General features: G+C 54.3%; 100 protein-coding genes, 1 tRNA gene, 2 pseudogenes and 1 CRISPR repeat array (2 of these 104 only partly in view). Of the genes and pseudogenes, 63 read left to right on the forward strand and 40 right to left on the reverse strand.

Translation table 11 applies throughout. From position 1 onward, the window contains the following. A protein-coding gene (locus F6R98_RS05270; protein WP_194270149.1) for a glucoamylase family protein crosses the window boundary here: on the reverse strand, positions 1–617 show its start. Its footprint begins 1420 nt before the window's first position; the window shows 617 of its 2037 coding nt (coding positions 1–617); it begins with the start codon at positions 615–617; the stop codon falls past the left edge of the window. A gap of 100 nt (positions 618–717) precedes the next feature. Here F6R98_RS05270 and F6R98_RS05275 point away from each other — a divergent pair, with 100 nt between their 5' ends. The 3 genes from F6R98_RS05275 to F6R98_RS05285 are packed head-to-tail and all read left to right on the forward strand — an operon-like array spanning position 718 to position 3721. After that, the gene (locus tag F6R98_RS05275; protein ID WP_153248091.1) at positions 718–1986 is read left to right on the forward strand and encodes a sugar ABC transporter substrate-binding protein; all 1269 of its coding nucleotides are present in this window, start codon (positions 718–720) and stop codon (positions 1984–1986) included. Further along, a complete protein-coding gene (locus tag F6R98_RS05280; RefSeq protein ID WP_228125105.1) occupies positions 1983–2897 on the forward strand; it encodes a carbohydrate ABC transporter permease in 915 nt (304 codons plus the stop codon). The genes F6R98_RS05275 and F6R98_RS05280 overlap by 4 nt, the downstream gene beginning before the upstream one ends. Next, positions 2894–3721 carry a carbohydrate ABC transporter permease gene (locus F6R98_RS05285; protein ID WP_153248092.1) on the forward strand — a complete coding sequence of 276 codons (828 nt, stop codon included), beginning with the start codon at positions 2894–2896 and terminating at the stop codon, positions 3719–3721. The genes F6R98_RS05280 and F6R98_RS05285 overlap by 4 nt, the downstream gene beginning before the upstream one ends. Positions 3722–3966: 245 nt before the next feature. Here F6R98_RS05285 and F6R98_RS05290 read toward each other — a convergent pair whose 3' ends face one another. The 5 genes from F6R98_RS05290 to F6R98_RS05305 form a co-directional block, all read right to left on the reverse strand. Beyond that, positions 3967–5001 carry an SGNH/GDSL hydrolase family protein gene (locus tag F6R98_RS05290; RefSeq protein WP_153248093.1) on the reverse strand — a complete coding sequence of 345 codons (1035 nt, stop codon included), beginning with the start codon at positions 4999–5001 and terminating at the stop codon, positions 3967–3969. Beyond that, complete coding sequence (locus F6R98_RS05295) at positions 4994–6829, reverse strand: carbamoyltransferase family protein (RefSeq protein WP_153248094.1); 1836 nt, start codon at positions 6827–6829, stop codon at positions 4994–4996. Before F6R98_RS05295 ends, F6R98_RS05290 begins: the two co-directional genes overlap by 8 nt. Positions 6830–6831: 2 nt before the next feature. After that, entirely contained in the window at positions 6832–6984 is a 153-nt protein-coding gene (locus F6R98_RS21525) for a DUF5989 family protein (RefSeq protein WP_194270150.1), read from the reverse strand. A gap of 7 nt (positions 6985–6991) precedes the next feature. Then, positions 6992–7408 (reverse strand): SxtJ family membrane protein, encoded by a 417-nt coding sequence (locus F6R98_RS05300; RefSeq protein WP_153248095.1) that lies wholly within the window; start codon positions 7406–7408, stop codon positions 6992–6994. Positions 7409–7510: 102 nt separating this feature from the next. Beyond that, positions 7511–8554, reverse strand: a complete 1044-nt coding sequence (locus F6R98_RS05305) for an IS30 family transposase (protein ID WP_153247527.1) — start codon at positions 8552–8554, stop codon at positions 7511–7513. A 258-nt stretch (positions 8555–8812) separates the two neighbouring features. Here F6R98_RS05305 and F6R98_RS05310 point away from each other — a divergent pair, with 258 nt between their 5' ends. From F6R98_RS05310 to F6R98_RS05320, 3 genes are all read left to right on the forward strand, one after another. Then, the gene (locus F6R98_RS05310) at positions 8813–10015 is read left to right on the forward strand and encodes an ammonium transporter (protein WP_153248096.1); all 1203 of its coding nucleotides are present in this window, start codon (positions 8813–8815) and stop codon (positions 10013–10015) included. A 137-nt stretch (positions 10016–10152) separates the two neighbouring features. After that, positions 10153–11913, forward strand: a complete 1761-nt coding sequence (gene argS, locus F6R98_RS05315; RefSeq protein ID WP_153248097.1) for an arginine--tRNA ligase — start codon at positions 10153–10155, stop codon at positions 11911–11913. After that, entirely contained in the window at positions 11913–12701 is a 789-nt protein-coding gene (locus F6R98_RS05320) for an SPOR domain-containing protein (RefSeq protein ID WP_153248098.1), read from the forward strand. Before argS ends, F6R98_RS05320 begins: the two co-directional genes overlap by 1 nt. 142 nt (positions 12702–12843) lie before the next feature. Here the strand turns inward: F6R98_RS05320 and F6R98_RS05325 are convergent, their stop codons facing one another. Both F6R98_RS05325 and F6R98_RS05330 read right to left on the reverse strand, forming a co-directional pair. After that, positions 12844–13146: a hypothetical protein gene (locus F6R98_RS05325; RefSeq protein WP_153248099.1), complete on the reverse strand. Its 303-nt coding sequence runs from the start codon at positions 13144–13146 to the stop codon at positions 12844–12846. Positions 13147–13171: 25 nt separating this feature from the next. Next, a complete protein-coding gene (locus F6R98_RS05330; RefSeq protein ID WP_153248100.1) occupies positions 13172–13678 on the reverse strand; it encodes a disulfide bond formation protein B in 507 nt (168 codons plus the stop codon). A gap of 45 nt (positions 13679–13723) precedes the next feature. Between F6R98_RS05330 and lgt the strand changes: the two genes are divergently transcribed. The 8 genes from lgt (at position 13724) to F6R98_RS05370 (ending at position 21573) form a co-directional block, all read left to right on the forward strand. Beyond that, on the forward strand, positions 13724–14524 hold the full coding sequence (gene lgt / locus F6R98_RS05335; RefSeq protein ID WP_153248101.1) for a prolipoprotein diacylglyceryl transferase: 801 nt from the start codon (positions 13724–13726) through the stop codon (positions 14522–14524). 3 nt (positions 14525–14527) lie between these two features. Then, positions 14528–15322 carry a thymidylate synthase gene (gene thyA / locus F6R98_RS05340; protein ID WP_153248102.1) on the forward strand — a complete coding sequence of 265 codons (795 nt, stop codon included), beginning with the start codon at positions 14528–14530 and terminating at the stop codon, positions 15320–15322. A 1-nt stretch (position 15323) separates the two neighbouring features. Further along, positions 15324–15812 (forward strand): type 3 dihydrofolate reductase, encoded by a 489-nt coding sequence (gene folA / locus F6R98_RS05345; RefSeq protein ID WP_153248103.1) that lies wholly within the window; start codon positions 15324–15326, stop codon positions 15810–15812. Positions 15813–16017: 205 nt separating this feature from the next. Next, positions 16018–16281 (forward strand): CheR family methyltransferase, encoded by a 264-nt coding sequence (locus F6R98_RS21890; RefSeq protein ID WP_228125106.1) that lies wholly within the window; start codon positions 16018–16020, stop codon positions 16279–16281. A gap of 233 nt (positions 16282–16514) precedes the next feature. Continuing rightward, complete coding sequence (locus F6R98_RS05355; RefSeq protein ID WP_153248104.1) at positions 16515–17591, forward strand: protein-glutamate methylesterase/protein-glutamine glutaminase; 1077 nt, start codon at positions 16515–16517, stop codon at positions 17589–17591. Positions 17592–17867: 276 nt separating this feature from the next. Then, a complete protein-coding gene (locus tag F6R98_RS05360) occupies positions 17868–18830 on the forward strand; it encodes a methyl-accepting chemotaxis protein (RefSeq protein WP_153248105.1) in 963 nt (320 codons plus the stop codon). 253 nt (positions 18831–19083) lie between these two features. Next, the gene (locus F6R98_RS05365; protein ID WP_153248106.1) at positions 19084–20169 is read left to right on the forward strand and encodes a methyl-accepting chemotaxis protein; all 1086 of its coding nucleotides are present in this window, start codon (positions 19084–19086) and stop codon (positions 20167–20169) included. Between the two features lie 222 nt (positions 20170–20391). Beyond that, on the forward strand, positions 20392–21573 hold the full coding sequence (locus F6R98_RS05370) for a DesA family fatty acid desaturase (protein WP_228125107.1): 1182 nt from the start codon (positions 20392–20394) through the stop codon (positions 21571–21573). A 364-nt stretch (positions 21574–21937) separates the two neighbouring features. Here F6R98_RS05370 and F6R98_RS05375 read toward each other — a convergent pair whose 3' ends face one another. From F6R98_RS05375 to F6R98_RS05400, 7 genes are all read right to left on the reverse strand, one after another. Continuing rightward, positions 21938–23521, reverse strand: a complete 1584-nt coding sequence (locus F6R98_RS05375) for a glucose-6-phosphate isomerase (protein WP_153248107.1) — start codon at positions 23519–23521, stop codon at positions 21938–21940. Positions 23522–23869: 348 nt separating this feature from the next. Next, a complete protein-coding gene (locus F6R98_RS05380; protein ID WP_153248108.1) occupies positions 23870–24397 on the reverse strand; it encodes a hypothetical protein in 528 nt (175 codons plus the stop codon). Between the two features lie 325 nt (positions 24398–24722). Beyond that, the gene (locus F6R98_RS05385; RefSeq protein WP_153248109.1) at positions 24723–24938 is read right to left on the reverse strand and encodes a hypothetical protein; all 216 of its coding nucleotides are present in this window, start codon (positions 24936–24938) and stop codon (positions 24723–24725) included. Positions 24939–24961: 23 nt separating this feature from the next. Next, positions 24962–25117, reverse strand: a complete 156-nt coding sequence (locus F6R98_RS21530; RefSeq protein ID WP_194270151.1) for a hypothetical protein — start codon at positions 25115–25117, stop codon at positions 24962–24964. Then, positions 25114–25260: a hypothetical protein gene (locus tag F6R98_RS05390; protein ID WP_194270152.1), complete on the reverse strand. Its 147-nt coding sequence runs from the start codon at positions 25258–25260 to the stop codon at positions 25114–25116. Before F6R98_RS05390 ends, F6R98_RS21530 begins: the two co-directional genes overlap by 4 nt. A 428-nt stretch (positions 25261–25688) precedes the next feature. Next, a complete protein-coding gene (locus tag F6R98_RS21535) occupies positions 25689–25898 on the reverse strand; it encodes a hypothetical protein (protein WP_194270153.1) in 210 nt (69 codons plus the stop codon). A 154-nt stretch (positions 25899–26052) separates the two neighbouring features. Beyond that, positions 26053–26916 (reverse strand): DEAD/DEAH box helicase family protein, encoded by an 864-nt coding sequence (locus F6R98_RS05400; protein WP_153248112.1) that lies wholly within the window; start codon positions 26914–26916, stop codon positions 26053–26055. Between the two features lie 240 nt (positions 26917–27156). Here F6R98_RS05400 and yjjJ point away from each other — a divergent pair, with 240 nt between their 5' ends. From yjjJ to F6R98_RS05425, 5 genes are read left to right on the forward strand one after another with little or no spacing between them, the layout of a single operon-like run. Next, positions 27157–28464, forward strand: coding sequence for a type II toxin-antitoxin system HipA family toxin YjjJ (gene yjjJ, locus F6R98_RS05405; protein WP_153248113.1), 1308 nt, complete (start codon positions 27157–27159; stop codon positions 28462–28464). A 60-nt stretch (positions 28465–28524) separates the two neighbouring features. Further along, positions 28525–29967: a Wadjet anti-phage system protein JetA family protein gene (locus tag F6R98_RS05410; RefSeq protein WP_153248114.1), complete on the forward strand. Its 1443-nt coding sequence runs from the start codon at positions 28525–28527 to the stop codon at positions 29965–29967. Further along, positions 29957–30583: a DUF4194 domain-containing protein gene (locus F6R98_RS05415; protein ID WP_194270154.1), complete on the forward strand. Its 627-nt coding sequence runs from the start codon at positions 29957–29959 to the stop codon at positions 30581–30583. Before F6R98_RS05410 ends, F6R98_RS05415 begins: the two co-directional genes overlap by 11 nt. Then, positions 30580–34017 (forward strand): SbcC/MukB-like Walker B domain-containing protein, encoded by a 3438-nt coding sequence (locus F6R98_RS05420; RefSeq protein ID WP_153248116.1) that lies wholly within the window; start codon positions 30580–30582, stop codon positions 34015–34017. Before F6R98_RS05415 ends, F6R98_RS05420 begins: the two co-directional genes overlap by 4 nt. A 56-nt stretch (positions 34018–34073) precedes the next feature. After that, positions 34074–34880: a bestrophin-like domain gene (locus F6R98_RS05425; protein WP_153248117.1), complete on the forward strand. Its 807-nt coding sequence runs from the start codon at positions 34074–34076 to the stop codon at positions 34878–34880. Positions 34881–34955: 75 nt separating this feature from the next. On the opposite strand, the gene F6R98_RS05430 is transcribed toward F6R98_RS05425, so the two are convergent. Next, a complete protein-coding gene (locus F6R98_RS05430; protein ID WP_228125108.1) occupies positions 34956–36530 on the reverse strand; it encodes an MFS transporter in 1575 nt (524 codons plus the stop codon). Between the two features lie 166 nt (positions 36531–36696). Here F6R98_RS05430 and F6R98_RS05435 point away from each other — a divergent pair, with 166 nt between their 5' ends. From F6R98_RS05435 to cas2, 11 genes are all read left to right on the forward strand, one after another. After that, positions 36697–37671 (forward strand): helix-turn-helix transcriptional regulator, encoded by a 975-nt coding sequence (locus F6R98_RS05435; RefSeq protein ID WP_153248119.1) that lies wholly within the window; start codon positions 36697–36699, stop codon positions 37669–37671. A gap of 84 nt (positions 37672–37755) precedes the next feature. Further along, a complete protein-coding gene (locus tag F6R98_RS05440; protein WP_153248120.1) occupies positions 37756–37950 on the forward strand; it encodes a hypothetical protein in 195 nt (64 codons plus the stop codon). A gap of 5 nt (positions 37951–37955) precedes the next feature. Further along, entirely contained in the window at positions 37956–40274 is a 2319-nt protein-coding gene (gene cas3, locus F6R98_RS05445; protein WP_153248121.1) for a CRISPR-associated helicase Cas3', read from the forward strand. Further along, complete coding sequence (cas5c, locus tag F6R98_RS05450) at positions 40271–41077, forward strand: type I-C CRISPR-associated protein Cas5c (protein ID WP_153248122.1); 807 nt, start codon at positions 40271–40273, stop codon at positions 41075–41077. Before cas3 ends, cas5c begins: the two co-directional genes overlap by 4 nt. Positions 41078–41079: 2 nt before the next feature. Further along, entirely contained in the window at positions 41080–43002 is a 1923-nt protein-coding gene (gene cas8c, locus F6R98_RS05455; protein ID WP_153248123.1) for a type I-C CRISPR-associated protein Cas8c/Csd1, read from the forward strand. Between the two features lie 24 nt (positions 43003–43026). Further along, positions 43027–43983, forward strand: coding sequence for a type I-C CRISPR-associated protein Cas7/Csd2 (cas7c, locus tag F6R98_RS05460; RefSeq protein WP_153248124.1), 957 nt, complete (start codon positions 43027–43029; stop codon positions 43981–43983). A 30-nt stretch (positions 43984–44013) separates the two neighbouring features. After that, positions 44014–44268: a DUF433 domain-containing protein gene (locus tag F6R98_RS05465; RefSeq protein WP_153248125.1), complete on the forward strand. Its 255-nt coding sequence runs from the start codon at positions 44014–44016 to the stop codon at positions 44266–44268. Continuing rightward, complete coding sequence (locus F6R98_RS05470; RefSeq protein WP_153248126.1) at positions 44265–44636, forward strand: DUF5615 family PIN-like protein; 372 nt, start codon at positions 44265–44267, stop codon at positions 44634–44636. The genes F6R98_RS05465 and F6R98_RS05470 overlap by 4 nt, the downstream gene beginning before the upstream one ends. Beyond that, a complete protein-coding gene (gene cas4, locus F6R98_RS05475; RefSeq protein ID WP_153248127.1) occupies positions 44633–45277 on the forward strand; it encodes a CRISPR-associated protein Cas4 in 645 nt (214 codons plus the stop codon). Before F6R98_RS05470 ends, cas4 begins: the two co-directional genes overlap by 4 nt. Positions 45278–45467: 190 nt before the next feature. After that, positions 45468–46502 carry a type I-C CRISPR-associated endonuclease Cas1c gene (cas1c, locus tag F6R98_RS05480; protein ID WP_153248128.1) on the forward strand — a complete coding sequence of 345 codons (1035 nt, stop codon included), beginning with the start codon at positions 45468–45470 and terminating at the stop codon, positions 46500–46502. A 154-nt stretch (positions 46503–46656) separates the two neighbouring features. Further along, positions 46657–46947, forward strand: coding sequence for a CRISPR-associated endonuclease Cas2 (gene cas2, locus F6R98_RS05485; protein WP_153248129.1), 291 nt, complete (start codon positions 46657–46659; stop codon positions 46945–46947). A 180-nt stretch (positions 46948–47127) separates the two neighbouring features. Further along, positions 47128–49377: direct repeats of the CRISPR family, unit length 37 nt; unit sequence GCATCTCCCGGCATTTATGCCGGGAGTGGATTGAAAC. 29 nt (positions 49378–49406) lie between these two features. Here the strand turns inward: cas2 and F6R98_RS05490 are convergent. Then, a complete protein-coding gene (locus F6R98_RS05490; RefSeq protein ID WP_153248130.1) occupies positions 49407–51749 on the reverse strand; it encodes a type VI secretion system Vgr family protein in 2343 nt (780 codons plus the stop codon). Between the two features lie 343 nt (positions 51750–52092). Here F6R98_RS05490 and F6R98_RS05495 point away from each other — a divergent pair, with 343 nt between their 5' ends. Genes F6R98_RS05495 through tsaE form a run of 5 tightly spaced genes read left to right on the forward strand, consistent with a single transcriptional unit; the run spans position 52093 to position 55996 of the window. Further along, positions 52093–52698, forward strand: coding sequence for a LemA family protein (locus tag F6R98_RS05495; RefSeq protein WP_153248131.1), 606 nt, complete (start codon positions 52093–52095; stop codon positions 52696–52698). 15 nt (positions 52699–52713) lie between these two features. After that, positions 52714–53565 (forward strand): TPM domain-containing protein, encoded by an 852-nt coding sequence (locus tag F6R98_RS05500; protein ID WP_228125109.1) that lies wholly within the window; start codon positions 52714–52716, stop codon positions 53563–53565. 5 nt (positions 53566–53570) lie between these two features. Then, positions 53571–54062, forward strand: coding sequence for a TPM domain-containing protein (locus F6R98_RS05505; protein WP_153248132.1), 492 nt, complete (start codon positions 53571–53573; stop codon positions 54060–54062). A gap of 6 nt (positions 54063–54068) precedes the next feature. After that, the gene (locus tag F6R98_RS05510) at positions 54069–55562 is read left to right on the forward strand and encodes an NAD(P)H-hydrate dehydratase (RefSeq protein ID WP_153248133.1); all 1494 of its coding nucleotides are present in this window, start codon (positions 54069–54071) and stop codon (positions 55560–55562) included. Further along, on the forward strand, positions 55559–55996 hold the full coding sequence (gene tsaE, locus F6R98_RS05515; protein ID WP_153248134.1) for a tRNA (adenosine(37)-N6)-threonylcarbamoyltransferase complex ATPase subunit type 1 TsaE: 438 nt from the start codon (positions 55559–55561) through the stop codon (positions 55994–55996). Before F6R98_RS05510 ends, tsaE begins: the two co-directional genes overlap by 4 nt. 114 nt (positions 55997–56110) lie before the next feature. Here the strand turns inward: tsaE and F6R98_RS05520 are convergent, their stop codons facing one another. Continuing rightward, positions 56111–56590 carry a DUF934 domain-containing protein gene (locus F6R98_RS05520; protein WP_153248135.1) on the reverse strand — a complete coding sequence of 160 codons (480 nt, stop codon included), beginning with the start codon at positions 56588–56590 and terminating at the stop codon, positions 56111–56113. Next, positions 56577–58232 carry a nitrite/sulfite reductase gene (locus F6R98_RS05525; protein WP_153248136.1) on the reverse strand — a complete coding sequence of 552 codons (1656 nt, stop codon included), beginning with the start codon at positions 58230–58232 and terminating at the stop codon, positions 56577–56579. The genes F6R98_RS05520 and F6R98_RS05525 overlap by 14 nt, the downstream gene beginning before the upstream one ends. Before the next feature lie 306 nt (positions 58233–58538). On the opposite strand from F6R98_RS05525, the gene nhaD reads away from it, so the two are divergent. Then, the gene (gene nhaD, locus F6R98_RS05530) at positions 58539–59867 is read left to right on the forward strand and encodes a sodium:proton antiporter NhaD (protein ID WP_228125223.1); all 1329 of its coding nucleotides are present in this window, start codon (positions 58539–58541) and stop codon (positions 59865–59867) included. 84 nt (positions 59868–59951) lie between these two features. Further along, positions 59952–60749, forward strand: coding sequence for a bestrophin-like domain (locus F6R98_RS05535; protein WP_153248138.1), 798 nt, complete (start codon positions 59952–59954; stop codon positions 60747–60749). A 341-nt stretch (positions 60750–61090) separates the two neighbouring features. Here the strand turns inward: F6R98_RS05535 and F6R98_RS05540 are convergent, their stop codons facing one another. Then, a complete protein-coding gene (locus F6R98_RS05540) occupies positions 61091–63517 on the reverse strand; it encodes an autotransporter outer membrane beta-barrel domain-containing protein (protein ID WP_194270155.1) in 2427 nt (808 codons plus the stop codon). Here F6R98_RS05540 and F6R98_RS21540 point away from each other — a divergent pair. After that, complete coding sequence (locus tag F6R98_RS21540; RefSeq protein ID WP_194270156.1) at positions 63516–63944, forward strand: hypothetical protein; 429 nt, start codon at positions 63516–63518, stop codon at positions 63942–63944. The genes F6R98_RS05540 and F6R98_RS21540 overlap by 2 nt on opposite strands. A 443-nt stretch (positions 63945–64387) precedes the next feature. Here F6R98_RS21540 and F6R98_RS05545 read toward each other — a convergent pair whose 3' ends face one another. From F6R98_RS05545 to F6R98_RS05565, 5 genes are all read right to left on the reverse strand, one after another. Then, a complete protein-coding gene (locus tag F6R98_RS05545; RefSeq protein WP_153248140.1) occupies positions 64388–65542 on the reverse strand; it encodes a hypothetical protein in 1155 nt (384 codons plus the stop codon). After that, a complete protein-coding gene (locus F6R98_RS05550) occupies positions 65524–66864 on the reverse strand; it encodes a type VI secretion system Vgr family protein (RefSeq protein ID WP_153248141.1) in 1341 nt (446 codons plus the stop codon). Before F6R98_RS05550 ends, F6R98_RS05545 begins: the two co-directional genes overlap by 19 nt. A 141-nt stretch (positions 66865–67005) precedes the next feature. Beyond that, complete coding sequence (locus F6R98_RS05555) at positions 67006–67902, reverse strand: hypothetical protein (protein ID WP_153248142.1); 897 nt, start codon at positions 67900–67902, stop codon at positions 67006–67008. Between the two features lie 3 nt (positions 67903–67905). Then, positions 67906–68097 (reverse strand): hypothetical protein, encoded by a 192-nt coding sequence (locus F6R98_RS05560; protein ID WP_153248143.1) that lies wholly within the window; start codon positions 68095–68097, stop codon positions 67906–67908. Positions 68098–68908: 811 nt separating this feature from the next. Beyond that, entirely contained in the window at positions 68909–70813 is a 1905-nt protein-coding gene (locus F6R98_RS05565) for a sensor histidine kinase (protein ID WP_153248144.1), read from the reverse strand. A gap of 18 nt (positions 70814–70831) precedes the next feature. Here F6R98_RS05565 and F6R98_RS05570 point away from each other — a divergent pair, with 18 nt between their 5' ends. Further along, the gene (locus tag F6R98_RS05570; protein ID WP_153248145.1) at positions 70832–71533 is read left to right on the forward strand and encodes a response regulator transcription factor; all 702 of its coding nucleotides are present in this window, start codon (positions 70832–70834) and stop codon (positions 71531–71533) included. Positions 71534–71536: 3 nt separating this feature from the next. On the opposite strand, the gene F6R98_RS05575 is transcribed toward F6R98_RS05570, so the two are convergent. Continuing rightward, positions 71537–72127, reverse strand: coding sequence for an HNH endonuclease (locus tag F6R98_RS05575; RefSeq protein WP_153248146.1), 591 nt, complete (start codon positions 72125–72127; stop codon positions 71537–71539). Positions 72128–72323: 196 nt separating this feature from the next. On the opposite strand from F6R98_RS05575, the gene F6R98_RS05580 reads away from it, so the two are divergent. Further along, positions 72324–74561: a primosomal protein N' gene (locus tag F6R98_RS05580; protein WP_153248147.1), complete on the forward strand. Its 2238-nt coding sequence runs from the start codon at positions 72324–72326 to the stop codon at positions 74559–74561. Positions 74562–74567: 6 nt separating this feature from the next. Here F6R98_RS05580 and bcsG read toward each other — a convergent pair whose 3' ends face one another. From bcsG to bcsB, 10 genes are all read right to left on the reverse strand, one after another. Further along, positions 74568–76157, reverse strand: a complete 1590-nt coding sequence (bcsG, locus tag F6R98_RS05585; protein ID WP_153248148.1) for a cellulose biosynthesis protein BcsG — start codon at positions 76155–76157, stop codon at positions 74568–74570. An 8-nt stretch (positions 76158–76165) separates the two neighbouring features. After that, positions 76166–78433 (reverse strand): UDP-forming cellulose synthase catalytic subunit, encoded by a 2268-nt coding sequence (bcsA, locus tag F6R98_RS05590; RefSeq protein ID WP_228125110.1) that lies wholly within the window; start codon positions 78431–78433, stop codon positions 76166–76168. Between the two features lie 525 nt (positions 78434–78958). Beyond that, positions 78959–79717 (reverse strand): cellulose biosynthesis protein BcsQ, encoded by a 759-nt coding sequence (bcsQ, locus tag F6R98_RS05595; protein ID WP_153248150.1) that lies wholly within the window; start codon positions 79715–79717, stop codon positions 78959–78961. Between the two features lies 1 nt (position 79718). Further along, positions 79719–79910 carry a hypothetical protein gene (locus tag F6R98_RS05600; RefSeq protein WP_153248151.1) on the reverse strand — a complete coding sequence of 64 codons (192 nt, stop codon included), beginning with the start codon at positions 79908–79910 and terminating at the stop codon, positions 79719–79721. A 26-nt stretch (positions 79911–79936) separates the two neighbouring features. Next, on the reverse strand, positions 79937–81502 hold the full coding sequence (gene bcsE, locus F6R98_RS05605) for a cellulose biosynthesis protein BcsE (protein WP_153248152.1): 1566 nt from the start codon (positions 81500–81502) through the stop codon (positions 79937–79939). Beyond that, complete coding sequence (locus F6R98_RS05610; RefSeq protein ID WP_153248153.1) at positions 81499–81714, reverse strand: hypothetical protein; 216 nt, start codon at positions 81712–81714, stop codon at positions 81499–81501. The genes bcsE and F6R98_RS05610 overlap by 4 nt, the downstream gene beginning before the upstream one ends. 18 nt (positions 81715–81732) lie before the next feature. Next, entirely contained in the window at positions 81733–86601 is a 4869-nt protein-coding gene (locus tag F6R98_RS05615) for a cellulose biosynthesis protein BcsC (protein ID WP_153248154.1), read from the reverse strand. Between the two features lie 148 nt (positions 86602–86749). Further along, a complete protein-coding gene (locus F6R98_RS05620) occupies positions 86750–89260 on the reverse strand; it encodes a coiled-coil domain-containing protein (RefSeq protein WP_153248155.1) in 2511 nt (836 codons plus the stop codon). A gap of 206 nt (positions 89261–89466) precedes the next feature. Next, entirely contained in the window at positions 89467–90633 is a 1167-nt protein-coding gene (bcsZ, locus tag F6R98_RS05625) for a cellulose synthase complex periplasmic endoglucanase BcsZ (RefSeq protein WP_228125111.1), read from the reverse strand. A gap of 3 nt (positions 90634–90636) precedes the next feature. Further along, entirely contained in the window at positions 90637–92967 is a 2331-nt protein-coding gene (gene bcsB, locus F6R98_RS05630; protein ID WP_153248156.1) for a cellulose biosynthesis cyclic di-GMP-binding regulatory protein BcsB, read from the reverse strand. A 289-nt stretch (positions 92968–93256) separates the two neighbouring features. Here bcsB and F6R98_RS05635 point away from each other — a divergent pair, with 289 nt between their 5' ends. The 3 genes from F6R98_RS05635 to F6R98_RS05645 all read left to right on the forward strand — a co-directional run bounded on the left by F6R98_RS05635 (position 93257) and on the right by F6R98_RS05645 (position 97081). Further along, the gene (locus tag F6R98_RS05635; protein ID WP_194270158.1) at positions 93257–94021 is read left to right on the forward strand and encodes a carbohydrate deacetylase; all 765 of its coding nucleotides are present in this window, start codon (positions 93257–93259) and stop codon (positions 94019–94021) included. A gap of 162 nt (positions 94022–94183) precedes the next feature. Further along, a complete protein-coding gene (locus F6R98_RS05640) occupies positions 94184–95407 on the forward strand; it encodes a glycosyltransferase WbuB (RefSeq protein ID WP_153248158.1) in 1224 nt (407 codons plus the stop codon). A 54-nt stretch (positions 95408–95461) separates the two neighbouring features. After that, the gene (locus F6R98_RS05645) at positions 95462–97081 is read left to right on the forward strand and encodes a hypothetical protein (RefSeq protein WP_194270159.1); all 1620 of its coding nucleotides are present in this window, start codon (positions 95462–95464) and stop codon (positions 97079–97081) included. A 157-nt stretch (positions 97082–97238) separates the two neighbouring features. Here F6R98_RS05645 and F6R98_RS05650 read toward each other — a convergent pair whose 3' ends face one another. Continuing rightward, complete coding sequence (locus tag F6R98_RS05650) at positions 97239–97544, reverse strand: hypothetical protein (protein ID WP_153248160.1); 306 nt, start codon at positions 97542–97544, stop codon at positions 97239–97241. 1 nt (position 97545) lies between these two features. Between F6R98_RS05650 and F6R98_RS05655 the strand changes: the two genes are divergently transcribed. The 16 genes and pseudogenes from F6R98_RS05655 (at position 97546) to istB (ending at position 113433) form a co-directional block, all read left to right on the forward strand. Beyond that, entirely contained in the window at positions 97546–98946 is a 1401-nt protein-coding gene (locus F6R98_RS05655) for an undecaprenyl-phosphate glucose phosphotransferase (protein ID WP_153248161.1), read from the forward strand. Positions 98947–98992: 46 nt separating this feature from the next. Further along, positions 98993–101917, forward strand: coding sequence for an outer membrane beta-barrel protein (locus F6R98_RS05660; RefSeq protein WP_153248162.1), 2925 nt, complete (start codon positions 98993–98995; stop codon positions 101915–101917). Between the two features lie 135 nt (positions 101918–102052). After that, positions 102053–102565, forward strand: coding sequence for a polysaccharide biosynthesis/export family protein (locus F6R98_RS05665; protein ID WP_228125112.1), 513 nt, complete (start codon positions 102053–102055; stop codon positions 102563–102565). Between the two features lie 2 nt (positions 102566–102567). Beyond that, a complete protein-coding gene (locus tag F6R98_RS05670) occupies positions 102568–104829 on the forward strand; it encodes a GumC family protein (protein ID WP_153248164.1) in 2262 nt (753 codons plus the stop codon). Then, the gene (locus F6R98_RS05675) at positions 104830–105780 is read left to right on the forward strand and encodes a Nudix family hydrolase (protein ID WP_153248165.1); all 951 of its coding nucleotides are present in this window, start codon (positions 104830–104832) and stop codon (positions 105778–105780) included. Between the two features lie 280 nt (positions 105781–106060). After that, entirely contained in the window at positions 106061–107470 is a 1410-nt protein-coding gene (gene glnA / locus F6R98_RS05680; RefSeq protein ID WP_153248166.1) for a glutamate--ammonia ligase, read from the forward strand. Between the two features lie 259 nt (positions 107471–107729). Then, a complete protein-coding gene (locus F6R98_RS05685; protein WP_153248167.1) occupies positions 107730–108836 on the forward strand; it encodes an ISAs1 family transposase in 1107 nt (368 codons plus the stop codon). 436 nt (positions 108837–109272) lie between these two features. Further along, entirely contained in the window at positions 109273–109413 is a 141-nt protein-coding gene (locus F6R98_RS22970; RefSeq protein WP_455423470.1) for a type II toxin-antitoxin system RelE/ParE family toxin, read from the forward strand. A gap of 9 nt (positions 109414–109422) precedes the next feature. Beyond that, the gene (locus F6R98_RS05695) at positions 109423–109713 is read left to right on the forward strand and encodes an addiction module antidote protein (RefSeq protein WP_153248168.1); all 291 of its coding nucleotides are present in this window, start codon (positions 109423–109425) and stop codon (positions 109711–109713) included. A 143-nt stretch (positions 109714–109856) separates the two neighbouring features. Next, complete coding sequence (gene istA / locus F6R98_RS05700; RefSeq protein WP_228125113.1) at positions 109857–110720, forward strand: IS21 family transposase; 864 nt, start codon at positions 109857–109859, stop codon at positions 110718–110720. Between the two features lie 51 nt (positions 110721–110771). Beyond that, positions 110772–111089 (forward strand): transposase, encoded by a 318-nt coding sequence (locus tag F6R98_RS05705; RefSeq protein WP_153248169.1) that lies wholly within the window; start codon positions 110772–110774, stop codon positions 111087–111089. A 59-nt stretch (positions 111090–111148) separates the two neighbouring features. Further along, a pseudogene (locus tag F6R98_RS22710) lies at positions 111149–111373 on the forward strand (IS3 family transposase); the annotation flags it as partial. A gap of 37 nt (positions 111374–111410) precedes the next feature. After that, a complete protein-coding gene (locus tag F6R98_RS05715) occupies positions 111411–111956 on the forward strand; it encodes an IS3 family transposase (protein ID WP_228125224.1) in 546 nt (181 codons plus the stop codon). 163 nt (positions 111957–112119) lie between these two features. After that, entirely contained in the window at positions 112120–112368 is a 249-nt protein-coding gene (locus F6R98_RS22715; protein ID WP_407079306.1) for a Mu transposase domain-containing protein, read from the forward strand. After that, entirely contained in the window at positions 112365–112694 is a 330-nt protein-coding gene (locus tag F6R98_RS21900; RefSeq protein WP_228125115.1) for a hypothetical protein, read from the forward strand. Before F6R98_RS22715 ends, F6R98_RS21900 begins: the two co-directional genes overlap by 4 nt. Next, positions 112684–113433: pseudogene (istB, locus tag F6R98_RS05725) on the forward strand (IS21-like element helper ATPase IstB). The gene F6R98_RS21900 and the pseudogene istB overlap by 11 nt, the downstream one beginning before the upstream one ends. 34 nt (positions 113434–113467) lie before the next feature. On the opposite strand, the gene F6R98_RS21545 reads toward istB, so the two are convergent. From F6R98_RS21545 to F6R98_RS05735, 3 genes are all read right to left on the reverse strand, one after another. Further along, positions 113468–113926 (reverse strand): tyrosine-type recombinase/integrase, encoded by a 459-nt coding sequence (locus F6R98_RS21545; protein ID WP_228125116.1) that lies wholly within the window; start codon positions 113924–113926, stop codon positions 113468–113470. Next, positions 113838–114131, reverse strand: a complete 294-nt coding sequence (locus tag F6R98_RS22720; RefSeq protein WP_153248172.1) for an Arm DNA-binding domain-containing protein — start codon at positions 114129–114131, stop codon at positions 113838–113840. Before F6R98_RS22720 ends, F6R98_RS21545 begins: the two co-directional genes overlap by 89 nt. A 161-nt stretch (positions 114132–114292) precedes the next feature. After that, positions 114293–114383: transfer RNA gene (locus F6R98_RS05735), tRNA-Ser, on the reverse strand. Between the two features lie 145 nt (positions 114384–114528). Here F6R98_RS05735 and F6R98_RS05740 point away from each other — a divergent pair. The 4 genes in view from F6R98_RS05740 to F6R98_RS22425 are tightly spaced (at most 8 nt apart) and all read left to right on the forward strand, a layout consistent with a single transcriptional unit that may run on beyond the window. Continuing rightward, positions 114529–114801 carry a helix-turn-helix domain-containing protein gene (locus F6R98_RS05740; RefSeq protein WP_194270162.1) on the forward strand — a complete coding sequence of 91 codons (273 nt, stop codon included), beginning with the start codon at positions 114529–114531 and terminating at the stop codon, positions 114799–114801. Next, entirely contained in the window at positions 114798–115019 is a 222-nt protein-coding gene (locus F6R98_RS05745; protein ID WP_153248174.1) for a hypothetical protein, read from the forward strand. The genes F6R98_RS05740 and F6R98_RS05745 overlap by 4 nt, the downstream gene beginning before the upstream one ends. Positions 115020–115027: 8 nt before the next feature. Further along, the gene (locus F6R98_RS22420) at positions 115028–115309 is read left to right on the forward strand and encodes a transposase (protein WP_153248175.1); all 282 of its coding nucleotides are present in this window, start codon (positions 115028–115030) and stop codon (positions 115307–115309) included. Then, positions 115306–115343, forward strand: the 5' end (the start) of a protein-coding gene (locus F6R98_RS22425; RefSeq protein ID WP_265588135.1) for a transposase. Its footprint extends 163 nt past the window's final position; 38 of the gene's 201 nt are visible here — the first part of the coding sequence; the start codon lies at positions 115306–115308; its stop codon lies off the right edge, out of view. Before F6R98_RS22420 ends, F6R98_RS22425 begins: the two co-directional genes overlap by 4 nt.

The raw sequence follows: 115343 nt of genomic DNA on the forward strand, positions 1-115343 counted from the left end.
GAGCCGGTTTTGATCAGGCTGATTTCGGCGATGCTGTAGCCGCCGCGGCGTATTCGCGTGTCGCGGTCGGGCAGGGAAATGCTGAGCTGTCCCAGCCGGTTTCTGCTCAGGTTCCCTGTCATCTGGTTCAGCGGCAGCGTGACGCGTTGCCATTCCGCTTTGATATCGCTGACCACGATTCTGGCTTTTATCTCGAAGCCGGAGTGGTCGGGCAGCCGGTTATGAAGACCGATGGTGATTTGCCGGTTGAAGCCGGCTTCGGCGTTTCCCTTGATCAGTAAGGTCAGATGATCGTATTCGGAGGCGTCGAGCTCGGCGGTATTCAGCACCGCTTCCCAGCTTTTTTCATCGTTGGCCGGGCTCATTGCATCCGGTAGCTGATAGCCGATATATACGGAATTGCGCCGGTTTTCTCCGTCCAAGCCTATCGCTTCCGGATGTATACGGAAGACGGCTGGGTCAGTGCTTCCCCAATTGCTTTCCGGCTGGGCGTTTTCCAACGCTTTGAAGGAGGGCAATGATAGGGCAGATTGATTTTCGGGCAGCACCGGCAAGTCGTCGGCTCGGCAGATGGAAACCGCCGTCAAAAGCAGCAAAATGATTGAAAATATTCTCATGAAACCTGAATCTTCGTTTCTAAGGTGTAGTAAGGTGAATTTTCGCATAATTCCGTGCGTATGCATCGCATTGATCGTCCGGATTGGCGATAATCCGCCCATGAAAAAAATCATACTGTTACTCGCCGTTCTGGGCACGCAATTGTTTTCCGGTTGCCGGGAGCACGCAGAGCCGGTTGTCGTCGTGGATTTCTGGGCTTTAGGCCGTGAGGGTGAGGTGGTTCGCCAGTTGGTGCCGGAGTTCGAACGGACGCACCCCGGCATTAAAGTCAAGGTTCAGCAAATTCCGTGGAGCGCGGCTCATGAAAAGCTGCTGACCGCATTTGCGGGGCGGGTGATGCCGGACGTATTCCAGCTCGGCAATACCTGGTTGCCGGAGTTTGTCGCATTAAAAGCCATTCATCCTTTGGGCGAACAGGTGTCGCGTTCCAATGATTTGCCGCTGGACGACTTTTTTTCCGGTATCGTCGATAGCAACCGAGTGGAGACCAGGCTGTACGGCATCCCCTGGTATGTGGATACGCGCGTGTTGTTTTATCGCAAGGATCTGCTGACGCAGGCCGGGTTTGACCGTCCCCCCGCCACTTGGGAAGAATGGATGGATATGATGGAACATGTAAAGCGTCTGGATAGCGCGCGTTATGCCTTGCTGATACCGATGAACGAATGGCAGTTGCCGGTGATTTTGGGGTTGCAGCTGGGGGCGCATTTGTTGAAGGACAATAATTGTCGCGGCGATTTCGAAAGCCCCGAGTTTCGGCAGGCGTTCCGCTTTTACCGTGAAATATATCGTCGGGAACTGGCTCCTGCGCTTGCCGAGTCCCAGATTGCCAACCTGTACCAGGAGTTTGCCAATAGCTATTTCTCCATGTTTATAACCGGCCCGTGGAATATCGGCGAGTTTCGCCATCGCTTGCCTGCGGAATTGCAGGAACAGTGGGCGACGGCGCCGATGCCCGCGCCCATGGCTGGGACAGCCGGGCTTTCGCTGGCTGGGGGCGCCAGTCTGGCCTTGTCCGCCGCATCGGCGAAAAAAGCGGAGGCCTGGCAATGGATAGAGTTTCTAAGCCGTTCCGAACAGCAAGCGGCGTTCTATCGATTGTCGGGCGATTTGCCGGTGCGGCGCTCCGCCTGGCAGGATGAAATACTGGCGGCGGACGATAAGGCGGCGGCGTTTCGTCAGCAACTCGAAGCCGTGGTTTCCTTGCCTCGGATACCGGAGTGGGAGCGCATCGCCAGCCGCCTGGCGATCGCGCTGGAGCGGGCGATAAGAGATGGCGCAAGCGACGACGAGGTGTTGTCGGAACTGGATCGTGATGTCGATCGTATTCTGGAAAAACGCCGTTGGTTGCTGGAGCATCGGTCATGATGCGGGTATCTGCGCAGTTCTCCTGGTGTAAAGGCCGCTTCGAAGCCGGTTTCTGGTTCGCGATGCCTGCTTTGTTGCTGATTGCTCTGTTTTTCTTTGTGCCGGTGCTGGCGGCATTGGCGCTGAGTTTTACCGATTTCGATATTTATGTATTAGGGGACTTTTCCACGCTCAGGTTCGTCGGCCTGAGCAATTATATCCGCATCATGCACGACCCGCTGTTCTGGCTGGCCTTGCGGAACACCTTATATTTCGTGCTGATCGGCGGGTCGCTTTCCGTGGTTTTTTCGCTGGTGGTGGCATTACTGGTGAATCATGGTCTGGTCAGATTGCGTGGCTTGTTCAGAACCCTGCTGTTTCTGCCGGTAGTGACGACGCTGGTCGCGATCGCGGTCGTCTGGCGCTATTTGTATCACCAGCGTTATGGAGCTTTTAACTGGCTGCTTGAGCAGTTCGGCATTAGTCCTGTCGATTGGCTGGGCGATATTCATTGGGCGATGCCCGCCATTATCTTGATGGCTGTCTGGAAAAACTTCGGTTTTAACATGATCATTTTTATTGCCGGGTTGCAGAGCATACCTGAGCGGCTGTACGAGGCTGCGCGGCTGGACGGCGCCGGCGCCCTGGCGCAATTCAGATACATCACGTTGCCGCTGTTGTTTCCGACTTTTCTTTTCGTCAGCGTGATCACCATGATTGGTTATTTTCAACTGTTCGCTGAACCCTATCTGATGACGCAGGGCGGTCCTTCCAATCATACGCTCAGTCTGGGGCTGTTGATGTTCAACGAAGGGTTTCGCTGGTGGAATATGGGGTATGCGTCCGCGCTGGCCTTTGTTTTATTCATCATTATCCTGATGGTTACGCTGATTCAGGCTCGGCTGGGCAAGATTGTGCGGACGCGCCAATGAATCTGAAAAAATTGTTTGCCGGTATTGCCGTTCACGCCGCGCTGGTCGTGGTAGCTTTTTTTGCCACCGGGCCGCTGCTGTGGATGCTGTCGGCATCGCTGATGCCGGATATGGCAGCCACGCGTTTGCCGCCGCTACTTTGGCCAGAAACCATCAATCCGGCGCATTACCGGACGCTGTTCAGCCAGTTGAATCTGCTGCGTTATATGGGCAACAGTTTTATATTGGCGGTTGCCGTCACGTTATTGTCGCTGCTGTTCAATTCGCTGGCCGGCTACGCCTTTGCCAAACTGCATTTTGCCGGGCGCTCCGCCATATTCCGCGGCTTGATGGCCGCGATGGTGATTCCGGGGCAGGTTGCAATGCTTCCACTTTTTCTAATGCTAAGGGAGATGGGTTTGGTCAACACCTATCTGGGCGTCATCGTTCCCGGCATGGCCAGTATTTTCGGCATTTTTCTGATTCGCCAATATGCGCGCTCGATACCGGATGCGTTGCTGGACGCCGCGCGCATAGACGGGGCCAGCGAGTGGCGTATTTATTGGTCTCTGGTATTGCCGCTCTGCCGTCCGATTCTGGTGACGATGGCGGTATTCAGTTTCATGGGTTCATGGAATGACTTCATGTGGCCGTTAATTATTCTGACGGACGACAGCCTGTATACCCTGCCGGTAGCGCTTGCCGGCCTGATGGGAGAGCACGCGCAGGATGTGGAGCTGATGATGGCGGGCGCGGTGATAACCTTGTTGCCGGTGATGCTGGTTTTCTTGTCGCTGCAGCGCTTCTATATTCAAGGGCTGATTCTTGGCAGTTTGAAGGGATAGCCCCATGTTTTATGCTTTGAGGGCAAAACCTGTCAATTTTGACAGCTTACGCAGATTTCCGATGAGGGTTAGAATCGGAATCGCCTGGGAGGGTGGGAATCGAGACTATGGGATAGGCTAGGGGGGCAAGCAGTCCGCAGGGAAGCGGGCGGATGGTCTCGGTAGCCTTTGCGGTGCGCGCTCTGCAGGCTTGGTATTGTGTCCTGCCGATACGCTGTCTGTCTGTTCTATAACGGCTTTCTGCATCAATTCTGCATCGTTGAGCCGCTATCGGCGGAAGGCGAGACGAGATGCATGAGCTTTTCAGCTATTCTTTTGTGTCCGGTTTTTGTCAGATGGTCGTCGAGAACGTAATAAAAATCCGTACCGGGGGCGGGGGCCAGATCGACGTACATTGCCGCATTGTTCCTCGGGCGTTGGATAACTTCATTAAAATTATCGAATTTTTTACCGTCCGCGTTCACGTAGAAAATAATCACCTTTTTACCTGTTACCCAGGGAAACTTGGCGAGAACCGCGTTTATGCCATCATAGTGGCTCGAAAAATCCAGTAAATTCCTGCGGCTGGGGCGTAACGCGGTTTTTATTTCCCTTTTCGGAATAGACAGCGCCTCGCTTAGCCATAGTTTCAAGCTTGCATAAGGGGCGGGAGGCGCGGAGCCGAACATTGAGTTGAACTTTTCAAGCGTGACGGTCAGTGTCGGGTTTGCGCTTGTTTTGTCTTTGTTTTCAAATAAGTCGTTGTCGCAATATTGAAGAATGATGGTGTCGATTTTATCGATCAGCCCGGATTTTTCCAGTCGAAGCAGTTCCCGATAGGTTCCGTAACTGGAAACGCCGAGATTGTATACAGGGCGTCCCGTCATTTCTTCCAGGACTGACGCATAAGTTTCGTTGTCGTTTACGCCCCAGCCCATGGCGAACGAATCGCCGACAACCGCTATGCCTGGGCGGTCGGTTTTATTTTTGCTGATTCGCCCGCGTTCGTCGAAGTTCAGCGTTGTTTTGAACTCTACGTTCTCAAACTTGCATTCTCCGATCTTGGGCTTGTAAAGCAGGTCTTGATCGAATATTACGCATTCCGGCTCATTCTGCCAAAGTTTTCTGCCGCCATTGAAATAAATGACTCGTTGATAGCTGTTCATCAGCTTGTTTGAAAATACAACGCCCTGTTTCAGCACGACCATGCTGAACAGGAAAACCGATAGCGCAATCGCCACGTATAAAAACGCGCCTATAGCGCCATAGCCGACAATGCGGATAGCTAATTTTTTAGTCAAGTTCGTATGCGTTCTTGTAATCTTTGATCAGCGATTGATCCTGGTCTTCCTTTTTCATCACCGCGTTGCCGACTACGAGCAGCTCTATCTCCGTACCCATCAGGCAATGGAAGGCATCTTCCGGCGTGCAGACTATCGGTTCGCCTCGCACATTGAACGAGGTGTTGACCAATACCGGGCAACCGGTTAGTTCCTTGAATCGGGTAAGCAATCGATGGTAGCGGGGGTTGGTTTCCTTATGGACGGTTTGAATTCTGGCGGAATAGTCTACATGCGTCACCGCAGGAATTTCTGATCGCGGGATGTTAAGCTTGTCTATTCCAAAGAGCTTCTTTTGCTCCTCATTCATCGGCAGCTGTTTTTCTTCGGTCAGGTCGGCGACCAGAAGCATGTAAGGGCTATCTGTGTCGATCTTGAACCACTCGGAAACATCCTCGCGCAGTACGCTCGGAGCAAAGGGCCGGAAGGACTCCCGGTATTTCACTTTGAGATTGAGCTGTTTTTGAACCGTCGGCGAACGAGGATCGGCAATGATTGAACGTCCGCCCAATGCTCTGGGGCCAAACTCCATCCGTCCCTGATGCCAGCCGATTGCCTTGCCTTCAGCCAGCGCGCGAGCCGTGATGTCGATTTGATCGTCCTCGGAAACGGTGGTGAAAATTGCGCCAATATTCGTCAGCCGCCTTTCAATGTCGTCCTGACTGAATTTAGGTCCAAGGTAGGCCCCCTTCATGGCGTCGTTCGCGTTGACCGTCCTCGGCTGGTTTTGCATCAGGTGGTAAGCGGCGAGTGCGGCGCCGATCGCCCCTCCCGCATCGCCCGCGGCCGGCTGAATCCAGATCTGATCAAATACTTTTTCTTGCAGCAGTTTACCGTTGGCGACGCAGTTAAGCGCCACGCCGCCCGCCAGACAAAGGTTCTTCTGCCCGGTCGATTTTTTGATGCCTTTCGCCAGCTTGATGACGACCTCTTCGGTAACGGCCTGAACTGAAGCGGCCAGATCCATTTCCCGCTGCGTCAACGCGCCTTCCGCCTTTCTCGGCGCGCCGCCAAAAAGCGCGTGGAAGCGTTTGTTGGTCATGGTCAGGCCGGTGCAGTAATTGAAGTAGCGCATATCGAGACGGAACGAACCGTCTTCCTTGATGGCGATAAGATGATTCTTGATCAGATCGGCATATCTGGGTTCGCCGTACGGCGCCAGCCCCATGATTTTATACTCGCCGGAGTTGACCTTGAAGCCGGTGTAATAAGTGAACGCTGAATAAAGCAGCCCCAGTGAGTGGGGAAAATGGATTTCCTTGTGCACGGACAGCTGATTGCCCTTCCCGATGGCAAGGGAAGTGGTTGTCCACTCGCCTACGCCGTCCATGGTAAGAACGGCAGCTTCTTCATAAGGCGATGGGAAGAAAGCGGATGCCGCATGGCTCAGGTGGTGCTCGGAAAACAGAAGACGTTTGGACCAATCAAGCTTTTTGCCGAAATGTTCTTTGAAAGCATCGGCTATAACGGTTTTCTGAAAGAGTTTGTCCTTTAGCCAGACCGGTAAAGAAGTGGCAAAGCTGCTGTATCCTTTCGGAGCGAATGCCAGATAGGTCTCGAACAGCCTTTCGAATTTTAAAAACGGCTTGTCGTAAAAAACCACGTAATCGATTTCCGTCGGGTCCAGGCCGGCTTCATTCAGGCAGTATCGGATGGCGTTCGCCGGAAACCCTGCATCGTGTTTCCGGCGGGTAAAACGTTCCTCCTGTGCTGCGGCGATAATCTCGCCATCTGTAACCAGGCATGCGGCGGAGTCATGGTAGTACGCGGACAGCCCGAGGATACGCATATTCAGAATAGTGTGTAGATGAATGGAGCGATGATGGAGCCTTGAGCGGCGATTAACAAAGCGCCGATCATAACCATGGTTATGATGATAGGAGCCAGCCACAGCTTGTTGCGGGCACATAAAAATGCCCAGAGTTCCTTGATGAATGAACCCATGTAACCCTCAGAACTGATTTTTGAAAGAATCGGAAGTAAATCCCGACTGCGTACGCTCTATCCAGTAGGACGTATCGGTTTCCCGTTGTTTGAGCCTGAGTTCGTCGCGCCCAAACAGGCGTGTGATAAAGGCAATAGGGACCAGCAGCACAAAAAAAATGACGCCCAATACGATCGGGCTGACAATCTTGCCAAGAAGCTCGCCGAGGCGGAACCATGCGCGATTGAACGGACCAAGAAGGCGAGGAGCCAAAACAGCGATAAGGCCGAGGGTGAGGCCGATGATGAGCCAGGGGATGCATGTTTGACTGTCCCAGCCTTTTTGCATGTCCCAGCCATTAGACCAGTATTCATGGATGCCCAGAGCGGCAAAAACAGTGGAAAAAAGGAAGCCGAAGCTTCGCTCCGATGGTAATTTTGCCATGTCGTCTTGTAAATTAAAGTAAATTAAATCTAATCCTGATTACCATATACTAACTTTTCTTTGATCGTAATCCAAGACCCTATTTGGAATAAGAGGGCGGTTTCAAATTCCAAGTGCAACGGTTGTTGATTCGCACATAGCCTCATCCTTTTGGCAATTATGCAGGAATTCGGCATAAACTTCCAAGGGGGTTCTAAACCCGAGAATTTTTCTCGGTCTCGTGTTCAGTCTGTATGCGATTTCATCCAGTTGCTCCTGCGAGTAGGTCGACAAATCGGTTCCTTTGGGTAAATACTGGCGCAGTAGTCCATTGGTGTTCTCGTTACTTCCGCGTTGCCAAGGGCTATGAGGGTCGGCAAAGTAGATGGTGATGCCCGCTCGCTCACTGAGCGTTTTATGGCAGCTCATTTCCTTACCTTGATCATAGGTCATGGTTTTGCGCATCGGCTCATGGACACGGTTCAATGCGTTACTGAAGCCTTCCAGTGCGGCTTCAGCCGTGCCGGACGTCATAGCCGCCAGCATCACAAGGCGGCTGCTACGCTCGACCAGCGTGCCTACCGAAGAACGATTGCCTGACCCCTTGATCAGATCACCTTCCCAATGCCCTGGAACCAGCCGGTCTTCAATCTCCGGTGGACGTACATGCAAGCTGTTCATATCAGGTATCTGACCACGCCGATCGGTTCCTCTGGCGCGAGGACGTCTGCCCGTGTGAGATTGCCGCAAACAGCTCAACAGTTCGCTGCGTAATTCACCGCGTGGGAAGGCATACAGTGCGGTGTATATCGTTTCATGTGACACCGTAAGGGCTCCCTGCTCTGCATACACGCGCTTGAGTGTGCCAGAAATCTGTTCAGGCGACCAACCTTCATGCAGAAAGTAATCGACTACGCCAAAAAGCAGGCTATCCGGTAATAATTTGCGCGGCTTTCGAGCCATATGGCGTAACTGCCTCGCTCGTATCCCCGCCGTACCTGCGCAATAGCTACCAGACTTGACTGGATTGCGTAACAATTCGCGACTGATCGTTGACGGAGATCGCTGTAATCTCAAAGCCATCGCCCTCAGGCTATGTCCATCTGACTTCATCAACATGATCGCGGCACGATCCTCTGCACTTAAGTGATTATATTTCTTTTCCATTGCAACACCTTATCATAGTGTTGCACTTGTATTTTGAGCCCGCCGAGATATTCTCTTTGGAATTAAGCGTGACGAGAACTTTATGGATTGGCTGCACCTTTTTGATGCAAATTTTCTTTTTTGCACTAATTGTGGTTGGTTTGCGGCTGCGTCTGTCGCGTGATGGCGCCTTGTTTTGATCTGTATGTTTTTTTGTGGTGCGTTTGGCGCGTTTTTTGCTCTTGTATGGTACGCGCTATGGGCGCTATGAGAGAGATTATGATAACGACTACACAAAGCAACGATGTTCTTTTTATTCTTCTTGGCGCTATTATGGTGCTGGCGATGCATGCCGGGTTCGCTTTTCTGGAACTGGGCACGGTTAGAAGCAAAAACCAGGTCAACGCGCTGGTCAAAATACTGAGCGACTTTGCGATTTCCACCCTGGCTTACTTTTTCATAGGCTACTTCGTCGCTTACGGCGTGCATTTTTTCTCGGGCGCGCAACAACTAAGCATGGCGAATGGTTATGATCTGGTAAAGTTTTTCTTTCTGTTGACTTTTGCCGCCGCCGTGCCGGCGATCGTTTCCGGCGGCATTGCCGAACGCGCCAGGTTTAATCCGCAGCTGGCGGCAACCTTCATGCTGGTCGGTCTGGTCTACCCGTTTTTCGAAGGTATCGTCTGGAATAAAAACTTCGGTTATCAGGATAAATTGCTGCAACTTTTTGGTGCAAGCTTTCATGATTTCGCTGGGTCTGTTGTGGTGCATACGGTAGGCGGCTGGATCGCGCTGACCGCCGTTGTTCTGCTGGGGCCGCGTCATGGGCGTTATCTGCGCGGCGGGTTGATAAGCGCGCATCCGCCTTCGAGTATTCCTTTTCTCGCCTTGGGCGCCTGGATACTGACTGTGGGGTGGTTCGGTTTTAATGTGATGTCCGCGCAAACGCTGAATGCCGTTAGCGGTCTGGTGGCGGTCAATTCGTTGATGGCCATGGTGGGGGGAACGCTGACCGCATTGATTATCGGACGTAACGACCCCGGATTTACCCATAACGGCCCGCTTGCCGGTTTGGTCGCGGTTTGCGCCGGCTCCGATGTGATGCATCCTGCCGGCGCATTGGTGACAGGCGCGCTGGCGGGCGCGTTATTCGTCTATATGTTCACCTTGACGCAAAACCGATGGAAAGTGGACGATGTGCTCGGCGTATGGCCTCTGCACGGCTTGTGCGGCGCGTGGGGCGGTATTGCCGCCGGTATTTTCGGGCAGCAGAGCCTGGGCGGTCTGGGCGGCGTGAGTCTGGCGGCTCAGCTGATCGGCACCGTGGCCGGCGTTGTTGTTGCCTTGTCGGGCGGGTTCGCGGTTTACGGCGTACTCAAGAAAACTGTGGGTTTGCGTCTGGAGCCGGAACAGGAGTTTCAAGGCGCGGATCTGACCATACACAATATTTCAGCTACGCCGGGCAAGGAGAGCGGCTGGTAAAGCCGCGTCTTCCCAAGACCGCTGACGGCATTCATGGTATTGTTAGCGCATACTGCCATCATTCGCTTCCAGACATTGCCATAAAGCGTCTGCTTTTAGGATAATGGCGCAACTTTTTACGATTAATCTAAGCGTTTATGAAATACCGTCTGGAATCATTACTTTCGGCTGCGGTCAGTCGGCTCGAATCGGAAGGGTTGGCCTTTGCCGGAGAGGCTGTGCCCGTTCGCGTCGAAAGGGTGCGCGAAGCGCAGCATGGCGATTTTTCCACCAATCTGGCCATGGCGCTGGCCAAGCAGGGCGGTGTTAACCCGCGTATGCTGGCCGAGCGTATTATTGCCGCGCTGCCGGCAAACGATTTGTACACACGAGTGGAAATCGCCGGGCCGGGGTTTATCAACTTTTTTGTCGGTTCCGGGAGGCAGCTGCAACTAATAGGTCAGGTGCTGGATGCGGGTAAACAATATGGGCTATCGCAAATCGGCGCGGGAAAGTCGGTATTGATCGAATACGTATCGGCCAATCCGACCGGGCCTCTGCACGTAGGACACGGCCGCGGCGCGGCTTACGGTTCGGTGGTCGCCAATCTGCTGAACGCAGCCGGTTTCCGGGTGCATCGGGAATACTATGTCAACGATGCCGGACGGCAAATGGATATATTGGCGGCCAGCGTATGGCTGCGTTATCTGCAAGACAGCGGCGCCGGCTTTGTGTTTCCCAGCAATGGCTATCGCGGCGAGTATGTGCGCGATATTGCCGCCGATCTGAAGGCGCGCTACGCCGATCGTTTTGTGTATCCGCTGGCGCAGGCTGTTGCCGGGTTGCCCAGGGACGAACCGCAAGGCGGCGATAAGGAAGCCCATATTGACGCCTGGGTAGCGCTCGCGAAAATAACGCTGGGCACGGAAGATTACCGTCTGCTTTTCGATGCCGGGCTAAACAGCATCCTGGCCGATATCCGCGACGATCTTGCCGAGTTCGGCGTTGAGTATCAAACCTGGTTTTCCGAGCGTTCGCTGGTTGATGAAGGCGCGGTTACCGAAGCGCTGAACCGGCTCGAAGCGTCTGGATATTTGTATGAGCAGGACGGCGCGCGCTGGTTTGCATCCAGCCGGCTGGGGGATGAGAAGGACAGGGTGGTTGTGCGCGAAAATGGGCAGATGACTTATTTCGCCGCCGATATCGCTTATCACATGAACAAGCTGGATCGCCAATTCGATCATATTATCAATATATGGGGAGCAGATCATCACGGCTATATCCCTCGGGTCAGGGCGGCGCTGGAGGCGATGGGCGGCGATCCAGCGAAGTTGGAAGTATTGCTGGTTCAATTCGCGGTATTGTACCGGGGCGAGGAGCGGGTGCAGATGTCTACCCGTTCCGGCGAGTTCGTGACATTGCGGCAATTGCGCAACGAAGTCGGAAAAGATGCCGCCCGGTTCTTTTATGTGATGCGCAAGGCAGATCAGCACATGGATTTCGATCTGAAGCTGGCGACATCCAGAACCAACGAGAATCCTGTGTACTACGTGCAATATGCGCACGCGCGTATTTGCAGCGTTTTCCGGCAGCTTGATGAAAAGGGCTGGGCGCGCGACATAGCGCTGGGAATGGCGAGTCTCGAACGTTTGACAGAGACGCATGAATCTGCGCTGATCACGCTTCTGGAATCTTATCCTGAGCGCCTGGAAGCCGCCGCGCTGCAAAAAGCGCCGCATCATTTGATCAATTATCTGCGCGAACTGGCGGCCGCCCTGCATACGTATTACAACGCTCACCAGTTTCTGGTCGAAGACGCGGCTTTGCGAGAGGCAAGGCTGCTGTTGATCGCTGCCGTGCGCCAGGTGATAGTCAATGGACTGGATTTGTTGGATATCGCTGCGCCAGAGTCGATGTAGTGGAAACCAGAGACTATAAAAGCCGGGTAGTTGTCGATCGTAGCAAGAAAGGGGGGCGTAGCGATGACCTCGACTGGAAACGTGCGCGCAATCGCAAGGGCGGCAAGCCGGCGCCGAACCGTTCGCGCTGGTGGCTTATTTTGGCCGCGGCGGCATTGAGTATTTTCGCGATCGTCTCTTTGATGAAATGGCTGAAAGGCGGATTAGAAAACAGCGTCGCTGTTTCCGTCGCGTCCGCTCCCAAAACGGCTAATAAAACCATACCGTTGCCGGTGCCGGCTTCCGAGCCGGCGTCAACGCCGAAAGCGCCTGAGAAAAAACCGCCGGCCCCTGCCGATGCGGCTGACAAAAGTCTGGAGCAGCAGCCGGTGACCGCGCCTCCTGTGCAGCCGGGGCCGGATACGTCCGCGTCATCTCAAAAGAAAGTGGAGCCGGTGAAGGTGAAGCCGCCTGAGCCGCGCTTTACCTTTTACAAGATATTGCCGGATCAGGAGGTAATCATTCCTGATCCGGATATCCGCATGCTGAAGCAAAGCACTCCTGTCGCGAATGTTCAATATACGCTGCAGGTAGCTTCCAGCTTGCAGTTGGATGAAGCTAAAGGAATTCAGGAGAAACTATCTCAAATCAAGGTCAAGTCCCATATCGAAAGCATAGAGATCGAAAATGCTTTATGGTATCGGGTCAAGGTTGGGCCTTTCAAGGATCTGGATCGGGCGGATCAAGTAAAGGTCTGGCTGCGCAACAATAAGATAGACAGTGTCGTGCAGAAAAAAATCGATCATTAGCACTCTGTTGTGGGGCTCTTATGCAAGAGAAAATTGGCTGAGCAGCCAAGTCGCAAGGATTAACGTTAAGGTTTTTCCGTTCGATCTTCAGAACAGGCTAGGGTCTGAGCTTGTCGACGGGGAGGATAAAAGGGTTGCTGATCTATTTAAGCGCCGGCAGGCTTTTAAGTAGTAGATTGCAGGTTATTGATTTTAATGTCCGGCGTGCCGGAGTGGGCTCGCCTTGAGCTATCTGGCGGGTAAATGAAAATCCCTCCATGCGGGTTTGTGCCGGTATCAAGCCGGAGAGCCTGTCCTGGGCGTAGCCGTGAGGAATGTTGCTCCGATGACATCCCTCGGCTAAATCCAGGGCAAGCCATGGCGTCCGGGTTCCGGCATTCTCCGCTGGAGCGACGGGAATGTGTATCATCGGCGCGGAAGCGACCCGCGCCGATGTGTTTTTCACCAGGAACAGTAAAACGATTGGAGCTTTAAGAGGAAGCCGGCCGTTGCAAACCGCGTAGCGGCAGCAGACTCCATAGCGCCAATCCGAGAAAGCAGACCAGGACCCAGCCGGGCATGCTGATGCCGAACAGAGTCCAATCCACCTTGGCGCATTCGCCGGTGCCGGTCAGCATCAAACGCAGGGTGTCGCTCAGCGGGAAATAATTGAACATATATTCAAGTCCGGGGCCGCAGGCCGGCACCTCTTCGGCGGGCAGATGCTGCAGCCAGACATGGCGAGCGGAAATTGACGCGCCTGTCAGCGCGATCAGGCAGGTTATAACGGCGTAGATCCGTGTACCGGAGGCAGCGGGGTTATGCAGCCAGGCTGTTAAAAAAGCAAGCGTCAGCGCGAACACCACGATACGTTGCGATATGCACAGCGGGCAGGGTTCCAGTCCCAGCCGGAGTTGGAAGTAAAGCGCGCTTAGCAGCATGGCGGCGCAGGCGAGAAAACCAAGCAAAAAACAGGTTCGTGTGTCGGGCAGTTTCATAAGATTTTTACATTTCAATTCTGAACAGGTTTCCAGGAGAAGCAGATGTTGACTTATCCGGCGATAGATCCCGTAGCGATTACTCTGGGTCCGATTAAAATCCACTGGTACGGCCTGATGTATGTCGCCGGTATCAGTGCCGTGTGGTGGCTGGCCCGGCGTCGCGCCAGTCGCGATATGGTTGCGTTGACGCCCGCCCAGGTCGAGGATCTGATTTTTTATTGCGCGCTCGGCGTCGTGCTGGGCGGGCGTTTGGGCTACACCTTTTTTTATAATTTTAGTGGTTTTCTCGATAATCCGCTGTCTATTTTTCGTATATGGGAGGGCGGCATGTCTTTTCATGGCGGCATGCTGGGGGTTTTTGCGGCGATGATCTGGTATGGGCGTAAGCTTGGCACCGGTTTTTTTGTGCTGGCGGACTTTATCGCGCCGTTGGTTCCCATCGGGCTGGGGGCGGGACGGATCGGTAATTTCATCAATGCGGAATTATGGGGGAAGCCGACCGATTTGCCCTGGGCCATGGTGTTTCCCGGCGCCGGCCCTTACCCGCGTCATCCTTCCATGCTGTACGAGGCCGTGCTCGAAGGGTTGGTGCTCTATGTGCTGCTGAACTGGCTCAGCGCCAGGCGGCCGCCGCGCAAGGCAATTTCCGGCTGGTTCATGCTGTTTTACGGCATTTTTCGCTTTACGGTGGAGTTCGTGCGCGTTCCCGATACGCAACTGGGCTATTTGGCGTTCGGCTGGCTTACGCAAGGCCAGGTGTTGAGTTTTCCGATGATCATCACCGGGGTTCTTCTGTTGTGGATGGCTTACCGTTCAGTAGCCTCGCCGCTTAAGGCCGGGTGACTCATGCGTCAATATCTGGAATTGCTCGACGATATTCTGCAGCACGGTGTGCAAAAGCGCGATCGCACCGGAGTCGGCACACTGGGTGTCTTCGGGCGGCAGATGCGTTTCGATCTGAACGCGGGGTTTCCGCTGCTGACCACCAAAAAACTGCATATCCCATCAATATTCCATGAGCTGCTGTGGTTTATTTCCGGAGACACCAATATCCGCTATCTGCGCGAGCGCAACGTCAGTATCTGGGACGAGTGGGCTGACGAAAACGGCGAATTGGGCGATGTTTACGGCAAACAGTGGCGCGCCTGGCAGAGCGCAGACGGCGGCACCGTAGATCAACTGGCCCAACTGCTGACGCAGATCAGAGAGACGCCGTACTCGCGGCGTTTGCTGATCAGCGCTTGGAATCCTGCAGAATTGCAGCGTATGGCGCTGCCGCCTTGCCATTATGCCTTTCAGTTCATGGTGGAGGATGGGAGGCTTTCCTGTTTATTCAATATGCGCTCGACCGATGTTTTTTTAGGGTTGCCGTTCAATATCGCCAGTTATGCGCTATTGACGCATATGGTGGCGCAGCAGTGCGATTTGGCGCCCGGCGAACTGATCTGGAGCGGGGCCGATGTGCATCTGTACTTGAACCATCTGGAGCAGGCGCGCGAGCAATTGACCCGCTCTCCGCTGGCGCTGCCCGAACTGATTATCCTGCGTAAAGCGGAAAATCTGTTCGATTACCGTTATGAAGATTTCGCGGTGAGAGACTACGAGCCGCATCCGGCGATCAAGGCGGCAGTGGCGGTGTGAGGTGAAAATATCCCTGATCGTCGCCATGTCCGCCAACCGCGTTATCGGTATCGATAACCGCATGCCCTGGCATTTGCCAGCCGATCTGCAGCGGTTTCGCGCCATTACCTGGGGCAAGCCGATTTTGATGGGGCGTAAAACCCACGAATCGATAGGGCGTCCGTTGCCGGGGCGCGAGAATATCGTGCTGACTTCCGATTCGTCATATCGAGCCGAGGGGTGCGTTGTGGTTAATTCTCTGCAGCAGGGGCTGGCCGTCGCCGCGCGCCATCCTGAAGCGATGATTATCGGCGGTTCGACGCTTTATCAGGCGAGCTTGCCTATCGCCGAGCGCTTATACCTGACGCACATAGACCGTAGTTTCGAGGGCGATACCTCTTTTCCCGAGGTCGACTGGACTGAATGGCGAGAGGTTGAGCATCAGTCTGTTACCGACGATGATTCTGTTTCATTCGGCTATGCCTTTATGGTGTGGGACAGGAAACTCTGATTTTAATAGCTTGCCTGGGCATTAATGGCCGACAACAACGAAGTTGGGCGACGGTTTGCAGGAGGGGGCTGGGTTCCGATAACCGCGCACTGGCTTTGGAAAAAGCGCAGCGGCGCTACAATTCTCTGGACAGAACCGAAGAACAGCCTTTACATTACTGTAGCGGTTTTGCCTGTAGGGACTCGGTGTTAAAGAAGGCGCGCTGTTGATAGATTGGAGCATACGCAGCCGGTTTAATTTCATGCAAGTTAATTTGATCGAACCGCTTCCCAAACCGGGTGAGTTTGATGTGATATTTCTGCGCAACGTGATGATTGGCTTTGATCCGGATACCAAGCGCCGCCTTGTGGCGCGTTTATTGCCCTTGCTGCGCGAGGGCGGGCGTTTTTTTGTCAGTCACTCCGAGACCCTGCACGGCAATCACGATACGCAAATCATCGTTGCCCCATCGGTTTATCTCAAGCCCTGATGGACAGCAAAAAAACTGCGAATAGGGTTGAGGTGTTTCTTCGTCCGGGCTGTTTCTGCCGTTGCATTACCTGCATCTGTAACCTACCAGGTCATGTATGGCCTTGGTTTTCCTGGCGTCCCCCATGCTGTTGCCGGGAGTTCTGGGCATTTTTCGCACTCGATATTCCGGAGCAGCCACGCCCGAGTACGGAATGGAAGACTGGAGCAGGGCCGGGCTCAAGAGATAGGTGAATGAAAACAATAAAAGTCATGATTGTTGATGGTTCAGCCGTGTTGCGGCAGGTGCTGTCTTCGGTCTTTGAAAAAGAAGATGGGATGGAGGTAATCGGGGTAGCAGCCGATCCGGTATTTGCCATCGAAAAAATGGGCAAGACATGGCCCGATGTTTTGATAGTCGATATTGAAATGCCGCGCATGGATGGCATAACCTTTTTGAAGAAAATCATGGCGGAACATCCGACGCCGGTGATTGTTTTTTCAACCCTGACGGAGAAGGGCTCTGTGGCGACAATGCAGGCGCTCGCCGCCGGCGCGGTAAGCGTCGTTACCAAGCCGAAGCTGGGATTGAAGCTTTACTTGCAGGAGTCCTCCGAGCATTTGGTTCGCACGGTCAGGACGGCCGCGCACGCCCATTTAAAGCGTTCTGGTTCATCGCCGTCTGTTACCGTGCCTCCCAAATTGACTGCGGACGCCGTTCTTCCCGCTGCGGAGCACGTCATGGAAGAGACCACTCAGACGGTTATAGCCATAGGCACTTCGACCGGCGGCACGCTGGCGCTGGAAACGGTTTTAACCGCGTTGCCCAGAACGAGTCCCGGTATACTTATAGTACAGCACATGCCGGAACAGTTTACCGAAGCCTTTGCCAGGCGTCTGGACGATATCTGCCGGATTTCTGTGACCGAGGCCCGGCATGGCGATCAGGTCATGCCGGGGCGTGCATTGATTGCGCAGGGGGGGCGCCACATGATGCTCAGGCGTAGCGGCGCGCAATATTATGTAGATGTTGTCGAAGGTCCACCGGTAAGCCGCCATCGTCCGTCGGTCGATGTGTTGTTCCGTTCCATGGCGAAGTTTGCAGGTAAAAATGCCTTGGGCATCATCATGACCGGGATGGGCGACGATGGCGCGAAGGGTTTGCTGGAAATGCATCAAATGGGCGCGCTTACTATCGCACAGGATGAAGAGAGTTGCGTGGTTTACGGTATGCCGAAAGAAGCGATCAAGTTGGGCGCAGTAGATAAAATCGTCGCTTTGCAACAGATAGCGGCTGAAATCAGCGCTTGCGTCAATCAGACGAAGCTTTAACGAGTTGTAGATCTATGGGTGTTCGTCTCGTTAAAACCGTTGGTGTTCGTGGAAAATTTGTCGAGTCAGGCGAATCGGTCTTCGGCAGGGCTTTTCTCATTGTATCCACAGTGACGCATGTCTCATAATCGTTCTCATGGAACAGACTAAAAATACCAAGTTCCTTATGTTTCGCATGTTTGTAATATATAGACGGGTTACAATGACACATTCGTTGGTTCCCACCGCCCACTTCTTTACGGAATACCGATAGGTTTAGGAGAAAAACAGATAGCAATGAGCAAAATACTCTTGGTTATTGAGGGGGCTGGTGAGCGGATTTCAGCGTTGAGGCAAGCGTTGGAGCGCTCCGGGTGTCATGTAGGCAGCGAAAGCGGACGGACTGCCTTCAGTTCTGCTGATAAAGTGCTGGTTGCTGTCGGCGCTTCGCGGCATAAAGGCGAGGAGCCGACGGCGCTGGAGGAGGTCTGCAAGGAAGCGTTGCAGATTTGGTCCCGGCAGGTGGAAACGGTGCGGAATCAGGCGCAGGAGGCAATTACTTCATTGACTTCGCGTTTCGAACAAATCATTCGAGAGTTGGAAACTGCTGTTTCAGCGTCGGACGGGTCGGCGGAAACCGGTCATGAAAGCGCTGTTGAGGTTATTGACGGCAGCAAGAGAGAATTGGGTGGTTTGATCGATAGTCTGCGCGAGGTGCGTAGCGGGCGAGAAAATATCGCTAATGAAATCAACCGTATGGCGAGTTATATAGGTGAGTTGAACGAGATGGCCGGAGAAATGGCCAACATTGCGCTGCAAACCAATTTGCTGGCCATGAATGCGGCGATAGAAACGGCGCACGCCAAGGAACATGGCCGCGGCTTCGCGGTAGTGATCGAAGAAGTGCGTAAACTGTCGGAGTATACCGCCGACACCAGCAAGCGGATGTCGTACAATGCCAGAGCCATCGGTTCCGCAATCAAAACCGCTGCGCATGTTTCCGTGGAGTTTGCCAGCAAGGATGTGAGCGTCGTTACGCATACCGAACGCGCTGTAGGCCGCGTGATTAACGGTTTTAACGAGATTACGCAGGATTTATCCGAGTCCGCGCATCGCTTACAGGCAACCGGTTCGGCAGCAGGCCGGGAAATTAACGACGTATTACAGGAATTACAATTCGGAGAAGCAATGGCCGGACAATTGAAGCAGATAGAGAACAGTTTTAATACTTTGCATGCGGTGCTGGAACAGCGTACCTAGTTGATTCAAGAACAGGGTGCTTCCGCGTGGTCTCGATAGCCTTGGCCGGAGATCCAGTGCCTGTTTGCCGAATGCTTGCTTTATCTGTAACTATTCAGCTACCGTTGTACATCACTGCAGGAGCTGGCTAAAGCCCGCTTGTTTCATTCAAAGATTACATTACAGTATCTCTTAATGATGCGTATTCCGTAGAAGGCTCTAATGAGTTGAATGGTTACCCTTCTTTATTAATGAAAACTATTAATGAAACCGTATGACTGAGACCGTATCGCGTATCCTGCTGCTTATTGAAGCGGACAAAAACCCCGAACAGATTGTAAAGCGCGTGCTCGATCAGAGCGGTTACGCTTGTGTATGGGAGAGTGAAGGTGACCCGGGGGAGTTGCTGAAGCATGAATCTGGCGGTCTGTCCCTGCTGGATGCGGTTTGCTACACCTCGCTGCCTCATTGGTCGCAACAGGTCGAAGCCGTGCGCCTGCAGACCAACCGCGTTATCGTCGATATGACGGCTCGTTTCGGCAAGATAGCGGAGGCATTGGGTAGCGCGATCAATACCTCCAGCGCTGCTTCGGGTCCGAGAGCGCGTCACGGCGACTTGTCTGTGATAGCGGACAGTCAGGGCGAGTTGTCGAAATTAACCGAAACCTTAAGATCATTGCAGGATGGGCAGAACTCTGTGGTTGAGGAGCTGAGCGGTCTTTCCGGCTATACGAGCGAACTGGGGGACATGGCTCATCAGATGACGTCCATTGCGCGGCACACCAAGATGCTGGCGCTAAACTCCGCCGTACAGGCGGCGCATGCCGGACCGCATGGCGCAGGCCTTGCCGTTATTGCGCACGAAGTTCATTTGTTGTCGGTATATACCGCAGAAACCAGCGAACGCATGGGGCATGTGGCGAATACGCTGAGCGAAGCTATTGATAAGTCAGCTCATTTATCCGAGGAGCTGGCGAAAAAGGATAAGGATGCCGTTGCGCAAATAGACGGAACGCTTGAGCGCGTGCTGGGCGACTTTAATCGTATTACCCGGCAGTTGAGCGACTTGACGCAGATATTACAGCAGAGCAATAGTCGCGTGCAGTCGGAAGTGATGGATGTTTTGGTGGCATTGCAGTTCGAGGACAGGATAAACCAGATACTTGCGAGCATCTCCAATACGCTGAATGAGTTGCATGACTTGATCGAGAAAAATGGCCAGGACCATCTTATCGATCTGGGTGGCGCCCAGGGGTGGCTGGATCGCATGGCTGCAACATACACTACCCAGGAGCAGCACTATAACCATCATGGCGCGTCTGTTACGGCATCGGAAGATACCGATATTACTTTTTTCTGAGATGGCTGAGAGGCTGAAAACGTAACATTTGTTCCAGCCGCGATCAAAAGATGAACCTTTCCTTTCAACGCTTGTCAGATAATCGACATGCCCTTGTCTTCCCCCTGTTCGGCGCGAAGCTTTCGGTACGCCCCACTAGCAACGCTTCTACCACCCCGCCCCGTCTTTCCCCGCAGATTAAACTTCCGGCAGAGCGAGCGGCTTCCGCACAGGTTGAATTATATGATATTACATGGTCTGATTCCTCTTTCTTTTTGGCCGATGCTGGCTGTAACCCTGATGTTGACGCACGTTACCATAGTCAGCGTAACCATTTTCCTGCACCGGCATCAGGCTCACCGGGCATTGTCCCTGCATGCGTCGGCAAGCCATTTTTTCCGTTTCTGGATATGGCTGACCACGGCCACGGTAACCAAGGCCTGGGTCGCGATCCACCGCAAGCATCACGCGCGTTGCGAGACGCCGGATGATCCTCATAGTCCGCAGGTGCTCGGCATAGGCAAGGTCCTGTTTCAGGGATGGATGCTGTATCGCCGCGAGGCGGGAAATAGCGAAACCCTGGATCGTTTCGGCGCGGGGACGCCGGATGACTGGCTGGAACGACATTTGTACAGCCGTTTTCCCAATCTGGGCATTGCGCTGATGCTGATTTTGAATCTGTTGCTGTTTGGGCTTGCAGGCGTAGCGATCTGGGCTGCGCAGATGCTGTGGATACCGTTTTGGGCGGCAGGCGTGGTCAACGGCCTTGGACACTCTCTGGGCTACCGTAATTTCGAAACCCCGGATGCTTCCACTAATCTATGGCCGATCGGCATTATCATCGGCGGCGAGGAGCTGCACAATAATCATCATGCCTATCCGGCTTCGGCGCGCTTGTCGTATCAGTGGTGGGAGCTGGACATCGGCTGGATGTATATCCGCCTGTTGGCGCTATTGAATCTGGCCGAGGTAAAGAACGTGTCGTGCAAGGCCTCGATACAGGCGGATGCGCTGAATATCGACTTGGACACCGTCAAGGCCGTGCTGCGCAACCGCGCCCATATTCTGAGCCTGTATGGACGCCGCGTGGTGACTCCCGCCATGCGGCAGGAAACCGCGAAATATGCCGGGCCGGAGCGCCGTCTGTTGCGCCGGATACGTCCGTTGCTGTTCCGGGAATATGTCAAGGCGGACGCTACTGTCAGGCAAAACTTCAGCCGGATACTGGACGCCAATCAGGTTTTGGCAACGGTCTATCAGTTCAAGCAGCAACTCAAGGCCGTTTGGAGCGATTCGCCGGACAGCCGGGACGAACGCCTGCAGCGCTTGCGAATCTGGTGTCAGCAGGCGCAGCAAAGCGGAATCCCCTGGTTACAGCATTTCGCCGATATTTTGAGAGGGTACCGTTTACAGCCTGTTCATTAAGGAAGTGTTGAACAACTCCCGTTCATGAGAGAATAATGACATACCCATCAGCCGCTTCGATCGGGTATGAACACCCGCGCAAAGCAGGTCGGAACTGGGCAATTGAGCCGAGGCACGCGGATAGGTAGAGGTAGGTATAACTACGCCATAACCCTTGCCCATGGCGATTCGTCTGCGGCGGTGAAGCCCGCTGACGGTCGCGCCAGAATCACTTCACTCCCTCTTCATCGGTGTATGCTGATATGTATTCGACCAGCTAGTGGTATGAACAGTGGCTGTAGGCTGGATCGATCTGCGCCTGTTGGCTTGTGGCAAACCTGACGTTATTTCCATAGCCCGTTTTTGTCGTTGAATATCCGAAGCACTAGCAAGAAGCTACCTCCAGCGTTGATGGTTTGGCAGGATCACCCCGCAATATTATGCCGCGATTGTTGGCTTCCAAGTGGCGCACAATCTTGTAAACCGCTTCTATTTGATCGGGCGAACCGCAAATTTCAGCCAGCTTTGAAATGCTGTGCGGTCCTGCGCTGGTTTGGATGGCGCGCATGACGCGTCTTTGCAAATCCAGCAGGCTTGCTGCGGCCTTCTTGCCTGCCTCGACTCCGGGTTGATGATAGGCGTTGACGTTTACCAGGCAGGCGTACAGCCCCACGGCGCGTTCATAGAGCGCAATCAATGCGCCGACGCTACGAGGATCAACCTGGCGGATGGTTATGGTGATCGAATCCCGGTTATTTTCATACAGCGCCTCACGGGTTCCCTGCAAAAATCCATTCAAAAAATCGCCTGAGGTCGCACCCGGCTCCACTTCTATGGATGGACCCTCCCGGTCCAGCAGCACCTCAATGAAGGTGGCAAAGAAATTCGGCACGCCCTCGCGTAACTGCTGTACATAAGCATGCTGGTCGGTCGAGCCTTTATTACCGTAAACGGCAATTCCCTGGTGGACGAGGTTGCCATCCAGATCTTTTTCCTTCCCCAATGATTCCATCACCAATTGCTGCAGATAGCGGCTGAATAACAGCAGACTGTCTTTGTAGGGCAATATCACCATGTCTTTTGCACCTTTTCCGTCGCCGGCGTAATACCAGGCAAGCGCCAACAGGGCTGCCGGGTTGCCTTTGATATCCGCGATTCGGGTGGCTTCATCCATTTCCCTGGCACCGGACAGCAGTGCCCGTACATCAACGCCTTGCAGGATTGCGGCAAGCAAGCCAACGGCTGACATCTCCGACGTACGCCCGCCTATCCAATCGAACATCGGAAACTCGGCCAGCCAACCCTCCATGCGTTCCAGCTCATCCATTTTGCTGCCAGGCACGGTGATTGCCACCGCGTGGGTAGGGAAGTCCAACCCTTGTAGTTCGAACGCATGCTTGACTTCCAGCATACCATTGCGGGTCTCTGGAGTTCCGCCGGATTTGCTGGTGATAATCACCAGTGTGCTTCTGAGCCGATCCTTTAACTGATTGAGCACTCGATCTATGCCGGCGGGGTCGGTATTATCCATAAAGTGTATAGCCATCGCTGGGTAGTCCGCAGACAATGCTTCCGCGACAAACTCAGGCCCCAAGGCGGAACCGCCTATGCCGATGGAAAGGATGTCTGTGAATTTCGGCGCTTCCGGCGGGCGGATCGATCCTTCGAGCACAGCTCGGGCGAATATCTCGATTTGATCCAGCGTCTCCATAATTTCCTTTTTAAATTCAAGTGGCGCCAAATCAGGGTCGCGTAGCCAATAATGACCAACCTGCCGGTTTTCATCTATGTTAGCGAATGCTCCACCCTCAAGCGCCAGCATGTCCTGGAAAGCCTTGTCAAACTTGGGTTTTAGTTGATCTACAAGCGGGTCTGCAAAACGCATCCGGCTGATATCCAGATAAAGGTCCAGCCCCGCATGATGGTAAAGCCAATCCTGATAGCGCTGCCATAGTGTCTTGTCATTCATTACTGGCCTCGTCGGTTGAGTGCTTTGTTGCGCAAAATGAGAAAGTTGTTCAAAGCATATAAAGTTGATGAGCATTTTTACGGGATAAAAACCCTTCCTGGAATAGCCCGGGCCTAGCGATAGCTGGAGAGCAGGAATAGCTGCATAATAAGCCCCGCAAACGTAGAACCTGGAAGCCAGCAGTTTTGCACACTGCATTCCCGGATATTAATGGATGTATTTAGCCAGACTAAGATTAAGCAATGATGACGGTGAGAGGAGGAGCATTTACACAAATTGCTCTGTCGCTTTATGCGGGGAGCCGCTCCTCATAGCGAAACCGGATGCGCCGGTGAGTTTTTTCTGCCGTCATAGACGAAAATCTGCCATTTTTCGCATTCTGCGGATTAGCAGCGTTGAAATTGTTCTCGTTGTAGGGAGCGCCGCCTTTAACCGTATTCGCAATCGCCCTTTCAGGTGAGTGGGAAAGTCGGTCGCCATGCGCCCGATTTTCTGCGCCGTGCCGGCAATCCTTTGCGGGATCGACAATTCCTTATCAGCGGCGGGGCCGATTACACCGCCGGCGGAAGCTTGATTTGCCGCTTTCCATCCAGCCTCACAGTCATTTGCATTAAGCGCTCTGGGCGTTTGCGCGTTGCCCGTCGCCGCTTGGGGCGGCCTGGCGTAACCGGATTCAAAATCAGCGGGCATAAGCCGAAGCGGTTGCGTATTGGACGATTGCGGTTTAGTGGCGGTTATCCCAGGAAGACTGCCCAGCGCGTCTGCATCCGCGTTTTGCCCCTGGCCGGACAAGGTGGCGGCTGAAGCGGGCGGAATGCCTGGCCGTGGCGGCAACCTCGTGGCGTTCGGAAGCAGATCGTCGTAGCTTACCGTCATGGTTTAACCTGCTGTTTGATATAAAATATAATGATATATCATTATATTGCGACGGCGAAACATAACGGAATGAGCTGTTATGAATAACCATTTGCCGCTGCGGACATAAAACGCCTGTTCGGAACGCAAGGCCACACCCTGTCAACCTTGACGGCTTGCGTTAATGGACGGCAGCTATTTAATGGTGATGAGTCATAAATTTGATGACGTAAAGTTTTGCGAAAATTAGGATGTTTGTTAAAATCAGGTCATGTTGATCTGATTTTTTTATGTAAAAGTACAATAAAAACAAGCTAATCCCTTGCTGGAGATTTGTATTAAATATTCAATGGACAAGGTAATGCGTAATGCTGCGAAACTGACTATCACTTTTGATGCGCACGAATTTATCCACACGCTGGAAGCAGCCGGTTTCGTGAAGAAACACGCCGACAGGAATGGTATGAGCGCAACAGGAAAGAGTTGATGCGGCGTACGGATGCAGCCGCAACACCATACACCGCGCATTGGGAACGCCGAGTTGACCAGCGTCATTCGTCATCAAACCAATGCGACTCTGTCCGCTTAAATTAATTTAATTTGAATAGGGCTGATCTCACTCCAACCGAGGGTTTTCCGAATCGCAGTCATAGTTTTTTTCTCTTGCCGGACTGCAGGTTTAAGCATCTTTATTTCAATATATTGATTATTAAAGTGGAACAATTTTTCTCTTTTTTTCATTCGATTAGCGTTCCGCTCCATGCATCGCAACTGCCGTTTTCCATGTCTATAGTCACGCCAATACGCTCGAATTTAATATGATTAGTTAACTCATCGCCGTGATCCGTCCTGTTGACGAAATACTCGATGCAGGACAGATTCATAACGTTAACATACTGTTCTTCGCTGCCAATGGCGGATGTGCTTATCAAGGTGTTTTGTTGCCAGAAAAATCACAAAAAGACTCGTTTTCATCGTAATTGTTATCCGGGTTAAAACTGCTAAAGGTTAGGGAATCAACAGGGTTCGGCTCGTTCTACTGCGTCCTCTGCAGATAGTTCCATTTTGGAAACAACTGAATTAACCTCAAGCTCGCCATCGTAGAAGATATTGGCAATATGCTTCTGCGTTGCTGTGATCTTGGATTCAATCCACACTCAACCGCATCAAGCGAGCGAATTTCTCAGAAGGATAGCGGGCGGTGGATTGTTCCACCTCGTGAACGAGGAAGTAAGCGGATAGGGTATCGATGCCGCCCATGGTCAAAAAAATAAAAAACCCATGGCGTGTTAGCCTTATGATTGATGTCTTGTCACTTAATCAAAACAAGACCAACATCGGGAAGGCTGATAAAATAAACGATGTAAGCAACCACAATCATAACGGTAATAATGGTTACAGCAATATCCGCCCCGCGATTTACAGCCAGCATCAGCCTGAACTGTTGAATAATATTTTTAATAATCATTTTGTCCTCATTTTCAACCAGGGAAACTTGAGGAAGGTTGCCTGTGCCCGCCAAGGGTCAGGCCGACTATACCGCGATGACGCGCCAGGCACAACCGGGCTGGCGTTGACAGTACCGGCATCTGATTATTGGTAACGATGGAGACTGATCCTGATGTATTCCCACAAATTATCGCTTCCGAGGCGATGTATTACTCCAGCCTGTCCGATCAGACCGGCGTTCGGCTGCTGCCGCGCCCCTGCAACAGCAGGCGGCCGCCCCTGGACAGTTCCATCCGTTCGCGTAGTTTGAATGCGTGATAGTTGGTGATGACGATTTTGGCGCGTTCGATGTCGCCGAGCATATCCGTGGGGGTCAGCTCGCGGTTGCGGTAGTAGCTGTCCGGGTCGTTGGGCTGCAGCTCGCGCAGCCGGTCGCGTATCGTCAGGCCGGGGGTGACGATCAGAAATCCGCGCGTAAACTGTTTGCTGCCGGGACGGCGCACCGCATTGACGGTTTGCCACGCGATCAGCATCGCCATGACCGTGGTTTTGCCCGCGCCGGTCGCCAGTTTCAGCGCCAGCCGCAGCAGTTCGGGGTTGGCGTTTTCGTTGGCGACGGCAAGATGATCGAGAAAAACCTTGCCGGTTTTACCGAGGCGCGGCGCTACTTCACTCAGCCAGATCGCGGTTTCCACCGCTTCGATCTGGCAAAAAAACGGTTTGACGCCGTTGAACGGATGATGCCGCCAGTGCTGCAGCAGACGCGCCGTTTCCGGCGTAACCAGCCAGTCGTTGGGGCTGGGCAGGCTGCGCCATTGGTCGATATGCCCGCGCAGCTGGTTGATAATCGGCGTCGGGTCGTATTGCTGTTCTGCAGAAGACAAACCCGACGCATCGCCGGTAAACAATGCTTGCTGCTCGGGCGCGTCCTTGCGTTTTTTCGGCTGGGGTATCGGCGTGACGAATTCAGCCTTCCTCCGCTGTTCGACGACGCGTTGGGTCGGCTGGCCTTTCTCGTCCAGCTCCCAGTGGCGCGCGGGGTAAGCGTAGGGCGAGTTCAGTATCGGTTTTTCGAAGAAGGGGTTTTCCATGCTGGGATTCTATCATTAATAGTGCGCCCCAGGCGCAAGCCAAGTCTTATGGTTTTCAATACCCTGGCGCATCCTGGAGTCTCTTCGCCTGCGTGATGTTTCACACCTTGACGGTCGGTGCTTTTGTCCGCAAACTGATCGGTAATTTATTTTTATTCTATTCGATGTTAAAACAGATATTTTTATAAAATACTGTTTTAAAAATACTAAAATTTTACAACTTATTCATTATCTATTCACATGCCAACGATTATTGACGCACTGAATCGTTTCGACATCGCCACCCGGCGGGAGCTCGCCGATTATCTTGGCGTAAGCCAGGCCGGCTTTTCCCGCTTGTTCCGTGCGCATGCGGAACGAATCGCTCAGATAGGCCGGGGCCGCGCGGTTCGCTATGCGTTGCGTTCGTCGTTTGCTCGTGTAGAGACCCCAGTGCCTGTGTACCGGGTTTCTCCCGAGGGAAAAGTCGGCCGTTTCGGTGAGCTCGAACCCTTGAGCAAAGGCCGTTTTTTGATACGCGACGCAGTGTTCGAGGATTTACCCTGGTTTTTGTGGGATATGCGGCCGCAAGGGTTTATCGGGCGTGCCTTTGCTCACAGCGAAACCGCGTTGCGTTTGCCGACGGACCTGCAGGCGTGGCAAAACGAAGATATTTTGCTGGCGCTGACCCGGCGCGGCGAAGATTGCAGCGGCGATCTTGTTGCCGGTCATGAAGCGCTGGAGCGTTATCTGGCGTTGCAGGATGCGCCGGTTGCGGTATCCCGCGCGGATTACGCGGCGCTGGCGCATGCGGCTGTTCTGGGCGATGTCGCCGGATCGTCTGCCGCCGGGGAGCAGCCCAAGTTTACCGCCATGCTGGCGCATCCCGATGCTTGCAGCGTGATTGTGAAGTTTTCTCCGCCGGTTCGGGAATCGCCCGCAGCCAGACGTTTTGCCGATTTGCTCATTTGCGAACATCTGGCGCTTACGGTTATGCGCGAGCAGAGTCAGGATGCCGCCGTTTCCGCCATAGTCGAAACAGGCGGTCGGGTCATGCTGGAAACGCGCCGGTTCGATCGCAGCGCAAACGGCAGGCGCGCGCTGCTTTCGGGAACCGCCATCGACGCTCAATTTGTCGGCGTGGTCGAGCCGGATTGGGCGGCTTTTATTCGGACATTGTGCCGGAAAAAGCGCATCGATTCCGGGGATAGAGACCACGTTCTGCTTTGGCATGCCTTCGGTTTGTTGATCGGCAACTCCGATATGCATCTGGGCAATCTGTCTTTTTTCACAGAGGATTACCGTTCTTTCACGCTGGCCCCGGCCTACGATATGTTGCCGATGCGCTGGAGTCCCGCGCGCGGGGGCGAAATCGTGGAAAGACAGCTCGATATTCCGCTACGCTTGCTTGATAACGCGTCTTTTGAAACGGCTGCTGTCATGGCGGAGGACTTTTGGTGTAGAGTACGCGGTTTTGACGCGTTGGAGCGCCGTTTTTCCGCGATTGCCGACGCCGCGTTGCTCGAAATCGCAAGGGTACGCCGCAAGGTGGCGAAATTCGCGCTGTGATGATGGCAGGGCTCGGCATGCCCGCACCGTCTCAAGCGCAAGCCTTAATTATTGATATCGATGGTTGATCTTTTTCAGCGTATTCCCGACACCCTGTTTTTGCCGCTGAGCGGCCCGAACCGGCATGTCTACGGACGCCTGCTGGTCGACCTGTACCCGCTGTTTTTCGAGCAGATGCATGCCGACGTATTTCCTTCGGCGCAGGTGGTGCGCGCCGAGCTGGACGAATTGCTGATGCGCATGGCCGTGGTCGACCTGGCGCTGGAAGACGAGTTCGACGCAAACGCGGAGGGCGCGCAGACCGAGGCCGGTCTGGCGCAGCGCGTTTACCGCCGCTTGCGCAACAGCGGCTGGCTGGAAGAAGAGATTGACGGTTATCGCGTACGCGTGTCGGTGCGTCCGGCGGTGGCGACGCTGTGGGCTTCGCTGATGGAAGTCGCGCGGCCGGAGAAGGTCTTTTACGGCGGCATGGTGCTGTCGATACTGAACAACGTACAGCGCGCGGTGGAAGATCCGCAGAGTCAGGCGCTGGCTTTTCGTCAGGCGGTGACCGAGGCGCGCCGCTTCAGTCAGCATTTGAACGCGATGATATACGGCCTCAAGGGCTTGCTCGGCGCGCTGGCGGAAATCAGCGATCACCGCCAAATCCTCGGCCATTTCTTCGACGATTTCGTCGAGCGTTTTCTGGTGGCCGACTACAAAAAGCTGAAGACGCGCAATAACCCGTTCCGTTTCCGCTACGACATTCTCGCGCGCGTGCGCGAGCTGGAACACGATCTGGAGCGCAAGCAGCAACTGGTTGCCGCCTACCAGGAGCAAACCGGTCTGAGCGACAGCGAAGAGGCCTGGCAGACGCTGGATCAGGACATCGCCGTGCTGCGCAGCGTGTTCGAGCAGGTCGATGACCATTTAGCGCTGGTCGATCTCTATCGCGGCCGCGTGGAGCAGAAAGTCGCGGATACGGTGCGCTATCTCGACCGCAGCCAGCCCGGCATGGCGCAGCGTCTGGCGGGCGCGCTGCAACAACTGGCTCCGCGAGTCGGGTGTCTCGAAGACAACGACGAAGGCCTGCAATGGCTGCCGCTGCTTGATGCCGCGCCGCTGAGTATATACGGGCTGCGCGCGCCTTCCGCGCCGCGCAAGCCGCCGGAGCCGCATTTGCTGTCCCGGCAGGCCATCGACCCCGCCGTGCTGGAAAAACAGCGCGCGATGCGCGCTTATATGGATCGACGCCGCATCGATCCGCGCCGTATCGAGATTTACCTCGATACGCATATGAAAGATGCAGAGCGGTTGTCGAGCGAGCAATTGCCCATTGCAGACGTGGAAGATTTCATCGCCTTCACCCACTTGCGTCATTTGAATTATTTGCCCGGCGCGGAGCGCCTGCGCCGGCGTTACCGTGTGGAACGCCTGGATGAAACGATGGAAAACGCCTACCTGCGTTGCCCGCGTTTTGTCGTTCACCGCACTGCCTTGGAACAGAATACCGATGCTACGTGATACCCGACACCTGCTGGAACGCCACGCCGATATCGACGAGGATGGCCTGCGCCAAACCGCCGCCCAGATACTGGGCCGCCAGTTTCTTTATCTGAACCGCGCGCGCGACCGCGAAGCCTATCGCGTGGCGATCAACCATTACGATTATTTTCGCAACCTGTTCGACGCGGTGGGCTGGAGCCTGCATCGCGACGACGATTTCGGTTTTGTCGGCGTGCTGCCGGCGGAAACCGAGAACTTCACGCGTCTGAAACTGGTGGATACCCTGTTGGTGTTCTGCCTGCGTCTGCTTTACGAAGAAGGCATGGATCGCATGGAAGTGCAGGCCGGTTGCGTGCACGCCGAGACTGAAGTTTTACTCGGTCGTTACGAAACCCTGCTCAAGCGCAAACGTCCCGGATTGACCGACATGCGCGCGATCCTGGCGCGGCTGGCGCGTTTCGGCCTGATCGAGATCGGCGAAACCGATGCAGGCGAACTGCTGCCGCGGTTGCGCATTTTGCCGGGCATCCGTCTGGTGACCGACAGCCATGTCATGGAGCGCCTGAGCGCTTATCAGGCGGAAGCGGCCACGGAAAGCGATGAAATGGATGGCGCGGAAGAGGCACAACCATGAAACGTCTGGTGAGATTGCTGCTGGTCAACTGGTATCGTCTGGATTGCGTTTCCGTCGAAATCGACGGGCATACCGCCTTCATCGGCCCCAACGCCTCCGGCAAATCGTCGCTGCTCGATGCGATACAAACCGTGCTGGTCGGCGGCGACAAGCGCCAGCTTTCGCTCAACGCCAGCGCCGGCGAAAAAAGCACGCGCAGCATCCGCGATTATTGCCTGGGCGTGGTGCGCGATCCGCAGACCCCCGATCTTTCCCTGGCGTTTCGTCCGCGCGAACAGGCGCTCACCTATCTGGTGCTGTGTTTCCGCGATGAAGACAGCCTGGCGGAAACTTCGGTCGGTCTGGCGATGCATGCCAGCCTCGACCAGCCGCAGGAGCACATCGACGGACGCTTCATCGCGCCTGGATTGTCGCTGCAGCTGGATGACCTGATCGAGCGCACTTCCGGCGGCAGCATGCCGAAGCCATGGAAGTCGCTGCGCGAAATGCTCTATCAGCGTTGCCCGGAGGTTAAGGTGGTGCCGCAATCCGGCGAATTTGTGCGCCTGCTGTGCGCGTCGCTGTCGGATGGACGCTATCACCTTGATTCTGATCGTTTCCTGCGCAGCTTCCGCAATGCGATTACCTTTGCGCCGATCCGCAACGTTTCCGATTTCGTTCGGCAATTCGTGCTCGAAGAGCGCCCGATACAGGTGCGCCAATTGCAGCAGGCGCTGAAGCATTATCGCGACATACGCGACAAGACCGAGGAAGCCAAAAAGCGCGAGAGCCTGCTCGACGAGGCCAATCAACGCTATACGCGCGCCGATCAGGCCGAGCGGCGGGTGTTGTCCTATCGCTGGGCCGAGCAGGAAGCGCGCTTTTCCTCGGTCGATGCGGAGATGGAACCTGTACGCGAACAGCTCGACGCGCTGCGAGATCTGGAAGATCGGACCGCGCGGGAACTGGAGGACGCCAAAGCCGCGCTGGAAACCCTGCGTAACGAACGCATGGAGGCCAGGGCGCGTCTGGAGAGCAGCAGCACCGCGCAATCGAAGGCGCGCATCGCCGCCGAACGCCGTCTGGCGCAACAGACCATGAACGGCGTGCTGCAGAAACTCATCGATTCCCGGCACGCCCTGGCTGTTGTGCGGCGCGTGCTGGATGACGGCGATTTACTGCCGGAATCGATAACGCCGGTTTTGCAGGAACTGGCGGCATTGAGCGCCGACGATCAGGAACTGCTGGCTGCGCTGTGGCCCGAGCAGCCTGAAATGATCATGGCCGCCGCCCGGCAGTTGCGCCCGTTGCTGGGCGAAGCCCAAACCCGGCTGCGCGACCAACTGTATGCGCTGGCCGGACGCGATCAGGCTTTGGAAAAAGAGCTGGTGACCTTGCGCGAGCGTATCAACCGCCTGGAAAGCGGCGGCAGCGATCTCAGCGGCGCGACGCGTGCCTTGACCGATTTGCTGGCGGCGCGCGGCATCGACGCGGTGCCGCTGTGCGATCGCATCGACGTAGGCGACGAACGCTGGCGCGATGCCGTCGAACGCTTTCTCGGCGGTCAGCGCGAAGCCTTGCTGGTGGCCCCGGAACAGGTGCGCGAGGCGATACGCATCTACCGTCAGGAAGGGCGGCACAGGAACATCCACGGCAGCCGTATTATCAACACCCTCAAGAGCGCCGAGGGACGCGACCGCATCGACGCGGAGTCGCTGGCCGAAGTGATCGTCAGCGACGATCTTCATGCGCAAGCCTACATCAGGCGCCTGCTCGGCAATGTGCGCCGCGTCGAAACCGAAGACGAACTGACGCGCCACGAACGAGCGATAACGCCCGACGGCATGCTGACCGCCAACGGCGCGATATCGCGCACGCAGCCGGTGGAGCCGATGCTGGGCCGCGATGCGCGCACGCGCACATTGATCGCGTTGCAGCAGCTTTTTCAGCGCCAGGCGGAGGAGTGGGGGCAAAGCCGGGCGGAAAAGGAACGGCTGGAAACGTTTTTGCAAAACACCTTCGATCCTTTCCTGCGCAACCTGGAGCAATTGCCCGATCTGTGCGCGTTAAGCGAGGAACGCCTGCAGCTGGAAGGCAAACTCGACACGTTGGGCGAAGAGGACGCGCGGCTCGATACCGAAGACTATCAACGCCTCAACGCCGAAGCGGAACGTCTTGCAGATCTCTGCAAACAGCACGAAGCCGGCCTCGACGCGATACAGAAACACGTCACCCTCCATGCGGTGGACAAAGCCACCCAGCAGCAGAAACTGCACGATCTGGAAGCGGAGGCCGGTCGGATAGCCCAAACCCGCCGCGAAGTCGAGCAGACGCCGGGGCTGGATCGCGAGGACGCGGCGCGGCGCCTGGAAGAACTGGAAAAACTGCCGGAAGACGACAGCGGCGACGCGCAACGCTGGCAGGCGCTGGCGCAGGAGGCGGCGGCTCGCGCCGCGCGCGCCGCGCACGAGATGCAGCGTCTGCGTCAGGAAAGCCGCGACGCGCTGCGGGAGTACTTCACCCATTGGCCTGCCGAAGAGGCTGCCGCATTTTTCCAGCAGCCGAACGGCAATCATTACAGCATGGCGGCGTGGACCTTGCGCACCCTGGGCGAAATCAGGGAAACCCGGCTCGCCGAATACGAACAGCAGGCCAAGACCGCCTTGCGCGAAGCGGAGCACGCGTTCCGCGCCGACTTCATGGGTCGTTTGAAAGACAACCTCGCGCGTCTCGACGATCAGCTGGCGGAACTGCGCCGCAACCTGCGTTCGCGTCCGTTTCACGGCCAGTTCTACAGTTTCATCAAGAAACCAGACCCCGATTTCGAACCGATCATCCGCTGGGTGGAAACCTGGACCCCGGAAATGGCCGGCGACGTCGGCGGCCTGTTCGACTTCGCCAACGACCCGAACCATCCGCACAGCGCGGCGATGCAGCGCATTCAGAACCTGCTGATGGAAGCGGGCGAGGGCGGCCTGCTCGATACCCGGCTGTCGGATTACCGCTATTACTTCGGTTTCGACGTGAAGATGACCGACGCCGACGGCGGCAACGCCGAATTCCTGTCGCGCCGCCTCGGCAAAGGTTCGGGCGGCGAACATCAGTCGCCGTTCTACGTCTCCATCGGCGCGGCGCTCGCCGCCGCCTATCGATTGCGGCGCGACGAAAACGGCAAACTGTACGGGGGCATGGCGCTGGCTGTGTTCGACGAAGCGTTCAGCAAACTCGACGTGCAGAACACCGTCAGCGCGCTGGGCTTCCTCGACGAACTCGGCCTGCAGGTGATTCTGGCCGCGCCGGATGAAAAATACGGATTGATGAGCGAACATGTCGACACCATCGTCAACGTCTACCGCGGCGGCGGCGCAGTTTATATCGACGCCGATTATCTGAAGCCGGAGGCGAAGGCGTTGCTGGCGGGGGATAATCCGCTTAAGAGTCCGGTTTCCGACTGAAGCGATGGGTACGGTTGTTTTCTCTCCTGTAATTCTATAGATCAATCGTTAAACAAATGAACTTTTTTTGGATTTACGAAATAGCAAGCTGGCAGCTTGGTTCGCTGATTATCGGCTTGACCGTCGCGCTGGCGCTATCAGGATTATTATTGACGCGCGGCTGGATACGCCGGACCTTCAAACTTTCCGATAAAACCAACGAAGGCGTTAACGGATTTTTTTCCGGTATCGGCGTTTTTTATGGGCTGCTGCTGGGGTTGGTGGCGGTGGCTACCTGGGAATCGTACGACGAAGCCTGCGATCTGACTTCGAGAGAGACGTCCGCGTTCGCGGCATTATTCCGTGATGCCGGCTCGTTCCCCGATCAGGAGAAAAACCTGATGCAACAATCTCTACGCGACTATCTGGTTTATGTCATTGAAACCGAATGGCCGGCTCACCAACATGGCGAACGTCCCACAGGCGGCAGCCGTATTTTAACCGGCGTGCAAAAGGTGCTTACCGGCTTCCACCCGGCGAGCGTAGAACAGCAGACATTGCAGGCGGAAACATTGCGCGCTTTCAATCAGCTTGTCGAAGCACGGCGATTGCGCACCGATGCCGTGAATAACGGATTGGCGCCGATTTTATGGTTCGTGGTGATTTTCGGCGCGGTGTTGAGCATAGTCGTCACCTACTTTCTGTACTTCGACGATATTAACACGCACACGGCACTGACGACCTTTATCGCAATTTTTATCGGCATGATGATTTTCTTTATTGCGGCTATCGATAATCCTTTTCGCGGGCCGACTGCGGTGACGTCGGATTCCTATCTGGAAATTCTCGATAATCTGGGCGATCTCGACCGGGAAAGCGTTTGAATGCAAGGCGGCTGAATAACTGGATTTTCATGGCGGCATTTTGGAAGCGCTCTTGCGGATTCAAAACTCCAGCCATTATTCGTCCAGTTTTACCTGCCGCGTTTCCGGCAAAAACAGCGCGCCGGCAACGCAGGCGACGATCAGCAATCCAACCGGATACCATAATCCCGACAATGTATCCCCGCTGCGCACGCCGATCAGCGTAATCATGAACGGCGAGAGGCCGCCTATCCAGCCCGCGCTGAGATTGTGCGGCAGCGCGGCAGCGGTATAACGTGTGCGCGCCGGAAACAGCTCGGCCAGCAGCGCGGTTTGCGGGCCGGTGACCAGCGCGACGGCAACGACAGGCACGCTCAGCAACAGAAACAGCATCGGAAAATCGACTTGTCCGGCGTCTGCGCGCTCGACCCAGCCGCGCACATGCAATGCGGCTGCCAGTTCCTGCGGGCGAAAACCTTCCAGTGCCTGCGTTCCGGCTATGCTCACGCTGACCGCCGATTGATCGCCCGATGGCGTCTGCGTGCTGTAAGCGACCCCGCGCGTGGTCAGAAACTCCTGATTGCGTTCGCAGTCGTTGGCCGCCTTCGCGAACGGGCTGTAAGCGCACGACGCGCCGAATAACACTACCGGCACCGTCCGGTTGAACTGCGCCAGCGCCGGGTTGCCGAAATGCTGCAGCCCCAGAAACACCGGCATGATCGCGATGCAGCCCAACAGCAGACCGCTCAGCACCACCGGCCTGCGCCCGATGCGGTCGGAGAGCCGTCCGCAGAATAGCGTCAGCGGAAACAACAGCAGGGTGCTGATAATCACCAGCAGACTGCTGAGCTGCGCATCCAGGCGCACCACGCTTTTAAGAAACACGCCGGCAAAAACCTGGGACGAAAAGAACAGCAGCGAACCACCCGAGGAAATGCAAAAAAACAGCAGCGCCATGCGACCAAAGGTATGGCGGTCGCTCAGGCACTCGCGTAGCGGCGCTTTGGCGACGACGCCCAGTTGCTGCATGCGCAGAAATACCGGCGATTCGTGCAAACTCATGCGGCTTTTGAGCGAAATCAGCAGCAGCACGGCGGAAAACAGAAACGGCACGCGCCAGCCCCAGGCGTGAAACGCGCCGTCGTCGAGCAGCGTCTGCAGCAGCGCCACCTGCAGCGTCGAAACCAGGATGCCGAGCGGCCCCATCAATTGCAGCGCGCTGGTGTAAGCGCCGCGTTTATCGGCGGGCGCATGTTCGGTCACGTAAACCGCCACGCCGCCGATTTCGCCGCCGACGGCAAAACCCTGCAACAGACGTAACAGCAGCAGCAAGGCCGGAGCCCATAGCCCCGCCTGCGCATAGGTGGGCAGCAGCCCGACCGCGAACGTCGCGACCCCCATCAATACGATGGTGGTAATGAATATCGGACGGCGGCCGTATTTATCCGCCAGCGAGCCGAACAGCGCCGAACCCAGCGGACGCACCACCATGCCGACGCCGAACGTCGCCAGACTGGCCAGCAACGCCGCGACCGGATCGTCGGGCGGGAAAAACAATGCGCCGAAATAAGTCGCCAGCGAGGCGAAGGTCAGAAAATCGTACCACTCAAGAAAAGTGCCGAAGCAGGCGGCTATGATGACTTTGCGCGCGGTGGCGGGAGATTCTGGCACTGAACGGTCCATGGCAATCAAAGATTGCGGATTATAGCGGGTAGGCGGCGAGGGGGGAGGATTTCCAACGAATACCTGTCAAACCTGACAGGTATCGAATTACCTCGCGTTCTGCTATGTTCCATTCGTAATCTACATTCGATACTGAGCAGAGTCAAAACACGGCATGGAGCGATTCGCCCGCATCTATCATTTGCATCGAATATTGCAAAGCAGCAAGCTACCCGTCGCGCGCAAAACCATTGAGGCACGGCTCGATTGCTCGAAAGCCACCGCAACGCGCATCATAGACGAATTGCGTAACTTTACCTGCGATCCCATTCCCTATGATCGCACGCGCAACGGATATCACTACCAGAATCCGGAGCGGCACCGGCAGGATCTGCCTTTTCTGTGGTTCAGCGCACCCGAACTGAACGCGCTGCTGGTCATCCATCATCATCTGGAAACCCTGCAAAACGGATTTCTCGGCGACAGCCTCGCGCCTTTACGCGGTCGGATTCAAGCCATGCTAGAACTGTACGGGGAATCCGCCGAAGAAATCGGACATCGCATCAAGATTCTGGCGGCGGCGAAGCGCGGCGACTCCAGCCTATGGTTTCCGCGTTGCGCCGAGGCCGTGCTGCAACGCAAGAAAGTTTTACTCGATTATCATGCGCGCGGCGCGGACAAACAGGAAACGCGTGAAGTATCTCCCCAGCGGTTGATTCATTACCGCGACAACTGGTATCTCGACGCCTGGTGCCACCAGCGCGCCGCGCTACGCATCTTTGCCGTCGAACGCATCAAGCGCACGGAATTGCTGCCGCAACCGGCCGTCGACATCGGCGATACCGAGCTGGATGCGCATTTCGCCGCCGGTTACGGCATCTTCGCAGGTCCCGCCCAGGCAATTGCTGTTTTAAACTTCAGCACCGAAAGCGCCCGCTGGGTCGCCGACGCGCAATGGCATCCGCAGCAACAGGGCCGCTATTTAACGGATGGACGCTACCAACTGCGCATTCCCTATGGCAATCCGACCGAACTGATCATGGATATTCTCAAGTACGGGCAGGATGTGGAAGTGCTGGAGCCGCCGGAACTACGGGTAGCGGTCGCTACGAAGCTGGCTGCTGCGCTTGCCGTCTATCGTGAAAAATAATTGCGGCGTACTCACGGTTTGAGCCAGTGGGCGTAGTAGGATGAAGCCCTCATCAGCACAATCCCAAACGCGAGGGTTTGATTCATGATCAAGTACTTGCTAAAAATTTACCTGATAATCTTATTCTGCGCGCAACTCTTCGCGCTGGGCGTAGGGCTGAAAGCGGGCTGGGACACGGGCAGTATCGCAGCCGGTTTGCTGGTGTTTCTATTTGCCGAATTCTGGGTAATCGGTGCGGCGGTCCCGCTTTACTTAGTTAAACCGGAAAGCGTCTGGTAGCTAAAGTGAAAACATTGGCTTTCTTTTTATCCTCCTTTACTGAGTTGAGTCATTGTATGGTACCGGTTTTTTACGCACATAGCGGCAATAAAACAGAACAGTGGCATTTTTTGAAAGATCACTTAATTGCCGTCGGTAGTTTGGCGAGCCATTACGCCGAAAGAAATTGTCCCGTCATGCAAGACGCGGCGAAGTGGGCGGGATTACTGCACGATCTGGGAAAATATCGTGATGAGTTCCAACAGTACCTGCGCTCTGAACGCGATGGTGGAGTTGAAACCCGTCACGCTGTTTATGGCGCGGCGCTTGCGTTTCAGCGCGATTGGCTCGGTCCGGCTTTCGCTATTGCAGGTCACCATGCAGGTTTGTATGATCTTAATCAATTGCAAACATTGGTAGAAGACCCGAAATATCGGGTGGAGGAGCGGTTACCGCTAATTATCGAACGATTTGAGAAGGAACACAGCTCAATTCCCCAGTATATTTCTGAGCCTGAATTCGTCAATGGCAACCCTCATCGCGCTGAATTTTATATACGTATACTTTTCTCGATGCTGGTCGATGCGGATTTTATTGACACCGAATCCCATTACACAGGAACACTGCGAGGCGCTATAACGCTTGCGCCTTCTGAACTGTTACAACGTTTAATTGATGAGAAAGCAGGTAAGTCTCAAGACGGCGTATTGAATACTATTCGTAATCAAATTTTCCAGCAATGTCTCGACAAGGCCGCTAAGCCGCAGGGTTTCTTCTCGTTGACAGTGCCGACTGGAGGCGGCAAAACCCTGTCGGGTATGGCCTTCGCGCTGGCGCATGCGGCGCGGCATACGTTACGTCGCGTGATTGTTGTCATACCTTACCTTTCGATCATCGAACAGAACGCTGCGCAATATCGCCGTATACTTGACCCAGAAAACATAGGCATTGTGATCGAGCATCACTCTGCCGTGAATGTACCGGAAGATAACGACGAAACGAGGCCTTTGGCACCTTTCGAAAAACACCCCAACGAATACGCAGCGGAAAATTGGGATGCGCCGATTATCGTCACGACTTCGGTGCAGTTCATTGAGTCGTTGTTCGCCTGCCGTACATCGCGTTGCCGCAAATTACATAATATTGCTCGTTCAGTAGTGATTTTTGACGAGGTACAGACTCTCCCGAATCATTTGCTCAATCCGTTGTTAAACGTCTTTCATGAACTGCATGACAATTATGGCGTGAGTTTTGTTTTTTCGACAGCCACACAACCGGCTTTCCGGCATCGGTCTTTGTCGTTGAGCGAAGGCTTTAAACCAAATGAAGTTCAGGAAATTACGCAAGACACGGACCAACTGTTTCAGCAGTTGCGCCGGGTAACGATCAGTGCGCCAAAGACAGATGAAGTCTTGAGTTGGGATGCTTTATCCAAACAAATGTCAGGACAAAGTCAAGCCTTGTCTATCGTCAATTTGCGCAGACATGCGTTTGAACTTTGGCAAAAGCTGCGTCGTGAGGTGCCTATTGATGAAAAGGGTGCTGTATTTCATTTGTCATCGGCTATGTGCGCGGAACATCGTTTGGACGTTCTGGGGGCAGACCGCGAACCATTGCCCGGTACGATTCGTTACCGTTTACGCAATGATCAACCCTGTCGTCTTGTCTCCACTCAGTTAATCGAGGCAGGAGTAGACGTGGATTTTCCGATTGTCTGGCGCGCGCTCGGTCCGCTTGATTCCATTGTACAGGCTGCGGGACGTTGTAATCGCGAAAACAAACTTCGCGACGATGATGGTAACCCTAAATTTGGCGAGGTCATCGTCTTTCGGCCTGAAGATAACAAGCTTCCTCCCGGAGTTTACCGCACAGCGACGGAGATTACCGTTAACTTGCTTGCCGATACCGAGGTTGATGCTTTGGCTACAGATCACATGCTGTTCGAGCGGTACTTCGATCAACTCTATCAATATGTGCCGAATGATAATGGTGTCCAGCAGGAGCGAGAAAAGCTACACTTTCGCAAAGTTGCTGAATTGGCAAAAGTTATCGAAAGCGATACCCAGGCTGTCATCGTTCCTTATGGAAAGGGTTGCGACCTGATTGAAGAAATACGCACACGGCCTGTTGTTAAAGGCAGTCCGCGTTTCAACCGAAACGATATGCGAAAATTGCAGCGTTTTATGGTCAACCTGCATCAGCGCGATTTTCAGCGATTGTTTACGCTAAAAGCAATCAAGCCGCTGCTGCCGAATCTCGATATTCAGGTATTGGCTGAAGGCTGGTATCACCCCGATCTTGGTATCGTTATCGAACAACGCCCTTTGGAGGATTTCCTGATATGAGCGAAAACCTTATAACCATTCGTGCATGGGGCGACTATGCCTGCTTTACGCGCCCGGAAATGAAAGTCGAGCGCGTCAGCTATCCGGTCATGACGCCTTCCGCCGCGCGCGGTTTGCTCGAAGCCATCTTCTGGGAGCCGCAGATTTATTACTTGATCGACGCCATTCACGTCATACGGCGCGGAGACTGGTTTTCCTTCAGAAGAAACGAGGTTGAAGACGCCATCAGTTTGAGTAATAGCAAAACATGGATGAAAGAACCGCATAAAACAACGCCGATTCGGGCGGGTGGAGGCATAGGCACTCAGCGCAGTATGCTGGCGCTTGCCTCGATCGAATATCTCATTACCGCTGAAGTTCATTTGACTGATCTTGGAAAAAAAGGCCGACATCCTCTCAAGACCTACCTTGATGAAATTAAGCGTAGATCGAAAAATGGCAAGTGCTATCATCGCCCGTACTTGGGCGTCCGAGAGTTCGCTGCCGATTTCGAATGGGAAGAAGATGCGCAAGCTGCACTGGAGCGACGCGCGGCGGAACTCGGTAAAAACTGGCAAAACATCTGGTTTGAAGAAGAATTAGGATTGATGTTATACGATGTGTTCGATCACGAACAGCGTGTGCGAGGTTTTCAATGGTTAACTGATGAACCTACGCCCATTAAAAAGAAAATGCTTCCACGTTGGGACGGACAGTTGGTTAAACCAGAGGCAGCTTTTTTTCATGCAAATATCAAGAACTCTAAGCTTGATTGTCATCCCCAACGGGTTCGATTGGTACGCAACCGATTGATTGAGAGGTAACGATGCTGCTGAAACTGCTTTATGACTTCGCTATCTCTGAAAAGCTGCTGGAGGATGCAGCCTTTATTAAAAAGCCGGTACGTTGGGTTATCCAGCTTGATGCAATTGGTCAGCTTATCGGTGAAGGACCTATTGAAACTCATGGAAATGATGAGAAAAAGGCGCTTGAACTATTCATTCCAAAAACTACAAGGGCAACTGGTGGGGGGCAGGTTGCTGACTTTCTTGTGGATGATATCGGTGCATTATTCAACTTGAATACCAATCCGCAAACAGATCTGAACCAACGAGCAGCGAATAATCTTCATGGAAAGCATCAGGACTATTGGCGCCAAATTAGCGAGGCATGGATAGCAACGGATCATTACGGGCTTTCTGCACTAATGGCTTTTCACGATCAACTGCAGGGTGCTGTGCCACCATTTTTGAAGCTGGATTCGGAAGGAACGCCAAAATGGGTGATTCGAAAAGCGACGGGAGAAACGGTAAAGCTCGGTTCCGATCTTCTGACCTTTGCGGTCGATGGTCATATTCTCATTAACGACGAGGATGCCATAAAGCCCTATTGGCGTGGGGTTCATGCTGCCGAAATGGAAACATCCGAAAAGGAGGCGCAAAGGGGGATTTGCTTGATCACAGGTCAAGTCGGCGTACCGATTGCACGCACTCATACACCGATGGTTACAGGGCTGCCCAAACCGGCTCGTGGTACGGGAGCCGGTTTGGTAGGATTCGATAAAAATGCCTTTTGTTCTTATGGGCTTAAGAAAAGCTTTAACGCTCCCGTATCAATTGATGCATCAATTGCTTATCTTGCAGCAATACAGCATCTCAGCAAACAAGAGGATCATTGGCTTGCTATCGGCCCTGCCTGGCTTTGTTTTTGGACGCTGGGCGCAAAAGCCGCTTCTGGTTTTTTTGCCAATTTATTAAAACGCCCGGATTCAAAAACTGTCAGGGAGTTTATGGTTTCGCCTTGGAAAGGGTTCGAGCAACCTCCAAACCAACTTGGTCGCTTCATAGCAGTTACGCTTTCCGCCGCAGGCCCGAGAATTATCGTTAAAGACTGGCTGCAAATTTCGATTGGGGACGCTGAAAAAAACCTCAAAAAATGGTTCCAGGATTTAGATGTCGCTCCTTATGGCAGTCGAGATGATATACAGGACGAGCGCTCGCCACTGTCAATTGATCAGCTTGCCAGCACCACGATCCAACGAAAAAGTGATGGAAAATTTGACAGGGATAAGCTTAGCCCTGATCTGACCAGTGCGCTGTACCGCGCTGCCATAAAAAAAGAGTCGCCCCCATTGACATTGTTAAAGCCGCTTTTGGACCGATTTAAATCCAATATAGCCAAGAATGGTTTGAGTGCTTTGCGGGATCAAGGCCGTTTCGCATTGCTAAAACTAACGGTCAATCGTCAACTTCGATCTGAAGGAAAATCAGAAATGCAATCGCATGTTTTTGAAACCAATGACCCTGCTTATAACTGCGGTCGATTACTGGCAATCTTCGATTCGCTGCAACATTCCGCTCATGGCGAAAGCTTTAAGGGCAGTACGATTGCGGAACGGTACTTTGGCTCCGCTTCTACTGCGCCCAATACCGCTTTTTCATTACTCTGGAAGCTGCATCAACACCATTTGAAAAAGCTCAGGCAACAAAGAGAAAAAGGGCAGCGGGCAGCGGCAAAGATCAAGGGTTCAATCACTGAGATTGCCAGTTTGTTTTCTCCAGAATTTCCAGGTGGGTCGCCTCAGTTTCCCCGTTATTTTACTCTCGTTGAGCAAGGCCGGTTTGCGCTTGGCTTCTATCAGCAAATGGCTGCGAGAAAGGCGGCTATAGACGAGCATAAGAGAAAAAAGGATGCGGGTGAGCTGAAACCGGAAGATGAAGAGCTTGAGCTTTCCGAACGCGAACAATAAACACAGTAATATTAGGAGCCAGAAATGAGCCAAAATGTACTCGCCAACCGTCACGATTTCTTACTTCTGTTCGAAGTTACTAACGGCAACCCGAATGGTGACCCAGATGCGGGCAATATGCCGCGTATTGACCCTAATTCCAATCATGGACTTGTCTCGGATGTGTGTCTAAAACGAAAAGTCAGAAATTTCGTCGAAACATTCCCTCCTAAACGACATGAAAACGATGACAGTAATGGTTTCAATATCTTGATTAAACAAGGTGCGGTAATAGAGACTGAACAAAAGGAAGCCATAAGATCAGCAAAGGATCAGCATAAGGACGACAAGGACAAACAAGCCGAAGCCGCGATGAAATGGCTGTGCCGCGAGTTTTTCGACGTGCGTACCTTTGGCGGCGTACTATCCACCGGTGATGATGTGATGAAAGGTTCTGCTTGGGGGCAGGTTCGCGGCCCAGTCCAGTTTACTTTCGGCCAGTCTTATCATCCGATCACGCCACTTGAAATTACCATTACCCGCTGTGCTGTAACCAAAGAAGCAGACAAAGCAAAGGAGCGCACGATGGGGAGTAAACATATCGTTCCCTATGCCTTGTATTCGGCTAAAGGCTACGTGTCGCCGGCATTTGCTGAACGCACCGGGTTTACGCAGGCTGACCTCGACTTGTTATTCGAAGCTTTACTGCAAATGTTCGAACATGATCGCTCGGCGGCGCGAGGGGAAATGGTAGTGCGTGGGCTGTATGATTTTGAACATATTGGCACGCAGCATGAAAACAATGCCGAGCAAAATAAACGGGAAGCCCGGCTAGGTTGCGCTCATGCGCATAAATTGTTCGAAGGTATTAAGGTTGATTTGTCGGACGATGCGAAAGCCAAAGGGTTTCCCGAATCGTTTGTCGATTACCAGGTGGTTTGTGAATGGACGAATGAAAATATGCCTAAAGGCATACGTTTGCATAAACGGCATGAAGTTTAGTTAACCTTTTATTACTGATAGGTAATCGTTATGAACTGGCATGACCGCATCGTTTCCGATCCTGACACCTTGTTCGGGAAGCCGCGTATCAAGGGTACGCGCATAGGGGTCGATTTTGTTCTCGATTTGCTGGCTTCCGGCTGGACCGAGGCGCAAATTTTTGAGAGCTACCCCCATTTGCAGCAGGAAGACTTGCAGGCTGTTTTTGCTTTTGTTCGAGAATGTTTAAAGGATGAAACATTCATTATGAAATCGACGTTACACCCGGGGGGACTGGCGGCGTGAGCAAACCGGCGCTTCTAGCCGACGAGAACTTTCCGTTACCGGTGATCGCCGGACTGCGCCAAGCCGGTTATGACGTGCTCTCCATCGCCAGTTCGGTTCCAGGTATCAATGATCGTGCCGTCCTCGAATTGGCTTGCCGTACAGGAAGGCGCTTGCTGACCTTCGATGCCGATTTCGGCGATCTGGTTTGTTTTCGTGGTGTACTACCGCCGAAAGCGGTACTGTATTTTCGTCTTCATCCAATCAAGGTGGCTGAGGTTTTGAGCGTGGCTTTACGTGCGTTGGAAGAAACGCCGGATGGACATCTTGCGGTCGTCACGCGAGAAAATACACGTTTACGCCCATTTTTATCGAGGCAGAAACAGTGAGCGACCTTGCTGAAGTCATTCCGCTTTCCGCGCTTAACCAGTATGCCTATTGTCCCCGGCGTTGCTATTTAATTCACGCCGAAGGCGAGTTTCAGGACAATATACATACTGTCCGCGGCACGTTGGAACATGAGCGTGTCGATCAGCAAAACGGCGAATCAAAAGCTGCTGGGGTGAGGCTTGAGTATGCCTTACCGGTGTGGTCGGATGTTCTCGGTATCAGTGGACGTTGCGATGCCGTTGAGTTTCGCCCGGACGGAGAGATTTTCCCGGTGGAGCATAAGCATGGCAAGCGCAAGCAATGGTCCAATGACGATTTGCAATTGGCTGCTCAGGCAATGTGCCTGGAAGAAATGACTGGCAAGGACATCCCGCGCGGCGCGATCTTTCATCAGCAATCGAGGCGGCGGCGTGAGGTTATTTTCGACGATGCTTTGCGTTTGGCAGTGAAAACTGCGGTCGAGGAAGTACGGGCCATGTTGTCCCGTGGCGTGTGTCCGTCTCCGCTTGGCGGCTCCGAAGCGCGTCGATGCGGCGAATGCTCTCTGCGCGGTATTTGCGAGCCGGAACTGGTTGGTTCCGGTGGAGAATTAGAGCAGATCGCCCTGACCTTGTTCGATCCGAAAGAAGAAGTGCTATGATCGTGATGCAAGAATATAAGCGTCAACCACGCTTGAGACATGCTGACCGGCGAAAATGCAGCCCTGGTCGGCGATGCCGAACTATGCCGGGGTGTTCGTTGCAGGATGCCAGCCAGCCAGACATGGTGAAATCGGTCGAGATGATCGACTCGTTGGCGAAAAGCTTATTCGAACCGGAGCAGGAGCTTCCATGACGGTATTGCAAAATACGCTCTACATCACCACCCCCGACGCTTATTTGCGTCTCGAAGGCGAAACCGTGTGCGTGATGATCGAAGACGAGAAGCGCCTGCAGGTGCCGCTGCATTATTTGTCCGCGTTTGTGTTGTTCGATCACGTCATGCTCAGTCCCGCCTTGCTCGGACGCTGCGCCGAGGACGGGCGTTCCGTGGTCTGGCTGAGCCGTTCCGGACGTTTTCAGGCGCGGATGGAAGGGCCGGTCAGTGGTAATATCCTGTTGCGGCAGGCGCAGTATCGCGCTGCGGACGATAACGCGCAAACGCTGAATATCGCTCGCGCCGTGGTCGCCGGAAAGCTGCGCAACAGTCGCCAGCTTTTGTTGCGCGGCGCGCGCGAAACTGAAAACGCCGAAGAAAAGGACGCATTGGTGCGCGTGGTCAAGGTATTGGCGAATCAGATAAGAAAGATTCCGTCGGCATCCGATCTAGATGCTTTGCGCGGGTTCGAAGGCGATGCGGCCCGCATGTATTTCGAAGTATTGCCGCTGGTCATGAAGGCTCAGGTTAGAATGGATTTTCCGTTCGACAGCCGAAATCGCCGTCCGCCGCGGGATCGTTTCAACGCGCTGATTTCTTTTTTGTATGCCCTGGTATTGAGCGATTGCCGTGCCGCCCTGGAATCGGTGGGGCTCGATCCGCAACTGGGTTTTCTGCATGCGGTGCGTCCAGGCCGTCCGGCGCTGGCGCTCGATCTGCTGGAAGAGTTTCGCGCGCCGCTGGCGGATCGGCTGGCGCTGACGCTGATTAACCGCGGCCAGCTTCAGGCGCGTGATTTCGACGAACGCGAGGGCGGTGCTGTGCTGCTCAACGACGCCGGACGTAAAACCGTTATTGCCGCCTACCAGACGCGAAAACAGGAAAGCATCGTGCATCCGCTGTTGCAGCAAAACAGCCTTATCGGCCTGTTGCCTCATTTGCAAGCGCGCTTGCTGGCGCGATACCTGAGGCAGGATGTGAAGCATTATGTTCCCTATCTGCATAGGTAAATGGTATTTTCTTTGTAGGAGCGGGCTTCAGCCCGCGATGATTTAATATATTCCAGTCTTGTCGTTCCGGTATTCAGTCGGCGGTGATAATGCCGGCCCCCTATCGCGGGCTGAAGCCCGCTCCTACAAGGCTGTTTTTTACGGAGGGCGATAGATGTTGATTCTGGTGTCTTACGACGTATCCACGGAAACATCCGCCGGGCGCAGACGCCTGCGCCGCGTCGCCAAAGTCTGCCTGAATTACGGGCAGCGCGTGCAAAAATCGGTGTTCGAGTGCCAAGTGAATCTGGCGCAAATGGAAATGCTGAAAAATGAATTGCTGGATGAAATCAACGAAGCTGAAGATTGTCTACGGCTTTATCGAATCATAGAGCCGCTGGAGAAAAATCTGATGGAGTTTGGTAAATTCAAGGCTGTGGACTTCGAAAGTACGCTTATCGTCTGATTTGCGCGAACCATAAGCGACGCCTATATTCCTGTGATGTTCGCGCATTGATTAATTGGTTGATTTTAAATAATATTTTTCTATATATCACTATGGGAATGTCTTCGCTTCCCCTCCCGAAAATGTATTCGCGCTTTTCTTCTTGTTTTTTAAGTATTATCATACACCTGCAGCAAGGCTGCATCTCCCGGCATTTATGCCGGGAGTGGATTGAAACTCCATCCAGGCGCTGTAACGCATCGCGCGCTACGCATCTCCCGGCATTTATGCCGGGAGTGGATTGAAACGATGCATTCAGCACCAGTGCGCCACTTCTTTTGAGCATCTCCCGGCATTTATGCCGGGAGTGGATTGAAACGTTTGCAAGTATGCATTTTGAGATGATTCCATCGCGCATCTCCCGGCATTTATGCCGGGAGTGGATTGAAACTCGCAGGTAATGCCGCAAATTGCAGTGGCATGTTGCATCTCCCGGCATTTATGCCGGGAGTGGATTGAAACATGCCATATCCGGGTATCTGATAAGTGGCACATGGGCATCTCCCGGCATTTATGCCGGGAGTGGATTGAAACGCCGTAGTCGGTGGTAACACATCAGTGATATGTCGCATCTCCCGGCATTTATGCCGGGAGTGGATTGAAACAAATCATTGATAACAGCGCTCACAACCATTTTATTGCATCTCCCGGCATTTATGCCGGGAGTGGATTGAAACCATTGTCTTGCAACTCATTATCCGACATAGCCACGCATCTCCCGGCATTTATGCCGGGAGTGGATTGAAACTCCAGGATGGAGATATTATGAACGTGCTTCATTAGCATCTCCCGGCATTTATGCCGGGAGTGGATTGAAACAACAGTATGAGTGGCGTTCCGGTGAGTCGGATGAGCATCTCCCGGCATTTATGCCGGGAGTGGATTGAAACGTGCTCGCAGCGGTGCAGCAAAACGGCTATGCGCTGCATCTCCCGGCATTTATGCCGGGAGTGGATTGAAACAGTCAGCGGACTACATGACCGTATGGACGATCAACGCATCTCCCGGCATTTATGCCGGGAGTGGATTGAAACGTCGGTCCATCGAAGGCAAAGCTGTCGCGAATTTGGCATCTCCCGGCATTTATGCCGGGAGTGGATTGAAACAATTCCAGAGTCAGCAATCGTTGCTTTAGCGGCCAGCATCTCCCGGCATTTATGCCGGGAGTGGATTGAAACTGCGCGAACTGGACGGGGACCACCTTGCTGCAACGGCATCTCCCGGCATTTATGCCGGGAGTGGATTGAAACATGTAACCCGCTTCCGCATGAGCACCCATCCGGTGCATCTCCCGGCATTTATGCCGGGAGTGGATTGAAACTTATGCCTTCAGCCGTTCCACCTGCTCGGTCGGCGCATCTCCCGGCATTTATGCCGGGAGTGGATTGAAACTCCAATATGCTTCTTCAATGCCTAACTCAGTTTGGCATCTCCCGGCATTTATGCCGGGAGTGGATTGAAACATGTCTATCGAAATGACGGACGCCTTCAGCAAAGAGCATCTCCCGGCATTTATGCCGGGAGTGGATTGAAACTTGCAAAAACTGTTGAATAGCAGTTATCAGTAAAGCATCTCCCGGCATTTATGCCGGGAGTGGATTGAAACTGTAATCAATATCTATGCGAATTCCTTCGAACAAAGCATCTCCCGGCATTTATGCCGGGAGTGGATTGAAACCTATTAACTTCGGGGCGATTACGCCCGGCGTTCCGCATCTCCCGGCATTTATGCCGGGAGTGGATTGAAACTCAAAATAAGGCAATTTTGGGACGGTTTTAAAAAGCATCTCCCGGCATTTATGCCGGGAGTGGATTGAAACATGTCAACGCCGATCATGGCGGCGTTTTGCGCGTTCGCATCTCCCGGCATTTATGCCGGGAGTGGATTGAAACTATGAAGTTTGCCCAATAGAAGTGACCGAAGGCCGCATCTCCCGGCATTTATGCCGGGAGTGGATTGAAACCCACAAACCACGTGTCATTATTCGCTTTCATTTCGCATCTCCCGGCATTTATGCCGGGAGTGGATTGAAACGAATCAAGCGTAGCCGATATTACTGCCCCGGCTGGGCATCTCCCGGCATTTATGCCGGGAGTGGATTGAAACTATGTCATAGTCATATCCTGATTATCCGTACAATGCATCTCCCGGCATTTATGCCGGGAGTGGATTGAAACCCCAAGCATCGAACATTCCAATTTGCGAATGATGCATCTCCCGGCATTTATGCCGGGAGTGGATTGAAACCCGCCTAAAAAGAGAAAACTTAAAAGCGGAAAGGGCATCTCCCGGCATTTATGCCGGGAGTGGATTGAAACAAGCGCTGGCTGGTGTCGCTGGGCTGGACGCCAACGCATCTCCCGGCATTTATGCCGGGAGTGGACTGAAATATGGCATAAATGTCAGCTTTTCCTTGGATTTAGGGCGTAACGATCAAATGGCTGTTAATCATGTACAAGCCTTCTCTGAGTGTGGTTTCCGACGAGGTAATTTCACTTTGTACCTTTTTCGCGGATGTTACCGCGCTGGATATTAAAACCTCATCCCTGTGTACGGATTGCTGAGTTCTATGAAGGCTGAAATTCATGTCGATAACGGCGCTATTGGTGGCGCTGATGGCGGAGCCTATCTTATCTACGGCAACCTGGGTGCTTTTAATGCCTGTCGTTATATTTTCTATGCTTACCGCGGCGGCGTCCAGCCTGCTTGCAATATCATTAATTCTGGCCTGGCCGTTTATCAGCTTGAGCGTAAAGTGCTGTAGCGACGGACCCGCCTGCAACATGTAGTTGCAACCCAGATTAATCAGGCCGTTGAACGGTCCTATGTTCATCACGAAATTGGGGCCAACATTTGTTACGTTGCTCGCGCCAATATTGTTCACGAAACTCATTCCGAAATTTGTTACATTGCTCATGCCCCAGTTCATCAGAACGCTGGAAAATCCGGCTTCATTGAAAGGATAGTTTTCAATTTTAATGCCATGGTCGTTCAAGACATATACTTCTCCATAATTACGTTCTTCTTTTTTTCCGTCGGTGGTAGCAAGCGCGTTGCCGATGGTTTTGTTAAATGAATCGCCTGTCGTGACGAAGGTGCTGTTGCCTTCGGAATGCAGCGCCAGGCCTTGCCTCCCCGAGTTGCTCTGCTCAGGGCCGTTGACCGCGAGGTCCGATTTACTGGAGCCCAGGCGCACCCAGCTTCCTTGCGATGTCAGCTTCATATGCTCCGCTCCGGCCATATCCCCCATCACCAGCTCATTTCCGCTCGAAGTGCGTATGCGTGACAACTCCTGATCGTTGTTTTCCACCACGCTGGGGTTGTTCGGGTTGGGAACCGCTCCCATTATCACCGGTTGATCGGGGTTGCCGTTGACGAAAGACAGCAAAACTTCCGCGCGTTTGTGCAAGGGGAAATGCATGCCGTGATCGCTGCCGGCAAAAGGCGTCATCATTCGTACCCTGGTGGAACCGCGGCTCGCTTCCTTCTCGGTGATATCGAAAGGCACCTGTATTTTGTATTCGCCTTTCTCATTCAGTTCGGCGTATTTGCCTTCCCCTTCGCCGTCGATGAAGGCGTTCAGCGTTCCTTCGATTTTCGGCCATGGATGCCTGATTTCCGGGCGGTACTGAACATCCGAAGCGATGGCCGTAAACTCGGCCAGATAAAAATCATTGCAGGCTGGTCCGGCATGGCGAGCGCCGATGGCCTGAGGGTCGAGTCCCGCCAGCAATAAGCCCGCTTGCGAGCCCTGGTGTTTGATGCGGATCACCAGCAGCCGCCGGTTGAAATCGGCGCGGAAGTGTCCGTCGATTTCAATGAAATGACCGCAGCGCAAACCGGTAGCGTTACTGTGGCCTTGAAACTGTTCGCTCCGGCAGCGTATGCCTTCGGCGCGTAATGACGCGATCAACCGCGCTTCCTCGTTGTTTCTCAGGTGTTCTCCATACAGGACAATCTCTCCCATGCCGTCAGCATCGACTTCGGCGGTTCCCTGAAGCTCGCCATTGCCTTCCTTGTGAAAGTAATCCATGACCACGACCTGTCTGGGCAATATTTGATAGTGCTGCTCCAGTTTTTGAATACGGCGGATTTCGACAGGGTTCGCATCCAGTTCTCCAGCCGGCTGGTAACGCAGTGAGATGGCCTTATCCTTGTGTCCTGCGTGCGTGTTGCAGAATACGGCTTTTTCCCGGCCATCGATTTCCTCGAACCACCAGTAGATGCCCAGGCGTTCGCACCATCGCGAGATGAACGCAAGGTAACTCTCCTGATATTGGCAAATATAATCCCATACCGGAATATCTTCCCCGCTGTTTTTAATTCTGAATTCGTATTCGCTGCTTAATAGCCCTGCAAGATTCATTACGTGGCGAACAATTTCGTGGCGTTCCTTATCAAGATAGACTTCAGACCTGCGATAGGATTCGAGTTTCCATAACCTGGGGACTAATACCGCACGATAAAACGTCAGGCCGCTGACCTGATGCTGCAGGGTAAATTGCTCTACCAGTCCTCTGTAGATAGCGGAGCTTCCGGATTCGAATCCGTCGTTCAAGGTGAAATGGGCTTCCTTGCCGACAACGCTTTTTGCCTTGATATCGCAGTCTGCGGAAGCCAGCAGTAATTCGAAGCGGTACAGTGTGGATATTTCCTCTTCCCCCTCGAAACTGACTACTTTAAATTCCGTAGCGGGACTGCCGGGAATTGAAAACAAAAAGCGGCGCTCATTGTCATGTGGCTGGTTAATTATGTTATTCATTATTTTTCTCCAGGGAGGATCAGGCAAAACGGCTATTGGAATATGATGGATGATACGCCGAACAGGCCGGCTTCAGACAGGCTATGGCATGCTTGTTATTAACAGGCTCAATAAGTTGCCCCTGGCTCCTTGCTGCCGCGCTTGTCACGGATCGTTACTCACTATGCCACATGCCGGCTTATGGCTGCGCGGATGAAGGTGTACGGCTTTTGAGCAAACACCGCGTGCGGCTTCCCGGACGGATCGGTACGTCAGTATAGATAGCTTTGGCTTGACGTGCCTGGGCAGCGGGTTCATTATCCGGGCAATCGGATTTCAGATTCATTCATTCAGGGGATTCAGTATGAAACGTATGGTGTACATTGCTCTTTGTTTGTCCATGCTGTCATTGAGCGGATGCGGCTACAATACCCTGCAAACGCAGGATGAACAGGTCAAGGCCGCGTGGGCCGAAGTGTTGAACCAGTATCAGCGCCGCGCCGATCTGGTGCCTAATTTGGTCAATACGGTGAAGGGCTACGCCGCACAGGAACAGCAGGTGCTGCTCGGCGTGACCCAGGCGCGTGCCAGGGTGGGTTCGATTCAGGCCACGCCCGAGTTGATCAACGATCCGGAAGCGTTCAAGAAATTTGTCGGCGCGCAGGCCGAATTGCAGTCGGCGTTGTCACGCTTGCTGGTGGTTTCCGAAAACTATCCGCAGCTCAAATCCGACGCCAATTTTCGTGATCTGCAGGCCCAGTTGGAAGGCACCGAAAACCGGATAACGGTGGCGCGTAACCGTTATATCAAAGAGATACAGACGTTCAACATTACGGTTCGCTCCTTCCCGTCCAATTTGACGGCGATGATGTTTCATTTCTCGCCCAAAGCGCAGTTTACCGTCGAGAACGAGGCGCAAATTTCCAAGCCGCCGACGGTGGATTTTGGCGCGCCGCCGGTTACCAGATAAGCGGTCCCGCGTTTTATGATGATGCGCTGGAGTCTAAGCGGCCTTTGCGGCGTACTGGCCATGATGCTGGCGATGCCGGTTTTTGCGGATATCGACGTGCCGCATCTGTCGCGGCAGGTTACCGATCTGACCGGCACGCTGACCTCCGAACAGGCTAATGCATTCGAGCAGTCGCTGGCGGCGCTCGAACAGCGCAAGGGCAGCCAGGTGGCGGTGTTGATCGTTCCCACCACTCAGCCGGAAACTATCGAACAGTATTCCATCCGCGTGGTCGAGCAATGGAAGCTCGGGCGGAAGGGGGTGGACGACGGCGTTCTGCTGCTGGTGGCGAAGGACGATCATAAGGTGCGAATCGAGGTTGGCTACGGTCTGGAAGGCGTGATTAACGATGCGACGGCCAAGCGCATCGTGGCGGAAGATATCGTGCCTGCTTTTCGCAAAAGCGATTTCCAAGCCGGGATTGCCGTCGGAATCGAACGCATCACCGCCTTGATCGACGGGGAAGCGCTGCCGGCGCCGCAAAAGAAGGAAAAAATGTCGGACGATCTCGAGTCGGTGCTGATGCTCGGGTTTTTTCTGGTGGTTTTCCTGGGCGGGCTGTTTCGCTCGCTGTTCGGCCGTATGCTGGGCTCCTCGCTGGTGGGCGTGATCACCGGGCTGCTTGCCTGGGCGCTGTCAGGATTGCTGGTCGCCATGGTGGCCGGCTTTCTGGCATTTTTCTTCGCCTTGTTCTGGGGCAGTGTCGGCAGCGGCGGATATTTCGGTAGTGGCGGATCTTCCGGCGGCGGCAGCCTCGGTGGCGGTGGAGGCGGTTTCAGCGGCGGTGGCGGCGGATTCGGCGGGGGAGGCGCTTCCGGGCAATGGTGAAAAAGATGCTGCGTTTGTTAAAACATTTGATTACGCCGGGCTGGCTGGCGCGCCGGGTTTTTAACGCGGCTGCACTGGATCGGCTGGAACAGGCGATATACGAATCCGAGCCGCAGCACGGCGCAGAACTGCGTCTGGCGATAGAGGGCGAACTGGATTTGCACGATTTGCTGCGCGGCCTTACGCCGCGTCAGCGCGCTATCGACCTGTTTTCGCGTCTGCGCGTCTGGGATACGGAGGAAAACAACGGCGTGCTGATTTATGTGCAATGCGTGGATAGAACGCTGGAAATCGTGACGGATCGCGGCGTAGCCGCAAAAGTCGGCCAACAGCACTGGGATGATATCTGCGCGCGGATGAGCGCCGCTTTTCGGGCTGGAAAATACGAAGCGGGCGTGTTGCAGGGCATAGCCGATATTTCCGCTTTGCTGAGCCTTTACTATCCACGTCGGGACGGTCATGGCAACGAGTTGCCCGACAGGCCGGTTGTTTTATAGTCAGCCATGACTTTATTCGATCCCTCCTGCATACCGTCTAATTTGTATCGCGCGGCCCAGGTAGCAGCGATGGACCGCCACGCCATCGCCACCTTGCCGGTTGCCGGCTTCGAGTTGATGACGCGCGCGGCGCGGGCGGCGTATTCCGTATTGCGAGAGCGCTGGCCCGCGCTACGCACGCTATCGGTGGTGTGCGGACCCGGCAATAACGGCGGCGACGGTTATCTGCTCGCGCTGAAGGCCTTCGAGCAAGGGCTGGACGTGCGGGTTTATCCTGCCGGTTACGCCGCTCAGCTCGGCGGCGACGCATTGCGGGCCTACCGGAGTTATGTGGACGCCGGCGGCGCGGTGCTGGATTTTATTCCCGAAGGCTTCGAAGGCGCGGAAGTGCTGGTCGACGCCTTGTTCGGCAGCGGTTTGAACCGCGATATAGAGGGACATGGCGCGGATATCGTACAGGCGGTCAACCGCTTTCGCGGCAAGGTGTTTGCGCTGGATATTCCTTCCGGGCTTAATGCCGATACCGGCGCTATTCGCGGCATTGCGGTCAAGGCCGGCGTCACGCTGACCTTTGTTGCGGCAAAGCAGGGCTTGTTTACCGCAGAGGGGCCGGAGCTGTGCGGCGATATCTATTTGGACAATCTCGATTTACCGCTTTCCATCCCGGCGTCGCAGCCGGTTTCAGCCGAACTGCTGCCGCGCCGCCTCAAACCGTTTTCCGGCCCGCGCGCGCGCAATGCGCACAAAGGCCATTTCGGCCATGTGCTGGTGGTTGGCGGCGCGCCCGGATTTTCCGGCGCGGCCCGCATGGCGGCGGAAGCGGCCGCCCGTGTCGGCGCCGGATTGGTCAGCGTCGCGACGCATCCCGATCACGCAGCGGTATTGGGTATCGGGCGTCCCGAGTTGATGTGTCACGCGGTTGCCTGCGCAGCCGGATTGCACGATTTGTTGCAGGCGGCGACGGTGATCGTCGCCGGCCCCGGTCTGGGGCGAAGCGGCTGGGCTGAAGAACTGTTTCAGGCTGCCATCGGCAGCGGGCAGCCGCTGATAATCGATGCCGATGCGCTTAATTTGCTGGCGCGGACGCCGTCGCGCTCGGATCGCTGGGTGCTGACGCCCCACCCCGGAGAGGCGGCGCGCCTGTTGGCGACCGATACGCGCACGATACAGCAGGACCGCTTTGCCGCCGTCGATCTGTTGCAGCGGCGTTATGGCGGCGTGGTGGTGCTGAAAGGTGCGGGCAGTCTGGTGCAGGGCGAAGGCGGCCGTCCCGCCGTCAATGCAAACGGCAATCCGGGCATGTCCGGCGGAGGCATGGGCGATGTGCTCAGCGGCGTGATCGCCGGTTTGCTGGCGCAGCGGCTCGATCCGCTGGAAGCCGCGCGCGCCGGTGTCTGTCTGCACGGCCATGCCGGAGACTGTGCCGCCGCCGAGTCCGGCGAGCGCGGTTTGCTGGCGTCCGATCTGTTCGCCTATCTGCGCGCAGGCGTGAACGGGTGAACGTTTTTTTAGCCGATGAAGCGGAAACGCTGGCGTTCGCCGGACGTTTTTTTGCCGAGCGCGTGCGTCCCGGTTGGGTGGTTTATCTGCATGGTCAGCTCGGGGCGGGGAAAACCACGTTTGTACGCGGCTGTTTGCGCGCGACCGGGTATCAGGGCATAGTCAAAAGTCCTACCTATACCCTGGTGGAGGAATATCGCCTGGATAACGGTTTAACCCTCTACCATTTCGACCTGTACCGTTTGAACGATTCGAGCGAGCTGGAATGGATGGGCATACGCGATTATTTCAGGCCCGATAGCATTGCCTTTATCGAATGGCCCGAGCGTGGAGCCGGGCTGTTGCCCGCTCCCGATGCGGAGGTCGCCCTGAAACCGCAAGGGCAGGGGCGGGTGATAGGGTTAACCGAAGCTTCAAGCACGACGGCGGACTGATACCGCCGGCCGTATGCTGCGGAGCGGAATACGGGGCAGTTACCTGTGCGCGGGAATCCCGGATCAGGTTAATGCTCAATCCGGGCTATGTTCCCATATTCCGTAAGTTTTGTGTCAAGCGCCGTGACGCCCGGCGAACAGCACACCGGGGCGGTCGGACGAGGTTTGGTAGCTGACGCTGAAATCAGACAGCGCCGTCAGAAAGCTTGCGAGGGGCTGCTCTCCCGAGGGTTCGAACGAATTGACGCCTACCCTGGATAGAAAATACACTTGATCGCGTATAAAGCTGCCGCGCGCGCGAATCTCGCCCTGGAAATGGATGCTATCCCTGAGCTGGCGCGCCTGCGAAAAGCAGCGTCCGTCAGTCATCGCCGGAATGTCGAGTACGACAAGCGCGACGCGCGCCAGGTCGTTTTCCAGCGCGCCGGCATCGTCGCCGCCGTTCAGGCGTACGCCGATATCGGATACCGTGAGGTTTTCCTTCTCCGCCAGCCAGCGCGCGAGCGTCAACGTCGATTTTTCGGCAACAGCCGCGTCGTCGCTCAAATGCCGCCAATCGTCCTCGATAATACGGCCGTCCTTAATGATTTGCATAAACTTTCTCCTGAAACGGTGCGATTCCGGTTCTTTGGACGGTATCGAGGAAGCTCTCGTTTTCCGTGCGCAACTCGGTATAGGTTTTGAGCAGAATTTCTATCACGTCGGCCACTTCTTCTTTTGCAACGGAAGGACCAAGCCGTTCGCCCAGAGCGGCTTGCGCCGCGGATGAGCCGCCCAGGGTGATCTGGTACCACTCTTCGCCTTTTTTATCGACGCCCAGTATGCCGATATGCCCGACGGTATGATGGCCGCAGCCGTTCATGCAGCCCGAAATATTAAGGCGCAGTTCGCCGAGGTCGTAGAGATAATCCATATCGTCCAGACGCGAGTAGATCGCGTCGGCGATGGGGATGGAACTGGCGTTGGCGAGAGAGCAGAACTCCAGGCCCGGACAGCAGATCATGTCCGTCGCCTTGCCGATATTGGCGCGCGCAAGGCCCTGTTCGGTCAGCGCTTCCCAAAGAGGGAACAGGTCCGATTTTTTAACGTCGGCCAGCACCAGGTTTTGTGTATGGCTGACGCGCAGCTCGCCGTAGCTGTAACGGTCGGCGAGATCGGCTACCGCTTCCATCTGGCGATCGGTGATGTCGCCGGGCGCGATTCCCGGCGCTTTCAGCGATACGAAAACTGCGCGGTATCCCTTTATCTTGTGCGCAACGGTATTGTGGGTAACCCAGGCGTCGAATGCCGGATTATCGTGACGTTGCTGCGCCAGTGCGGCTGCGCCGTCGTCGGCTGTGTCATCGTAGCCGGGCAACGTGAAGCGCGCTCTGACGCGCGCGATTTCCTCGTCGCTCAGTATCAAACGTTCGCGTATGCGCGCCCATTCCTTTTCGATTTGACGGGTGAGTTCGTCTTTGCCGGTTTCCTTCAGCAGTATCTTGATGCGCGCCTTGTATTTATTATCGCGGCGGCCATGCAGGTTATATACCCTGAGTATGGCTTCCAGATAGGACAGTAAATGCCGCTTCTCCAGGAACGGACGGATGGTTTGCCCTATCATCGGGGTACGCCCGAGACCGCCGCCCGCCAGTACTTCGAATCCGGTCTCGCCTGCCTCGTTTTTTACCACATAGAGTCCGACATCGTGCAGCTGGGTTGCTGCGCGGTCTTCTTTTGCGGCGCTGACGGCAATTTTGAATTTCCTTGGAAGAAATGCGAACTCCGGATGAAAGGTCGACCATTGGCGGATAATCTCGCCGTAAATACGCGGATCGTCGTTTTCACCTTCGCAGATGCCGGCCAGATGATCGCTGGTGGTGTTGCGTATGCAGTTGCCGCTGGATTGTATGGCGTGCATCTGCACCGTAGCCAGATCGGCCAGAATGTCGGGCACGTCTTCCAGGTTGATCCAGTTGAGCTGGATATTCTGTCTGGTGGTGAAATGGGCGTAACTTTTATCGTATTTACGCGAGACATGCGCCAGCATGCGCAGTTGCGCGGACGACAGCAGTCCGTAGGGAATGGCGATGCGCAGCATCGGCGCCTGACGCTGTATATACAGGCCGTTCATCAGGCGTAGCGGCCTGAATGCTTCCTCGCTGAGGCTGCCGTCGAAGAAGCGCCGGGTTTGATCCCTGAACTGCGCGACGCGTTCGTCGATGATTTTTTGATCTATTTCGTCGTATTGGTACATGTGTGGAACGGCTACTCCATCCGTAGTGGGTTCTGTTGGGGCGCTTATGTCGCTCAGCCCTGATATAGTGTGCCCTGGAACTGAAGGGGCGGTGTAAAGCGGGGTCCATGTCTGATTTTACGCTAAAACGGCAGATCTAAACCAGAGGCCGCATGGGCGGGCGCACATCCCTCAAACACGGCAGTGTTTCTCATATATAATGACGCAGCGAAGGGGGCTTTGAGGCGGCGATACGCTCAAGGTATGAAAAATTCAACAAAGAGGGGTTCAGTTTTGATACGCGCACTAGCTTTTTTACTGCTGGCTATGGGAGTGCCGGGGTTGGCGTTAGCCGAAGAGTCGGAGGTTCTCGGCCTGACAGGGTCGCATCGTGGTCTTTACAGCGTACTGATTTTCATTATTTCCTACGCGTTTGTGATGACCGAAGAGTTTTCTCATCTGCGTAAATCCAAGCCGGTAATTCTTGCAGCGGGCATTATCTGGGCCCAGGTCGCCGTGCTGGCAAGTTCCAGCGGCGTGCCGTCCGAGGAGGTTCATAAGGCATTCGAGTACAACCTGGGCGAATTCGCCGAGTTGATGCTGTTTTTGCTGGTGGCGATGACCTACATCAACGCGATGGCGGAACGCAATGTATTCGAAGCGTTGCGGGCCTGGCTGGTAAATCGCCGCTACGGTTATCGCAAGTTGTTCTGGATAACCGGCATCATCACCTTTTTCCTGTCTTCGGTTGCGGATAACCTGACTTCGGCGTTGCTGGTCGGCGCGGTGGTGATGGCGGTCGGCGCCAACAGCCCCAAGTTTGTCGCGCTGGGTTTTATCAACCTGGTGAGCGCGGCCAATGCCGGCGGCGCTTTCAGTCCGTTCGGCGACATTACCACGCTGATGGTCTGGCAGGACGGCAAGGCCGAATTCTTCGATTTCTTCGAATTGTTCATACCTTCCGTGGTCAACTTTGCCGTACCCGCTGCGATCATGCAGTTCGCCATTCCGAATGGAGCGCCGCTGGTGCAGGATGAAGACGAAAAGGTCGAACTGAAGCCGGGCGCGCTGGTTGTAGCCGGTCTGTTCGCGCTGACCATTACCACCGCCGTCGGCTTCAAGCAGTTTCTGCATTTGCCGCCGTTCATGGGCATGATGGTCGGTTTAACCTATTTGATGTTTTACGGCTACCGCCTCAAGATGTTCTTCAGCAAGGACGGGGACAAGTTCGACGTTTTCGAACATGTCAAAAATTCGGAATGGGACACTTTGCTGTTCTTCTTCGGCGTGGTGTTTGCGGTCGGCGGCCTGGGCTACATCGGCTATCTGCAGCTGGCTTCCGCAGCCATGTACGAGGGCCTGGGACCGACAACGGCGAACATACTGATCGGTTTGCTGTCCGCGATCGTAGACAATATTCCGGTCATGTTTGCAGTGCTGCAGATGAACCCCGACATGCCTTTGTATCAGTGGATGCTGGTGACGCTGACGGCCGGCGTCGGCGGTACCCTGCTGTCGGTCGGCTCTGCAGCCGGCGTGGCGCTGATGGGAACTTCTCGCGGCATGTACACCTTCTTCAGCCACCTCAAGTGGACGCCGGCTATAGCCGCCGGTTATGCGGCCAGTATTCTGACGCATTATCTGATTAACGGATAAATCCGCTCAGGTTTTCATGTGGCTTGAAAAAGCGCCTCGCCGCATGGCCAGGCGCTTTTTTTAATTTCCAGAACGAGAGAAAACATGTCGCAACTCATTTATTCGCAGTCCATGCTCGGTTTAATCGTGGTGATAGTCTTCATCAGCATGCTGTCCTCGCTGCTGATATTGCTATTCACCGTTTGGCTGAAACGGCAGTTTCATACGCTCAGAACGTTGGAGCGCGATGAGACCTTTTTCAATGCGGCGGGACTGGTTTTTTCGCTGCTGCTGGCTTTTGTTACCGTCAGCGTATGGGAAAACTACCAGGACACGGTGAACGCGGTAGATAGCGAAGCGCGCTCGCTGAACAATCTGAGACTGGATCTGGATGTCCTGAGACAGAGTCAGCAGCAGCCGCTGGTGGAATCGTTAAACGCCTATACTCATTGCGTGATCGATCACGAATGGCATGAAATGGCCGGCGGGCATGTCGATAACGAGTGCCCGCAATTATTGGGCCAGATCTCCCATCTGATACTGACGGCGGAAGCGCAGACTGAAGGCGAAAAACGGGTAGTAGGGTCTATGGTTGATCTATTGAACGTTTACCGCAACCATCGCATGGAACGCCTGACCGCGATGATCCCGGCGCTGGATAAGCTCATGTGGTCGGTACTGATACTCAGCACTGCGATATATTTCTTTTACGGCAGTTTGATCGACGTCGGCCGATTGCGTCCGCACTCGGTGCTGACGCTGATACTGGCGATGATGATAGGCCTGGTTTTCGTGCTGATAGCCGCTTACGACTTGCCGTTCACCCGCCCATTGTCGCTGCAGCCGGAGGCATTGCAGAGTCTGTTGCAGAAATGGGAGATGCAGGGGTTGCCGGTAAATTGATTTTTATATTGCTCATTATGAGGCCTTGCTTGGCGATGAGGTGCTATGACCATCAGTATAGGGGTAAATTTAACGGCTTAAACTCGGCCGTCTCTATTGCGGACGCGCTGAATTATGTATTTCCCGCCACAAGGTGTGTTAGGTTTGATTCGTATCGCGGCGAATAGGGTAAAAGGCCGCGATGAGCAACAAACACGATATCGGCTCCAGGCATTTGTTTTCCAGTCTGGACATGATGTGCGCGAACTGATAGTCGGCTTTAAATTAGCTGCTGCGCCGAAAATACACGCAAAAACCGATTAAATCAGCGCTTCCTTGAGCTCGGAGAATTGGGCCTGCATCTATGGCGTCCAGGCAAATCCGGCATAAGCCTGGTAAGCCGGACTATATGTGTTGGTTCCGACACCTGCATTGGCGTACAAGGCAAGATTGTCATTTAACGTCCAAATCAGACCGGCGCCTACTACGTTGGGTACCGCGTTGATGGCGCCCGCTGCCGTTGTTGTGGTAATTGTTTTGTAGGTCGAAACCGGAGTGGTTTGACAATAGTTTAAAACGTTTTGGTTGGCATTAACTCCGCAGACTTGCTGGAGCGTACTGACGGGTTCTTTGGATGTACTGTAATTAAGGGGACGAACCAACAGTTCGCCATTGTAGGAACCGTTAATAAAGAACGCCAGATTGTCGGTAATGTCGCGTTGCACTGACCATTGAAACATGAATTGCCATGTCCGTAGCGAGGGATTTAAGGGATTTTGGATATATCCGGCGCCGAGATTGTATTCGAAAGCAATATCCCAGGGCAGGCTCTGATCGAAGTTGAAGGAAAACGTCGGCTGGGTCGGGCTGCTCAGGGCGGGCGACGCCAGCCAGGGCGTGAGTATTTGTGCCTCGAAGCCAAGCGCCGGAATTAAATAATCTTTCCATTCGTCCCATAAATGTATTTTGGTATCGAACACCAGCGGGCCGGAACCCATCGCAGGGCTGTTGCCGCTGCTGCCGGCTTGAGATTCGAATCCGTAATAAAAAAGCCGCAGCTCAATGTTATCGATCAGGCCGTAACGCAGAAGGACTTGCGTTTCATACAGCGATGGATTCAAGCTGCTGTTTCCGATGTAGTAGTATGGCGCCATTTCGAGGTAGAACCCGCCGCGCGGCAAGGTATAGGCGCTGTTCGGAAAATTGGCCAAATCCGAACCGGGCGTCCGTATATCCAGCTTTTCCTTATCCTCTCCGTTATCATTTTCAGCCGGTTTTTTAGCCGTCGGCGCTTTTTCTTCGCCGGACGGGCTGTTCGCGTCTGCCGATGAGCTCGTGGTATCCTGATCGAATTTCCAGACCAGATTGCCCTGGAACGCGCTGATGGCCGTATTCCCGCTATAGGTGCCGCGGTAGCCGACTTCGACGTTCAAGGCGTCGTTCAAATGTGTCGTCAGGCCGACATTGACCAACCCTGCCCCGATCGAACTATTATTCACCACGCCCTGAACCGTGAAGTTTTGCCCGGCAATGCCGCTATAGTTCAAGCTCGCATTGGCGTCGGGCTGATTGAGCATTTCGCGCAGGCCGATTGCGGCGCTGGCGGTCCAATCCGCGCCCCATGCCCGCCAGTTGTAATCGTAGCGCGTTTGAAAACGCGCTGCGACCATCGTCGTATTCTGGGTCGGCACATTCAGACTGAGCGCTCCCAATCCCGATTCGCTTAAACCGGTTATCTGCTCGTATACGGTTTGCAGCGACAGGATCGGCGTCAGGCTATGCCCGCCGCCGAAATCGATCTGCCAGGCAGCGCGCGTCTCGGCGCTGATCAGGCGCGCATAAGTCTGTCCGCCGGCATTCCCGAGTACGGAAGGATTGTTGAAATTGAGCGGCCCCTGCGTATAGCCGAGCAGCAGACCGATATGTCCGGCATCGCCGACGTTCATATCGGCGTAACCGCCCAACTGCCACATCTGGGCGGATAACGTACTGCCGGCGTTGTAGCGGCCGGCCCCGGCGTAGACATAGCCGGCGGTCAGGCCGGTATTCAGTCCTTCGAGAAGACGACTGTCGGCGCCGACCAGAAATCCGCCGGTATGCTGACTGTAGCCGTCGGCGTTGCCGTTGCCTTGGACGCCGCCAAAGTTGCCGACGCCGCTCATCCACACGTGCGGCGCGTTGGCGGGCAGTGCGCCGCCTTGTGTCGCGCTCAGACCCATGCGCGCATAGACCGGGGCCCATGTGTCCGAGACAGCGTTGTAAAGAATATTGGGCGCATCGGCGTAGATTTCGCCGTCGAGTTGATTCATCGCGGCGGCGAGCTGATTGGAGGGAAGCTGGTATAAACTATTCAGTTGATTATAAAGGCTGCCGGTAGCGTTCGGCACTGCGCTGTCAAGCACAGCGCCGACTTCCGTTTCATTGGCAGTCTGCGCCATGCCGTTGAACCACGCTTGCGGATAAACGCTGAGTAGAACCTCTCCATTGGTGACGTAGATCAGATCGTAGACCTGGCCGAAGGCCAGATTATGGACATCTACATTATAAAAATTCGTATCTGGATTGCTGCTTTGCAGCAATGTGTAAATCGTGCGTAGCTTGTTCCCCGGGCCGAGAGACATGCCGCTTGCCTGGACGAACAGATCGCCGCCCGACAGTTGGGTCGTGCCGTTAACGATGAGCTGGGTATTATCGCTGGGGTGAATATTAAAACTCAGCGTACCGAATCTCGCTGTCTGGCCAGGAACGCCAAAGACGGATTGCAACGTTAAATTTCCGTTTACCGTCATGCTGCTGCTCACGGAAGCATTACTGGTTGCGGTAAGCGCCGCGGCTGCTAATGGCGACATGAATTTGATCGGCTGCGCCAGAGGAGCAATTATGACCCTATTAGAATTGGCACCGCTGAAGATAATGCTGGTTGAGCCGGCTGAAACATTACCCGTGTTAATTAGATCGCCATTCAGCGTACCCGTGCCGTATAAAGAGCCGCTATTGGTGAACTTACCAGTGACATTTAAGCTGCTGTTCGCGCCCAATTCCATATTGCCTGCATTGCCGACATTTGCGGCCGATATTGTTTGCGGATTGGCGCCGACAAACCTGAGCGTTGAGGCTTGGCCAACATTTATCGATTCAACGCCACTGATGATATTGCCGGTCATGCTGACGTTATTGCCGGTATGGATGAGGGTGTCTGCGGAGACTGTAGAATAAATAAATAATTGATTAACAGTATCTATGTTGCCGTTGAGAATCGTTGTGCCTGAACCGGCAAGGGTCAAGTTGCCGGGGCCGACAATATTGCCTGAGAAAGTATCGGTGTATCCACCGTTATTAATTGTTGCTATATTGCTGTTATTAAGAATGATTTGAGGGCTTGCCGTCAGCGAGGCAGTGCTGTTAAAAGTGCCATTTGCGCCAAAGCTAAGCGGGTTACATAAGGTGGTGGCAGGGTTAACATACGTCATGCCTTGGATATTGGTGCAGCTATTAGTTGTGTTGCTATTGGGGCTGGACGGAAAGGCCATTGCCGGAACCAAAAACAGCGCTAATACGTAAGGAGAGATCTCTCTATTAAAGCCATGTATGATCATTGTTTTTACAGGCAACCCGCTTGCCGAAGGACGAACGGAAAAAGCGATTGAATCGGCGCTTCTCTATACTGTTATAAGAATATTTCTAAGCACTTTGATATTTCCATCGTCTACACTTACATTTTCTTTTCTAACAGTAGCAATTGCAGATCTTACATCTGCTTGACTAGTAAAAAGATTAAGATTAGCACTTCTTAGTGTAGCTGCGCCGTTATTCACATGAACGCCCAACTCTTCCAGCTTGAAGTCTTTCATGTCAATTTTTTCTGCTGTGTTATCAACTCTAACCCCTGCCTTATCTATTCGTACAATCGCAGTGTCGTATCTAAAGCCATATTTGTTTACATAGAAACCATAGTTATTGAATGCAGCGAGATAGGTGTTTGACGATATTGAATATATATTGGTAGACAAGAAATAGGCGTTGGCAGACGCGACATAACTATTCGCCGAAAGTCCAATATAGTTGCTATTTGCTGCGCCTAAGTAAGTACTGGTTGAAAATCCGTTTACAAGCTTTCCAGTGGGCCCCTCGGATTGAAACCAGGATGAACCTTTAACATTTTGAATAAAAGTACCTTGCGCATTAAATACTATATTTCCATTCCCCGCTGTCTGGTCATTTGCATTAAGCGTTATATCACCGTCGTTAGCTGTTAAAGTAATTCCGGTGGAATTGGGCTCGGGCGCAGCAGCGTTGGACGAAACATCGGACGTGATATTGATCGCGCCATCGGTGGTCATGGTTACACCGTCGGCAGACGGTCCGGTGAAATTATAGGTTCCATCCTGTTCCGGCGTAGTTTGCTGTTGCTGCTGCCTGGCAAGATTCGTCGGCATTTCTCCGCTCTGCCACATCTGCTGTACTCCCTGCCATTGCGCCTTGGGCGGCGGCGCCTGCCATTGCTGCGGCATGCCGGATCTTGCTTTCGATGTGTACGAATAATTCGCCGTACTCGGATCGAATCCGACCGAGCCCAAGCACAGCGAGGTATTGCCGCTCGGCGTTTTGAACAGCATATGCTGCTTACCGGCTTCGTCATGCAGCGTGATTTCGTTGCCGCCCGCGGTGCGGATACGCGACTGTTTTTGATTGACGTTGGTCACCACATTCGGGTTGACCGAGTTCGGCACCGCACCCATGATCACCGGCTGATCCGGATCGCCGTTGACGAACGACAGCAGCACTTCGGTGCCTTTCAGCAGCGGGAAATGCATCCGTGGTCGCTACCCGCGTACGGTGTCGCCATGCGGATCCACGCCGACCCGCGGTAGTCCGACTTCTTGGACATCGCAAACGGCACCTGCACCTTGTATTCGCCGTATTGGTTCAATTCGGCGTATTGACCGCTGCCTTCCGCGTCGATAAACGCATTGATCGTGCCGATGATGCGCGGCCACGGATGCCGCTCTTCCGGGCGGAACTGCACATCGTCGGGTATCGCGGTAAAATCGGCCAGGTAGAAATCGCTGATCTTCTGCTTCGTATCGATACCCAGTCCATCCAGCAGCAGCCCCGCCTGCGAGCCGCGATGCGTCGCTTCTGTCAGTAGATAGCGGCGGTTAAAGCTGTTGCGCGGATGGCCGGCTAATCGCACGAAATGTCCGCAGCGCAGGCCGGTGGCGGTGCTGCTGCCGAAATAGCGGACGGCGCGGCAGCGCAGCGACTCGGCGGCAATCTTGGCGCGCTGTTCGATATCCATGACGCTTTTCAGCTTCCGGCCGAAAAAGTGCATCTCGCCGATTCCCGTTTCAGGGTCAACCGGTGCTGTGCCTTTTAATTCCTGACTGGCGCGGTGGGCGCTGAAGTCGCGAATCACCACATGTTTGGGCTGATTTTGCGCGACCTGCCGCAAGCGCTGGCAGCGGCGCTTTTGCGTGCTTTGCGCATCCAGCTCGCCGGCCGGCTGGTAGTGCAGTGTCGTCGCTTCGTCCTTATGCGCGGTGCGAAGGTCGGTGAACACTGCTTTTTCCTGACCGCCGGTGTTCTCGTACCACCAGTAGACGCCGAGCCGCTCGGCCCAGCGCGATATGAAAGTCAGGTAGCTTTCGCGGTACTGGCAGATATACTCCAGTTTCGGCGCGTTGGCGCTGTCCGAGGACAAGCGCATCTCAAAATCGTTGCGACGCATCCCGGCGTTTTCGAGTACCGTGTTGAATATCTCGGGACGGCTCTTGTCCAGATACACTTCCGAGAGCACGAAAGTTTCCAGTTTCCACAGCACAGGCACTAAAATTGCTTGGTAAAAAGTCCAGCCGCCGCTCTCGTACTCGTAAGAAAATTCCTGAATCAAGCCCTGATAAGTGGCAGGCTGCCCATCTACAACGCCGTCGCTCAGTGAAAAATGAGCGGCCGTGCCGATCAATGCGCCGGCGTCGATGTCACTATCCTTGGAAGCCAGCAGCAATTCGAAGCGATACAGCGCGGACAGGGCTTCTTCGCCCTCGAACTGCACCACGAAAAAGGCATCCTTTGGACATTTAACCGCTTCGAAACTGAAAAGCCGATTCTGCCCGGCCAACTGCGTTGCAACGAACATAATAATGTCACTCCTTAATTGAGGTTCTTGTATAGGAATACGAGGGATGCATATATTGGCCCGCAGGCGGTTTATGACAGTAAATGGCGGGAGAAAAAAGGTAATCGCACAGTAGCCGTCATGGCTGTGCTAAGACTCAGCCTATTCGTCCGATGCATGGGATTCGTCCGAACGGTCTGAAGCAACCAAAGGGTTTGCTGATTGCCACATTGTTTGTTGCAGCCGCGTGCGAGGTTCATTTTGGGTATCGTCAAGATACCTTATAAATGTTGCGCGGAAAGCATCGAATGTTACGCCAAATTCCTCCTGAAATGCGGTTTCAAATCCTGATCCTTTTGCCATTATTTCAATCATGCGCGAGAGTCTTTTGTTAATATCCGATATACCGGAGCCATTCCATTTCGTGCGCATGTACTCAACTAGAAAAGCGCCGATGGCCTGGTTCTTCCATCCTCGTCCATGGTAATCACTCAGAAGGTCATCAGCCTCGCTGGAGGTGAAACGCATTGCCGTGCCGGCCATCTGGCGATCGAATTTATTTTCTGAATGACCGAGCGACATTCTATAGGCGTGGCCGTTAATTGACGCACGCCCTTCCATAAGAAAACTTGGTAGCTTGCGTCTTTTCAGTTGCCGGTTATCCTGAATATGGGTAAATTCGTGAGCCAGGGTACCTTCGGATACTGGTGTATTATTCAAATAGTTATCTTTGGCTGCCATCAGGCTTGTGCCTTGCGCATATCCGAGCAGGGTATGTTTATCAAATTCCCTCACCAGGCGAAAGTCCAGCGGTTTTTCTACCAGAGGGATCGTGTTGCTCCAGGAATCTTGCTTGCTGACAAACGCATACGCTTTGAGGGCGGTATTGGCGATCGATTTACACCGGGTTTGATCAATCGTATGATCGGAATAAATTCGAATAAACTGGTCGTTGGAAATGCACTGTAATTCAAATTCATCGTCTTGCGCATGAGCCGCGCGGAAAAATAATAATAAGCCAAGACATACAAGGAATAACCGTGTTTTCATTTGGTACATTATTTATTTCCTGTCGTAAGGAGTGCCGTTGGTCAGGCTCACGTTAACTGCAAACGTAGTGCTTGGGGTGATATTGATTTGACCGGTCAAATTATTGCCGGTGATAATCGGTATGGGAGCGTTTGCCGCATGGATTTGTTCTTGGGCAAGCATTGCGAAAATTAAAGAAAAAAGATGGTATTTTATCTTTTTCATTTTGGGATGGGGTCCTGTATTTTGGGTTGGGTTTCGGTTAAAAATTGATATTCAGTCTATAATCCCTGTGGCTGACAAATTAATGTTGCTTTCCGGATTTATCAGTGGCATGATTCATTTTCTACTGATGACCATCAGTTGCTAACCGGGTGATGAACAGCTCCGCAAACCCCATGGTTCGCGCGCCGGTATCCAATGCGTGCGCAACGGGAGCCTTATCATTTCTATGTGCGTAAGTTTATCTGCTTCACCGTTGCGGAGTTTTCTCTTATTCCGTCTGCAACCTCTTCAGGGCTGAAGAGACGAACAGAAGCAATCTTTCACGACAGTTAGCCTTCGATACTGATGTTTCTGACGGCAATGATAGTGAAAATAGTCGTCAGCGCGCACATAATTCCTGACAATCCCTGATAGCCAATAAAAAATAAGCGTCGAACAAAATCCGGCGCGGCAGGAGTCACCGTTCAGCCACCCTTTGGACATTTTTCAAAATGCCTACGCTAATCCGTTCGTGGGCGTAGCACAGCGCATGCGGCTGGAGAGCCCTTCGACTATACTCAGGCGAGCCTTATCGAACCGGCAATAAAATCACAGGCCTTCAGGCCGGGGTTTCAAACCGACAAGGAGTTTGGATCAATCATCAATGAGATAGAGCTTTCCATTCATTCTTCGACAGGCTCAGGACGAACTGAAAACGCTTAAAATCGAGGGGAACCTGAGCGACTCCCAGCAGGATGCTGAAACATCCCGGAATGCAAAGCTGGCGCGAAGCGTAGAAGGTGGCTGGGTACGAATGGAATAACCTTTTGCGTTAATCACGACTGCTTGCTATCCAAGCCGGCAACAGCAGCGTAAACTTACTCCCTCCGCCCGAACTGCTCTGCACATTGACCGAACCGCCGTGCAACTCGACGATCTGCCTGACGAGATAGAGGCCGAGACCGGCGCCTGTGCCTTGTGCCGTACCGCGATAGTGGGCTTCGAACAGTAGCGGGATGTCGTGCGCAGGGATGCCCCGTCCTTGATCGGTGACGGTGAGCAGCACGCCTTCCTCTACTGACACGGCTTCCAGCCGGATGTCGCTGCCCACCGGGGAATACTTGATGGCGTTGTCGACTAGATTGTCTATGGCGATTCTCAGTAGCTCGGGGTCGGCGGTGATGAACTGCAACCGTTCTTCAGCATAAACGCGCAGCCTGTGCCGTTGCGATTGCCCCTGTGCGCAATCTACAATATCCGTAAGCATGTGGCGCAGGTCCACCCCGCAGGCGGATAGAGTCAGACGTCCCTCCTTGATACGCTCGCTGGTCAGAAAGTTGTCGATCAGGTGGGAAATGCGTTTCCGGGCGCGGTCTATTTTATGGTAACGCGGGAAAACCTCCTGCGGCGCTTCTCCATGCAACTGGTAAAGGGTATCCAGGCAAATGTCTATGGTAGCCAACGGATTGCGGAGTTCATGGGCTATCATCGCGGCAAAGCGCTGTTGCGTCTGGGCGAGTTCGATTTCATTTGCGGCTTGCAGCGCAATTTCCTGTGCCTGTTGGCGGGTGTCTACAGCCTCCTTGAAGCGGACTGCGATGCCGATGTTGATGAGCACCAGATGCACTAAAGTCGTTGCCGTTACCATGTAATCGGCCAGAATACCGGTTGGCAGAAAACCGAGATTGCGCAAGGTTATAGCGCCTACTCCGATGAGATGAGCGGAAAAAGCATAGAATATCCAGCGCGCCGGGCGGTTACCTTGTACCGCGAGGCTAAAGGCCATAACCAGGCTGGTTACGCCTATGACCAGCGAGAACAAGTACAGTGTTCCGGCAATCAGGGAATACTGCCCCGACAGCACGACCGGAATGCCGGCCAGACTCAACACCGCCAGAGCTTTGATGAATTTCGTCATTCGTGGATAATGCCGAGGCAGATCGAGCAAGGCGATGAACATCCAGGAAACTGCAAAGATGGCGCAACATATCATTGACCCCATCAAATAATCCGCTAATAGCGGATTATTTGGCAGTAGATATTGGCCGGCGAACCCCATGCCCGAAAGCATACCCAAACCATCGAAAAACAGATAGGCGCAATAGTAGGCATAACCTTGAGTGCGCAGCCAGCCGAAGAACAATAAATTGACCAGCACCATGATGCCCCATGCGCCGAAAAAAGCGCCGAATAGCCAATATTCGCGATTCGAGTGTGAAAAAAAACGTTCAGGTTGCCAAAGCGCTGCGCGCAAGGACATTGTACTGGTAGTCTGTACCCGGATGTAATACGTATGCGGGGCGTTGTCGGCTAGATCGAGGCGGAAAACGATGTTTTTGTGCTCGACATCGCGCGCGCCGAGAGGTATTCGATCGCCGCCGCGCCGGATTATGTAGCCGTCACCGGCGGGCTCGTACAGATCTACATGGTCGAGAAAGGCGGGCACGATTTCCAGCCACCATTCTGTCGGCGCGTCGGCTGCGCGGCGTAAGGAGAAACGCAGCCAGTAGACGTCACGGGTGTATCCAGCGGAAATATTGTTCTTCAGCGCTTCGAAATGCGCATCCGTGGGAGGGTGGTCTAGGGGCAGCTTTCCGTCCATATCGCGGAGGGCCTCGAATTGGATGGTAAGTGAATGGACATCGGTTGTTGCGGTTAGCGTTGTTTCTACGGCTGGCGCACACAACGGGGTACACAGAAATATCCCAACAATTAGAGTAAGGAGTCGTTTGATCATGTTCGAGAGAAAAGGCCTATGATACGCGTTGCTGTGGTGGAGGACGATAGCGACTTATGCGAAGAAATCGTTTTTAGCCTGACCGATGACGGCAATGATGCCGTCGGGTTTCGTGACAGCGCCGGTCTTTACCGCCACCTGATGAAATCGACGGTGGATATTGTGGTGCTGGATGTCGGCCTGCCCGGAGAAGACGGTTTTGCTATTGCCAGACATTTGCGTGATTCTCCCAGCTGCCGCGCCGTTGGCATTATCATGTTGACCGCGCTGAGCGGGTTGGACCATCGTGTGGAAGGTCTGGAAAGCGGCGCCGACATTTATCTGGTCAAGTCCGCGTCGATCAGGGAGCTGCGCGCCGCGATCGCAAGCCTGGCCCGTCGGCTCAAACTCTCGCCGGAACCTTCCGCAGGCCAGGTTTGGCGCTATTCGCCCAGCGCATGGACGTTGACGTCACCTTCCGGCGCCGGCGTCAAGCTGAGCGGCTCGGAAAAGGCCGTGGTCGAGTTCTTTTTGCGCCATCCCTGTTCGGTAGCGAAACGCCGCGATCTTATCGAAAAAGCCCTGGGCGGGGATTACCTGAGCTACGACCCTCGGCGTCTGGAAGCCATAGTCAGTAGACTGCGGCGTAAACTGGAGCAGATATCTCCGCTGGCGCAACCGCTGCGCGCCGTACACGGCGTAGGTTACGAGTTTACATCGGCGCTGGAGCGGCTGGATTAGACTTCACGCACTGCGCGCGATCAACGGGCTGGAGCGCGGAAAGTGCGCGCGCAGAAACTCCATCTGATCGGCCAGGATCATATGTCCCTGCAGGTAGATGTATTCCGCATGCGTGGGCACGAAGGGTATGGCCAGCAGTTGCATGTGGGCTTGTTCCGGAGTGCGTCCGGCCTTGTGATTGTTGCAGCGCTTGCACGCGGTCACCACGTTCGACCAGATATCCTGCCCGCCCTGGCTGACCGGGGTGATATGGTCGCGCGATAACTCGCGGCGGGAAAAACGCTGTCCGCAATAGAGGCAGAGATGGTTGTCTCTGCGAAACAGTGCGGGATTATTCAGCGGAGGCGTATAGTTGCGGAAACTTTTGAATCTGCCGGTGTTGGGGCAGTGCGTGGCGAGTATGGAATTGACTTCGAGTAGGCTGCGCCGGCCGGACGTGGCGTTAACGCCGCCGCGCAGCGAGCAGATGGGAAGGCCGCAGGTGTAAGCGACCTGATCGAGATAGTACAATTTAACCGCTTCCTGGTAGCCTATCCACTCCAGCGGCATACCCGATGCGTCGGTGCGTAATATCTGTAACCGCGATACTTCCATTAAGCTTCCCCCAATTGACTGGAATACAACGTTCTGGAAATAAACCCTTTTCAATACCCTTCGGGATTTGTCAGGATTATAAGGTGGATAGACCGGTAATCGCCCGGTTGATGGGTCCCATCGCTCCGCCACTCTTCTATAGGGTATCGAAGTTTTATGTCAAATTAAATCTTCTTAATTGAAAAATGAAAGAAAAGTGCGAAAAAGGGAAGATTTTTTTCAGTTTCACGCCGTTCAGGTAGCGCTTCCGCTTCCGCTTCGGCAAGTTTTCGATTATACGGCTCCGCCTGAAGCGGTGGAGAGCGGTTTGCAGGTCGGCGCGCGCGTGCTGGTTCCTTTCGGTTCCGGGCAGGGCGAGCGCATTATGACCGGCGTCGTCACCGGTTTTCCAGCGGTTTCGCAGGAAGATAGGCGCGGCTTGAAACCGGTGTTGCAGGTGCTTGACGAGCAATCGCTGCTGTCGTCCGATGATTGCGAAATCCTGTTGTGGGCCAGCCGCTATTATCATCATCCCATCGGTGAAGTGTTCGCCTCCGCTTTTCCTGTGCTATTGCGTAAAGGGCGTCCGGCGGTCGATGAGCGTACGACCCGGATTCTGCGGCTGACCGCGCTCGGCGTTGCGGCGCAACCGCCTGCGCAGGCCGTGCGCAGGCGGTTGTTGCTGGATAGTCTGCGCGCGCGCGAAGACGGTATCCCATTGCCGGAGTTAAGCGCTCTGGATTGGGACTGGCGCAGCGTAGTCCGGGGAATGAGGCGGCAAGGATGGGTCGAAATCGCCGACGCGCCCCAGGTTCCGCTTTCATCCGCTCCGTTGCCGTCCGTGCCGATGCCGGAGTTGAACGAAACTCAGCGGCGGGCGGTGGATGCCGTTTTGTCGTCCATGGAAGGGTATCGCGCGTTCTTGCTGGAGGGCGTGACCGGCAGCGGCAAAACCGAGGTTTATCTGCGTCTGGTCGAGCAGGCGCTGCAACGTGGATTGCAGTCCTTGGTGCTGGTGCCTGAGATCAGTTTGACGCCGCAGTTGGAGTCGCGTTTCCAAAGCCGTTTCGGACTTTCGGTGCGGGTGTTTCATTCAGCGCTCAATGAGTCCGAGCGCGCTCGCAACTGGCAGGCGTTTCAGCGCGGCGCGGCGCGCATCATGCTGGGAACGCGTTCCGCGGTTTTTGCGCCGATGTCGGCTCCCGGGCTGATCATACTCGACGAAGAGCACGATCTTTCCTTCAAACAGCAGGATGGGTTCCGTTTTTCCGCGCGCGATATTGCAGTCATGCGCGCGCGTACGCTCAATATCCCGGTGTTGATGGGTTCCGCCACGCCGTCGCTGGAAAGTCTGGTCAATGTCGCGCGCAAGCGTTATCTGCATCTTTCCATGCCGAAGCGCGCCGGAGCGGCGCTGGAGCCTGTTTTTCAGCTTGTCGACATCCGCAACGCCGCATTGCAGGGCGGCATGTCGCCGGCTTTGCTGAACCGCATTGCGGAAACCCTGAAGCGCGGCGAACAATCGCTATTGTTTCTGAATCGAAGGGGATATGCGCCGACGCTGATTTGCCATGCCTGCGGCTGGGTGGGCATTTGCCCGCGCTGCGATGTGAACCTGGTGGTGCACGAATCCAGCGGACGTTTATGCTGTCACCGCTGCGGTTACGAACAGGCGCGCATGCGCCGCTGTCCCGCCTGCGGCGCGGAGGACATGCGCGCATTGGGGTTAGGCACAGAGCGCGTCGAACTGGCTTTGCGCGAATGCTTTCCGCAGGCGCGTACGCTCAGAATCGATCGCGACAGCGCGCGCGGCAAGGGTCGACTGGCCGAAATGCTGGATACGGTGCATGACGGCGCGGTCGATATACTGCTTGGCACGCAGATGCTGGCGAAGGGGCATCATTTCCCGGATGTGACGCTGGTCGGCATTCTGAACGTGGATGCCGGCTTGACCAGTCCGGATTTCCGCGCGCTGGAACATGCCGCGCAACTGATCGTGCAGGTGGCGGGCCGCGCGGGCCGCGCGGAAAAGCCGGGCCATGTGATGTTGCAGACGCGCTACCCCGATCATCCGCTGCTGCTGAAGCTGCTGCGCGAAGGCTATGCCGCTTTCAGCGCTCGTTTGCTCGAAGAAAGAAAAAGCGCCGCTCTGCCGCCCTACAGCTACCAGGCGCTATGGCGCGCCGAAGCCAACGATGCCGAAAAGCCCATGGTTTTACTGTCGTTGATACGCGATTTTCTGGAAAAAGATACCGGCGGCGTGCAGGTCCTGGGGCCGGTACGGGCGCCTTTGGCCAGACAGGCCGGCCGGCATCGCTGTCAATTGCTGTTCCAGTCGCAGCAGAGGCCGTTGCTGCATAAAAAGATAGACGAGGTCATTGCGCAGCTGGCGGCTTATCCGCAATCCCGACGCGCGCGCTGGTCTGTTGAAATCGAGCCGGTGGATTTTTTGTGAGCATCGCTACCGTATTCCGCTTTTCATCTCGTTCCATGGCGTATTCGGCGCGCGCATAAAATAGCGCGCCCCTATGCCCATGACTACCGTTTGTTCGTTTTCCGAAACAAAGTCGGTCAGAGGCAGTTGCGTTACTTCATGCTGTAAATCCGGCTGGACGCCGGCGAACGGGTTGTTATGCATAAAATCCGCCAGCAGCGTCGCCAACGCCAGATAACTGTTGCCGTTATCGTCGCTTACCTGCGCTTTGCTTTCCTTCGCCGGTAGGCCGATCAGCTTGACGGCGGCAGGCACCATGCTGATTTTCGGGCTGGGAATTTCGCGCATGCCGGCTATCTGCATGCTGTCGCCATGGATGGCTGCACCGTGTTCGGCGACCAGCACCACTACGCTGGGGCGGCCCGATTGCTCCAGCGCGCCGATGAATTTGTCTATGTCCTGCATCAGCTTATGCATGCGCGGTTTGTAAGTATCCAGACTGTCGCCGGGTTTGCCGCCTGCCAGAACATTGCCGTCGTGCAGACTGATGGTGTTGTAGTAAAGCGCGACCGGCGCCTCCGGCTGTGTTTTTCTTTTTTCCAGCCAGCGATTCAGCAGATCGAAATCCTGGTAGATCGGGGTTTCGTCAAAACTGTGCATTTGCACGCTCGCGCCCAATGAACCCAGCGGAGGCGCTTTCAAGCCGCCGCGTTCCTGTACGTCTTGTAAAAACCCGCCGAAGTGACCATCGTGATTGAGCAGCAATTGCGGGGTATAACCCGCTTCCGCCAACGAGTCGAACAGATAGCATTGCCTGGGTGCGTTCTGGTACAGCGCGGCGTGCGGCTGTTGACCGCATGCACCGCGCAGCAGGCGGATGGCGGCAGGACCGCTGTAACTGGCTGCGGAACCGAAGCGGGTGAACAGTACATCGAAATTTTTGAATAGTTCGATTTTTTCCGATGAGTCGATATCGTCCCAGGCCAAAGAGCAGATATGCAGAAAAATGATATCGAAAGCTTTGCTGGATGCGTCGATTTTTCCGAAGCCGACGTGCAGTTTGGCCTGATCGGTATAAAACCTGTTCAGACGTTCATCCAGTTCTTTTTCAGAATAATGCTTGTCGGGGGGCTCCTCCGAAAGCGCTGATTGCCCGGAGCCGCTGTCGCAGGCGGCGGTTTGGATAGTCTCAGGGCTGGGTCTTGTTGCGACCAGTGCGGTTATCTGGGGAGCGCAAGCCAGCGCCAGCAATACGAAACTGCTGATGCGCAAGCGGCGTCCGAGCAATGCCGTCAGCGCGAACAGCAGCAGCATTCCGATAATAATACGCGGATTGATAAACCGGTTCAGCAGTTCCACAACGTAGGCGAAACTGAAGCTTTGCAGGTTGGGGGTCAGTGCAATCACGCGTTCGAAGGAGGGGAACCAGGAGTCGCGATAAAGCAGCATGACTGCTGCCGGTATCGCTATCAGGTGGCGCGCGATGCGCTGCCGCCTTGCAGGCAGCGGTACGATTAATATGGCGGCGAAAATCAGGTTTTCGGCTACGTGCAAACCGATGTACCCGCTCCAGTACAGCGCGAGTTTGCCGATAAAATAGTAATTCCACAGTCCCATGGCGGTTTTCAATGCTTTTTAATGGTGTAATCGATCAGTTTGCCGTATAAACGCCGGTAGCCGCGTATGGCTTGTTTCAGCACTTCGAGCAGGCTGTTCAGCGGGCTGTCCTGCAGCAATGTGGTGTGCCAATCGGCCCAGACATCGGCTCTGGAAAAAGTGCAATGGATGAAGCGAGCCTGTTGCTCTATCGATTGATGCATCAAATGCACGTTGATATGCTCCTCATTGACGAACTCAACGCGCGCCGGAAACGCAAACTCCTGATCGCCTCGGTATAAACCTACCGACACCAGTTCGCCCTTACTGACTTCGGCGCCGGACGGGTGGGACAGAGCCAGGCCGGTTGTAGAAAAGTCGTGCGTTTTGCAATGCCAGGTGCGGCCGTCGGGCAGATACAGAACGGCGGGCATTTCAGCCGGGACGCGATGCGATTTACGTACCTGGCGCGCTTCGGTCGCAACGCTGAAAGCGGTGCCCAGCACGGTCAGATTATAAAGCGTCCAGCCCAGATTCATTAAAACCACATCCATTTCAAAACGGTTCCACCATAGCAGGCGCCCGATGCCGACCAGAAAGCCGCTAAGATTAATCCCGAGCAGTGCAAGGTAAGGCGCGGCAATGCGCCAATCGACAAAGCTTTGTTCGATCAAGCCGCCTTTGGGGGTAACGTTGAATTTACCCAGTTTCGGATTAAACAAGGCGAGCGTGGTGGGCAGGGTAATATACCAGGCCAATACCGTTTCATAGACCTCCGCCCAGAACGAATGCCTGAACCGGCCTTGTATGCGGGCATTGGTCAGGTTGGAGTGAAAGATATAGGGCAGTACATAGAACAATAAAATAGCCGCTTCGGTATGAATAAAATGCAATTCGAAAAACAGATAGGCTTGCGGGGCGAACAAGAAAATAAGGCGGGGGATACCGTAAAAGAAGTGCAGCGTCGCATTACCGTAACACAGGCGCTGAGACAGGCTCAGGCCCTTGCCCAGCAACGGATTGTCCGAGCGGAATATTTGCACCATGCCGCGCGCCCAGCGGATGCGTTGCCCGACATGGGCCGAAAGGCTTTCCGTGGCCAGTCCCGCCGCCAGCGGGATGTTCAGGTAAATGCTCTCGTAGCCGCGCCGGTGCAGTTTCAGCGCGGTATGCGCGTCTTCGGTCACGGTTTCGACGGCGATGCCGCCGATTTCCTCCAGCGGCGCGCGTTTCAGGATCGCGCAGGAGCCGCAGAAGAACGCAGCGTTCCACAGGTCGTTGCCGTCCTGGATCAGACGGTTGAACAGATAGCCTTCGTTAGGCACCTGACGGAAGGTGTTCAGGTTGCGCTCGAACGGGTCGGCGGAAAAAAAATGGTGGGGCGTTTGCAGCAAGGCGCGGCGCGGATGCCCGATCAGCCAGCCCATGCTTACTTGTAAAAACGAGCGTGTCGGAATATGATCGCAATCGAATATGGCGATATATTCGCCCTGAGTCAACGTCAGCGCATGATTAAGATTCCCCGCTTTCGCATGGGCGTTATTGGAGCGGGTGATATAACCGACGCCGGTTTGTTCGGAAAAATGGCGAAACTCGTCCCGTTTTCCATCATCCAGCACATAAACCCTGATTTTTCCGGCGGGCCAGTCGATACCCTGCGCCGCATAAACGGTCGTTCTGACCACATCGAGCGGTTCGTTGTAAGTCGGGATAAAAATGTCGACGCTGGGCCAGCTATCGATATTTACCGGCATCGGGAGGGGCGGGCGGCGTAACGGCCTGACCGATTGCAGGAAGCTGAGCAGCGTGATCAGCCAGGTGTAGGCTTCAGCGAACAGCAGCAGTACGCCAAAAACACGGTCGCCCCAGGTATTGAGCTCCATGGTTTGCGACACGCGCCATATTGCGTAGCGCAGCGTGGCGAGTTCGGCCAGCATTACCAGGATCACGGTCGGCAACACGCCCGGCGCATCCTTTATCAGCAGCGCAAAGCCCCATGTAGCCAAAAAAAACAGCAATTGCTGTGTCCGGTCGAGCGGCGTGGTGATGACCACAGTGGTGAAAACAACAGCGCTCGTCAATAGAGCCGCTTTCAGTAACGGCGGACTCGAAAACGCTGTATTGTCGAGCTTTTCCAGCGTATCGGCGATTTGCCGGTCGGTCGGCAGCGGCAGGCGGCTTATCAGCGTTTGGAGCCACTGCCGTATTTTTGCCATGACATTGCTGCCCGCTTCTTCAGGGCCGGGCAGAACAAACAAGCGGAGTAGCCACTCTTCAGGGGCGGCAAGATTGCTCACCCCCAGTTCCTGCCCGAGCCGGCACAGCATGCGGGGCAGACGCCGTGTTAGAGAAGGGGCGGGTTTTTGCTGAGGAGGGAGGATAAAAATCCGTAACAGCCATAGGTCCGGCCGGCCGGGCTTATCGACCCCAAGTTGCAGGGCAAGCGAGTATAACAGCCGGTGCGGATTCATGCTTCGAGCCGGAAATTGCATGGGTACGTCGGATACCGTCGCCGCACTGCGCATGTGAGTTTTTGTTCAAACATCAGGTTTTATTGACGTAATCAATGGCTTGTTTTCGGGTCAAAAGAAAAAGCCGTCGTTGAGGCATAAGTTATAAGCGCAGTCCCTGACGGCATGACGCCAACTTGTCGACTTATCGTTCACGTTACCGTGCCAATCGCCGAGCGAATACCTAAGCCCTTCCCGTGAGGCGCAGGCGTTGGCATGATAGGGAAGACGCTGGCCGCGCATGACCGGTTACGCCGCGAAAACCCGGACGTTGACAAGCGAGTCGCTGATTTTCCCGGAACCGCAAAACGCTCAATGCGCAGGCTGCGCCAACAGCCAATCGGCGAGTCCCTGCAAATCGTGGCTGGCCTGGCTGTGGGGAGCGTAATCCGCTACACACTGATTGCTTGCCATGGCTTCGGGAATCGCTTCATCCTGGTGTATGGCGTAGCGCAGCATTTTACTCTTCAGGCGAACGCGCAGTATGCCGATGATATCGTCAGAGAGCAGTTTGGCGCTGTTAACCTTGTTTAAAACATGGAACAACCCGGGCGCATGCTCCGGCTCGGCGCTAAAACGCCGCTCGTAGTGCGCATGCATGACCGCTATATCTTCGAAACAGCCTGGTTGAGCCGTGATCACATGGAGTATCAGGTCTGCCGCCGCCAGCGCGCAGTCGAAGCAAAGAGACGGCGCGCGCTGCGTGTCGATTAACACGATGCAGCCGGAGGGCGGGGACAGGTCCAGCAGGAAATCGCGAACGCCGCGGCTTTCGATGACCGATAATTTTTCATGCGTCCGGTGCGTATTAACGCCATGACCAAAATGCAGCAGGTTGACATGGTCTGCATTGCGTTGCGCAGCATGATGCCATGTCTGATCGGCGGATAGATCAACAATGCCTGTCGGGTTACGAACGGTTAATCCCAGGTAGAGGCCGAGCCGGTTCGATGGGTCGAGTTCAACGGCCAGAACCGGCTGCTCCCGCCGGGTTAACAGTGAGGCTAAATTGGCGGTCAGGCTGGTTTTTCCTGTCCCTCCGCTGGCCGAGACGATAGCGACGACGAACATGTTATCCGTTTATGCCTGCTTTGGTGTAGGGACGCACAAAAACGCCGCTTCCGTTTCTGCGCATGAGTTTTCTTATCATGCGCCGCAAGCGCGCTCTTCCTATTCGGTGATGCATGTAAGCGATAATGCCGCCCAGCAGCAGGCCCAGCATGAAATGCCAGATAAACTGATTAATAAGGTCTTCGACGCGCATCGCGATATGACTGTTTCGATGAAAATTTATGAGACGTTGTTGTAAGTGTATAGCTCGGATGTGTAATCGACCAAATGCGTTTGCGCCGCCAGTTTCCTGAGCCGCTGGATGCTGGCGTTGATGTCCTCGCTGTTGGTCATGCGCGTTTCATGGAGAAACAGATCGTTGATGCTTACATTTAAGGAACGCTCCAGCGCGGTGTCTATATCCGGCTCCCGGCAGGCGAAGAAAAAAATAAACAGACTGGCGTTGTCGGCGGTCATGACATCGCCTTTACGTTTGGGATGGTAGGCCAATAGCGCATCAATGTGCGATCTTCCCGGCAGCAGGTCGAGACTGATCAGCGCATGTTGTATGTTAATATCGTGGGTGCGGTCCAACGTGGTTTGCACGAAATCGCAAAATTTTTGCGGCCGCAAATAACCGTTGACCTCAACCGGTATGGATTCACTCAACAAGTCTTCATAGGACATTACCGCCTTTTTCCCAAAACATTGTCCTTTCAGTGAATCGATACACCATAACAAATGCGAAAAACTTTCGTAGTTGTGCACGATCAGATTAGCGCCCAGCTGCATGAGCGCCATGTTCTGGTTATAGCGCAAGCGTTTGTTTTTTTCGCGGATAACGATTTTCAGGCCTCTACCCGCTGTTTCCCTTATCAGATGGGTTGTTTCGGCTAAAGTGGCGAATTTGACCGAGTTGGAGTAAGGCAGTATAACCGTGGCGGCGACGGCATGCTGAACCGCCTGCAGCAGGTCGGAAAAGCGCTCGTAGCGCTGCCATTCGGGCGGAACGCTTTTTTCGTTGAAAAGCGCGTCCACGGTGGTCAGCACCTGATCCTCATCCGGCGCATACAGCAGCTGTTGCGCCAGCGCGTCCATGGCGGAACCGTCCGCGCTTAACGACTGCTGTTCCTCGTTATAGCTGACGCCATAGCTTCTTGCTTCGACACGGCTGCCTCCGGGGGTGTTCCAGTGGTCGATTCTCCAGTTGAGCCGGAGCATATCCGCATCCAGTTCCGCCACGCCGTCCAGACAATTGCATTGTACGCGTATGGCGCCGGCGCCGGGGGATTCGAAATGCAGCTTATGAAAGACAAACAGACCGCTGTGTTTCCATTCGCGCACCCAGGCGCGAAAAATCAGGCCTTGCCGCCGCACCAGTTTCAGATCATTCCATGAAAACAAACCTTCCGCTTCGTCCATGATAATCAGCGATCCTGCCGGGATGCCGGTGTCGTCGAGTTCTTCCAGCAGTTTGTTCAGGCTGTATTTTTTAAGCAGTTCCTGGTAGTCGCCCGTGCTTTCCAGCACCAGGGGTTTACCATGCGATAAGGTTTCCGCTATGCCGGGCGCCATTTTTTCGATCAAACCGGCCCAAATCTCGGGCCGGCTGGAAATGACGACCGCGCGCACGCCTTCCCGCCAGGCGCGCGCTATCGTTCCGGCAGTAAGCGTTTCTCGAATGTTGCGGTTACGCACGCAAATACCGTACAGTTGTCCGGGATAAATGGTGGAAACCGATTCAGGTAAACAATCTATGCCTATGTTAAGCGTAGCGTGTTTGCGCTTGGCAATCGAAAATTTCATGACTCCTTGCTGTCGATTCTGTCTTCGAGGGGGGGCATGGCATGGTCTTTTTCGTTGCCGCCCAGTAATAGTTCGAACAAAGACCAGCGTTTTATCGCCTTTTTGGCGTTTTCCGCTTCAATGATTTCCTGGTAACCCAGTTCGCAGTCGAATTCCATATTGGCCAGCATATTGGCTACGTCGTCCGGGTCGGATGTCTTGTTGACAGTCATTGCAGGTTTTCCGGTCTCTTAGTAACGATAATACGGTACTGGCGGTTCGGGCGGGTATGGAATCTTTTCCGTGCGCTCATCGAACGAATAACGGAAATAGAGGCCATAATAGTTAGGCGTATAGAATGGGGAACGCGCGATCTCGGCGCGTCCGCCCACGAACCAGTTCGGCGCGACCTGGTATTCCAGTACGCTGCGCAACCCCCAACTGACTGCCGGAGACAGGCCGGAACTGCCCGTATATGTTGGGGTCGAGTTACCGTTCGTAAACGAAGATGTCAGGTTGGCCAGCTGTTGCGCCTGCGCTTGCAGGTCGGGACTGGTCGGGTAATAGTTGCCGCCACCTTCGCTCGACCAGGAGTAAGCCGCATAGCCGCGGAATAAAAAGGACAGATCGCCCCAGCGTCCGGTCCATTGTATGGGCGGTGCGATGGACAAATAGGTTTGTGGGCTCCAGTAACCGCCGTAGCCGAACGTATAATGGCGCTGATTATTGGAGAATCTCCAATACATGCCGGCAATGCCTACTGTTAAACGCATGTTCGGTTGGTCGATGAGCGCCCAGTCCACGCCGGTGCGCAGCATGATGTCGGCGTTTGATTGTACATTTTTCCCTTCCAGGTAATGCGCCGCTCCCTGAGCGAAGAGTCCGAGACGGCCTTGGTCGATACCCATATAGATGCCGCCGCCATTCGCTTTGACGCCCCCCCATACTTCGCCGGTTACCGGGTCGTGAGCTCCCGCGTAGGATAATAAACTGTTGGGTAACGCGCGCCGCGCCAGATCCCAGGAGTAGTACCCTTTTCCCCAGCTTCCGGAGTGATGCACGCCGCCGACAACCGTGGTGACCGGAAAGCCGAGCGGCGTAGTGCCGATGTCGAAACGCCAGTTATCGTTTTTGTAGCCGACTGCGATCGGCGCGCCCGATGCGGTTTGATTGATGGAGCCGGATAAGGCGTTTTGGTCTGTAATATTGCCAGCATAAAATTGTGTGGCCAATGCATTTGGCCCCATGGTGGCATTATTACAACCCATTCCCTGGATCTGCGACAACTGCTGTGAAGATAATTGCTGTGATGAGGGTAACGCCTGTTGATTTTTTTGTGTGATTGCTGCAGTGGATGCGCAAAGCGCATTAATTTTTCCGAATTGGTTCGCAGTGGAGAATTGAGTCAGGTCCAGTTGTCCAGCGAACACATTGGCATAATCGGTCTGTACAAACACATGCCCGCTATAGCCTAGCGGGTATTGCATGTACACCGGCGCCTCCAGGTTGGTTACCTGTGACATGCCGGGCGTTCCTGAGAGGCTTCTGTAATCCACGCCGCTGGTGACATAACCATAGCGCCGCTGCTCGATTTTCTGGATTTCCAGCGCAGCCTCGCCGACAAGCGTCGCATCTTCCGGGCTGGTTTGCTTCCCGGATACGCTCTGTTTTTCGACCTGCCGTAAATAACCCAGCGCGCTTTCGTATTCCTTCGCCTTTTTTTCGATATTGGCGGCTTGCAGCAAGGTTTTTTTGTCGTTGGGCCGGGTGCGCAGCAAGTCGTTGATGATTTCGCGTGCATGCGTGAAATCATCTTCCTCGGCCAACTGTTCGGCCAGCGTGAGCCGGTTGCCGCGATCTCCTGTGGGAATTTCCTTGCCTAATCGGGCGATTTCGTCCCGAGCCTCTTCCTCTTTTCCCATCTTGCGCAGCGCTTTGGCATGGGACAGGCGCGTGTCATAACCTTTGGGATTTCCGGCGATCAGTTTTTGGTATATCTCGCCGGCTTCTTCGGACTTGTCTCCCAGATAGAGAATATCGGCCAGCGTAGCGAGCAGGCCGATATCATCGGGTTGCTGCTCCAGGGTTTTATGCAGCAAGGCTTCCGCTTCGTCACTCCGGCCCTCGCCGCGCAGTTCCCAGGCGGTGCGAACGGCATACATGCGTTTAAGGTCGAGCAGACTTTCTTTCTGCTGTTTTGTCAGGTTGTTTTTAGTTTCGATGGCGGCGACTTTTTCGCTGAATTCTACGTTGCGTTCCGCTTTATACAGCAATCGCGCATAGCGTAAAGCATTATCGGTTGCGAGCGAAGGTTCGGCGTTTGCTTGCAGGCGTTTGCCCAGCGCCAGCGCGCGGTTGGATTCATTGATATCAGTCCATCCTTCCGCGCACTCCCAGGCCAGTTCCGGCGTGTCCCTGGCCTGGGTTTCGGCATGGAGCGACAATTTGACGGCGGCGCTGTGTTTTCCGTTCAGTTGCGCCTGTACGGCTTGCGCCAAATCGGCGCGAACGGAGGATTTAAGCGCCAGCGCCTTTATCGAATCGGAGCGTTGTTCCGGTGCTATGCTCTCGATCGCCGCGCTGGCGCCGTTGTTGTCGCCCTGGCCGCTTAAAAACAGCGCTTCGGCATAACGGTTTTCCACGTCGCCGGCGGCGGGATCGTCGAACAGTTTTTTGGCTTTGCCGGCCAGCCCCTCGCGGGCGTACTGGTTGGCGAGGTCATAGCGCAGCCAGGGCGATGCCGGAATATCGTTCAAGCCGTTTTCCAGCACGCTCAGCGCCTGTTTGTTCCTGCCTTGTTTCAATAAATCGTCGCTTTCCGCACGCAGCAGGCCGGCGCGGGCGCCTGCGATATCTCCGGCCTGCTGCGGGTGCGCCTGGGCATAGTTTTCAGCATATTGCAGCGCTTCCGCCCGGCTTCCGTTTGCCGCCATGATATCCAGGACGCCGTTTACCGCGCGCGAATTGACGGGATCGGCCAGCAATACGGCGTCGAACAGCTCCCGCGCGCGCGCGTTATTGCCGGCCTCCTGCTCGAGCTTTGCCAGCGTCAGTTGCGCCTCTCTGTTCGAGGTATCCAGTTGCAAGGCTTTACCGAGCAGATTCCGCGCTTCCTCCGCTTGCTGCTTTTCGCGTGCAGCTTCGGCGTTGCGTATCAGGTTGTCGACTTCATCTGCCCGTTGCTGCTTGCGCCGCGAAGCGATTTCCGCTGCCGATATCTGTTTATAGGGTACGGGTTGATCGGGAAAGGCGGCGGTAAACGCGTTGAAATAGCGTTCGGTATGCGCATTGCGTTCCAGGTTGGACAGTCCGTCGTTCCAAACCTTGAGTAAGGATTCGCGCCTGATATCGTCGCGTTGCGTTAGCATCGCGACTTTGTCGAGGCCCCTGAGCAGGGTTGCCGGGTTATCGACCAGCAAAACAGCCAGCTCCAGTGGCGGGCGCGGGTCGTTCGGCATTTCCTTGCCCAGACGTTCGAGGCCGGCTTTCGCTTCGGCCTGATGGCCGTTGGCGCGCCCCAGCATGTGGTAATACATGAGGCCCAGTTCGCCGTGCGGCGCGCCATTCGGAAACAAGGCGCGCAGTGCGCGTATCGCCGGCTCCATGCGGCTCGGCCCAACCCGGCCCAGAAAGTCCACGGTTGCCAGGGCCATGCGGTCTTTGGTGGCTATCCGATAGGCGTCTTCCAGTTCGTGCGTCGCCTCGGCGTCGGGAAATCGCGATTGCAATTGCTGTAACAGTTCCAGCGCCTGCGGGCTGTGATTTGCTTTCAGTTCCAGCTCGCCTATGCGCGCCAAAATCGCAGGATTGTCCGGTTCGAGCAGGCGCGCCTTGTTGGCGGCTTCGAGGGCAAGATCCAGGCGGTCTTTCACGACCCAGAGACGGGCGCTGTCCAGCAGCCTGCCAACCGGCGTATTCGAGGCGGATGCCTCGGGCGATCCCTGTTCCTTGTCGTCGCGGCGGCGGTTATTGTTCGTTCGTTGCTCGATGACGGCATCGGTGGATGCAACGCTGCTGCGAGCTATGAAAAATGCCAGGCACATTATCAGAAACAGTGTAGCGGCAGCCGAACACAGGCTAATGACAATCACTTCGCGCAACCGGAATCGGGATGGATTTTCCGCGATCGGAGGATGAAGGTGCGAAGCGTCGGCTTTTTGCGCGTCCTCCAATTGTCGAACCAGGGTTTCCAGCTGTTTGAGGCGACTATTGAGCGCGTCACTTTTTTCGATGCCGGACCTTTCATCCCTGCGACCGGGCGCGTCCCGGCGTCCCAGGTCAGGCTGCACATCCGAAGTTGGGAGGCTTTTGAAGTCAGCACCAGTAGCTGGCGGCTCCGGGTGCGGATGATGGGAAGTATCGCGCTGTTTTGCTGCTGCGAGTTGTCTGCCCAGGTTTTCGATCAGCGCCTGCGCCGCTTGTTGCCGTGCATGGCGTTTTTTTTCGGCAGTTGCGTTTTGCCGCTGGGTTTGCTGCCGTAGCTTTTCCGCGCGCAGTTGTAAATCATTGCACTCTGCCCGCGTGTTGGCGTGCGCAATGATTTCCTGCTCAGCGGCTTCCTGCCAGCGTTGAACGCTTTCCTGCGCTTGCCTGGCGCTGTTTGCCGCTATTTTTTTTGACTCGGCCAGCCGGGATTTTTCCGTGGTCAGGAGTTCGAGCTGCTGATTTCTGGAGGCGAGCGCTGCATGCAGATCCCCGGAAGTAGTTTGCAGTTGCTCAAGGTGTTTGCTAATCAAGCCAATCCGCTCCCTGTAGCTGCTTTGCTCGGAAAGCGTATCGGCGATGAGGAGCCTGATTTGTTCTGTTTCCGCTGTATTTTCCGGTAATGCCGCATCAGCGGGAAGCGACAGCCCATGTATGTGTGCGGCCGGTCTTTTTTTTGTTTCTTCAATGAGTTTATTGATGCCGGCTTCTATTTGCGCCAGCTCCGGTTTGGCAGCGGTTTGAGCTGCGCGCCCAGTTGTGGCGGTTGCGGTTGGTGTTGCTTGCCGTCGAGTATCCTGGTGATGCGCCGCATGATGCAGGAGGGAGAGGCGAAGTGCATCGCTGTCTGCCGGTCCTGGTTGATTTCCCCTGGTTATTTCATCGGGTAACGGTTGGAGCGAGTCGTCTTCGTACATCAGAGGGTTAAACAACGACCAGCGACGGCGCCGCTTTATGATATTCCGACCCGTTCAATGCATTATTTACCGGTCTATGGGGAAGCATGCTTGAGTTCACGGCGCTTTTCACTTCCGGGTTAATCTTATGTTTACTCGGACGGCAAGCTCAGTGGGGAAATATCGCGGCAACCTGGGTGGCGTTCAGCGTGTTCGCATTCGGCAGATTCCTGCCGTCTGCCAGTTCTTCCGGGATAAACGGCTTTAAAACAGTCCCGGCCATCGCGCCGGCGTCAAATTCAAAAACGGCGCTCATTATTTGTTGTACATCGGGTATCTCCGTTTCTGTTTCTTTGGCGTCGGTGCGTGTTAGTGATGCGGCTGGATGATAGTCGCCAGACTCTTCCTGTAACAATTGACCGGTAATTGCTGAGAGGTGTGCTGCTGCCGACCGAATACCGTGCAATTGCGCGGTGATCTGGCGCATGGGGAGCGTCGTCCCATCGGTAGCGGCATATATGGCCAAACCTGCTATCAAAACGCTGACGCTCAGCGTGCTCAGCCCTGCAGCAATGACGGCGCGCATACGTCGGCCGCCGTTGTTGTCAACAATGTTGTTTTTTGTGTAGCCGGCATGGTCATGATCCAATGAAGAGGTGCCGTCAACCGGGCTTGCAGCGGTAACGATGTCCGCGCGGGACATGCTTAATTCGGCCAGCTTGCTTATATTGGACTCCAGTTGATCTGCGCGGCTTGACAAGGTATCTATTTCGCCGGGATTCCGGCGCCACTGGATGGAGCCGTCATTGGAGGATGGGGATAACGCGAATTTGTTCTGCCAGTTTTTAACCGCCGCTTTTTGCGCGTGCGAAACGTAATGGCTTGGCTCTTTCGATCCTGCACCGTCTTCGCGGGCGGCTTTGCTTAAGTCGTCCTTTACATTCTGCCAGACCAGTTGATGATTTTTTCCTTCCTGCCCGGTAGGTTGCGACAATCGGCGCAGTTTGCGGGGAAAGTGCGAGGCGCCGTCGTTAATTGCAATAGGCGCCGCAAGCGCTGCCGCTACCGAGCGGGGTAATGTTGTCGCTATCGGCTTGAAACGTTCCTGTCCAGGTTGTTGGTTACGCTCGGCAGCGCCTTGACGAAGTATGAACGGTTTGACGTTCAGGATATTGGAATGTTTCCGCTCAACTTGAGACATGCCCACGGCGAATAGGGGGTGTGGAGCCGGCTCATTATGAGGTGTACTGTCAGGTTCCGTCCGGGTGTTGTCCGGGTGCTCATTTTCGCTATCCGTTTGCAAAGCGGCTGCCATTCCTTCCTGTTTTGCGCTATGCGGGGCCATCTGCTGCTTGAATCCATCAATTAACCGTTGCGTCGCCTGAGTTTGAACGTTGAGCGCCTGAATGAAGGTCGCCGCCTGTTGCGACTGGTTCTGCAGCTCTTTGGTCAGATTCTCGATTTGCGCGCGCGTTGATTGTTCCAGTTCGTACATCTCTTTATGGAAGGCCGCGGCATGCCGCTTGACCTCCTGATCAAGTTGTTCCAGTCCGTTCAGTAACGCGTCGCGGTCAGCGGCGGTAATGGCATGCGCGTTTATTTCTTCCGTTGCCGCCGCCTGCCATGCGCGGCTGTTTTCCAATGCCTTGGATGCGTTGTTTTCAGCGGTTTTTACCGTTTCGTTTAATTGCAGTTTTTCCTCGGTTAGTGCGGCTATCACTTCGTCTTTTTTGGCGATTTCGCCATTCAGTTCTTTTATGCGCGTCTGCAGGGTTTCGATCTGCGCGCTGAGCGCTTCGATTTTTTCCTGCAATTCCACTCGCAGCCGTTCTTCGTTTTGAGCCTGTTGCAATAGCCGCTCTTTTGCGGCGATTGCAACGTCTCGTTCCGTTTCGGCGCTTTCTCTGGCGCGGACGGCCTGTTCGCGCTCGTTAATCGCCGTCAGCGAGGTCTGGATATCGGTCAGTGAGGAGACGCGTCTATTGGCTTCCGCGCGGAGTTTTTGGATTTGCATTTCTATTTGCGAGGCATCGGGCGCTCTTGATGCGCGTGCGTCGGCGGTTGGGGTCCCTGAACCGGTTTTCACTGCGTCGGAGACGTCCGGAGTATGGCCTTTTACAGCCAGCGCGCATTCGGGCAGGCCGCGTTCTTGCAAACACCCATTGATACGCGCCAGTATATCGGCTTCGAAGGCTTCGCCGTTGATGGCGGATGGAAGCGAGAACGTTCTGGATTCATGGTTTAGCGCGTACCGGCGGCGCAGGCTGATTGACCAGGCCAGCTTGCCCTCGGCGCGATGCGCGCAGGATATGGCCATCATTCGACACCCTGCATCTGTCTGGCGCAGGGCTGCAATCAGCGCAACGGTAAAGTCTTTTTGACAGTCGGTCAATAACGTCATTTCTTCGTTACCGGCCGATACGATTTCGATATGGCTCCATCCGGCGTGCCTGATATCCTGGGCATAGGTATCGTCCCCTGATTCGGAAAGCGCCGCTTCCTCGTTTTCGGTGATGATGGGGCCAAAGTCATCGTACCAGATGCTTCCTGCATGGTAAGGGTGTTCTGTTCCGTTTTGATCAACAAATATCCCGCCGCTTTCCCTGAAAGAGTTCGACTCGGCCAGCAGTCTTGTCTGTTCGGGTGACATGCTGATCGAAGCAATGCTGAATTTTGGCATTATCCTACCCTCCTCTTTAAGATTTACCGGCGGTTTGTGACTTGGCAACCATTGATAAATATAACATGTTTGTACTATTCGAATGTGTTAATTCGGTTAAATTCAACGTGAATAAAATCCTTGTCTTAATCTGTTTGCCTGATGAAATCCGCCGTGCGGACAGGAGTATCTTCGATCAGTCCGCCGCAGTCGACAGGTCGGGGAGATCATGGCGTTTTACATGCTTTCGTTTTGCTCCACACCGTCGTCAGCGAGCCGTCATCGGCAAACTGAAAGCGTTGTTCGTATCCGCCCAGACCGAATAGCGATAGAGCCTGATCGTAATAGGCGTTGGAGTTTTCTGCGAACGGCAGCGCTGCGATACGGTGTTTCTGTTCGGTAACCGCATTGGGCGCGCCGGAAGCCTGAAGAAAACCCAGCAGGGCTGCCGAAAATCCGGCCGGGCCTGTATTTTCGGCCACGCCGGTTGCAGTGTCGACGCGTTCCGGCGGTACGCCGTGTGTCTCGGTATATTGCTTCATACCCGCCAGCTTTTCCAATAGCTGGATACGGAACGGATCTGATGCCGGCATCAGCCCGCCCCACAGGTAGACGCGTATCGCGTCGTAGCCGCCTATGCCGGCTGTCTGCTTATCGGGCGCAAAACCTTCGTGTGTGCGGAAAAGCAGCCAGTCGGGCGAAAAACCGCGCGAAGTTTGCAGCAGTATGCGCCGGGATGTGGCCAGCAGCTCCGGCCAGCGCGACTGTGGCAGCGCGACGGCAAAACGCTTGAGCAGGGGGAGGGGCAGGTAGCTGGGATTTAATCGCCAGGTATTTTCATCAGGATGAAAACCGGCGCGCCCAGGCAGCAGGGATGCGCCCAGCTCTGGAATGTCGGCTGTTTCTTCGCGCGCGATCCGGTTGGCAATCAGGACTGAAAGAGAGGCGTAGCGTTGATTACTCCAGAGCCGCCCGGCTTCGCCCAGCGTATAGGCCAGCCACAGGTCGGCATCAGCGGCTGAGTTGTCGTCGAGCACGCCCCAGCTGTCGTCATTGCGCTTGCCCCATTCCCATGCGGGCAGGTGCGCAGTCAGGTCGCCTTGCGCGAGGTTGTTTTCCGTCCATTGCAAAATCAATTTAAAGCTGTCGGCATCGTTGGCCGCCAGGGCGAAAAACAGCGCGTAAGCCTGTCCTTCCGAAGTTGTGTGGTGGTTTTGAGAGCCGAGGTCGATTACTCGTCCGCCTTCATTGATAAAAGTCTTTTTGAAACGGTTCCAGTCGGGCCAGTCGGCTTTGCAGGCTTCGGGCGGTAGGCGGAAACCGCATAACACCTCAATGAAGGTTGCGGCAAGCAACAGCATGGCGAACAGCTTGATAACACAGTGTTTTTTCATGTTTTACCCTTGTAGCCGTTTCTGAGCGATGCGGCGTAAAGCCCAGTAACAGACGAAAGCGATGAATAATCCGCTGCCGATGCCCATCGATGCTAAAAGGAATGGGTGTCTGGAGATATGAAACCAGGTCCATATCCAGAATGGAATGTTTCCTGTGAAATAATTGGCGCCCACCTGGAAGCTTTCTACCGTTTTGCCGCGCATTATCGCCACATCGCCGCGTATGTAACGAATCGAGCCCGGGTCTTCCAGCGCGTCGACGGCGTGACGCGCGCCTTCGCTGCCGTTGCCGATCAACGCCACTACGCTGCGCCCGCGATGGAGGGGGGACTCGAATCCTGTCAGCATGCCGAGCGCTCCGCTGCTGCTGACAGAAGTTTTTCCTGAGGATGCCGGCGTGGTAACCGGTAAGCCTGGGTCGAAAAGACGGTAAGGATAATGCGCTCTTTGTGAATTGCCGGCAAAGAGATTGTGCTCCTTATCTGTCAATGCAGGAAAGTTTTTGTTCCAGCTCTTCAGCAGCGGGTGCCGCGCCGCGGTATCGATGAGCAGTAAATCGCTGTCTTCCCTGCCGCTGGTCTGGTCTCCAAGTACGAGCTGGTAAGCCAGAGCCGGAAATCCGGTGGATTGGCCCATTTGTCCGAGTAGTCCGAGCATGGCTTCGATATCGTCGCTATTGGGCGTCGCCGGCAGGATTATCGTGGTTTCGGCGAGGTCGGCAAATTTGGTGAACGGAAATCCGGAATTGGCGAAAAATGCCAGATTGGGCAGCGCCGCATAATGTAAAAAGTTGGAAAAATCCAGTACCGAATCGGCATCGATTGCCGCCATGACGCTGTCGACCGAACCCGAGATACACCAGCCCTGTTTGTGGTCGCCGAAAATAAACTGGAGTTGAAGCTGGTTGTTGCTGCCGACGTCGAATGCCGGAATTGTAAAATTTTTATTTAATTGCGATTCGTCATCCCGTACAGGGATCAGCATGTTGTCGTGGTCGGCCAGTTCTCTGCTGGGATGGATAAGCAGCGATTTGATGAAGTTTTCGTTGATCGAAAAGTTCAGCGCGGAGTTGTCGTTGGCGACAGGCGGCGTATAGCGGTATTTTATATCGACCGGCACCCCTTCGTTTTGCCAGATCATCAGGTCGGCGGGAATACGCACATTGATGCGTATCGGGCCGGTGTCGCGTCCCTTGATCTGTAGTTCGGACGGTTGTTTGACCAGCTCACCGAATTTGACCGGGCGATATACCGGCAGCCAGTTCGGGGCGTCATAAGCGAGACGCCGCTTGGGGTAGTCAATCGAATTGACGGTCGCTGTTGGTCCGGATAGCACGGCCTGTCCCAGCGCCAGCGCATCGGCGGCCAGTTTCAGGTCGCTGTCGTTGCGGCCGAGCACCAGCAGCAGTTTGGCGGTGGGGTCGTTCGGGTGGGCGATCAGCTTCAATGTAGGGCTATCCACCGGCGTCAGGGTTAACCCTGCAATGGTGGCCGGCGTATTATCGTTGCTGGCGAAGACTACGCCATAACGTTCGGGCAGTTGATTGGATAATACCGGAAAGTGCGCTCCGCGATAACCGGCGTTCGCGCTGAACCAGGATGCCAGTACGCCTGCTGCGCGCAGCGTGTCCGTGGAAGGCGCGGTTGCGAAAACGAAGGGCAGCGTCAGGCGCCGGTTGTCGTGTTCGTCATAAAACGGCGCGGGCAGCAAGGCAAGATCGTTCGGCATATTCAGCTTTTGCAGCGTTAATTCGAGCCGGCTTTGATTGCTGATGCTGGCCCAGATGCTGGTGTGCATCATATCTTCGCATTCGCTGGTGTAATGTCCGACCAGTTGGAAGCGAAGCTTGTTGGCGTTGCCCAGAAAACGCGTATCGATATCGATTTCCCTGGTTTGCTGTCCTCCGGTCTGTTCCTTCGGCAGGATGATGCTGTCGACGACTTCTTCGTTTACGTAAACCTTGATGTGCGAGAGATTCGCTGTTAACGACGGAGAATAGGCAAAGCTCAGTTTGAGGCGCGCCCGGGTGACTATTTCGTCAGTGCGCGTGCCGAACCAGATCGATTCTCCGGAAGTCGTGCCGCTCAGGCGGATCGGGTTGCCTGCTCCAAGCTCCTGCAGGCTCAGTGTGTTGGTTTTTTCGGATGCAAGCGGGGCGCTGCCCGTGGCGAGGCCCGCCGGCGGTAAGCCCGCCGCACCGGTCTTGGGCGTAGACATGTTTGACGGTTGCGGGATTGCATGCGCGCCAAAAGCAAAAAACAGCAGACAGCCGAATAGCCCTGAAAAAAAGGCGTACCGCCAGGGCCGGCGCGCGAAGAACAATAACTGCATCATTGTTGGGTTCGTTATTATCTGTTCTGTATAGAAAATAGTAGTCGTATGTTTGCTACATGGTTGTCTGTTTTTCAATTCTTCTACATATCGGCCGGTTATTCTGAAAGCTTGGGTGCGCTGGCCGGCCTGGATTTAAATGAACCGTATAAAGCGATATGATACATCAGTAAGGATGCCGAATCCATTGCGCGGCTTTTGTACGAATGGAGTAAATGGTTCGTTTTGCTGGGGCATTTTTCGGTGAGCACAAGCTATTGATTGACGTATGTACAGCGGGAGGCGGGCAGGGATGGCAAGAAAGCTTTTAATCAATGCAGACGATTTCGGTTTCGATCATGACACGGCGGCTGCGACCGTCGCCCTGTTCGAAAAAGGCGCGCTGACCAGCGCCACCATCATGACCGGGATGCCTGCGTCTTTGCATGCCATGGAGTATGCCAGAGAGAACGGCAGCCGCTTTTCCTTCGGGCTGCATTTTAATCTGGTTGACGCGCACGCGCCGATGAGTTCGAGTACCGCTTCGCTTGTCGATGCGGACGGTCTGTTTCGAAGCTCTCGTGAGCAGCGTATACGGGCGCTGTTCAACCTGCTGGACAGTCGGGCGCTGGCCGATGAGTTCGAGTGTCAGTTGCGCGCGTTGCTGGATAATGGCGTGCGGGTTACGCATATCGATAGCCATGGGCATTTACACAAGTTTCCCCGCGTTGTTCGCGCCATTGCTCCTGTCATGTCCAAATACGGGATCAAGCGCATACGGCTTCCGCAAACGCTCTATTTCAGAAGAAAAATGGCGCGCTCGCTCATTAATCGCTATTGCCGAAGCGAGTTCGACGGTTTTGAAACCACGGATAATCTTTGGGCTGTCGACGAGCACAGGGCCGGCTGGTTCGAACGGTTGCTGGCAGCCCTGCCGGATGGCGTAACCGAGCTTGCCGTCCATCCGGGCTCTATCGAGCCGTGGCGGCGCATCGAAAGCGCTCCTTTGCTGGATGAGCGCTTTCATGCGCTGCTAAAAACGCATGCTACGCAATTGGTTGACTATCGTGAAATTTAATGAGGCGCTTGCCGTCGCGTTTTTTCCTTTGAAACTGAAATGACTCTCCGCTGCGCTTGCTGGCGAAGGTACGGAGTTCCGAAGGCTTTAGCGTTTTTATGGAAGCATGCCCGATTCGACGGTTTGCAGATTGACAGTTTTTAATATATTGCAGAGGTATGCGTGCGCATTCTGATTCACAGCATCAATTATGCGCCGGAGTTGACCGGCATAGGAAAATACAACGGCGAAATGGCGGAGTGGCTTGCTGCGAATGGGCATGAGGTGCGGGTGGTGACGGCCCACCCTTATTACCCCTCCTGGTGCGTGCAGTCCGGATACGATGGCGGGCGCTATCGTTGTGAAATACGCAACGGCGTGCGGGTATGGCGTTGTCCGCTGTGGGTGCCGGCGCAGCCCTCGGGTTGGAAGCGTTTGATACACCTGGCCGGTTTCGCGTTATCGGCGCTCCCTGTCATGCTCATGCAGATTTTCTGGCGGCCCGACGTGGTGCTGGTGTTGGAGCCGCCGTTGTTTTGCAGCCCTGCCGCCTGGCTGGTCGCTCGGTTATGCGGCGCAGGATGCTGGCTGCACATACAGGATTATGAGGTTGACGCCGCGTACGCGATGGGGTTACTCAAGAGTAAGGGCGTGCATAATCTGGTTAACCGGGTTGAGCGTATGCTGTTGCAAGGTTTTGACCGGGTATCCAGTTTGTCCGGGCGCATGCTGGACAAAGCATTGGATAAAGGGGTGAAGCCGGAGCGCCTGATCCCGTTTCCAAACTGGGTGGATATAGAGGCTATCAGTCCGGTTAGCGGCGGCAACGCCTATCGGAAACAATTGAATTTACCTGAAGACGCTGTTGTTGCATTATATTCGGGTAATATGGGTAACAAGCAGGGTTTGGAGCTGCTGGCCGCGGCGGCCGGGATGCTTGACGGCAGAACGGATATATTTTTTGTATTTTGCGGAAACGGCTCCGGGCGCGCGGCTTTGGTAGAGGGCTGCAGCGGTCTCGCCCGAGTACGTTTTCTGGAATTGCAGCCGGTGGAGCGTTTGAACGAACTGCTCGGGCTGGCCGACATGCATTTGCTGCCGCAGCGAGCCGATGCCGCCGATCTGGTCATGCCCAGCAAGCTGACCGGAATGCTGGCCAGCGCCAAACCGGTAATTGCAACCGCTGATTCAGGAACCGAGCTGGGCATAGTGGTGTCCAATGCCGGTATTATTGTCGAACCGGGCGATGCTGCCGGTTTCGCGCGGGCGATTGCCGCTTTGGCGGATGAGCCGGAACAGCGCCGGCGTTTGGGGGAGGCTGGCAGGGCATATGCATTGCGTTATCTCGATAAAGCGGTAGTTCTCGAACGGTTCGAACAGGATTTGAAGCTGGCTGCCAATCGATGATCTGGCGGGTTCTGTTGGTAAATCTGCGCAAATAATCATTATATAGGGACGATGATGTCGGATATTTCCGAGATAGAATCGAAAATAAAAAAACTCCGCGAGGAGGCTAATAAGCGCGCGGTTTCGCTGATCAACACCCCCCATGCGTCGCAGAAAATCGTTGCCGGACGGGGGCATGTCTTACCTGAAAAAGCTACCGGGACCCAAAGCAGCGAAGCGCTGGCCGCGAAACAGCGGCTTTTAAGGCAAGCACGGCGCGAAGAAGCAATCCGAGACCAATTAAAAGAAAAAAACGACGCGCTGAGCAAGGAAGTGGATGTGCTGGAAGCACGTATCAGGGAATTGAGCTTGCAGATTGCAGAGAGGGACGAGCAGATTGCAGCGCTGACGGCTGAAAAGGTGCAATGGGACGAAAGTTTTAAAATTGCTGAAGAAAGCGCGCGCGACGCGCTGGAAACCAGCGATGCATGGCAGCGTGCGGCGACCGAAGAAATAAGCGCGCATGCCGTTACCGCCATGAATCGGGATTCGTTATTGACGGAAGTTGAGCAGCTTGAATGCGATGTCGAACGGTACGACGAGGCATTGCAGCGCGAACTGGATGAACAGGAGCAGGCAGCAAGCGTACAGATCGAACGACTGAAGAAGGAACTCGAATATTACAGCCGGAAAACCGTTTTCCGGATCAAGGATATAAGTATAGACGGCTGCGAGTCGAATACCGATGCGTCCCGGCCCGTACCCGCGGCTGAAAAGACAGGCATGGTTGGCGAAGAGCAGAAAACTTCCAGGAGTACGGTTCTTCACGAGCCGGCCCCGGCCAACAATTCATTGGCTTTTTCTCACCATTTACCCCTGGGGAACACTGACTTGTTCAAAGCAGACGCTTCTCCCGTTTTAAAAGTCAATATCCTGGATAACGCGTATAAAAAAAAAGAATCGATTAGCCTGGCGTTTCCCCAGGCGCCGGATCAAGTTAATCAGCCCGGAAAAAATCAGGAAGTCGCCGGACAAAATATCAAAAATAATCAGGACCTCAATAAATACCGGCCCACCTGCGATCTGGGGGAAAGACCGAATGACCCGGTCCTGTATTCCCCCAGGAAGCGGATAGCAAAAGCCTGGCAGAACAAGGTAGAGGAGTTCTCGGCAATATCCGATAACGGGTCCATTAGATGGGATCGCCGTCCTGAAGAAGGCGAGGGTACGGCCGGCCGCGCCGAAACTCTGGAGTTCAATGTACGCAAGCTGGCGGAATTAAGCATGACCGGCGCTCACGCTGAAAGCCGGCCTGCCGGGAGTGCCGCCAACTCCGGCGCGGAGGCCATGGATGAAAACCAGGTCGGCGCCGGCAACAATGCCGTTCAGCGCAAGCGCGTCTCCGTAGCGGCAGGTGTCGGCACTGTGGCGATCGCGGTTTTCCTGATGGCAGGTTTATCCATTGCCGCCAGGGACGGGGCTACATTTATACGGCCCCTCGGCGATCTGTTTGGCAAGCTTCAGCCTGGTGCGCTCAATGTTCGGCAGGGGCAAGCGTTTCCCGATGCAGGTGATCATAAATCGCAGCCGCGTGATCTGGATAACGGTTCTATAAAACAGAAACCCGCAGCCGTCAGCGCCAACGACACGCTCGGGGCGGCGGTCGTCAGTGAAAATTTCTGGGTGAAGCCGTAACCTCTTATGCCGCCTCAGCGTTTCCAGGCGATGAAAATCTTCATCCGGCCCCTGGTGAGCAAGGAATTGACGCAAATTGAAGGCGGCCTGACAAGCTGATCGAAATAAGCGGAAGGCGAGCGGATGGAGATGTCTATACACAGCCGCGTCCCGCCGATCAGGTATTACCTGCGGACACTGTGTCACTCGGGTAAAACGCCTCGCAGATGAGCTTGCCGCGCAATACAATCTTGGAATCTATTTGGAAATGCTTTGCATTGGCATTAGAATCGTTTCGTTCTGCAATCAGACAGTATTCATGAGCCGAAATGCCGAAGAAAAACGGCATTCGGGAAACTTGATCAATGAAGCGTTGCGTTACCTGAAACCTTGTTTTCTTCAGATATACCTGAGCGACAGTTGAAGTAATTGCTTGTGAAAAAGTAATATAAATTTCAAGGTGGGCTTTGACTAGATTATACACAATGATGCTCAGGTTTGCCGACGCCCTGGTTTGGCTGTTGGCGGGAGAGCTGGCAGCCCTGCTGTATTTCGGTAGTTTGCTCCATGACGCTCATCTCAATGCCTATGGCAATATTTACCAGACTATGGCGTATGTTTGTCCGGTCATGAGCTGGCTTGCTAGCCCCGTTTCCGGTCAGTATCGGTCGGGCTGGTACGATGAGGGAGTTTTTGTAATCTATAGCCGGATCCTGATCGGCGCCATTGCAACTGCGGGTTGCGGCATTATTTTCGTTTATATGATACATCAGTCGCATGGCCTGTCGCGCGGGTGGGTTGGAATCACGCTCCTGCTTGTTTTTCTGATGAGCAGTCTGCTGCGGGTGCTGATACTCACAGTGGAAAGCCGAACGGGCCGCTGGAGACATGGAGTACTCAGGCACAACGGCAAGTTGCGCCGCATTGCGATTTTGGGTTGCGGAAGGACGGCGTCAACGCTTGTTCAAGAGGTCATGAGAAATCCGGATACCGGCTATCGCATCGAAGCGGTGCTGTGCGGGTTTGCAGACGCGCATATGCACCTCATGCCGGGAGCACGCATGCTTCAGACACTGGAGCAATTCGAAGTATTCATATACAAGCACCACGTACGGGAAGTCTGGCTGATGCCGGATGCGGAACAGCCATATAATTGGGATGAGGTGATAACCCGCCTGGAGAATACGGCGGCGGTATTATGCTGGTTTCCAGGAATGCCGAAATATGTGACGCAAAAGTTTGCACTGCGTGCCGGGGCCGTTTCCTTTGAGCTAAACTCTGCGGCTATGGATAGCGACGGCATACTTCATAAAGCAATATTTGATTACCTGTTTTCAATGGCGGTTTTGCTGACGCTCAGTCCGTTGCTACTGGTAATCGCTCTCGTGGTCAGGTTCAGCTCGCCAGGTCCGGTTTTATTCAAGCAATTACGGCATGGCATCGGTGGCAAACCTTTTACCTGTTTGAAGTTTCGCACCATGACGCTTCATAAGGAATCCGGGGCGGTTACTCAGGCTAGCCGGAACGACCCGCGCATGACCACGGTGGGACGTTTTTTGCGTAATACCAGCCTGGATGAATTACCGCAGTTTATTAACGTGTTGATGGGGGATATGTCGGTGGTAGGGCCTCGTCCTCATGCTGTGGAGCACAACGACTATTACAGTAAGGAAATCATGCGCTATATGTCCCGGCACAAGGTCAAGCCCGGCATAACGGGTTGGGCGCAGATCAACGGTTGCCGCGGAAGAACCGAAACGTTGGATAAAATGCAAAGGCGTGTGGAGTTTGATATTTATTACATGAGAAACTGGTCATTCTGGCGAGATATGAAAATAGTATTCTGGACGGCCTTCCGCGGCTGGACTGGAAAAAATGTGTATTGAAGCATCACATGCGGTTATACCGCTTGGATAATTATTGTATGTCTCCATGCGTGAGTACGACTGGCTGAAGCTGTCTGATTTGATAACCAGAGGTGAGCATCCCGTCTTGGGAAACAGGAGCATTTTACCCAAAAATCAGGCAAGCGCGCCCGCACCGGATGCCGGCAGCGTGAAAGCGTCAGGTTCGTCCGTGGTCATAAACGAGGTGGTTGAGCCTGCGTCCGTGCAATCTGGAACCGAACCGGGACTGGCGAAAATTGAAGCCGGCATTAAAAAGCTGATTGAGGCAACCAGAAACAGAACGGCGGCAAACGTACCTGTGCAATCGCGTCTCTCTGCCACGGAGCTTCCGGAAAACGCCACGGATGCGGATCAAATCGGGCTGCGCATAGACGGTGCGCTTTCCGGGCAGCGCAACCTCAGGGAGCGAATCGGCGTTCTCACCGTCCGCATTGAACAATTGCGGGATACCGTTTCGGATTTAGGTAATGCGCTCGACGACTGCGGCCATCGGCTTGAGATACTAACGACGGAAAAGTCCCTCCTTGCCGAATTGAAGGTAAAGGCGGAAGAAAGCGCCAGGGCGGCGGTGGAACGCTCCAAAAAATGGGAAGCCGCCGCTACAGAGGAGATTCTAACGCATGCAGGCACTCAGGCTGAGTGCGCGGAATTACAAAAGCGCGTGGAAGCGCTCAGGCTGGAAATCGAACGGAAAAGCGAAGCAGCAGCTAAAACACGCCAGGAACGGATGGAGGTAGAGCAGGCGCGGATCGAAAACCTGAACAGACAGTTTGAAGAAATAACACGGTTGAAAACCTTCCGTGAACCGCAGGCAGATTGCCCGGATGTTCGAGAATACAACCGTAGCGGAGTCTTTCCGCCTCCTGAAAGCGAGCAGGTTGTGGCGAGCAGCCGTGACGCAGCGGATCTGCAGGATGATGTACAGGGCCGCGCCGAAACCAGCGCCAGCGAGCTGACTATCCGTCTTCAACAGCTGGAAGAGATGGTCCGCGCATTGGCAGACAACAACCGGCGCCAAGTGGATGAAGCACGGAAAGCAGGCTTATCGCCGTCGCCTCAACCGGTCACGAAAAATCAGGCGTATCCGCGGTTGCGCGATGTGATTATTGTAAGTTTGTGCTCGGCTGCAGCCACACTTTTTCTGATGCTGTGCATGGCTTTTTTTATCGCCCGTAACAGTGTCGCCTCAACCGACTACGTTATCGAACAGCGTCCGAACAATAACCGCCGCCGCAGCGATGAAGAAGGCGCCGGGTCGGAAGCAGGATCAGCTGTTTCTCCCGATACGCCGTTTTATCGTCTGCTGGGCGGCGCCCGCGTTTTGATGGAGCAGGATCGTAAAGCGATATTGACCGTCCTGTCCGCCATCGACGGAAGCGCGGGTTTATTCGATTTTTCGTCGTATTTTCTTTCCGGAGATTTTGTTTTCAAAGCGAGAGACTGGTTGGGTTCGAAAAAATCAGCGCTACCAGGGGAGGGGGCGTTAACTGCGGATTTTCCGTCTCTGTCTCCCGCACCGCCCACCGCAGCGGCGGATTCTGAGCCGGTTCCTGTTGTACCACCGCCGACCGGGGAGTCCGGCGCTTCGGCTCCGCCGGTTTCTACCGGTTTCCCTGCCGACGCTACGCACGCGGCCGGCAGCGAGTCGCCGCCAGTTACCGTCGCGCGGTGGGCCGAAACCGGGGACGGCGCGGTTTCCAAAGATTGGGTTCCGCCGCCTTCTTCCGGCATCAAGACGACGATATCGGAAAGAGCTGTCATTTTGCAGAGGGAAAAACGCGCTGCAGTCCACCTGGGACCGTTCGATGCCGTCGGAAGTCTGCAGATGGGGGCTGGTTACAACAATAATCTTTACCTTGATAACCAGCCCGCCGGTTCCTGGCAAATATTCGTACAGCCGTCGGTGAAGCTGCTTCTGGAGAGCGGACGCAATGTGTACAGCCTGGGAGGGTCCGTCAAGCAGAACAGTTACCCGGACAGCACTATCAATGATTATCTCGATCGTTTTCTGGAAACTCGCAACTGGTTCGATTTCGGAGCGCGCCACAAGCTGGATCTTACCGGCGACATGTCCTGGGCGCACAATATGTTCGGTCAATACCCTCAGCAGTCGGTTGCGTTCTCTTCCCAGGGGGTTTTTGCTTTCCAGGCGCCGATACAGTTTCACGACAGGAGCGCGTCGGCCAAATATACCTATGGCGCTTTGACCGCCAGGGGTAATCTCGAGTTCAGGCTGGGCTATAAGGAAATGCGTTATGATAATTATCCCGACCTGTATCAGCCGTTGAGCCGTAACGACACGACGACAGGAATCACCTTTTACTACCGGATTCAACCCAAAACCAAACTGCTGGCGGAGTTTAACAATATTCATTCGCATTATCCTTATAACCCTCCAGCGGGTACGCCGAACCTGGACAGCAATTTCAGGAACTATTTGCTGGGCGTTACCTGGAGAGGTACCGCCAAAACGACGGGAACCATCAAGCTGGGCTATGTGCAGAAAGAGTTTGTGAACCCGACAGCGGCAACCAGCGCGTCCTCTCCCTGGGCGACGAATGTTTCGGCGATGACCTGGCATGTCGGCGTGGACTGGGAGCCTTTCCGGTATTCGGGGTTCAGTCTTTACAGTAGCCAGAATCTGTTGCCATCCTGGTCGCTGGGCAGCACGGCAATGGACGTCAAAAATACGCATGTGGATTGGCATCACGCCTGGACCCCGCGTATCGAAAGCAAGCTGTCTTTCGATATTGGCAGTCAGACTTACGTAGGAACCACCCCCGCCTTGGTAAACAATCTTCAAACCTATGGAGCCGAGGTAAATTATCAAATGCATCGCTGGTTGCGCGTTGGGGCATCCTATATGTACACCAAGCGCGACTCATCCCAGTCGGTATGGACAGGGGATCAGAATGTAATTATGTTGAATGTAATGCTTACGCCGCCATGATCGGAGCAGGGAGGTATCGATTTGCCATCGGATTTCCGGCCTGAGACCTGTCCTTTCATGGATGTTTTTAATTTGACGACGATAATACTAAGGTGGTTTATGGTTCGCTTCTTTTTGGGGATTTTCGCGGGTTTAATGCTTTTTTCATCCTCGTTTGCAGCGCCGGAGCAGGCGGCCCCATCGGCTATTTCAGAGTACAAACTGGGGCCGGGAGACGAGATCAAGATATTGGTGGTGGGATCGCCCGACTTATCGCTGGACTTTATTCTAAGCGATGCCGGCACTATTTCATTCCCTTTTCTCGGCGAGATCTATGTAAAGCAGATGACCGCCAGCAAATTGGAGGCCTACCTGCAGGGCCGCTTGAGTCAAGGTTATCTGGTGAACCCGCAGGTCAATGTGCGCATAGTCAAATACCGTCCGTTTTTCGTTACCGGGGAAGTCGTGCGTCCCGGCGGGTATCCCTACCAGCCCGCGTTGACGGCCTACATGGCGGTGACTTTGGCCGGAGGCTTCACCGAGCGCGCCGCTCGCCGTGACCTTCTGGTTATACACGAAGACGATCCCGATCATGAACCCAGGGAAATTGGTTTGAGCGACCGCGTTCGCCCGGGTGATATTATTGTAGTCGAGGAAAGCTTTTTTTAATTGTGAATACGCCCGATAGACGCGCGTCTGATGATAGACGTCCGTCCGACCTTCAAACCGATCGCCGCGATCGTCGCGCTTCGGAACAGCCGCGCGAAGAATCCAGCGACCTGCTTGTGTACTGGAACGTGGTGCGCCGTTACTGGCTCGGCATACTATCGTTTTCTTCCGCCATAACCCTGATCGCATTGGTGGTCGTGCTGAAAATGATCCCTATTTATCAGGCTGAGGCCAGCCTGATGATCGAGACGCGCGAGGCAAAGATCGTTTCCGTGCAGAACCTCTATTCCGAGGATACCAATTCGCACGAATATATGCAGTCTCAGTTCGAGATATTGAAATCGAGAGAGCTGGCCGAACGAGTGATTCAGTCTTTACATCTAACCGAGTTACCGCGTTTTCGACAGAAATCGGACCCAGGCAGGTTTGGCTGGCGAAAATGGCTGCCTTTCCTCTCGCCAGTGCCTGCGCCGCAACCTCCGGCGGTCAACAATGAACCGGGATCTTCCGAAAAAGCCGGTGAGCAAGTGATTCAATGGTTCCAGGACTCGCTATCCGTCAATCCGGTTCGTAATTCATTGATCGTCAAAGTCGGTTTTGAGGATCGTGATCCGAACCTGGCAATGCGGATTGCCAATGCGTCGGCAGAGGCTTTCATTGAAGGCGATTTAAACAGCAAACTGGCGCAGGCGCAGAAGGCATCCGAATGGTTGTCCTCCCGGTTTGACGGCTTGAAGGAACAGTTGACGCAATCCGAGCAGAGACTGCAGTCGTTTTTGGAATCCGAGCACCTGATCGATCTGGAGGGGGTGTATACGCTGACCAGCAAGGAAGTGGTGGCGATGACGGAGAAACTGGTGCAGGTGCGTCAACAGCGGGCGGAAGCGGAAAATTTCTATCGGCAAGTGGCTTCGATTTCGAATCTTTCCGGTGAGCGCATTGAGTCCATACCGGATGTTGGCGGCGACGTCGTACTCAATGATCTGAAGCGCAAGCTGATGGAGGTACAGACCCAATATTCCGAATTTTCGAAACAGCTGGGCGCTTCTCATCCGAAAATGCAGAGTCTTGCGGCGCAGAACGCCTCCCTGACCGATGCGATTCAGCAGCATCTCTCTGCCTTGAAGTCGCGCATGAAAAACCAGTACGAGATTGTTGCCGCCAACGAGCAGGCGCTGGAAAGCGCGATTCGCGAAAATAAGGAAGAAATTCAGAGTATTTCGCGTAAACAGGCGCAATTGAAGGAGTTGCAACGCGAGGTGACTTCCAATCAGCAATTGTACGATATGTTTCTTACGCGTATAAAGGAAACGCGCGAAACCGGGGAGTTGCAAACCGCGAACTCACATTTCATCGATCGCGCCGAGTTGCCGCGGCGCCCGGTGAAGCCCAAAAAAACCCAGTTGATCGTTTTTGCCTTTCTGGGCAGTCTGATTTTCGGCGTGATCAGCGCTTTTTTGCTGGAGAATCTCGATACGTCAATCAAAGGTACGGAAGGGCTGCTGCTGGAGCCGCGCATGACCGCGGCATTGCTGGCTACCCTCCCTTTGCTGGACAGCGAACGCTTCAAGCCGGGATTGGCTTACCTGGAGAATAAGCAACCCAGCTTTTGCGAGTCGGTGCGCACCTTGCGCACCAGGATACTGCTGGCGCGTCTGGATAATCCCTACAAGGTCATTATGGTGACCAGTCCCGTCGGGGGGGAAGGCAAGACCACGGTTGCGATTAATCTCGCTTTTGCGATGTCCCGCATAAAAAACCAGAGCGTATTGCTGTTGGAAGCCGATATGCGCGAGCCGGGAATTGCCGAGTTTCTGGGGCTGCCGAAGCGAAAAATCGGTTTGTCTAATATGCTGGTCGATTCGCTGCCTCTTGATGAGGTATTGTTCAGGCTACGCTACGAAAGCGGCATTCTGGACGTTCTGACATCCGGCTCGACCCCGCCCGATATACTGGAAATACTCGATTCCGAACGTTTTTCAGAGGTATTGCAGGAGCTGAAGACGCTGTATGATGTGATTTTGATCGATGTGCCCGCCGTTCAGCGCGTGAGCGACGCATTGATACTGTCGCATGAAGTCGACGCCATAGTCTATGTCGTCAAGGCCGGAGTTACTTCTCTCAAGGCCGCGCGCGAAGGCATCACGCGTCTGCGTAGAGCGCAAGGAACCATTTGCGGGGTGGTGCTGAATCAATTCAGCGAAAAGAAAACCCGGATGTCGATACTGGCGCGTATCTGGGCCAGGCTTAAGGCGGGCGGGTGAGTGGGTATTGATCTGCATGTTGCCGTCGGTATTTTGCAGCAGGGAGACGAGGTTCTGATAACCCGGCGTCTGCGAGGCAGTCATATGGGCGGCTACTGGGAGTTTCCGGGGGGGAAGTTCGATGGCTCGGAAACGGCGCCGGAAGCTTTGGCGCGCGAGTTGCGCGAAGAGTTGGGCATAGGAATCGAACCGGCTTTTCCCCTGATCCGGTTGAAATATGATTATCCGGATCGCCGCGTTATTTTGCATGTCTGGCGAATAGCGCGGTTTATATCGACGCCGCGAAGCTGCGAGGGACAAACGTTGCGCTGGGCGCCCATCGCCGATCTGGATAATTATACGTTTTTACCGGCTAATAAGCCGATACTGACTTCAATCCGCCTGCCTGACCGCTATGGTTTCGTCGATGACGAATCCCGCGACCCCGAGATATTGTTCCGGCAACTGCAAGCGCTGGTAGGGCAAGGCATCCGCCTGGTGCGACTGCGCGCCTCCGGGCTTACTGGTGCGGATTACCGGGCATTGGCCGAGCGTTGCGTCGATTATTGCGCTGAAAACGGCGTGGCGTTGTTGCTGGCCGATGTTGCGGATACCGGGAGCGTTTTGCCGGAAGCTGCAGGCCTGCATTTGACGGCAAGACAACTGATGATGGCGGGGAAACGTCCTTTGTTAACGGGGGCGCAAAAGTGGGTTGCGGCATCCTGCCATAACGGTATGGAGCTCGGTCACGCCGAGCGTATCGGCATCGATTTTGCGGTATTGTCTCCCGTACTGCCTACGGCAACTCATCCGGGTATGTCCGCGTTGGGTTGGGAAAGGTTCAGCGCGCTGGTGGAGGGATGCAGTCTGCCGGTATTTGCTTTAGGAGGCATGATGCCGGAAAATCTGCATTTCGCGAAGTTTCAAGGCGCTCAGGGAATAGCTGCCATTCGCGGTTTTTTTGCGCAATAAAATACATAGAATTGCATTGTTATAGTGCGTTATGCGCAAAATTGGTGCTGTTGTTGCGGGAACCTGATTGAGTTTGGAAACGGTAAAAACGGGATACGCTGATTTGTAAGCAGGGTGATATACTGAAAACCACTCTGGTTTATAGTGTTTTTACCATTATTCCCTGTAAATCCGGCGATGTTTTGCCTGTAGTGCCCACTTAATTTGGTACGGTTCCTGTATGATAACGCTGTTAAGCTAATGACATTAACCTAATAATAGTTTTGAGGAGAGAACAAGCATGTCAGCTAAAGATGTACTTCAGTTAATCAAGGAAAAAGACGTCAGATATGTCGATTTCCGTTTCGCCGATACGCGCGGTAAGGAACAGCATGTCACGGTTCCGGCCAGCACCATCGACAAGAGCCTTTTCGAAGAAGGCAAAATGTTTGACGGTTCTTCCATCGCCGGTTGGAAAGGCATCAATGAATCCGATATGATACTGATGCCGGATGCGGCTTCTGCCGTTATCGATCCGTTCTTCGACGATACCACGCTGATCTTGCGCTGCGATATCGTGGAGCCTGCGACCATGCAGGGGTATGAGCGGGATCCTCGCTCCATCGCCAAGCGCGCCGAAGCTTATCTGAAGTCCACCGGTATTGCCGACACCGCGTTCTTCGGGCCGGAAAACGAATTTTTCGTTTTTGACGGCGTACGCTGGGGTACGAGGATGGAGCATACCTTTTTCCATATCGAAGGAGAAGAAGGCGCCTGGAGCTCCTCCAAAGAATATGAAGAAGGGAATATCGGACACCGTCCAGGAGTGAAAGGCGGTTATTTCCCGGTTCCTCCGGTAGACTCGTTTCAGGATTTGCGCTCGGCGATGTGTAACGCGTTGGAAGAAATGAACCAGGAAGTCGAGGTTCACCATCATGAAGTAGCTACCGCAGGCCAATGTGAAATCGGCACCAAGTTCAATACGCTGGTTAAAAAGGCCGACGAAGTGCTGGTGCTGAAATATGTGCTGCAGAACGTAGCGCACGCCTATGGCAAAACTCTGACCTTTATGCCGAAACCGCTGGTTGGCGATAACGGTAACGGCATGCATGTGCATCAGTCAATTGCGAAAGACGGCAAGAACCTTTTCACGGGCGATTTGTATGGCGGGCTGTCCGAAACCGCGCTGTTCTACATCGGCGGTATCATTAAGCATGCAAAGGCTTTGAACGCGTTCTGCAACGCTTCGACCAACAGCTACAAGCGTCTGGTTCCCGGCTTCGAAGCGCCTGTCATGCTGGCGTACTCAGCCCGTAATCGTTCGGCTTCCATCCGCATTCCCTACGTAACCAATCCCAAGGCGCGCCGTATCGAAGTGCGTTTCCCTGATTCCACCGCCAATCCGTATCTGGCATTCTCCGCGATGCTGCTGGCCGGTATCGACGGTATTCAGAACAAGATCCACCCCGGCGATGCGATGGACAAGGATCTGTACGACCTGCCGCCGGAGGAAGACAAGCTGATTCCGCGCGTATGCCATTCGTTCGACCAGGCACTGGAAGCGCTGGATGCGGATCGCGAATTCCTGACTCGTGGCGGCGTATTTACCGACGAAGCAATCGATGCATATATCGAGCTGAAAATGCAGGATGTAACCCGCTTCCGCATGAGCACCCATCCGGTTGAGTTTGATATGTATTACAGCCTGTAAAATCCGTACCTGTTCCGGGCAATCCCGGAGCATCCCTCAAACCCGCGTTGCTTATGGCTTCGCGGGTTTTTTTAACGCTCAGACGTTCCCGCTTAATCGCGGTATAATTGTCCCCCGTTATGCCCCCGTGTGTCCCCAATGTTGCCCTAAACAAGCCGGATGTCAACGCACTTAACAGCACCACTCAGGGCAATCGCGCTATCTACCCGGTTGACACAACTGATGACATAAAATATTTATCTTTGTCCAATAATCGCCAATGCTTCCAGATCCCCGTCCGTATTTTGCCGAACTAAACGATCCACGCCGTGAAACCAGAAACAAACTCCACAAACTCAGTGACATTTTGATGATTGTGGTGTGCGCAGTGCTGAGTGGAATTGAAGATTGGGTAGGCATGGAGGAATTCGCTACGCAAAAGGAGAGCTGGTATCGCGGATTTCTGGAGTTGCCGAATGGCATTCCCTCGCATGATACGATTAGTGACGTGATGGGCCGGATTGAGAGGAAAGCCTTTGCCGATGCCTTTATGCGCTGGGTTCAGGTGGCGCTGCCGAGCTTGTCGGGCGAGCAGATTTGCCTTGATGGCAAGACATTGCGCGGAAGTCGCGAAGGAGACAAGGCAGTTCACTTGGTGAGCGCCTATGCCGCCAAGGCAAGACTGGTGTTGGCTCAACAAGCGGTGGCGAACAAATCAAATGAAATCAATGCGATTCACGATGTGTTATCCATGCTGGAGTGGGAAGGGGCCGTCGTCACAATAGACGCAATGGGTTGTCAAAAAAACTTTGCCCGCCAGATTGCCGAAGCGGGTGGTGATTATGTGTTGGCACTGAAGGACAAGCATCCTACGCTCTGCGAAGATGTGCGATTATGGCTGGAGACGGAAACAACGAAGGCGGCGTTGCCCGTGCATGAGACGGTAGAGAAAGATCACGGTCGAATTGAGATACGGCGCTACAGCCTGAGCGGGAATATTGACTGGTTGGAGCAAAAGCAGGAATGGGCGGGGCTGGTAGCCGTCGGACGAGTGGAGTCAACGCGTACGTGCGGAGGTAAAACGTCTACGGAATGCCGTTATTACTTGTGTTCGTTCAATGATTTATTACGCTTTGCCGGTATCACACGAGGACATTGGGGAATCGAGAATGGTCAGCATTGGGTACTGGACGTACAATTCGGCGAGGATGCCAACCGAGCGCGCAAGGATCACTCGGCGGAGAATCTGGCGTTGATTCGGCGTATGTCCATGAATGTGATTCGCCACAATGCGCCATCAAAAGACAGCTTGCGCCGTCGTAAACTTCGCGCATCGCTCAACGACGATTACCGTACCCGCTTGATCTTTGGGGAACAGAAAACATAGCGCGATTGCCCTGCAGCACCACTCAGGCACAAAAAAAACCGCTGCGATGCGGGTTTGCGGACTTTATGGCACTTGCTCGTACGAGAGAGTCATTAGAATGTAATGTTTTTTATATTTACATTCAACAACTTGATTATATACTAAAATATAGTTACCCCCATTGTTACCCCCAGTCATTACGGTATGAGCTGAAACTCCGGCTATCCACTTCACCACATGTTGGCCGAAACACACCGCTTCTTCAGAAAGAATTGACACATGTAGCCGGTTGACTACAATTAAGCTATGATCGAAATAAAAAAAACCGATGTCTACGCCCGCTGGCTAGATGATCTGCGCGACATTCGAGCGCGTGCGCGTGTCCAAGCAAGAGTTGAGCGTCTGGCTGCCGGTAATCCGGGAGATGTGAAGCCAGTTGGTGAAGGAGTTTTCGGAGTTGAAAATCGACTATGGCCCCGGTTACCGGGTGTATTTCACGCGCCGCAGTAATGAAGTCGTAATTCTGTTGGCTGGAGGCGATAAACGCACACAGGATGCCGATATTAAAACCGCACAAAACCTCGCTCGTAATTTGTAGGAAAACACAATGAAAACCGTAACCACCCGCTACGATGTGGCAGAACACCTGAGAACCTCAGAGGAAATGGCTGCTTATCTTGATGCCTGCTTTGAAGAAGCAGACGGCGATGCGGCTTTTATAGCCAAAGCGCTTGGTGATATTGCCCGTGCGCGCGGCATGGCTCAGATTGCCCGTGATACCGGCCTTTCGCGCGAAAGCCTGTACCGGTCACTGTCCGGCGAACGCAGTCCAAGTTTCGATACTATCCTCAAGGTAGCAAAAGCGTTGGGTATCAATTTACACGCTGAAGCAGCTTGAGCCTTTTGCCATGTTGTCTCCGCTGTTCAACATCAATCGTGCTCCTCTCAAAAAATCGGATGACAATGCTGTTAACCGGCGTGCAAAACTTTCCAGGTTCCTGGGGAAAAGGGCATTGAAAAGTTTCCACCCCAGGCTGTTCAATGACCGGCTTTCTGCCGGAGAATCCTGGAGTGATAAAGGTGAATCAAGTTGCCGAAATTCGGCGGTTGCATTTCGTCGAGAAAGCGACCGTCAGCGAACTGGCTAAACAGTTCGAGCTATCCCGTCCGACTATCCGTAAACATCTCAAAACGCTGGATGACCCGGTTTATCCGTTGCGTAAGCTCCAACCCCACCCCAAGCTGGGCGCATTCCGTGATCAGCTTAAGAGCTGGCTGGAAACGGATGCCCGATTACCTGTGAAACGCCGCCGTACCGCGCAACGGTTGTTTGAATGCCTGCAGGCCGAAGGGTACGCCGGCGGTTATTGTGCGGTTCGACGCTATGTGAAAGCCTGGAAGCAGGCGCAATCCTCCTCGCCGCCGGTCACGCAAGCATTTGTGCCGCTGTATTTCCCGCCTGGCGAAACCTGTCAATTTGATTGGAGTCATGAAACAGTGGTGCTTGACGGCGTCGAACAAGTGGTGAAAGTCGCGCAGTTCCGCCTGACGTATAGCCGTCAAATGTTCGTGATCGCCTATCCGCGCGAGACGCAGGAGATGGTGCTGGATGCGCATAATCAGGCGTTTGACTTCTTCGGCGGCGTGCCGAAACGCATGGTGTACGACAACCTGAAGACCGTTGTGGATGCCATTTTTTCCGGGAAGGATAGGCAATTTAACCGTCGTTTCCTGACACTCGCCAATCACTGCCTGTTTGAGCCAATTGCCTGCACGCCGGAATCGGGCTGGGAGAAAGGTCAGGTGGAAAAGCAGGTTTGTGACATCCGCAGTTGGCTGTTCACGCTGACGCCAAAGTTCGATGATTTTGCGGGCATGAACGCTTGGCTTACTGTAATGGTTTAATGAACCCGGACACTTCCAAAGGCAGAATTTATACTGTCAGCAGAGGTGAGCATGAAGACAAACGAGACAAAATACAAGCGCCCCAAATACAGTCTGGAATTCAAGCAGGATGCCGCCAAGCTGGTTCTTGAAAAAGGCTACAGCCTGAACCAGGCTGCCGATCATTTGGGCATATCATTAAGTGCCCTGGGACGCTGGGTCCGGGCGGAACGCAAGCCTTCCGGCAATGAGTCTGCGACGAAAAAGCCAGGCTTGAATCTGGGGGATCACGATGAATTGATTCGTTTGCGTAAGGAAATTGAACAATTACGCATGGAGCGTGAAATCTTAAAAAAGGCCGCAGTCTTCTTTGCGAAAGAAGCCGAATAAAGTACGGGTTTATTCAGGCGCAACAGAAGACGTATCCAGTGACCGTGCTCTGCCGAGTGATGCAGGTGAGTAGCAGCGCATATTATGAGTGGTTAAAAGCCCCGCAGGACAGCGATAAGGATCAACAAGATCAAAAGCTTGCCGAAAATGCGAGGCAGATTTTCATCGACAATAAACAGTGCTTTGGTTCGCGTCGTTTAGCGGATCGATTGCAAAAACAAGGTCATGCCGTTGGGCGTTTTAAAACGCGGCGCATCATGCGAGATTTAAAGTTGAAGGTTCGCTATCCCAGGCGAGTCAAGGTCACCACCGATAGTAACCATAACGAGGCTCTCACCCAACCGGTTCGATCGGCAATTCCAGGTTGCCAAGCCCAATCGAGTATGGACGACAGATATTACCTACGTGTGGACCCTGCAAGGCTGGCTTTATGTCGCGGTGGTCATCGATCTGTTTTCCCGGCAAGTCGTAGGCTGGGCGATTGATGATCACATGCGGACCTCGCTGTGCGTCAAGGCCTTGCAAATGGCCTTCTGGCGCCGTAAGCCGCCACCCGGTCTGTTGCATCATCACTCGGATCGTGGCAGCCAGTATGCGAGCCGGGAATATCGCCGGCATTTAGAAGTGATGAAGATGGAACAGAGTATGAGCCGTAAAGGGAACTGTTGGGACAACTCGCCGACCGAACGCTTTTTTCGCAGCTTGAAGCATGAGCAGCTCAACTACGAAAAATTCAAGACCCAAGAGGCCGCAAAACTGAGTGTGATCGATTATTTGGCTTTTTATAATGGCCGTCGTTCACACTCAATATTGGGTTATCAGACCCCTCTCGAATTCGAGCGGGAATTTTATCGAAACGCTGCCTGAACAGGTGTCCGGTTTTTGTTGACCATTACATACCCAACGATGCAGGGAGCTGACGGCAAGAGCGCATCCTGAGCAAACCTCACGCACCATTGCGGATTGCTTTGCTGAAGAGCAACCCCTGCTGATGCCAGTCAAAGCCGTGTTTGATGGTTATGTGGAACAGATGCGCCGCGTTAGCAGCCAATGCCTGATCCGTATTGAACGTAATCGCTACAGCGTCCCAGCGCAGTGGGCCAATCAAGCAGTATCCGTTCGTACCACCGCGAATCGCATACGCATGGTGGCGGACGGTCAAATCATTGCCGACCACCCAAGGCACTTTGGGCGCGACCAGTTGATCTGCGATCCCTGGCATTATTTGCCGGTGTTAGAGAAAAAACCGGGGCGCTGCGTCATGGAGCGCCATTTGTGACGTGGGATTTGCCGGTCCCCATCAAGGTGGTGCGTGATCGCGCACTGAAACAGGATAAAGGCGACCGGGCCTTTGTCGAGCTGCTGTTGATGGCTGGAACCTTGGGCGATAACGGCTTGGATGCCTTGGAAGTGGCTTGCGACCTGACCTTGCAAACCGGTATTGTCAGTTCGGCCATTGTCCTCAATGAAATGCGCCGGCTCACCGAAGCCGCACGTCCCGCCGCTTTGCCGGAAACGAGCGTGGCAACACTGGCATTAACCGTCGAACCCATGGCCGACTGTAGTCGCTACGACAGCTTGCGGAGCGTCAATCATGTCCATTGATCGCACGGTTCAACTGAAAGCTTTGCACCTATTTGGCATGGCTGCCGCATGGAACGAATGGCTGGCCGAATACGCCAGCCGGCAGAAGCCGGTCATGCCGGAAGTCTGGCTCGACAAGCTGATTGCCGCCGAACAAACCGATCGGCAAGCCCGCAGCCTGAATGATCAGCTTAAGGCGGCCCGTTTTCCTATTCATCGCGATTTGTTGCGCTTTGATTGGAACGAAACGCCTTTGGCGTAACAGCGCATTGAGCAATTAGCCTCAGGCCAATTCATGGCGCAAGCCTACAACCTGATCCTCATCGGCGGAACCGGCACCGGCAAAACTCACTTGGCTACCGCCATCGGCATCGCCGCCATCCATCAAGGTAAACGCATCCGTTTCTACAATGCCGTTGATCTGGTCAATCAGCTCGACAAGGAAAAACAGCAAGGTAAAACGGGTAACCTGGCCAGGCGACTCCAACTCATGGATGCCGTCATCCTTGATGAGCTGGGTTATTTACCTTTCCCTGCATCAGGCGGCGCCTTACTGTTCCATTTGATCAGTCATCTTTATGAGAAAACCTCGCTGATCATCACCACCAACCTCAGCTTTGGCGAATGGATACAGGTGTTTGACGACGAGAAGATGACCACGGCGCTGCTGGACCGTATCACGCATCATTGCGACATCCTGGAAACCGGTAATGACTCCTACCGATTCAAGCAACGGAAAAAGGCCAATCTAAACCAATAACCCTAAGCGCTAACTGGAAACTTTTCCACGCCCATTAGTGGAAACTTTTCGAAGCCGGTTGACAAGTCAGCGCGATTGGATCGGTTATAGCAGCGAAGTGGGATTTTTTTGGGGTTGGCAAAGCACCTTTCAATGCTCCAGTTGGGTCTGACTCTGCCCTTCCGTGAGCTACCGCCCAGCGGAACGCTTGTCCGATGAACTGCTTTGTTCTGGCCGCAGTTTCCAAAGCACCGCGGTCAACGATACGACGCAGCGTCTTCAGTATGCCCGGCGCCTTAACCTCATCGATAAGGGTATCTCCCAGCCACGGGAATACGTCGCGTGTGAAACATTCATCGATATGCCTGTAATGACTTGTAGACCAGCGAGACTTGTTCGAAGCGAGAAACTCCAGCGCTACCGCCTTAAACGTATTCTCGCCTCCAGATGCTTTTTCCGCTGCTCGTTTGGCACTGGGGTCCCCCTCCATCGGCCAGAAGCTTACGAGCCGCATCGCGTTTATTCCTAGCATCTTTGAGACTGACTTCTGGGTATACCCCGAGCGAAAGAAGCTTTTCTTTACCGTTAACTCGAAATTTTAGCCGCCACCATTTAACTCCCGATGGCATAACCAATAAATACAGCCCTCCGCCATCAGACAATTTGAGTCGTTTGTCTTGGGCCGTCGTGTTTCGAATCTTGGCATCAGTTAAGGGCATAGGGGTAACTCGCTTTTCAAGACCTTAGTTACCCCCAGACTTACCCCCAATATAGCCGGATGTCAACGCACCTATGCGCACTCGCTAGCACTAACTAGACACAAAAAAACCCGCTGCGATGCGGGTTTGCGGACTTTATGGCACTTGCTCGTACTAACCGGTGGCGGAGAGAGAGGGATTCGAACCCTCGATACGCTATTAACGTATACACACTTTCCAGGCGTGCTCCTTAAACCGCTCGGACATCTCTCCAACTCAGCCTTATATTATAACAGGATAGACATGCAAGCGCTATTACTTTACATGGTTCGTGCAGAGCAATCGCATATAAAATGTCATGTATTACTGGAGTGGAACTTTCTGGTGTTGCTGGCGACATCCACAGCAAGAAGCCCGAATGAAGAAGCGCAACATACAAAAACGAAACCTGCCCGGCCAGCCGCTGACGATAGAAGAGATCGAAACCTTGGAACAGCTCGCAAAACACCCTCACTATCCCGATTTTCGTCGGCGTGCGTTGGGATTGCCGGCGTTGAACGCGGGACGGAGTGTCGTCGATATTTGCGGATTTTTGCATGTCAGCAATCAACCGATATACAACTGGGCCAAAGGTTGGCGAGAGAAAGGCATTGCCGGTATTCTGGGCGGACACAAGGCGGGCCAGCGGTGAAGTTAACCCAGGAAATGCTGGATGTCGCCGCAAAAATAGCCTGCCAGGAACCGCTTACCTTGGCGAAGATTGCTGTTCGCATAGCGGAACGCTTTCCCGATGCGTCCAGCTTCAGTTTGGATCGTCTCGCGGTGGGGCTGAAAGCCGGAGGGCTTTCTTTCGAGCGGAATAGGCTGTCATTGAAAAAAAACGAGATGAAGCCCGGTTTCAGCAGGTGAAGGAAGCGATGGGGAAAACTCAGCGCGATGCTCACAATGGCAAGGTCGAGTTGTTTTATTTCGATGAAGCGGGATTTTCCTGTCTACCCTCTGTTCAACGCAGTTGGTCGCCTTTGGGGAAGCCTCATTGCGCCGATGCGCGTGTCGGACATAAACGCGCAAACGTGATGGGCGCGCTGAATTATGCACAGGGAATCCTGTATTTTGATGTCTGTGACCATACTATCCGGCGTGAGCATGTCATCAACTTTCTTGATCGGCTGGCTGAATCTTCTGCACAGGAGTTGTGACTTTTGTGTGGATGGATAACGCTTCGATACATCA

Source organism: Candidatus Methylospira mobilis (genome assembly GCF_009498235.1).
Classification (GTDB): Bacteria; Pseudomonadota; Gammaproteobacteria; order Methylococcales; family Methylococcaceae; genus Methylospira; species Methylospira mobilis.

Excerpts from the sequence above, each read along its gene's own strand:
- F6R98_RS05385 (WP_153248109.1), bottom strand. The coding sequence starts at position 24,938 with ATGACGAATGACGCTGGTCAACTCGGCGTTCCCAATGCGCGGTGTATG.
- F6R98_RS05300 (WP_153248095.1), bottom strand. The coding sequence starts at position 7,408 with ATGGCAAAATTACCATCGGAGCGAAGCTTCGGCTTCCTTTTTTCCACT.
- F6R98_RS05705 (WP_153248169.1), top strand. The coding sequence starts at position 110,772 with ATGAAGACAAACGAGACAAAATACAAGCGCCCCAAATACAGTCTGGAA.
- F6R98_RS05645 (WP_194270159.1), top strand. The coding sequence starts at position 95,462 with ATGTCGGATATTTCCGAGATAGAATCGAAAATAAAAAAACTCCGCGAG.
- F6R98_RS05510 (WP_153248133.1), top strand. The coding sequence starts at position 54,069 with ATGACTTTATTCGATCCCTCCTGCATACCGTCTAATTTGTATCGCGCG.
- glnA (WP_153248166.1), top strand. The coding sequence starts at position 106,061 with ATGTCAGCTAAAGATGTACTTCAGTTAATCAAGGAAAAAGACGTCAGA.
- F6R98_RS05440 (WP_153248120.1), top strand. The coding sequence starts at position 37,756 with ATGATCAAGTACTTGCTAAAAATTTACCTGATAATCTTATTCTGCGCG.
- cas2 (WP_153248129.1), top strand. The coding sequence starts at position 46,657 with ATGTTGATTCTGGTGTCTTACGACGTATCCACGGAAACATCCGCCGGG.
- F6R98_RS05685 (WP_153248167.1), top strand. The coding sequence starts at position 107,730 with ATGCTTCCAGATCCCCGTCCGTATTTTGCCGAACTAAACGATCCACGC.
- F6R98_RS05740 (WP_194270162.1), top strand. The coding sequence starts at position 114,529 with ATGAAGAAGCGCAACATACAAAAACGAAACCTGCCCGGCCAGCCGCTG.
- F6R98_RS05635 (WP_194270158.1), top strand. The coding sequence starts at position 93,257 with ATGGCAAGAAAGCTTTTAATCAATGCAGACGATTTCGGTTTCGATCAT.
- F6R98_RS21545 (WP_228125116.1), bottom strand. The coding sequence starts at position 113,926 with ATGCGGCTCGTAAGCTTCTGGCCGATGGAGGGGGACCCCAGTGCCAAA.
- F6R98_RS21525 (WP_194270150.1), bottom strand. The coding sequence starts at position 6,984 with ATGGGTTCATTCATCAAGGAACTCTGGGCATTTTTATGTGCCCGCAAC.
- cas8c (WP_153248123.1), top strand. The coding sequence starts at position 41,080 with ATGCTGCTGAAACTGCTTTATGACTTCGCTATCTCTGAAAAGCTGCTG.
- F6R98_RS05365 (WP_153248106.1), top strand. The coding sequence starts at position 19,084 with ATGACTGAGACCGTATCGCGTATCCTGCTGCTTATTGAAGCGGACAAA.
- bcsZ (WP_228125111.1), bottom strand. The coding sequence starts at position 90,633 with ATGAAAAAACACTGTGTTATCAAGCTGTTCGCCATGCTGTTGCTTGCC.
- F6R98_RS05465 (WP_153248125.1), top strand. The coding sequence starts at position 44,014 with ATGAACTGGCATGACCGCATCGTTTCCGATCCTGACACCTTGTTCGGG.
- F6R98_RS05420 (WP_153248116.1), top strand. The coding sequence starts at position 30,580 with ATGAAACGTCTGGTGAGATTGCTGCTGGTCAACTGGTATCGTCTGGAT.
- cas1c (WP_153248128.1), top strand. The coding sequence starts at position 45,468 with ATGACGGTATTGCAAAATACGCTCTACATCACCACCCCCGACGCTTAT.
- F6R98_RS05305 (WP_153247527.1), bottom strand. The coding sequence starts at position 8,554 with ATGGAAAAGAAATATAATCACTTAAGTGCAGAGGATCGTGCCGCGATC.
- bcsB (WP_153248156.1), bottom strand. The coding sequence starts at position 92,967 with ATGATGCAGTTATTGTTCTTCGCGCGCCGGCCCTGGCGGTACGCCTTT.
- istA (WP_228125113.1), top strand. The coding sequence starts at position 109,857 with ATGACCGGCTTTCTGCCGGAGAATCCTGGAGTGATAAAGGTGAATCAA.
- F6R98_RS05535 (WP_153248138.1), top strand. The coding sequence starts at position 59,952 with ATGTCGCAACTCATTTATTCGCAGTCCATGCTCGGTTTAATCGTGGTG.
- nhaD (WP_228125223.1), top strand. The coding sequence starts at position 58,539 with ATGGGAGTGCCGGGGTTGGCGTTAGCCGAAGAGTCGGAGGTTCTCGGC.
- F6R98_RS05520 (WP_153248135.1), bottom strand. The coding sequence starts at position 56,590 with ATGCAAATCATTAAGGACGGCCGTATTATCGAGGACGATTGGCGGCAT.
- bcsG (WP_153248148.1), bottom strand. The coding sequence starts at position 76,157 with ATGGGACTGTGGAATTACTATTTTATCGGCAAACTCGCGCTGTACTGG.
- F6R98_RS05505 (WP_153248132.1), top strand. The coding sequence starts at position 53,571 with ATGCTGCGTTTGTTAAAACATTTGATTACGCCGGGCTGGCTGGCGCGC.
- F6R98_RS05370 (WP_228125107.1), top strand. The coding sequence starts at position 20,392 with ATGATATTACATGGTCTGATTCCTCTTTCTTTTTGGCCGATGCTGGCT.
- F6R98_RS05610 (WP_153248153.1), bottom strand. The coding sequence starts at position 81,714 with ATGACTGTCAACAAGACATCCGACCCGGACGACGTAGCCAATATGCTG.
- F6R98_RS22715 (WP_407079306.1), top strand. The coding sequence starts at position 112,120 with ATGCGCCGCGTTAGCAGCCAATGCCTGATCCGTATTGAACGTAATCGC.
- F6R98_RS05495 (WP_153248131.1), top strand. The coding sequence starts at position 52,093 with ATGAAACGTATGGTGTACATTGCTCTTTGTTTGTCCATGCTGTCATTG.
- bcsE (WP_153248152.1), bottom strand. The coding sequence starts at position 81,502 with ATGAAATTTTCGATTGCCAAGCGCAAACACGCTACGCTTAACATAGGC.
- F6R98_RS05295 (WP_153248094.1), bottom strand. The coding sequence starts at position 6,829 with ATGCGTATCCTCGGGCTGTCCGCGTACTACCATGACTCCGCCGCATGC.
- F6R98_RS05560 (WP_153248143.1), bottom strand. The coding sequence starts at position 68,097 with ATGAAAAAGATAAAATACCATCTTTTTTCTTTAATTTTCGCAATGCTT.
- lgt (WP_153248101.1), top strand. The coding sequence starts at position 13,724 with ATGTTGACTTATCCGGCGATAGATCCCGTAGCGATTACTCTGGGTCCG.
- F6R98_RS05380 (WP_153248108.1), bottom strand. The coding sequence starts at position 24,397 with ATGACGGTAAGCTACGACGATCTGCTTCCGAACGCCACGAGGTTGCCG.
- F6R98_RS05540 (WP_194270155.1), bottom strand. The coding sequence starts at position 63,517 with ATGACGGTAAACGGAAATTTAACGTTGCAATCCGTCTTTGGCGTTCCT.
- F6R98_RS05575 (WP_153248146.1), bottom strand. The coding sequence starts at position 72,127 with ATGGAAGTATCGCGGTTACAGATATTACGCACCGACGCATCGGGTATG.
- F6R98_RS05600 (WP_153248151.1), bottom strand. The coding sequence starts at position 79,910 with ATGCGCGTCGAAGACCTTATTAATCAGTTTATCTGGCATTTCATGCTG.
- F6R98_RS05435 (WP_153248119.1), top strand. The coding sequence starts at position 36,697 with ATGGAGCGATTCGCCCGCATCTATCATTTGCATCGAATATTGCAAAGC.
- cas5c (WP_153248122.1), top strand. The coding sequence starts at position 40,271 with ATGAGCGAAAACCTTATAACCATTCGTGCATGGGGCGACTATGCCTGC.
- yjjJ (WP_153248113.1), top strand. The coding sequence starts at position 27,157 with ATGCCAACGATTATTGACGCACTGAATCGTTTCGACATCGCCACCCGG.
- F6R98_RS05500 (WP_228125109.1), top strand. The coding sequence starts at position 52,714 with ATGATGATGCGCTGGAGTCTAAGCGGCCTTTGCGGCGTACTGGCCATG.
- F6R98_RS05280 (WP_228125105.1), top strand. The coding sequence starts at position 1,983 with ATGATGCGGGTATCTGCGCAGTTCTCCTGGTGTAAAGGCCGCTTCGAA.
- F6R98_RS05490 (WP_153248130.1), bottom strand. The coding sequence starts at position 51,749 with ATGAATAACATAATTAACCAGCCACATGACAATGAGCGCCGCTTTTTG.
- F6R98_RS05555 (WP_153248142.1), bottom strand. The coding sequence starts at position 67,902 with ATGTACCAAATGAAAACACGGTTATTCCTTGTATGTCTTGGCTTATTA.
- F6R98_RS05695 (WP_153248168.1), top strand. The coding sequence starts at position 109,423 with ATGAAAACCGTAACCACCCGCTACGATGTGGCAGAACACCTGAGAACC.
- F6R98_RS05360 (WP_153248105.1), top strand. The coding sequence starts at position 17,868 with ATGAGCAAAATACTCTTGGTTATTGAGGGGGCTGGTGAGCGGATTTCA.
- F6R98_RS21540 (WP_194270156.1), top strand. The coding sequence starts at position 63,516 with ATGCTGCTGCTCACGGAAGCATTACTGGTTGCGGTAAGCGCCGCGGCT.
- bcsQ (WP_153248150.1), bottom strand. The coding sequence starts at position 79,717 with ATGTTCGTCGTCGCTATCGTCTCGGCCAGCGGAGGGACAGGAAAAACC.
- F6R98_RS05550 (WP_153248141.1), bottom strand. The coding sequence starts at position 66,864 with ATGTTCGTTGCAACGCAGTTGGCCGGGCAGAATCGGCTTTTCAGTTTC.
- F6R98_RS05390 (WP_194270152.1), bottom strand. The coding sequence starts at position 25,260 with ATGAATCTGTCCTGCATCGAGTATTTCGTCAACAGGACGGATCACGGC.
- F6R98_RS05615 (WP_153248154.1), bottom strand. The coding sequence starts at position 86,601 with ATGTACGAAGACGACTCGCTCCAACCGTTACCCGATGAAATAACCAGG.
- F6R98_RS22420 (WP_153248175.1), top strand. The coding sequence starts at position 115,028 with ATGGGGAAAACTCAGCGCGATGCTCACAATGGCAAGGTCGAGTTGTTT.
- F6R98_RS05545 (WP_153248140.1), bottom strand. The coding sequence starts at position 65,542 with ATGCATTTCCCGCTGCTGAAAGGCACCGAAGTGCTGCTGTCGTTCGTC.
- F6R98_RS05410 (WP_153248114.1), top strand. The coding sequence starts at position 28,525 with ATGGTTGATCTTTTTCAGCGTATTCCCGACACCCTGTTTTTGCCGCTG.
- F6R98_RS05375 (WP_153248107.1), bottom strand. The coding sequence starts at position 23,521 with ATGAATGACAAGACACTATGGCAGCGCTATCAGGATTGGCTTTACCAT.
- F6R98_RS05665 (WP_228125112.1), top strand. The coding sequence starts at position 102,053 with ATGCTTTTTTCATCCTCGTTTGCAGCGCCGGAGCAGGCGGCCCCATCG.
- argS (WP_153248097.1), top strand. The coding sequence starts at position 10,153 with ATGAAATACCGTCTGGAATCATTACTTTCGGCTGCGGTCAGTCGGCTC.
- F6R98_RS05565 (WP_153248144.1), bottom strand. The coding sequence starts at position 70,813 with ATGATCAAACGACTCCTTACTCTAATTGTTGGGATATTTCTGTGTACC.
- cas7c (WP_153248124.1), top strand. The coding sequence starts at position 43,027 with ATGAGCCAAAATGTACTCGCCAACCGTCACGATTTCTTACTTCTGTTC.
- F6R98_RS05275 (WP_153248091.1), top strand. The coding sequence starts at position 718 with ATGAAAAAAATCATACTGTTACTCGCCGTTCTGGGCACGCAATTGTTT.
- F6R98_RS21530 (WP_194270151.1), bottom strand. The coding sequence starts at position 25,117 with ATGAAAAAAAGAGAAAAATTGTTCCACTTTAATAATCAATATATTGAA.
- F6R98_RS05425 (WP_153248117.1), top strand. The coding sequence starts at position 34,074 with ATGAACTTTTTTTGGATTTACGAAATAGCAAGCTGGCAGCTTGGTTCG.
- F6R98_RS05355 (WP_153248104.1), top strand. The coding sequence starts at position 16,515 with ATGAAAACAATAAAAGTCATGATTGTTGATGGTTCAGCCGTGTTGCGG.
- F6R98_RS22720 (WP_153248172.1), bottom strand. The coding sequence starts at position 114,131 with ATGCCCTTAACTGATGCCAAGATTCGAAACACGACGGCCCAAGACAAA.
- F6R98_RS05310 (WP_153248096.1), top strand. The coding sequence starts at position 8,813 with ATGATAACGACTACACAAAGCAACGATGTTCTTTTTATTCTTCTTGGC.
- F6R98_RS05285 (WP_153248092.1), top strand. The coding sequence starts at position 2,894 with ATGAATCTGAAAAAATTGTTTGCCGGTATTGCCGTTCACGCCGCGCTG.
- thyA (WP_153248102.1), top strand. The coding sequence starts at position 14,528 with ATGCGTCAATATCTGGAATTGCTCGACGATATTCTGCAGCACGGTGTG.
- F6R98_RS05655 (WP_153248161.1), top strand. The coding sequence starts at position 97,546 with ATGATGCTCAGGTTTGCCGACGCCCTGGTTTGGCTGTTGGCGGGAGAG.
- F6R98_RS05330 (WP_153248100.1), bottom strand. The coding sequence starts at position 13,678 with ATGAAACTGCCCGACACACGAACCTGTTTTTTGCTTGGTTTTCTCGCC.
- F6R98_RS05570 (WP_153248145.1), top strand. The coding sequence starts at position 70,832 with ATGATACGCGTTGCTGTGGTGGAGGACGATAGCGACTTATGCGAAGAA.
- F6R98_RS05620 (WP_153248155.1), bottom strand. The coding sequence starts at position 89,260 with ATGCCAAAATTCAGCATTGCTTCGATCAGCATGTCACCCGAACAGACA.
- F6R98_RS05660 (WP_153248162.1), top strand. The coding sequence starts at position 98,993 with ATGCGTGAGTACGACTGGCTGAAGCTGTCTGATTTGATAACCAGAGGT.
- F6R98_RS05525 (WP_153248136.1), bottom strand. The coding sequence starts at position 58,232 with ATGTACCAATACGACGAAATAGATCAAAAAATCATCGACGAACGCGTC.
- F6R98_RS05415 (WP_194270154.1), top strand. The coding sequence starts at position 29,957 with ATGCTACGTGATACCCGACACCTGCTGGAACGCCACGCCGATATCGAC.
- F6R98_RS05400 (WP_153248112.1), bottom strand. The coding sequence starts at position 26,916 with ATGGAAAACCCCTTCTTCGAAAAACCGATACTGAACTCGCCCTACGCT.